This is a genomic window from Streptococcus marmotae, assembly GCF_001623565.1.
GTDB lineage: Bacteria > Bacillota > Bacilli > Lactobacillales > Streptococcaceae > Streptococcus > Streptococcus marmotae.
Map to the genome: position 1 here is coordinate 1541200 of NZ_CP015196.1, position 115343 is coordinate 1656542.

The 115343-nt window shown below is 40.5% G+C and carries 105 protein-coding genes, 3 pseudogenes, 1 riboswitch and 1 other annotated feature (2 of these 110 only partly in view); of the genes and pseudogenes, 86 read left to right on the forward strand and 22 right to left on the reverse strand.

The window, feature by feature from the left end; genetic code table 11:
* Window positions 1-559, forward strand: the 3' portion of a protein-coding gene (locus A4H00_RS07755) for a TlpA family protein disulfide reductase (protein WP_067088988.1). 2 nt of this gene lie to the left of the window's left edge; only the last 559 of its 561 coding nucleotides appear in the window; the start codon is cut by the window's left edge — 1 of its three bases falls inside, at window position 1; it ends in the stop codon at window positions 557-559.
* A 136-nt stretch (window positions 560-695) separates the two neighbouring features.
* On the opposite strand, the gene A4H00_RS07760 is transcribed toward A4H00_RS07755, so the two are convergent.
* Window positions 696-1106: an OsmC family protein gene (locus A4H00_RS07760; protein ID WP_067088991.1), complete on the reverse strand. Its 411-nt coding sequence runs from the start codon at window positions 1104-1106 to the stop codon at window positions 696-698.
* 135 nt (window positions 1107-1241) lie between these two features.
* Between A4H00_RS07760 and A4H00_RS07765 the strand changes: the two genes are divergently transcribed.
* Genes A4H00_RS07765 through whiA form a run of 4 tightly spaced genes read left to right on the forward strand, consistent with a single transcriptional unit; the run spans window position 1242 to window position 4400 of the window.
* Complete coding sequence (locus tag A4H00_RS07765; RefSeq protein WP_067088994.1) at window positions 1242-1622, forward strand: RidA family protein; 381 nt, start codon at window positions 1242-1244, stop codon at window positions 1620-1622.
* 11 nt (window positions 1623-1633) lie between these two features.
* The gene (gene rapZ / locus A4H00_RS07770; protein ID WP_067088999.1) at window positions 1634-2521 is read left to right on the forward strand and encodes an RNase adapter RapZ; all 888 of its coding nucleotides are present in this window, start codon (window positions 1634-1636) and stop codon (window positions 2519-2521) included.
* Entirely contained in the window at window positions 2518-3492 is a 975-nt protein-coding gene (locus tag A4H00_RS07775; protein WP_067089002.1) for a YvcK family protein, read from the forward strand. The genes rapZ and A4H00_RS07775 overlap by 4 nt, the downstream gene beginning before the upstream one ends.
* The gene (gene whiA / locus A4H00_RS07780; protein WP_067089006.1) at window positions 3489-4400 is read left to right on the forward strand and encodes a DNA-binding protein WhiA; all 912 of its coding nucleotides are present in this window, start codon (window positions 3489-3491) and stop codon (window positions 4398-4400) included. The genes A4H00_RS07775 and whiA overlap by 4 nt, the downstream gene beginning before the upstream one ends.
* 300 nt (window positions 4401-4700) lie before the next feature.
* Here whiA and A4H00_RS07785 read toward each other — a convergent pair whose 3' ends face one another.
* A complete protein-coding gene (locus A4H00_RS07785) occupies window positions 4701-6185 on the reverse strand; it encodes a DUF1846 domain-containing protein (RefSeq protein ID WP_067089009.1) in 1485 nt (494 codons plus the stop codon).
* Between the two features lie 523 nt (window positions 6186-6708).
* On the opposite strand from A4H00_RS07785, the pseudogene A4H00_RS07790 reads away from it, so the two are divergent.
* The 5 genes and pseudogenes from A4H00_RS07790 to ftsY all read left to right on the forward strand — a co-directional run bounded on the left by A4H00_RS07790 (window position 6709) and on the right by ftsY (window position 11635).
* Window positions 6709-7814 (forward strand): annotated as a pseudogene (locus tag A4H00_RS07790) (ISAs1 family transposase).
* Window positions 7815-8013: 199 nt separating this feature from the next.
* Entirely contained in the window at window positions 8014-8493 is a 480-nt protein-coding gene (locus A4H00_RS07795; protein WP_237334194.1) for a hypothetical protein, read from the forward strand.
* A gap of 200 nt (window positions 8494-8693) precedes the next feature.
* Window positions 8694-9500, forward strand: a complete 807-nt coding sequence (locus A4H00_RS07800; RefSeq protein ID WP_067089013.1) for a Cof-type HAD-IIB family hydrolase — start codon at window positions 8694-8696, stop codon at window positions 9498-9500.
* Window positions 9490-10317 (forward strand): Cof-type HAD-IIB family hydrolase, encoded by an 828-nt coding sequence (locus A4H00_RS07805; RefSeq protein WP_067089017.1) that lies wholly within the window; start codon window positions 9490-9492, stop codon window positions 10315-10317. Before A4H00_RS07800 ends, A4H00_RS07805 begins: the two co-directional genes overlap by 11 nt.
* Entirely contained in the window at window positions 10304-11635 is a 1332-nt protein-coding gene (ftsY, locus tag A4H00_RS07810; RefSeq protein WP_067089022.1) for a signal recognition particle-docking protein FtsY, read from the forward strand. The genes A4H00_RS07805 and ftsY overlap by 14 nt, the downstream gene beginning before the upstream one ends.
* 452 nt (window positions 11636-12087) lie before the next feature.
* Here the strand turns inward: ftsY and zwf are convergent, their stop codons facing one another.
* The 4 genes from zwf to A4H00_RS12025 all read right to left on the reverse strand — a co-directional run bounded on the left by zwf (window position 12088) and on the right by A4H00_RS12025 (window position 15627).
* Window positions 12088-13572 carry a glucose-6-phosphate dehydrogenase gene (gene zwf / locus A4H00_RS07815; protein WP_067089025.1) on the reverse strand — a complete coding sequence of 495 codons (1485 nt, stop codon included), beginning with the start codon at window positions 13570-13572 and terminating at the stop codon, window positions 12088-12090.
* A 185-nt stretch (window positions 13573-13757) separates the two neighbouring features.
* On the reverse strand, window positions 13758-14573 hold the full coding sequence (locus tag A4H00_RS07820; RefSeq protein WP_067089029.1) for a TIGR03943 family putative permease subunit: 816 nt from the start codon (window positions 14571-14573) through the stop codon (window positions 13758-13760).
* Window position 14574: 1 nt separating this feature from the next.
* Window positions 14575-15477: a permease gene (locus tag A4H00_RS07825; RefSeq protein ID WP_067089032.1), complete on the reverse strand. Its 903-nt coding sequence runs from the start codon at window positions 15475-15477 to the stop codon at window positions 14575-14577.
* 9 nt (window positions 15478-15486) lie between these two features.
* The gene (locus tag A4H00_RS12025; RefSeq protein ID WP_167541358.1) at window positions 15487-15627 is read right to left on the reverse strand and encodes an SPJ_0845 family protein; all 141 of its coding nucleotides are present in this window, start codon (window positions 15625-15627) and stop codon (window positions 15487-15489) included.
* Window positions 15628-15773: 146 nt separating this feature from the next.
* Here A4H00_RS12025 and ligA point away from each other — a divergent pair, with 146 nt between their 5' ends.
* The 19 genes from ligA (at window position 15774) to A4H00_RS07925 (ending at window position 34725) form a co-directional block, all read left to right on the forward strand.
* Window positions 15774-17732 (forward strand): NAD-dependent DNA ligase LigA, encoded by a 1959-nt coding sequence (ligA, locus tag A4H00_RS07830; RefSeq protein ID WP_067089036.1) that lies wholly within the window; start codon window positions 15774-15776, stop codon window positions 17730-17732.
* A gap of 8 nt (window positions 17733-17740) precedes the next feature.
* Window positions 17741-18772 carry a diacylglycerol kinase family lipid kinase gene (locus A4H00_RS07835; protein WP_067089038.1) on the forward strand — a complete coding sequence of 344 codons (1032 nt, stop codon included), beginning with the start codon at window positions 17741-17743 and terminating at the stop codon, window positions 18770-18772.
* Between the two features lie 139 nt (window positions 18773-18911).
* Window positions 18912-19115 (forward strand): F0F1 ATP synthase subunit C, encoded by a 204-nt coding sequence (locus tag A4H00_RS07840; protein WP_067089042.1) that lies wholly within the window; start codon window positions 18912-18914, stop codon window positions 19113-19115.
* Between the two features lie 36 nt (window positions 19116-19151).
* Window positions 19152-19868 carry a F0F1 ATP synthase subunit A gene (atpB, locus tag A4H00_RS07845; RefSeq protein ID WP_067089046.1) on the forward strand — a complete coding sequence of 239 codons (717 nt, stop codon included), beginning with the start codon at window positions 19152-19154 and terminating at the stop codon, window positions 19866-19868.
* Between the two features lie 18 nt (window positions 19869-19886).
* Window positions 19887-20390, forward strand: a complete 504-nt coding sequence (gene atpF / locus A4H00_RS07850) for a F0F1 ATP synthase subunit B (protein WP_067089050.1) — start codon at window positions 19887-19889, stop codon at window positions 20388-20390.
* Window positions 20390-20923 carry a F0F1 ATP synthase subunit delta gene (locus tag A4H00_RS07855; RefSeq protein WP_067089053.1) on the forward strand — a complete coding sequence of 178 codons (534 nt, stop codon included), beginning with the start codon at window positions 20390-20392 and terminating at the stop codon, window positions 20921-20923. The genes atpF and A4H00_RS07855 overlap by 1 nt, the downstream gene beginning before the upstream one ends.
* Before the next feature lie 21 nt (window positions 20924-20944).
* Window positions 20945-22450: a F0F1 ATP synthase subunit alpha gene (atpA, locus tag A4H00_RS07860; RefSeq protein ID WP_067089057.1), complete on the forward strand. Its 1506-nt coding sequence runs from the start codon at window positions 20945-20947 to the stop codon at window positions 22448-22450.
* 12 nt (window positions 22451-22462) lie between these two features.
* On the forward strand, window positions 22463-23338 hold the full coding sequence (locus A4H00_RS07865; RefSeq protein WP_067089061.1) for a F0F1 ATP synthase subunit gamma: 876 nt from the start codon (window positions 22463-22465) through the stop codon (window positions 23336-23338).
* Window positions 23339-23881: 543 nt separating this feature from the next.
* Entirely contained in the window at window positions 23882-25288 is a 1407-nt protein-coding gene (gene atpD / locus A4H00_RS07875; RefSeq protein ID WP_067089069.1) for a F0F1 ATP synthase subunit beta, read from the forward strand.
* A gap of 9 nt (window positions 25289-25297) precedes the next feature.
* Complete coding sequence (locus A4H00_RS07880) at window positions 25298-25714, forward strand: F0F1 ATP synthase subunit epsilon (protein WP_067089073.1); 417 nt, start codon at window positions 25298-25300, stop codon at window positions 25712-25714.
* A 372-nt stretch (window positions 25715-26086) separates the two neighbouring features.
* Window positions 26087-26317, forward strand: a complete 231-nt coding sequence (locus tag A4H00_RS07885) for a DUF1146 family protein (protein ID WP_067089076.1) — start codon at window positions 26087-26089, stop codon at window positions 26315-26317.
* Between the two features lie 71 nt (window positions 26318-26388).
* The gene (gene murA / locus A4H00_RS07890; RefSeq protein WP_067089081.1) at window positions 26389-27663 is read left to right on the forward strand and encodes a UDP-N-acetylglucosamine 1-carboxyvinyltransferase; all 1275 of its coding nucleotides are present in this window, start codon (window positions 26389-26391) and stop codon (window positions 27661-27663) included.
* Entirely contained in the window at window positions 27664-27858 is a 195-nt protein-coding gene (locus A4H00_RS07895) for a DNA-directed RNA polymerase subunit beta (protein ID WP_067089086.1), read from the forward strand.
* 136 nt (window positions 27859-27994) lie between these two features.
* On the forward strand, window positions 27995-28825 hold the full coding sequence (locus A4H00_RS07900; protein ID WP_067089091.1) for a DNA/RNA non-specific endonuclease: 831 nt from the start codon (window positions 27995-27997) through the stop codon (window positions 28823-28825).
* Between the two features lie 8 nt (window positions 28826-28833).
* Complete coding sequence (locus A4H00_RS07905) at window positions 28834-29295, forward strand: GNAT family N-acetyltransferase (RefSeq protein ID WP_067089094.1); 462 nt, start codon at window positions 28834-28836, stop codon at window positions 29293-29295.
* Between the two features lie 214 nt (window positions 29296-29509).
* Window positions 29510-31054, forward strand: coding sequence for an MFS transporter (locus A4H00_RS07910; RefSeq protein ID WP_067089098.1), 1545 nt, complete (start codon window positions 29510-29512; stop codon window positions 31052-31054).
* 66 nt (window positions 31055-31120) lie between these two features.
* Complete coding sequence (locus A4H00_RS07915; protein ID WP_067089103.1) at window positions 31121-32149, forward strand: sugar kinase; 1029 nt, start codon at window positions 31121-31123, stop codon at window positions 32147-32149.
* A 17-nt stretch (window positions 32150-32166) separates the two neighbouring features.
* Window positions 32167-33966, forward strand: coding sequence for a beta-glucuronidase (gene uidA / locus A4H00_RS07920; protein ID WP_067089105.1), 1800 nt, complete (start codon window positions 32167-32169; stop codon window positions 33964-33966).
* 45 nt (window positions 33967-34011) lie between these two features.
* The gene (locus tag A4H00_RS07925; protein WP_067089108.1) at window positions 34012-34725 is read left to right on the forward strand and encodes a FadR/GntR family transcriptional regulator; all 714 of its coding nucleotides are present in this window, start codon (window positions 34012-34014) and stop codon (window positions 34723-34725) included.
* Between the two features lie 223 nt (window positions 34726-34948).
* Here A4H00_RS07925 and A4H00_RS07930 read toward each other — a convergent pair whose 3' ends face one another.
* Window positions 34949-36151: an IS110 family RNA-guided transposase gene (locus A4H00_RS07930; RefSeq protein ID WP_067089113.1), complete on the reverse strand. Its 1203-nt coding sequence runs from the start codon at window positions 36149-36151 to the stop codon at window positions 34949-34951.
* A gap of 334 nt (window positions 36152-36485) precedes the next feature.
* On the opposite strand from A4H00_RS07930, the gene A4H00_RS07935 reads away from it, so the two are divergent.
* The 10 genes and pseudogenes from A4H00_RS07935 (at window position 36486) to A4H00_RS07980 (ending at window position 47745) form a co-directional block, all read left to right on the forward strand.
* Window positions 36486-37106, forward strand: coding sequence for a bifunctional 4-hydroxy-2-oxoglutarate aldolase/2-dehydro-3-deoxy-phosphogluconate aldolase (locus tag A4H00_RS07935; protein ID WP_067089118.1), 621 nt, complete (start codon window positions 36486-36488; stop codon window positions 37104-37106).
* Between the two features lies 1 nt (window position 37107).
* On the forward strand, window positions 37108-38508 hold the full coding sequence (gene uxaC, locus A4H00_RS07940; RefSeq protein ID WP_067089121.1) for a glucuronate isomerase: 1401 nt from the start codon (window positions 37108-37110) through the stop codon (window positions 38506-38508).
* Window positions 38509-38521: 13 nt separating this feature from the next.
* Entirely contained in the window at window positions 38522-39616 is a 1095-nt protein-coding gene (gene uxuA / locus A4H00_RS07945) for a mannonate dehydratase (RefSeq protein ID WP_067089126.1), read from the forward strand.
* An 11-nt stretch (window positions 39617-39627) separates the two neighbouring features.
* Window positions 39628-40467: an SDR family oxidoreductase gene (locus tag A4H00_RS07950; protein ID WP_067089132.1), complete on the forward strand. Its 840-nt coding sequence runs from the start codon at window positions 39628-39630 to the stop codon at window positions 40465-40467.
* Window positions 40468-40469: 2 nt separating this feature from the next.
* Window positions 40470-41267 carry an HAD family hydrolase gene (locus tag A4H00_RS07955; protein WP_067089135.1) on the forward strand — a complete coding sequence of 266 codons (798 nt, stop codon included), beginning with the start codon at window positions 40470-40472 and terminating at the stop codon, window positions 41265-41267.
* Window positions 41268-41306: 39 nt separating this feature from the next.
* A complete protein-coding gene (locus A4H00_RS07960; RefSeq protein WP_067089139.1) occupies window positions 41307-43031 on the forward strand; it encodes a glycoside hydrolase family 3 protein in 1725 nt (574 codons plus the stop codon).
* A gap of 439 nt (window positions 43032-43470) precedes the next feature.
* A complete protein-coding gene (gene pheS / locus A4H00_RS07965) occupies window positions 43471-44517 on the forward strand; it encodes a phenylalanine--tRNA ligase subunit alpha (RefSeq protein ID WP_067089143.1) in 1047 nt (348 codons plus the stop codon).
* A 9-nt stretch (window positions 44518-44526) separates the two neighbouring features.
* Window positions 44527-45044, forward strand: a pseudogene (locus tag A4H00_RS07970) (GNAT family N-acetyltransferase).
* Window positions 45045-45053: 9 nt separating this feature from the next.
* Window positions 45054-47456, forward strand: coding sequence for a phenylalanine--tRNA ligase subunit beta (gene pheT, locus A4H00_RS07975; protein ID WP_067089148.1), 2403 nt, complete (start codon window positions 45054-45056; stop codon window positions 47454-47456).
* 4 nt (window positions 47457-47460) lie between these two features.
* Window positions 47461-47745 carry a DUF2087 domain-containing protein gene (locus A4H00_RS07980; RefSeq protein WP_067089152.1) on the forward strand — a complete coding sequence of 95 codons (285 nt, stop codon included), beginning with the start codon at window positions 47461-47463 and terminating at the stop codon, window positions 47743-47745.
* 483 nt (window positions 47746-48228) lie between these two features.
* On the opposite strand, the gene lysS is transcribed toward A4H00_RS07980, so the two are convergent.
* The 5 genes from lysS to A4H00_RS08005 all read right to left on the reverse strand — a co-directional run bounded on the left by lysS (window position 48229) and on the right by A4H00_RS08005 (window position 52839).
* Window positions 48229-49719, reverse strand: coding sequence for a lysine--tRNA ligase (gene lysS / locus A4H00_RS07985; protein WP_067089156.1), 1491 nt, complete (start codon window positions 49717-49719; stop codon window positions 48229-48231).
* A 111-nt stretch (window positions 49720-49830) separates the two neighbouring features.
* Window positions 49831-50313: an aminoacyl-tRNA deacylase gene (locus A4H00_RS07990; protein WP_067089161.1), complete on the reverse strand. Its 483-nt coding sequence runs from the start codon at window positions 50311-50313 to the stop codon at window positions 49831-49833.
* Window positions 50313-51155 carry a DUF368 domain-containing protein gene (locus A4H00_RS07995; protein ID WP_067089165.1) on the reverse strand — a complete coding sequence of 281 codons (843 nt, stop codon included), beginning with the start codon at window positions 51153-51155 and terminating at the stop codon, window positions 50313-50315. The genes A4H00_RS07990 and A4H00_RS07995 overlap by 1 nt, the downstream gene beginning before the upstream one ends.
* 100 nt (window positions 51156-51255) lie before the next feature.
* Window positions 51256-51813, reverse strand: a complete 558-nt coding sequence (gene thiT / locus A4H00_RS08000) for an energy-coupled thiamine transporter ThiT (RefSeq protein WP_067089168.1) — start codon at window positions 51811-51813, stop codon at window positions 51256-51258.
* 63 nt (window positions 51814-51876) lie between these two features.
* Window positions 51877-51972, reverse strand: a riboswitch (TPP riboswitch).
* A gap of 27 nt (window positions 51973-51999) precedes the next feature.
* Window positions 52000-52839: a glycoside hydrolase family 25 protein gene (locus tag A4H00_RS08005; protein ID WP_067089173.1), complete on the reverse strand. Its 840-nt coding sequence runs from the start codon at window positions 52837-52839 to the stop codon at window positions 52000-52002.
* A gap of 125 nt (window positions 52840-52964) precedes the next feature.
* Between A4H00_RS08005 and A4H00_RS08010 the strand changes: the two genes are divergently transcribed.
* The 11 genes from A4H00_RS08010 to A4H00_RS08060 all read left to right on the forward strand — a co-directional run bounded on the left by A4H00_RS08010 (window position 52965) and on the right by A4H00_RS08060 (window position 67261).
* Complete coding sequence (locus A4H00_RS08010; protein ID WP_099092163.1) at window positions 52965-53471, forward strand: hypothetical protein; 507 nt, start codon at window positions 52965-52967, stop codon at window positions 53469-53471.
* On the forward strand, window positions 53452-53826 hold the full coding sequence (locus A4H00_RS08015; protein ID WP_067089181.1) for a DUF4430 domain-containing protein: 375 nt from the start codon (window positions 53452-53454) through the stop codon (window positions 53824-53826). The genes A4H00_RS08010 and A4H00_RS08015 overlap by 20 nt, the downstream gene beginning before the upstream one ends.
* A gap of 159 nt (window positions 53827-53985) precedes the next feature.
* Entirely contained in the window at window positions 53986-55206 is a 1221-nt protein-coding gene (locus A4H00_RS08020; protein ID WP_067089185.1) for an FtsW/RodA/SpoVE family cell cycle protein, read from the forward strand.
* Between the two features lie 26 nt (window positions 55207-55232).
* Window positions 55233-57929, forward strand: a complete 2697-nt coding sequence (gene ppc, locus A4H00_RS08025) for a phosphoenolpyruvate carboxylase (protein WP_067089189.1) — start codon at window positions 55233-55235, stop codon at window positions 57927-57929.
* A 101-nt stretch (window positions 57930-58030) separates the two neighbouring features.
* Entirely contained in the window at window positions 58031-58528 is a 498-nt protein-coding gene (locus A4H00_RS08030; RefSeq protein WP_082815614.1) for an RNA polymerase sigma factor, read from the forward strand.
* The gene (locus A4H00_RS08035; protein WP_067089196.1) at window positions 58515-59588 is read left to right on the forward strand and encodes an anti sigma factor C-terminal domain-containing protein; all 1074 of its coding nucleotides are present in this window, start codon (window positions 58515-58517) and stop codon (window positions 59586-59588) included. The genes A4H00_RS08030 and A4H00_RS08035 overlap by 14 nt, the downstream gene beginning before the upstream one ends.
* Window positions 59589-59717: 129 nt before the next feature.
* On the forward strand, window positions 59718-60215 hold the full coding sequence (locus tag A4H00_RS08040; RefSeq protein ID WP_257721997.1) for an RNA polymerase sigma factor: 498 nt from the start codon (window positions 59718-59720) through the stop codon (window positions 60213-60215).
* Window positions 60202-61179 (forward strand): anti sigma factor C-terminal domain-containing protein, encoded by a 978-nt coding sequence (locus tag A4H00_RS08045; RefSeq protein WP_067089203.1) that lies wholly within the window; start codon window positions 60202-60204, stop codon window positions 61177-61179. Before A4H00_RS08040 ends, A4H00_RS08045 begins: the two co-directional genes overlap by 14 nt.
* Before the next feature lie 123 nt (window positions 61180-61302).
* Complete coding sequence (gene tuf / locus A4H00_RS08050; RefSeq protein WP_067089207.1) at window positions 61303-62499, forward strand: elongation factor Tu; 1197 nt, start codon at window positions 61303-61305, stop codon at window positions 62497-62499.
* 149 nt (window positions 62500-62648) lie between these two features.
* Window positions 62649-63401 (forward strand): triose-phosphate isomerase, encoded by a 753-nt coding sequence (gene tpiA, locus A4H00_RS08055; protein WP_067089212.1) that lies wholly within the window; start codon window positions 62649-62651, stop codon window positions 63399-63401.
* 140 nt (window positions 63402-63541) lie between these two features.
* The gene (locus A4H00_RS08060; protein ID WP_067089215.1) at window positions 63542-67261 is read left to right on the forward strand and encodes a GBS Bsp-like repeat-containing protein; all 3720 of its coding nucleotides are present in this window, start codon (window positions 63542-63544) and stop codon (window positions 67259-67261) included.
* Window positions 67262-67305: 44 nt separating this feature from the next.
* Here A4H00_RS08060 and A4H00_RS08065 read toward each other — a convergent pair.
* The 6 genes and pseudogenes from A4H00_RS08065 to A4H00_RS08090 all read right to left on the reverse strand — a co-directional run bounded on the left by A4H00_RS08065 (window position 67306) and on the right by A4H00_RS08090 (window position 74851).
* Window positions 67306-68548: pseudogene (locus A4H00_RS08065) on the reverse strand (ISL3 family transposase).
* 406 nt (window positions 68549-68954) lie between these two features.
* Window positions 68955-70199, reverse strand: coding sequence for a peptidoglycan bridge formation glycyltransferase FemA/FemB family protein (locus tag A4H00_RS08070; protein ID WP_067089219.1), 1245 nt, complete (start codon window positions 70197-70199; stop codon window positions 68955-68957).
* A 60-nt stretch (window positions 70200-70259) separates the two neighbouring features.
* Window positions 70260-71510, reverse strand: coding sequence for an aminoacyltransferase (locus A4H00_RS08075; protein ID WP_067089223.1), 1251 nt, complete (start codon window positions 71508-71510; stop codon window positions 70260-70262).
* An 11-nt stretch (window positions 71511-71521) separates the two neighbouring features.
* Window positions 71522-72739, reverse strand: a complete 1218-nt coding sequence (locus A4H00_RS08080) for an aminoacyltransferase (RefSeq protein WP_067089226.1) — start codon at window positions 72737-72739, stop codon at window positions 71522-71524.
* Window positions 72739-73548, reverse strand: coding sequence for a sugar-phosphatase (gene yidA, locus A4H00_RS08085; RefSeq protein ID WP_067089231.1), 810 nt, complete (start codon window positions 73546-73548; stop codon window positions 72739-72741). Before yidA ends, A4H00_RS08080 begins: the two co-directional genes overlap by 1 nt.
* Window positions 73538-74851, reverse strand: coding sequence for an HD domain-containing protein (locus A4H00_RS08090; protein WP_067089235.1), 1314 nt, complete (start codon window positions 74849-74851; stop codon window positions 73538-73540). The genes yidA and A4H00_RS08090 overlap by 11 nt, the downstream gene beginning before the upstream one ends.
* A gap of 105 nt (window positions 74852-74956) precedes the next feature.
* Here A4H00_RS08090 and A4H00_RS08095 point away from each other — a divergent pair, with 105 nt between their 5' ends.
* The 19 genes from A4H00_RS08095 to A4H00_RS08185 all read left to right on the forward strand — a co-directional run bounded on the left by A4H00_RS08095 (window position 74957) and on the right by A4H00_RS08185 (window position 97580).
* Window positions 74957-75850, forward strand: a complete 894-nt coding sequence (locus A4H00_RS08095) for a sulfite exporter TauE/SafE family protein (protein WP_067091565.1) — start codon at window positions 74957-74959, stop codon at window positions 75848-75850.
* A complete protein-coding gene (locus A4H00_RS08100) occupies window positions 75847-76233 on the forward strand; it encodes a YwiB family protein (protein WP_067089238.1) in 387 nt (128 codons plus the stop codon). The genes A4H00_RS08095 and A4H00_RS08100 overlap by 4 nt, the downstream gene beginning before the upstream one ends.
* Window positions 76234-76521: 288 nt before the next feature.
* Window positions 76522-79218, forward strand: a complete 2697-nt coding sequence (locus A4H00_RS08105; protein WP_067089242.1) for a cation-translocating P-type ATPase — start codon at window positions 76522-76524, stop codon at window positions 79216-79218.
* 193 nt (window positions 79219-79411) lie between these two features.
* On the forward strand, window positions 79412-80536 hold the full coding sequence (locus tag A4H00_RS08110) for a Fic family protein (RefSeq protein ID WP_067089244.1): 1125 nt from the start codon (window positions 79412-79414) through the stop codon (window positions 80534-80536).
* A 325-nt stretch (window positions 80537-80861) separates the two neighbouring features.
* Window positions 80862-81509 carry an LPKTxAVK-anchored surface protein gene (locus A4H00_RS08115; RefSeq protein WP_067089249.1) on the forward strand — a complete coding sequence of 216 codons (648 nt, stop codon included), beginning with the start codon at window positions 80862-80864 and terminating at the stop codon, window positions 81507-81509.
* An 86-nt stretch (window positions 81510-81595) separates the two neighbouring features.
* A complete protein-coding gene (gene srtB / locus A4H00_RS08120) occupies window positions 81596-82462 on the forward strand; it encodes a class B sortase, LPKTxAVK-specific (protein ID WP_082815616.1) in 867 nt (288 codons plus the stop codon).
* 244 nt (window positions 82463-82706) lie between these two features.
* Window positions 82707-83558: a dTDP-4-dehydrorhamnose reductase gene (rfbD, locus tag A4H00_RS08125; RefSeq protein ID WP_067089255.1), complete on the forward strand. Its 852-nt coding sequence runs from the start codon at window positions 82707-82709 to the stop codon at window positions 83556-83558.
* Between the two features lie 632 nt (window positions 83559-84190).
* Window positions 84191-85339, forward strand: a complete 1149-nt coding sequence (cps2T, locus tag A4H00_RS08130) for a beta 1-4 rhamnosyltransferase Cps2T (protein ID WP_067089260.1) — start codon at window positions 84191-84193, stop codon at window positions 85337-85339.
* On the forward strand, window positions 85336-86271 hold the full coding sequence (locus A4H00_RS08135) for a glycosyltransferase family 2 protein (protein ID WP_067089264.1): 936 nt from the start codon (window positions 85336-85338) through the stop codon (window positions 86269-86271). The genes cps2T and A4H00_RS08135 overlap by 4 nt, the downstream gene beginning before the upstream one ends.
* A 3-nt stretch (window positions 86272-86274) precedes the next feature.
* On the forward strand, window positions 86275-87081 hold the full coding sequence (locus A4H00_RS08140; RefSeq protein ID WP_206281829.1) for an ABC transporter permease: 807 nt from the start codon (window positions 86275-86277) through the stop codon (window positions 87079-87081).
* The gene (locus A4H00_RS08145; RefSeq protein WP_067089270.1) at window positions 87081-88295 is read left to right on the forward strand and encodes an ABC transporter ATP-binding protein; all 1215 of its coding nucleotides are present in this window, start codon (window positions 87081-87083) and stop codon (window positions 88293-88295) included. The genes A4H00_RS08140 and A4H00_RS08145 overlap by 1 nt, the downstream gene beginning before the upstream one ends.
* Window positions 88292-89593, forward strand: a complete 1302-nt coding sequence (locus tag A4H00_RS08150; protein ID WP_067089273.1) for a glycosyltransferase family 2 protein — start codon at window positions 88292-88294, stop codon at window positions 89591-89593. The genes A4H00_RS08145 and A4H00_RS08150 overlap by 4 nt, the downstream gene beginning before the upstream one ends.
* Complete coding sequence (locus A4H00_RS08155) at window positions 89590-91350, forward strand: rhamnan synthesis F family protein (RefSeq protein ID WP_067089277.1); 1761 nt, start codon at window positions 89590-89592, stop codon at window positions 91348-91350. Before A4H00_RS08150 ends, A4H00_RS08155 begins: the two co-directional genes overlap by 4 nt.
* 6 nt (window positions 91351-91356) lie before the next feature.
* Window positions 91357-93027: an LTA synthase family protein gene (locus A4H00_RS08160; protein ID WP_067089281.1), complete on the forward strand. Its 1671-nt coding sequence runs from the start codon at window positions 91357-91359 to the stop codon at window positions 93025-93027.
* A gap of 46 nt (window positions 93028-93073) precedes the next feature.
* Window positions 93074-93790 carry a glycosyltransferase family 2 protein gene (locus tag A4H00_RS08165; protein ID WP_067089285.1) on the forward strand — a complete coding sequence of 239 codons (717 nt, stop codon included), beginning with the start codon at window positions 93074-93076 and terminating at the stop codon, window positions 93788-93790.
* Window positions 93783-94109, forward strand: a complete 327-nt coding sequence (locus A4H00_RS08170) for a DUF2304 domain-containing protein (RefSeq protein WP_067089288.1) — start codon at window positions 93783-93785, stop codon at window positions 94107-94109. The genes A4H00_RS08165 and A4H00_RS08170 overlap by 8 nt, the downstream gene beginning before the upstream one ends.
* Entirely contained in the window at window positions 94099-95388 is a 1290-nt protein-coding gene (locus A4H00_RS08175) for a lipopolysaccharide biosynthesis protein (protein WP_067089293.1), read from the forward strand. Before A4H00_RS08170 ends, A4H00_RS08175 begins: the two co-directional genes overlap by 11 nt.
* Window positions 95372-96796, forward strand: coding sequence for a DUF2142 domain-containing protein (locus tag A4H00_RS08180; protein ID WP_067089297.1), 1425 nt, complete (start codon window positions 95372-95374; stop codon window positions 96794-96796). The genes A4H00_RS08175 and A4H00_RS08180 overlap by 17 nt, the downstream gene beginning before the upstream one ends.
* A gap of 295 nt (window positions 96797-97091) precedes the next feature.
* Complete coding sequence (locus tag A4H00_RS08185; RefSeq protein WP_067089302.1) at window positions 97092-97580, forward strand: EbsA family protein; 489 nt, start codon at window positions 97092-97094, stop codon at window positions 97578-97580.
* On the opposite strand, the gene A4H00_RS08190 is transcribed toward A4H00_RS08185, so the two are convergent.
* Window positions 97572-97766, reverse strand: coding sequence for a ferredoxin (locus A4H00_RS08190; RefSeq protein WP_067089307.1), 195 nt, complete (start codon window positions 97764-97766; stop codon window positions 97572-97574). The genes A4H00_RS08185 and A4H00_RS08190 overlap by 9 nt on opposite strands.
* Window positions 97767-97815: 49 nt before the next feature.
* Between A4H00_RS08190 and A4H00_RS08195 the strand changes: the two genes are divergently transcribed.
* The 6 genes from A4H00_RS08195 to A4H00_RS08220 all read left to right on the forward strand — a co-directional run bounded on the left by A4H00_RS08195 (window position 97816) and on the right by A4H00_RS08220 (window position 101026).
* The gene (locus A4H00_RS08195; RefSeq protein WP_067089310.1) at window positions 97816-98322 is read left to right on the forward strand and encodes an SAG1386/EF1546 family surface-associated protein; all 507 of its coding nucleotides are present in this window, start codon (window positions 97816-97818) and stop codon (window positions 98320-98322) included.
* A gap of 8 nt (window positions 98323-98330) precedes the next feature.
* Window positions 98331-99008: a (d)CMP kinase gene (gene cmk, locus A4H00_RS08200; protein WP_067089315.1), complete on the forward strand. Its 678-nt coding sequence runs from the start codon at window positions 98331-98333 to the stop codon at window positions 99006-99008.
* 26 nt (window positions 99009-99034) lie between these two features.
* Window positions 99035-99166, forward strand: a sequence feature (ribosomal protein L20 leader region).
* Window positions 99167-99181: 15 nt separating this feature from the next.
* Window positions 99182-99712: a translation initiation factor IF-3 gene (gene infC / locus A4H00_RS08205; RefSeq protein ID WP_067089320.1), complete on the forward strand. Its 531-nt coding sequence runs from the start codon at window positions 99182-99184 to the stop codon at window positions 99710-99712.
* Between the two features lie 26 nt (window positions 99713-99738).
* Window positions 99739-99939, forward strand: coding sequence for a 50S ribosomal protein L35 (gene rpmI / locus A4H00_RS08210; protein WP_003025048.1), 201 nt, complete (start codon window positions 99739-99741; stop codon window positions 99937-99939).
* Window positions 99940-99982: 43 nt separating this feature from the next.
* A complete protein-coding gene (gene rplT, locus A4H00_RS08215) occupies window positions 99983-100342 on the forward strand; it encodes a 50S ribosomal protein L20 (protein ID WP_000124834.1) in 360 nt (119 codons plus the stop codon).
* 54 nt (window positions 100343-100396) lie between these two features.
* Window positions 100397-101026, forward strand: a complete 630-nt coding sequence (locus A4H00_RS08220) for an HAD family hydrolase (RefSeq protein ID WP_082815619.1) — start codon at window positions 100397-100399, stop codon at window positions 101024-101026.
* Between the two features lie 97 nt (window positions 101027-101123).
* On the opposite strand, the gene A4H00_RS08225 is transcribed toward A4H00_RS08220, so the two are convergent.
* A complete protein-coding gene (locus A4H00_RS08225; protein WP_067089328.1) occupies window positions 101124-102128 on the reverse strand; it encodes a lactonase family protein in 1005 nt (334 codons plus the stop codon).
* A gap of 142 nt (window positions 102129-102270) precedes the next feature.
* Between A4H00_RS08225 and A4H00_RS08230 the strand changes: the two genes are divergently transcribed.
* The 4 genes from A4H00_RS08230 to A4H00_RS08245 all read left to right on the forward strand — a co-directional run bounded on the left by A4H00_RS08230 (window position 102271) and on the right by A4H00_RS08245 (window position 106147).
* Window positions 102271-103443, forward strand: a complete 1173-nt coding sequence (locus A4H00_RS08230; RefSeq protein ID WP_067089332.1) for an AI-2E family transporter — start codon at window positions 102271-102273, stop codon at window positions 103441-103443.
* Window positions 103433-104662 carry a tetratricopeptide repeat protein gene (locus A4H00_RS08235; protein WP_067089336.1) on the forward strand — a complete coding sequence of 410 codons (1230 nt, stop codon included), beginning with the start codon at window positions 103433-103435 and terminating at the stop codon, window positions 104660-104662. Before A4H00_RS08230 ends, A4H00_RS08235 begins: the two co-directional genes overlap by 11 nt.
* 3 nt (window positions 104663-104665) lie before the next feature.
* Window positions 104666-105382: an acetolactate decarboxylase gene (gene budA, locus A4H00_RS08240; protein ID WP_067089339.1), complete on the forward strand. Its 717-nt coding sequence runs from the start codon at window positions 104666-104668 to the stop codon at window positions 105380-105382.
* A gap of 123 nt (window positions 105383-105505) precedes the next feature.
* Window positions 105506-106147 (forward strand): DJ-1/PfpI family protein, encoded by a 642-nt coding sequence (locus tag A4H00_RS08245; protein ID WP_067089344.1) that lies wholly within the window; start codon window positions 105506-105508, stop codon window positions 106145-106147.
* Between the two features lie 481 nt (window positions 106148-106628).
* On the opposite strand, the gene A4H00_RS08250 is transcribed toward A4H00_RS08245, so the two are convergent.
* Window positions 106629-107099 carry an 8-oxo-dGTP diphosphatase gene (locus A4H00_RS08250; protein WP_067089348.1) on the reverse strand — a complete coding sequence of 157 codons (471 nt, stop codon included), beginning with the start codon at window positions 107097-107099 and terminating at the stop codon, window positions 106629-106631.
* Between the two features lie 29 nt (window positions 107100-107128).
* Window positions 107129-108778 carry an Rqc2 family fibronectin-binding protein gene (locus A4H00_RS08255; protein ID WP_067089351.1) on the reverse strand — a complete coding sequence of 550 codons (1650 nt, stop codon included), beginning with the start codon at window positions 108776-108778 and terminating at the stop codon, window positions 107129-107131.
* A gap of 511 nt (window positions 108779-109289) precedes the next feature.
* Here A4H00_RS08255 and trpX point away from each other — a divergent pair.
* The 7 genes from trpX to A4H00_RS08290 all read left to right on the forward strand — a co-directional run.
* Entirely contained in the window at window positions 109290-110288 is a 999-nt protein-coding gene (trpX, locus tag A4H00_RS08260) for a tryptophan ABC transporter substrate-binding protein (protein WP_067089355.1), read from the forward strand.
* Window positions 110289-110364: 76 nt separating this feature from the next.
* Entirely contained in the window at window positions 110365-111231 is an 867-nt protein-coding gene (locus A4H00_RS08265) for an ABC transporter permease (RefSeq protein ID WP_067089358.1), read from the forward strand.
* Window positions 111228-111986, forward strand: coding sequence for an ABC transporter ATP-binding protein (locus A4H00_RS08270; RefSeq protein ID WP_067089362.1), 759 nt, complete (start codon window positions 111228-111230; stop codon window positions 111984-111986). Before A4H00_RS08265 ends, A4H00_RS08270 begins: the two co-directional genes overlap by 4 nt.
* A gap of 134 nt (window positions 111987-112120) precedes the next feature.
* On the forward strand, window positions 112121-112828 hold the full coding sequence (gene ccdA2 / locus A4H00_RS08275; RefSeq protein WP_067089366.1) for a thiol-disulfide oxidoreductase-associated membrane protein CcdA2: 708 nt from the start codon (window positions 112121-112123) through the stop codon (window positions 112826-112828).
* A gap of 29 nt (window positions 112829-112857) precedes the next feature.
* Entirely contained in the window at window positions 112858-113511 is a 654-nt protein-coding gene (locus A4H00_RS08280; protein WP_067089369.1) for a redoxin family protein, read from the forward strand.
* Between the two features lie 9 nt (window positions 113512-113520).
* The gene (gene msrB / locus A4H00_RS08285) at window positions 113521-114642 is read left to right on the forward strand and encodes a peptide-methionine (R)-S-oxide reductase MsrB (protein WP_067089373.1); all 1122 of its coding nucleotides are present in this window, start codon (window positions 113521-113523) and stop codon (window positions 114640-114642) included.
* Between the two features lie 191 nt (window positions 114643-114833).
* Window positions 114834-115343 carry the 5' portion of a response regulator transcription factor gene (locus tag A4H00_RS08290; RefSeq protein WP_067089376.1) on the forward strand. Its footprint extends 225 nt past the window's final position, so 510 of the gene's 735 nt are visible here — the first part of the coding sequence; its start codon is at window positions 114834-114836; the stop codon falls past the right edge of the window.

The following is a 115343-nucleotide window of genomic DNA, read 5'->3' on the forward strand; positions in this document are numbered from 1 at the left end:
GAAAAAAGGAATGATCTACATTGTATTGAGCTTATCTTTATTAACTCTTGTAGCATGCGGGGAAATGAGGGGAACCAATCATTCTGAAAGTCCTGCGGTTCAGCAGATGGTTGGCAAGGAAGCCCCATCCTTTACAATCAAAGATAGAGATGTCAATGATGTGTCCTTAGCGGATTTTAAAGGGAAAAAAGTTTATCTCAATCTTTGGGCTAGCTGGTGTGGGCCTTGTAAGCAGGAGATTCCAGAGCTAGAAGAAGTCTATCAAGGGCTGAAGGAGAAGGACGATCTTGTGTTCTTATCTGTTGTGTCCTCAGCTGAAAAAGAGTTTGAAAATGCACGACCAGCGGAGCAGTCTAAGGAACAGATTATGGAAGTGGCAGATGATTTAGGTATTACTTATCCAGTCTTGTTTGATACCAAGGATCAAGTTTTTAAATCCTATCAAGTCAGAGCTTTCCCGACTCATATTTTTATCAATCATGACGGAACCATTGCACAAAAATTTGAAGGAGCTATGACGAAAAAGGAATTAGAGAGTCGCTTAAATAGTCTGAAGTAAAGATAGAAAAATAGCCAACAGTCCGTTGTAGTGGAATTGAATCTATTATTGGTAGTAGCATACAATAAAAAGAGAGTGGACAATCAATTTCTATGAAATCACGATTAAGTCCTACTCTCTTTTAAATTGTGGTCAGTTACGTGTCCCATTCAACCGTTTGGAGTGAAATAGTTTGGCTCTGAGAAATCAGTTTGGAAATGGGGCAACGCTGATGGGCTTGTTGGACGAGGCTTTCAGCTTCTTCAAGTGAGAATCCTTCAATGCTAGCCTTGGCATTGACTTGAAAGTAGTACCCCTTGCCAAGAGTAGATTCTCGGTGGAGTTCACAAGTCACCTCAACCCGTGATTGGCGCCCTTGCTTTTGGCTTTCCAAGAGAGCTTGAATGGTCGCATTTAGGCAGGTTGCCCAAGCTGTTGCCATGAGTTCTTCCGGATTAAAACCTTCTTCTTTAGTGAGAGGATGAGCTGTCTGGACTGACTTTTCGCTAGATAACGATACAGAGCCATGAATACCATCGTGATTGGTCGCCGTAACAGAATAAAGCATAGCATTCTCCTTGAATTTCAAATTGGTATAGGCTCATTATACACCAAATCAGAAAAGAAAGAGAGCAAGACGATTTGCCTCTCATTTGCTAAAAATGTGCTATAATAAAGAAAAAACGAATGAGGTATTCATGCGATGAAAACAATTCACACAGATAAAGCTCCAGCAGCTATTGGACCGTATGTGCAAGGAAAGGTTGTTGGAAATCTTTTATTTGCTTCTGGCCAAGTACCCTTATCTCCAGAAACGGGAGAGATTGTCGGCACAACGATTGAGGAACAAACACAGCAAGTCTTAAAAAATATTGAGGCTATTTTAACAGAAGCAGGAACAGATTTTGACCATGTGGTAAAAACGACCTGTTTCTTGAGTGATATGAATGATTTTGCAGCTTTTAATGCTGTTTACCAAACTGCCTTTTCAGCTGCATTTCCAGCTCGTTCAGCTGTTGAAGTTGCTCGCTTACCACGTGATGTTAAAGTGGAAATTGAAGTGATTGCGCTCGTCGAAAACTAGAAAGGAATTCTATGTCAGAAAAATTTCATCTGGTGATTGTCACAGGAATGTCAGGTGCTGGAAAGACTGTCGCTATCCAATCGTTTGAGGATTTGGGCTATTTTACAGTTGATAATATGCCTCCTGCCCTCTTACCAAAATTTTTAGAGTTAATGCGCCATAGTCAAGACAATGACAAGGTAGCGGTTGTGGTTGATATGCGTAGCCGTTCCTTTTTTGCGGAGATTCGTCAAGTTCTTGACGAGATTGAATCGGCTGATGATGTAGACTTCAAAATTCTTTTTCTAGATGCTACAGACAGTGAATTGGTTGCCCGTTATAAGGAAACTCGTCGTTCTCATCCACTTGCGGCAGACGGCCGTGTTCTTGATGGTATTCAATTGGAGCGTGAATTACTAGCTCCCCTCAAAAATATGAGTCAGAATGTAATTGACACGACAGAATTGACACCGCGCAATTTACGCAAAGAAATTTCAGATCAATTTGCTAGTCTGACCAATCAACCTTCTTTTCGTGTAGAAGTGATCTCATTTGGTTTCAAATATGGTTTGCCACTTGATGCAGATTTGGTTTTTGATGTCCGTTTCTTACCAAATCCCTATTATCAGGTAGAATTACGGAATTTGACAGGACTGGATGAGCCGGTATTTAACTATGTCATGGAGCATGAAGAGTCGGAGTCTTTCTACAAGCATTTACTTGGTTTAATTGAACCTATTTTGCCTGGCTATCAAAAGGAAGGCAAGTCTGTTTTGACCATTGCAGTTGGCTGTACTGGCGGTCAGCACCGTAGTGTGGCTTTTGCGAAACGTCTAGCAGATGATTTAGAAACAGGCTGGGTGGTCAACCTTAGTCATCGTGATAAAGACAGACGAAAGGAAACGGTTAATCGTTCATGAGAAAGCCTAGAATTACAGTCATTGGAGGTGGGACAGGCATTCCAGTGATTCTAAAAAGTCTGCGGGATAAGGATGTGGATATTACTGCCATTGTAACCGTAGCAGATGATGGTGGATCTTCTGGTGAAATCCGTCAGGCCTTACAGATGACACCGCCCGGTGATTTAAGAAATGTCTTGCTCGCCATGTCTGATATGCCAAAGCTCTATGAGCGTATTTTCCAATATCGGTTTGCAGAAACGGATGGAGCCCTAGCAGGGCATCCGTTAGGAAATCTAATCATCGCTGGTATCTCTGAAATGCAGGGCTCGACCTATCATGCGATGCAGTTGCTATCAAAATTTTTCCACACGACTGGTAAAATTTATCCTTCCAGTGAGAATGCCTTGACACTTCATGCGGTTTTTACAGATGGTCACGAGGTGGTAGGAGAAAGTAAGATTGCTGGGTATAAGGGGATGATTGATCGTGTTTTTGTGACCAACTCATACAACCAAGATGAACCAACCGCTAGTCGGAAGGTGGTTGAGAGTATTTTAGAAAGCGATATGATTGTCTTGGGGCCAGGTTCTTTATTCACTTCCATTTTGCCTAATTTAATGATTTCAGAGATTGGGCAGGCCTTAAAAGAAACCAAGGCAGATGTGACCTATGTTTGTAACATTATGACCCAGAGAGGGGAAACGGAATTTTTTAGTGATGCAGACCATGTGCGCGTGTTGAACAAGCATTTAGGGGACAATGTGATTGATACGGTTCTTGTCAATATAGAGCCGGTTCCAAAAGAATACATGAATACCTACCAATTTGATGAATACTTGGTGCAGGTAAAACATGATTTTACAGGTCTGCAAGCACAAGCCCAGCGTGTCATTTCTTCAAATTTCTTGCGCTTGGAAAATGGCGGAGCCTTTCATGACGGGGACTTAGTGGTCGAAGAACTCTTGAAAATTTTACAGGTGAAATCATGAGTTTTAGTGTGCAGGTGAAAGAAGAAATCATCAGTCATGGTCAGACTGAAAAGAGTGAATTAGCAGCTATGATTAAACTATCTGGCAGTCTCGGTTTGGCTTCAACTGGTTTGACCTTGTCGATTAGCAGCGAAAACGCCAAGATTGCCCGCCACCTCTATGAGATGCTCTATCATTTTTATGAGGTTAAGGCTGAAATTCGTCATCATCAAAAGACAAATCTTCGAAAGAACCGTGTTTATACGGTATTTTTAGAGGAGGAGGTCAATGCGATTTTAGATGATCTCTACCTAGCAGATAGTTTCTTTGGTTTGGAAACGGGGATTGCACCTGCTATTTTGGAAAATGATAGCTGGAGCCAGTCCTATCTACGAGGCGCCTTTTTAGCGAGTGGTTCGGTGAAAGATCCTGAAACAGGTAAATACCAGCTGGAAATTGCTTCCATCTATGAAGATCATGCTCATGACTTGGCTAATTTGCTGCAAAAATTTCTCTTGGATGGTAAAGTCATTGAGCGCTCTAAAGGGAGTATTACCTATTTGCAGCGTGCAGAAGATATTATGGACTTTCTCTTAATCGTTGGGGCAGAAGAAGCAAAGACAGAATTTGAAAATGTCAAATTGCTTCGGGAAACACGCAATGATCTCAACCGAGCTATTAATGCAGAGGCTGCTAACATTGCTCGAACTGTTACGGCCAGTATGAAAACAATCAACAATATTTCTAAGATTATGGAAAGCATTGGCTTAGATCAGTTACCGTCTGATTTGCAAGAAGTCGCTCAATTGCGGATTCAACATCCAGACTATTCGATTCAGCAGTTGGCAGATAGTCTTTCAAAACCAATCACAAAGAGCGGCCTCAATCACCGACTGCGTAAAATCAATAAAATTGCGGATGAATTATAAAAATCAGGTTGGACTTGAAACGAGTCTGCTGAAAAGATATGGACTCTATAATTTTTGTGGTGGGTAAATCCACTGTGGAGATTATAGAGCTTTTTGACTACGCGAAAAGTCCCATAAAACTTATCATGAAAAGCGATTAAAAACTCATTAGAAAGGATCTTATGGAACGCTTCAATAATATCACGCAACTCATCGGAATGAAAGATGAAAAAGGCCGGACAAAAATGAACCGCATCCCAAAAGTTAGACTGAGAATCTAACGTCTGGGGTGCGGTTCATTTACCATCAGAGGTTGTTGTTTCATTTATGATAAAACTTATTGTGTTGGTAGTTGGGGTCAAAGGTGACATTAATACCGAGTTTGCGGAGGACATTGCGGTCTTCTTCTGGAAGCGTTACGGTAGAGTGGCATTCGCTGCCGCTTAAATTGCCTAATTGTTTCATGGCAAGATCTGCTTCTGGCTTGTTCATAGCAGTAATGGCAAGGGCAATCAGTAGTTCGCTAGAGTGCAGACGTGGATTACGGTTGCCTAGATGATTGATTTTGAGGTTTTGAATTGGTTTGACATACTCTGGTTCAATCAAGTGTGTTGCCTTGTCAATATTAGCTAAATTTTTAATGGCATTGATGATGACAGCCGCAGATGGACCAAAGAGGTCAGAGGTTTTACCTGTGACAATCTCACCATTAGGCAGTTCAATGGCAAGAGCTGGCTGACCGGTTGCTTCTGCTTTGGCACGCGCTGCAATAGTTACCTTGCGGTCGCTTGGTGAAACACCCACTTCGTTCATCAAGAGTTCAATTTTTTTCACAGCAGATGCTGGAACTCGTTCAGCCTTGAAGTCTACCAAGGTTTGATAGTAGCGGCGGATAATTTCTTCTTTTGATGCGGCAATGGCTGCCTCTTCATCGACAATCGAGTAGCCCACCATATTGACACCCATGTCCGTCGGTGATGCGTATGGAGATTTAGCTAAAATACGCTCAAAGGTTCGATTAAGAACAGGGAAGACTTCGATGTCACGGTTGTAGTTGATTGCTGTTTTGCCGTAGGTTTGCAAATGGAAGGGGTCAATCATATTGAGGTCATCTAGGTCAGCAGTTGCTGCTTCGTAGGCCAGATTGACAGGATGATGAAGCGGTAAATTCCAGACAGGGAAGGTTTCAAATTTGGCATAGCCTGCCTTGATACCGTGCAATTGGTCATGGTAGAGTTGCGAGATACAAGTTGCGAGCTTTCCAGAACCAGGACCAGGTGCGGTCACGACAATCAGATTGCGACTCGTTTCGATATAGTCATTTTTACCCATACCTTCTGGTGAAATAATGTAGTCAATATCAGATGGATATCCCTTGATTGGATAGTGGAGATAGGACTGGATACCATTTTTTTCTAATTGATGACGGAAAGCGTCAGCAGCTGGTTGATTGGTGTACTGGGTAATGACGACAGAGCCGACATAGATTCCCAAGTCGTTAAAGGTATCAATCAAGCGCAGCACTTCTTGGTCGTAGGAAATGCCTAAATCACCACGGGCCTTAGAATGTTCAATGTTACTTGCATTAATGGCAATGACAATCTCAACCTGCTCTTTTAATTCTTGAAGGAGCTTAATTTTATTGTCAGGCTCATAACCAGGAAGCACACGGGCGGCATGGAAATCTTCTAGCATTTTTCCGCCAAATTCCATATACAATTTTCCGTCAAACTGCTGGATACGCTCTAAAATATGGTCACGTTGTAGTTGTAAGTATTTTGTTGAATCAAAAGCAATTTTTTTCACATTTTTCACCTCTTTTAAGATTATAATAAAAAGTTTTCAAAAAGAAAACGATTTACCGTTATTTCATGGAAAATATATTTATATGCAATAGATGATAGTGTCATTTTATGCTTAAAAAGTTCAGCAATGCTAAGTTCTTTAATGCAGAAAACAAGACAGTCAAGTTTGATACCGATAAAGGGTTTGTTTTGGAGAAATGATTGCAAAGATAGTTAGAATCCAAGGCGTCTAGTAGAGCTTTGAAAGGTAGCAACTACGGTGGAGGGTCGATAGGACAGAAGAGTTAGTTCTATGATGCCCAGCTTATCATCACTTTCTGCTTGGGCAGTTAGTTAGCAAAGAAAGAAGACAGATCTGTATTTTCAACATAATTGTGAAAATGGATTTCACTATTTACTTTGTATATAGGTTGTCGTGAAGATTACCCACGACAAACGCATGAATAAAATATCGCTTTCAGATAAGAGTTTCATAATTTAAGATTGAATCCTCTGCTATACTAGAGATAGTGGAGGATTTTGTTATGAATGGGCTACTCGATTTTTTGATACATGTCCGTGATGACAGAGAACCATGGAAAATCAAGCACCTCTTATCAGATATTGTGCTACTTATTTTCTTTGCACGTCTATCAGGTGCAGAATATTGGGATGAAATTGAGGAGTTTGGGAAATGCCTACGAGTCTTCCTTGCGAACTGTGTTGGAGTTAGAAAATGGGATTCCGTCTCATGATACGCTCCAATGTGTCTTTGCGACCCTAAATCCCCAAGTTCTAGTAGAAGTAACACAGATGTAGTCTGCTCTCCTTGAAGAAGCAGAACTATCAGCTAAGAGTTTTACTCGATTTTCGAAACGCCTGATAGCGATTGACGGAAAGATGATTCGAGGGAATGCCAGCCCAAGGCAGAAAGCCTTGCATATTGTCTCAGCTTATGCGACAGACTTAGGGATTTCCTATGGTCAAGTAGCGACAGATGAAAAGTCTAATGAAATCACAGCGATACCAGAGTTATTAGACATGATTTCAGTGAAGGGCTGTATGATAAGCCTTGATGCCATGGGAACCCAGAAGGCTATTGCGGATAAGATTATCAAGAAGAAGGCTAGCCGTAAAAGATAATCAGAGGAGCCTTCTAGCAGATATTCGGCCCTTTTTCGAGGTAGATACTGAGCGAGATGATAGCTATGAGACGCTTGAGAAAGCACATGGTCAAATCGAGTTGAGACAGTATGAGGTCATCAACAATACTCGTTGGCTCCGGAAAGCCCATCCAGAATGGGGTCATATTCAGAGTATAGGACGAGCTCATATTCACATCACCAAGAATGGTCAAGAGAGTGAAGAAACCCGCTACTTTATCTTGAGTAGTCAGGTTAGCGCCAAGGAATTATGCGACTATGTACGCGGTCATTGGCAGATAGAGAGCCTGCATTGGCTGTTAGATGTTGTTTTTCGAGAAGATGCGAATAAGACATTGAACAAGCAATTAGCGTTTAATTTGAATGTAATGGACAAATTCTGCCTCGCTGTCCTAAAACGGCTGGATTTTGGAAAGAAAATGAGCATGCGACGCAAGAAATATGCCCTTAGTCTATCCTTTGACCAGTATTTGAAACGACTATTTTAAATCAAAAAAGTGTTTGAGGGAGAAAAAGGGAGAAGAACGTTTCATGCGTTTGGCGTGGTTTTTACTTGATACCAGTAGCATTTTGGGTATAATTTAATTAGAAGTAGTCGGAGAGTAGTACCGACTCTAAAAAGAAAATACTCTAAAGTTGATGTAGTCGTAAGGGTCGCGACTCTAAAAAGAAAGGCCCTTTTTTCGTATGATATTAGATGAGTTTCAAGAAAATCATGCGCGTGGACATGGTGTTATGGTTCTTGATATCAATAATCAGCTGATTGCAATTCTGCTTCGATCTGGTATTTCTGAGAATCTTAGGAACTCAAGCCATTTATTCCCTTACAAAACCTATAGACGTCACGATGGGAAAATGTGCTTAAAGGCCTTAGACTTTAGTAAGTTGACTATTATTGATGAAAAATATATTGACAACTCAAGGATATATCACTTTAAAAATCCCAATGAGAAATCTTTTTACTTGAAAAATTCAAATCGTATCTTTTCACGAGTTAAGAACTACATAAACAAGTATATTAAGATTTGCTCAAAAATTGAAAATGGAGGTACTGTCACCTTTAGAACTTTGAGCCCATATCGATTTAGCACTCTACGTAACTTTCATGATGAATTAGGACCAGCTTGGATTTCTCTTTTTAATGTTGTTTGCGTTCACATTATCTAGATAACGTATCGAAAAAGGCTAGTGTTGATATGAATAGGGGATGAGCAGTTGGATTTATAAAACATCATCAATAGTTGTTTACTACTCATTCATAAAGGACGTGTCAGAAAAGGCACGCCTTTTTTATCGATATGTGATATAATGGGAGAAGAAATTCGGGGATTTTTTGCACACCCCTACAAGGATAAAGGTTAAATTGTATGATTAAGTTGATAGCAACGGATATGGATGGAACATTTCTTCGTGAGGATCATCAGTTCAATCGAGATCGTTTTCGTAAGATATTGGATCAATTCCATCAAAAAGGCTATCTTTTTGCAGCAGCAAGCGGGCGTTCCTTGTTGAGTTTGCAAGCTGTTTTCCAAGGCTTTGAAGATGAAATGGCATTTATTGCGGAAAATGGCTCAATCGTATCCTACAAAGGAGACATAATTTTTGAAGATCAACCCATTGAACCGACAGTGTATATGGAGATTGTCCGTCGATTATCAGCCAGTCCATACGGTCAAAAAAGTTGTGTCGTCCTATCAGGGAAAAATAAAGCCTATCTCTTAAAGAGTGGAGATAGAGAGTTCATAGAGAGGATTTCCCCCTTTTATGTGAAGACGAGTCTCGTGTCGGATTTTTCGGAAGTGACAGAAGATATTGTCAAGATTGTAGTCACTTTTCCAAGTGAGGAAGTAGAAGTGGCACAAGAATGGCTGAATCAAGAGTTTGATGGCGTAACAGCTGTTACGACTGGTTTTAATTCAGTTGATATTATTCTATCAGATAGTCATAAGGCGGTTGGAATGTCCAAATTATGTGAGTATTGTGGTCTAGAAGCGGCTGATGTGGTAGCCTTTGGGGACAATCAAAATGATTTGGAAATGCTTGAATTTGCAGGGATAGCCCTTGCAACTAGTAATGCGAGGCCAGAAGTAAAAAAGATAGCGGATAGGGTCATTGGCCATTGCAATGATGAAGCGGTCTTGACGTATATAGAGGAGATGTTAAATGAGTATTAAATTGATTGCCTTAGATTTGGACGGAACCTTGTTGACGTCTGATAAGCGGATTTCAGATAAGAACAAAAAAGCCTTGCAAGTAGCTAGAGAAAAGGGTGTTTATGTGGTTTTGACAACCGGGCGGCCCTTAAAAGCGATTGAACAATTTCTGGCAGAATTGGATTTGCTTGGAGAAGGACAGTATTCAATTACGTTTAATGGTGGGTTGGTTCAAGAAAATACAGGTCGTATTTTAGAAGAGACAGGATTTTCTGTTGAAGATGTGCGTGTGATTCGTGAGGTGACCAACCAGCTTGAATTGCCACTTGATGCGATTCACGGTGGAGATGTCTATTCCTTAGATGCGGCGCGTGCCTCACTCTATTCGACTTGCAATCCACTTTTACAGATTATTCCAACGACAGATGCCACTCTTCCTGAAGACGTAACGTATAATAAAGCCGTAACAGCAGTTGATGCAGTATTTTTAGACCAACAGATTGCGAAATTACCAGCATTTTTGTATGAACGCTTTGAAATTTTTAAGTCACGGAATATTCTCTTGGAATGGAGTCCAAAGGGAGTTCACAAGGCAAACGGTCTTGCCAAGTTGATTGAACATTTAGGAATTGATCGATCAGAAGTAATGGCCTGTGGTGATGAAGAAAATGATCTCAGTATGGTCGAATGGGCTGGACTCGGTGTTGCAATGGCAAACGCCAGCTCAAAACTAAAAGAAGTTGCTAAGGTGGTGTTACCAGTTACTAATGATGAAGACGGCATTGCTTGGGCAATTGAACAATATGTAGTAAGTGAGGAAGAAGATGGGACTATTTGAACGCTTGTTTGGTCACAAGGAAAAAGAAGAACTCGCTCTGTCAGAAGAAAACCAGATACAAGAGGAGACAGCAGATCGTGGTGATAGAGCAGAGGCGCTAGATGATATAGAGCAGCCCCATGCAGTGGCTGAGGGAATTGAGGAGCCGGCTGAGACTGCCGAGGAATTGCCTAAGGAAATGCCGGAAGAAGAGGTTTCCGTTGAAGCCATTCATTCGGAACCTGCTGATGAACCTCTAGATGCGCAAAAGCAGCGTACACTGGACTTTATGGCAGAATATTACGCCGCCAAGGAAGCGGCTGCTCTTCGGATTCGGGAAGCACAAGAACAAGGAGTGAATCCTGCTGTTCAAACGAAAAATGAGCCAGCAGTAGAAGAAGGATTAGCGCCTGAGAGTGAAGAGGAAAAATACCAACGGACTCTCAAGAAAACTCGGACAGGCTTTGGAGCTAAGCTCAATCAATTCTTTGCGAACTTCCGTTCAGTAGATGAGGAATTCTTTGAGGAATTAGAGGAATTGCTCATTACAAGTGATGTCGGTGTACAGGTTGCTTCTAACTTAACAGAAGAGCTACGCTACGAAGCTCGCTTGGAAAATGCCAAAAGGCCCGAAGCCTTGCGCCGGTTGATTATCGAAAAATTGGTTGATATTTACGAAAAAGATGGTCAGTTTAGCGAGCAAATTGCCTTTCAAGATGGTCTGACAGTCATGCTCTTTGTCGGTGTTAATGGGGTTGGAAAAACAACCTCTATCGGGAAATTGGCGTATCGCTACAAGCAGGCTGGCAAGAAGGTCATGTTGGTTGCAGCAGATACTTTCCGTGCTGGTGCAGTAGCGCAATTGGTTGAGTGGGGTCGCCGTGTAGATGTGCCTGTTGTGACAGGACCAGAGAAATCAGATCCAGCTAGTGTGGTTTTTGACGGTATGGAAAAGGCCATGACAGAGCAGGTGGATATTCTCATGATTGACACAGCTGGTCGCCTGCAAAACAAGGAAAATCTCATGGCTGAGTTAGAAAAAATTGGTCGCATTATCAAGCGTAGTCTACCAGATGCTCCTCATGAAACCTTATTGGCTCTGGATGCCTCTACTGGTCAAAATGCTCTGGTTCAGGCTAAGGAGTTTTCAAAAATTACTCCCTTAACTGGCCTTGTTTTGACGAAATTGGATGGTACTGCGCGTGGTGGTGTCGTACTAGCTATTCGTCAAGAACTAGATATTCCAGTCAAACTGATTGGATTTGGTGAAAAGATTGATGATATCGGTGAATTTCATTCTGAATCTTTCATGAGAGGTCTGTTAGAAGGTTTAGTATAGTGAATTGACTAAAGGTTAGGACATCGTTATACTCTATAAAAATCAAAATCTGACTAGCTTCCACAATTGAGAATTGTGGAAGGCTGGAAATAAAACGAGCACAGCTCGCCCCTTGCAATTGAGAATTGTGGAAGGCTGGAAATAAAACGAGCACAGCTCGCCCCTTGCAATTGAGAATTGTGGAAGGCTGGAAATAGAACGAGCACAGCTCGTCTCCACTGAACCATCGTACTAATGCTAGCTGAGGCTTATTACATAATCCTTATTTCCAACCTTCAACAGTCCACTTGTTGAAGCAAGGTGAGTTAACGATGTCAGACTTTGATTTTTGACGAGTATTAAGTCGCTTTGATGAACGCCAGTTCCATCTGCAGCTCCTTATCCTATTCCTTTCTCAATCCACTATATAAGAAAAAATTCCAATCGGGTGATTGGAATTTTTGTATGTCATCTTACAGCAATCCGCGTTCACGATACCAGACATCTGGCGTCCAGACCCATTTGCTACCGTAGCTTTCTAATAAATCAAATGCGGCTTGTGGTCCCATGCTTCCTGCTGGATAGTAGTGGAGAGGGACTTGGTTGTCTTGCCAGATTCGGATGACCTGATCGATAAATTGCCAGCTGGCCTTGACCTCTTCCCAATGACTGAAGTTGGTGGAATCACCATGTAAGACATCAAAGAAGAGCTTTTCGTAGGCTTCTGGTGAATTGCCAAGAGCTGTTGCATTGTGGCGGAAGTCTAATTTTGCAGGTGTAAGGGCAAAGTGAGATCCGACTTCTTTTCCATTGATAGATAGTGAGAAACCTTCCGTTGGCTGAATGTAAATGGTTAAGATATTTTTTTCTGCTTGCTGTCCAAAAATATCATGTGCCTGTTTGAAGACAATGGTAATCCGTGTCCCTTTTTCGGTCAAGCGTTTGCCTGTACGGAAGAAGAATGGCACATCTCGAAATGTATCTGTATCGACAAAGAAAACACCACTTGCAAAGGTTTCTGTCTGAGAATTTGCTGCGATATTTGGCTCTTCTAAATAGCTTATATAGTCTTTGCCGTCAATATGCCCAGCCGTGTATTGCCCCCTGATGAAATTGCGTTTAATTTCCTCATCTGTCTGTTGTTTCAGATATTGGAAAACCTTGATTTTCTCTGCTCGTACATCGGCTTCCTGAAAGCTAGCGGGCTTATCCATAGCAAGTAGTGATAGAACTTGCAGAGCATGGTTTTGAATCATGTCTTTCAAGGCGCCTGAATGGTCATAATACCCTCCACGGTCCTCAACACCAATCGATTCTGCGAAGTTGATTTGTACGGATTCGATATAATTGCGATTCCAAATGTGTTCAAAAATGATATTAGCAAAGCGAACAGCAAAGATATTTTGGACCATTTCCTTGCCAAGGTAGTGGTCAATGCGGTAGATTTGTTCTTCTTCAAAGGTTTCTGCCAATTCCTGATTGAGTTTTTCTGCCGTCTCTAGGCTTGTCCCGAATGGTTTTTCAATGATTAAGCGCTCAAAGCCTTTTCCGTCAACAATTTGTTCGGATTTCAAATGTTTGGCAATAGTTCCGAAAAATTCAGGGGCCATAGAGAGGAAGAAGACTTTGTTATGCTCAGTTTGGTATTTTGCGCCCAATTCTTCCTGTAATTGTTTCAGGGCGATGTAGTGTTCAGTATCATTGACATCGTGGCTCTGGTAGTAGAAATGACTGGCGAATTCATGTGCCTGACGCGTATTGTCTGGTAAATCTCCGAGCGATTCAATGACAATTTGTTCAAAATAGTCCTTGGTCCAAGGACGGCGTGCTGTACCAATGACCGCAAAATGTTGCCCAATATGTCCAGCCTTATATAATCGAAACAGTGAGGGATAGAGTTTGCGTTTGGCAAGATCTCCACTCGCTCCAAAAATAGTAAATAATACGTGTGATGACATAAGTAAGTTCCAATCTGTAGAATTTATTAATTAGTATATCATAAATTGTCTGAAAATTCACCTAATACTCGTTAAAAATCAAAGAGAAAAAAGCCGAGCTTGAGCCCGGACTTGTATTTCCCACTTTTCATCGTTTTTATTATGAAAGCTCATTAGAAATGGCTATTTTAGAGAGATTTTTTCTGCTAAAAGATACGGTAAACATAAGGATTTTTCGGTTGCTTAATCTTGACACATTCTGTTAGTTCAAGCGTTGGAAGAGCTTGCTGAAGGGAACTATGATAGGAAAGTTGAATGATTCCCTTAGCTGCAACCCAGGTATTGTCTTGAAATTGGGTGTCTTGGCCAGTTGACAGGAGCCCGTAGACACCGGAGTCAGCAATACAATGGATAATCCCAAATCGGAAGAGAAATTGTTGGTTGGCATTATCAGGGTCATTGTAGACAAAGCCTACCATTTCAATTGTTTTGCCAACAAATTCATTCGGATAATCATAGATAGCTTCCATGACTTCCATGTAATTTTCGCTGGTTACACGAATGGTTTCTTGACTCAGATACCGCTCAGCCACCTTACGCATTTCAGCTTGGTAACTGGACTTGGTGAAATAAGCAGAGGTATCGGGCTTCAAGTATTGAACAGTTGTTCCTTCTTGTTCTTGTATGGCAGCATTATTTCCTGCTGCGAGAGGAAAATGGTAGCCCTTAGCAGCTACTGTTGTCGAATCTAAGTGAACTGTTGGAAAGCCCCAAGCAACAAGAAGTGGAATCAGCAGCAGGCCGATACTGGTTAACTTAGCGATTTTTGTAGAAAGATGGCTATGCGTTTCCATTTGCTTCATCCAAATATAGAGCTGGACAAGGGCTAGGACAAAGGTTAATACCATGGAGAGATAGGCCAAATAAGAATAGTGGAGATTGATATACTGATCCAATTTTCCAGAAATGTAGAGATAGAGAGTCATTTCAAAATAACCCGCTAGAATTAAGAAACGAACCATACTAAATACCTCCTAGCACAAGACAATACAAGACGATAACAACCGAGATAATGCTGATAAATTGCAGAATAAAGGATGTCTTAAAGGAATGCTTCATCATGATGAGATTTTTAATGTCAATCATGGGGCCGATAACGAGAAAGGCCATGACAGGAGCAAAACCAAAGGTCGCAAGCAATGAAGAACCGATAAAGGCATCGGCTTCTGAGCAGAGCGATAGTAAAAAGGCAAGCAACATCATCAAGAGAATAGCCGTTATTGGATTGTGGCCGATTTTGGTCAAGATACTGGTTGGAATGTAAACTTGCACAAGACTGGCGAATAGGCAACCAAAAATCAGATAGCGACCGGTATCGAAAAATTCATCAATACTCTGTACCAAGGCTTGACCAACTTTTTTCCAACCTGTTAGATGGGAAAAGTGATGTTCATGCAGGGGTATCGCAGTCTCTTTTACAATCGAATCTGTCCGTATAAAACCGAGAAATAGCCCCAAAACCAGTGCTACAAGGATGGAACCAAGGGCACGATAGAGGGCAAATTTGATCGAATTTCCAAAGGCAGTAAAAGTGGCAAATAAGACAATGGGGTTGATAACGGGCGCTGTTGCCAAAAAGGGAATAGCTGTATAAGTAGGAACTTTTTTTTCCAGTAATCGATTGACAATGGGGACAATGCCACATTCACAAGAAGGAAAAATAAAGCCGATAAAGGTTCCGAATAAAATTCTCAAAAAACGATTTTGAGGTAAGGCCTGATGAACACGGTCTGGTGTTACATAGACCTCGATAAAACCTGAAATCAAGGAACCAATGAGAACAAAAGGCAGAGCCTCGATGACAATAGAAAGAAAAATCGCTCCTGCTTGTAAGACAGAAGCTGGTAAGTTTTGTAATCCCAACATCAGGCGAACCTACTTTTCTGCAGATTTCTGGTCTTTTGTTTCTTTTGGGGGTTTGGGGTCTGGAAATTCCACTTTTTCGAGTGCGTCAAAAGAAGCAAATTCTTCTAACATTTTTTCTAAATCATCTTGTCGCTTGTATGTAACAGCCATGAAATACCTCCAAATAATGCTTGTTTGATAATGATAAGTCTATTATACTCTTTCTTCTGGAAAAATGCAGAATTTAGCCATTTTTAAAAGTTGAAAAGCAGGTGTTTCGTTTCGGGTTCTGGCTCAAATCATGGTATAATAACAGTATGAAAGATAGAATGAATGACTTAGTAAATCAGCTGAATCAATATGCAGATGCTTACTACCGATTAGACCGTCCAGTTGTCTCAGATGCTGAATATGATCAGCTCTATCGCGAATTGGTGGAGCTAGAGGAAGCACATCCTGATCTGGTCTTGCCAAACAGTCCTAGTCATCGTGTGGGTGGGAAACTCTTAGACGGTTTTAGCAAATACCAGCACGAATACCCTTTGTACAGCTTACAAGACGCCTTTTCCTTTGAAGAATTGGAAACCTTTGACCGCCGTATTCGTAAGGAATTTCCAAATGCAACCTATATTTGTGAATTAAAAATTGATGGCTTATCGATTTCGCTGACCTATGAGGCTGGTCAGTTGGTTGTAGGAGCTACTCGTGGAGATGGCAATATCGGTGAAAATATCACAGAAAATCTCAAACGAGTACAGGATATTCCCCTAACATTACCAGAAGACCTTGATATAACTGTCCGTGGCGAATGCTATATGCCCAAGGCTTCGTTTGATCGCATCAATCAGATTCGTCAAGAAGCTGGAGAAGTAGAATTTGCCAATCCACGAAATGCAGCAGCAGGGACCTTGCGCCAATTGGATACCAGAATCGTAGCTAAACGTGGTCTTGCGACCTTTTTATACCAAGAAGCCAGTCCGACAGAAGCAGATAGTCAGTCCCATGTTCTTGATAAATTGACCAAGCTAGGTTTTGTAACCAATCAGGATTACCATTTGGCAGAGACGATTCAAGATGTCTGGGACTTTATCCAAGACTTGGCTAGTCGGAGAGAGACCTTGCCCTATGACATTGACGGTGTTGTGATTAAGGTCAATAATCTGACTATTCAAGATGAATTAGGCTTTACGATTAAGGCACCGCGCTGGGCAATTGCCTATAAATTTCCTGCTGAAGAAAAAGAAGCAGAGATTCTATCGGTGGACTGGACAGTCGGTCGGACGGGCGTTGTAACCCCGACGGCTAATTTGACACCTGTTCAATTGGCAGGGACTACTGTGAGTCGTGCGACCTTGCACAATGTGGATTACATTGCTGAAAAAGATATTCGCCTGCATGATACGGTCATTGTCTATAAAGCGGGGGATATTATTCCAGCGGTTTTATCGGTTGTGGAAGCAAAGCGAGATCAGCAAGAACCCCTGATCATTCCAAGAGACTGTCCGAGTTGCCAGGGTGAGTTGAGGCACTATGAGGACGAGGTTGCTCTCCGTTGCATCAATCCACTTTGTCCTGCCCAGTTAAAAAGTAAATTAGAGCATTTTGCCAGTCGTGATGCCATGAATATTGCAGGGCTTGGCAGTTCGATTGTAGAAAAACTCTTTTCTGCCAATCTAGTCCATGATGTGGCAGATATTTACCGCCTATCTGTTGAGGATTTATTGACCTTAGAAGGCTTTAAAGAGAAGTCGGCCACAAAACTGCATCAAGCGATTCAGGCTTCAAAGACCCATTCGGCAGAGCGACTTTTGTTTGGCTTAGGCATTCGTCATGTCGGCAGCAAGGCTAGTAAGATCTTATTAGAAACCTTTACCTCGATTCCCAATCTTGCCAAAGCTGATTTGGAGGAGATTGCAACACTTGAAGGAATAGGAGCTGTTATTGCCCAGTCTGTAACGAGTTATTTTGCAAGCGAAGGGGCTAAGGTCTTAGTAGCAGAATTGGAACTGCTAGGAGTCAATCTTACCTACCTTGGTCACAGTCTTGCAACAGATGCTCTCTTATCTGGTATGACCATTGTCTTGACTGGAAAATTAGAGCGCCTCAAGCGGAGCGAGGCCAAGGCTAAACTGGAGAGTTTGGGAGCGACTGTTACAGGATCTGTCTCGAAAAAAACAGATCTTGTAGTAGCAGGTAGTGATGCAGGCAGTAAATTAACAAAGGCACAAGAATTGGGCATTGAGGTAAAAGACGAGGCCTGGTTAGAAAGTCTATAGGTGCATATATGGAACAAAGAAAACGAGCGCGATTGATTTATAATCCTGTTTCCGGTCAGGAAATTATGAAGAAAAATGTAGCAGAAGTACTGCACATTTTAGAAGGTTTTGGCTATGAAACCTCTGCTTTTCAAACAAGTCCTGAACAAGATTCAGCGAAAAATGAAGCGACCAGAGCAGCTGAAGCAGGTTTTGACTTGGTGATTGCTGCTGGCGGAGATGGAACGATTAACGAAGTGGTGAATGGGCTTGCCTTTCTCCCCAAACGTCCGCAGATGGCCATTATTCCAACTGGCACAACCAATGATTACGCAAGGGCCCTAAAAATTCCTAGGGGAAATCCAGTTGAGGCAGCAAAGGTTATTGGGAAGCAACAGACGATTTTAATGGACATTGGTCTTGCGAAAAATCAACAGTCTGGAGACAATTATTTTATCAATATTGCCGCTGCAGGGACCTTGACAGAATTAACCTATAGCGTTCCGAGCCAACTCAAGACAATTTTTGGTTACCTCGCCTATGTGGTAAAGGGAGCAGAATTACTCCCACAAGTTCAGTTTACTCCTGTTCGTGTAGCCTATGACGAAGGCGTTTTTGAAGGAAAAATCTCTATGATTTTTGTCGCCTTAACCAATTCGATTGGCGGTTTTGAGCAGATTGTGCCGGATGCTAAGTTGGATGATGGTATGTTTACCTTGATTATGGTAAAGACAGGCAATCTCTTTGAGATTCTGCACTTGATTCGTCTCGTTATTGACGGAGGAAAGCATGTTGACAGCGATAAGATTGAATACATCAAGACCCGTCAGCTAACGATTGAATCCTTGGATAGCGACAATCGCATGATGTTAAATCTCGATGGTGAATATGGAGGGGATGCTCCAGTTGAGCTGATTAATCTGGCAAATCATATTGAATTTTTCGCTGATACAGACAAGGTGGCAGATGAGGCTATTACCCTTGATACAGATGAACTAAATCGAGAAGATATGACCAAACGCTTTATTGCGGAAACAGATCAATTAGATGAAAGCATATAAATAGGAAGAAAAGATAAATTGTCTTTTCTTTTTTTACAAGCGAACAATAGAAAACGCTTTCAAATACTGTCTTTTCTTGACAAAAGCATTTTTTAGGAGTATCCTATCATGGTATAAAAATTTAAAAGGAGAATTAAAAATGGATGTATCTGCATTAGCTTTAGGTGTTGCCTGTTTAGGTGTTAGTGTTGGTGAGGGATTACTGGTTGCAAGCTATCTTAGTTCAACAGCACGTCAACCTGAATTACAAAGCAAACTAATGACAGGAGTATTCATGGGCGTAGCCTTCATTGAGGGTACTTTCTTCGTAACCCTTGCGATGACATTGTTCTTGCGTGGATAAGGAATACCTCAGAATCATTAGAAAGGGGGAGTAATCGTGGAAGGAACTGCAGCTCCAACAATTACTCTAGGTCCTGTAACCTTTGATGTAACCATGGTCATTGTTACAATGGTTACGATTACCATTATATTTTTACTTGTATTTTGGGCCAGTCGCAGCATGACGTTGAAGCCAAAGGGCAAGCAAAATGTATTGGAATACGTCTATGAGTTGACAATCAATTTTACAAAAGGAAATTTGGGTGATATCGAGTCAAAGAGATATGCTCTTTACTTCTTTACACTCTTTCTATTTCTCTTGCTAGCAAATAATTTAGGACTGATGACAAAATTAGAATCATCAGAGGGTGTGAATTTCTGGACTTCTCCAACCTCTAATATGGCTTATGACTTTGGTTTGGCCATTATGGCAGTTGTTTTCTGTCACGTAGAAGGGATTCGTCGCCAAGGGTTTAAAAATTATTTAAAAGCTTTTGTAACCCCTTGGGCAATGGCTCCGATGAATATTTTGGAAGAAGTGACGAACGTAGCTTCTCTTGCACTTCGTTTGTACGGAAATATCTTTGCCGGTGAAATTTTGGTAACCCTATTGGTACAGATGTCACAAAAAAGTGCGTTTGCTTATCCCATTGCCTTCCTATTGAATGTCATCTGGACTGGTTTTTCGGTCTTTATTTCCTGCTTACAAGCCTATGTGTTTGTGATGCTGGTTTCGATGTATTTAAATAAGAAAATTCAAGGTGAAGGTGAATAGGAAAGGATGTAGGTATTCATGATTACAGGACTAAGTATAAATAGTACCATGCTTGGTAATTTTATTCTGGTTACGGCTTCTTTTGCCGTATTGATTGTGGCAATTCGCCTCTTCGCATGGGATAAAATTACAGGTATTTTTGAAGAACGTGCTGCGAAAATTTCAGGAGATATTGATGCAGCAGAAGAAAAATTAGCAGAAGCCTCAGATCTTGTTCAACAACGAGAACAGGAGTTGGCACAAGGCCGTGTAGAAGGACAAAAGATTGTTCAAGATGCTGTTGACCGTGCAAAGCTAGAGAAAAAACGCATTTTGGAACAAGCTGAAGTGGAGATCGAAGCCTTGAAAAAGAAAGCCGATTTGGAAATTGAAGCTGAGAAGCGAGAAGCTCAGGAGAAATTGCACATTCAAGTTGCCGATTTGGCAGTTGATTTGGCGAGCAAAATTATCTTAGAGGATTTGGATCAGCAAGCGCATAGCGAATTGATTAGTCGCTATATTGATAGGCTAGGAGAAGAATAATGAATGCTAGAGAAACTGCCTTGGTGCAAAAATATGCTCAATCATTCGTTGATAAGGTATATGATCGCGAGGATGTCTGGACGATTTATGACCAAATCTCGGCTATTCTCACGGTTATTCAAGATAGTAAATTAAATCGAATTCTCTTATCTGCAACGGTTTCTCATGCTGAAAAGGCTGAATTTGTTCATGCGATTCGCCAATCAACCTACCGAGAAGTCAATGACATGATTGAAGCTGTAGCGCGTGACGGTCATGCTGATTTGCTCGTTGAAACGCTAGAAGCAGCCCTGCGGTTGATCAGCAAGAGCAAGCAAGAGTTTGATGCCCATATTGTATCTGTCTATCCATTGACAGAGGAACAAAAAGAAAAGGTGCGTCATCTGGTAGAAAATCGTTTTTCGTTGAAAGTTCGTCATATTATAGAAGAAATTGACAGAGAAGTTTTGGGTGGCTTTATCGTAACAGTCAACCACAAGGTTATCGATGCCAGTGTGCGGACGCAATTGAAAGAAATTCGAAATAGACTTTAGAAAATAGAAAGTGGTGTTCTTTTGGTGATTAATGCACAAGAAATTAGCGCTTTACTAAAACAACAAATTGAAGGGTTTCAGCCCGATTTTGACTATACAGAGACGGGAGTTGTAACTTATATTGGTGACGGGATTGCCCGTGCTCACGGATTGGATAATGCCATGAGTGGAGAGCTTCTGATTTTTGAAAATGGTACAATCGGAATGGCTCAAAATCTGGAAACGGTCGATGTAGGGATTATCATCTTGGGACCTTTCACCGATATTCGGGAAGGTTCGGTTGTTCGCCGTACTGGAAAAATCATGGAAGTACCAGTTGGTCAAGCCTTGATTGGACGTGTGGTGAATCCACTTGGACAGCCTGTTGATGGACTCGGTGAAATTCGGACTACTAAGACAAGACCGATTGAGTATCCAGCACCAGGTGTGATGCAGCGGAAATCCGTTAACCAGCCCCTTCAAACAGGCTTAAAGGCAATTGATGCCCTCGTGCCAATTGGTCGTGGTCAGCGTGAGTTGATTATCGGAGACCGACAAACAGGGAAAACCTCGATTGCCATTGATGCAATTTTGAATCAAAAAGATCAAGATATGATTTGTATCTATGTGGCAATTGGGCAAAAAGAATCGACAGTCCGTACTCAGGTTGAAACACTTCGTCAATATGGAGCGCTTGATTACACGATTGTGGTAACGGCTTCAGCTTCTCAACCGTCTCCATTGCTTTTCTTGGCGCCGTATGCTGGCGTTGCAATGGCAGAAGAATTCATGTATGAAGGCAAACATGTCTTGGTTGTTTACGATGATTTATCAAAACAAGCGGTTGCCTACCGTGAATTATCCCTACTTCTTCGCCGTCCACCAGGTCGGGAAGCCTATCCAGGGGATGTCTTTTATCTACACAGTCGCTTGTTAGAGCGCTCTGCTAAGGTGTCAGATGAACTAGGCGGTGGATCGATTACTGCCTTACCATTTATTGAAACGCAGGCGGGAGATATCTCAGCCTATATCGCAACCAACGTTATTTCAATCACGGACGGCCAAATTTTCTTGAAAGATGATTTGTTCAATTCAGGAATTCGTCCTGCGATTGATGCGGGTTCATCGGTATCCCGTGTTGGTGGTTCTGCCCAAATTAAGGCGATGAAAAAAGTAGCAGGTACACTTCGGATTGACCTTGCTTCTTACCGTGAATTAGAAGCCTTTACTCAATTTGGTTCAGATTTGGATGCTGCGACCCAAGCGAAATTAAATCGTGGACGTCGAACAGTGGAAGTGCTGAAGCAACCACTTCATAAACCATTACCAGTTGAGAAACAAGTTCTTATTCTTTATGCCTTGACAAATGGCTTCTTAGACTCAGTACCGATCGATGATATTTTGGCTTTCGAAGAAGAACTCTATGCCTACTTTGACTTGCACCATGACGGTCTTTTGGATACCATTCGGGTTACAAAAGATTTGCCAGATACAGATGTATTAAATGCTGCTATTCAGGAATTTAAAGACCAGTCTGTCTTTCAGTAAAGGAGAAGTGTTATGGCAGGTTCTCTCAATGAAATAAAAACAAAAATTGCCTCTACAAAGAAAACCAGTCAAATCACAGGTGCAATGCAGATGGTATCGGCTGCCAAGCTAGCTAAATCAGAGCAATTGGCAAAGTCCTTTCAGATTTATGCTAGCAAGGTTCGGAAAATTACGACAGACTTGCTCCGTGGTGAATTGATGGAAGGTTCGACCAACCCTATGTTGATTCGTCGGCCAATCCAAAAATCAGGCTATATTGTAATTACCTCTGATAGTGGTTTGAAAGGGAGCTACAATGCGATGATTCTCAAGGCTGTTATGGAAATGATTGAACAGGACCATACTAGCAAGGATGAGTATGAAATCATTGCCATCGGTGGTATGGGAGCGGATTTCTTTCGAGCAAGAGGCATTCAACCAATCTTCGAATTGCGTGGCTTAGCGGACAATCCAAGTTTTGATGATGTTCAGAAAATCATTTCAAAATCTGTTGAGATGTATAAAAACGAGATTTTTGATGAATTGTATGTCTGCTACAACCACCATATAAATAGTTTGAGTCGTCAAGTGCGCGTGCAACAGATGTTACCAGTCGAAGATTTAGACCACAATGAAGCAGACGGCTATACGGCTACCTTTGAACTGGAACCAAGTAGGGATGCGCTTTTGGGACAACTCTTGACACAATATGCAGAATCAACGATATATGGTGCGATTTTAGACGCTAAAACGGCTGAGAATGCTGCAGGTATGGTAGCTATGCAGACAGCAACAGATAATGCTAAGAGTGTGATTGATGAATTGACCATTCGTTACAATCGGGCGCGTCAGGCAGCAATTACACAGGAAATTACAGAAATCGTAGCAGGAGCAAGCGCTCTTGACTAGATGATTCGAGAGCAGTTAGTATTTTTCAGCTTTCTCAAAGAGTAGAATAAAGGATTAAACGCTCTCATATCTTGTTGAATTGAATTCGAGCTAAGCACTGTGTGAAAAAGATAAATCTTCCTAGAGTTTTCTAACTCTTCGTCAGATTTCCTATTTTCGCTGTGTGCTTTAAACGCTCTCATATCTTGTTGAATTGAATTCGAGCTAAGCACTGTGTGAAAAAGATAAATCTTCCTAGAGTTTTCTAACTCTTCGTCAGATTTCCTATTTTCGCTGTGTGCTTTAAACGCTCTCATATCTTGTTGAATTGAATTCGAGCTAAGCACTGTGTGAAAAAGATAAATCTTCCTAGAGTTTTCTAACTCTTCGTCAGATTTCCTATTTTCACTGTGTGCTTTAAACGCTCTCATATCTTAATAAATTGAACACGGACTAAGAGCTGTGTAAAAAAGATAGATTTCCTTGTGTTCATCGGACACATCGTCAATCTCCTATTTTTACTGTGCTCTTTACGTCCTTTGTATCTTGTATAAAGGAGAAAAAATGAGTTCAGGCAAAATTACTCAGGTTGTTGGGCCGGTTGTCGATGTGGCATTTTCGGCTGATGATAAGCTTCCTGAGATTAACAACGCACTTGTCGTTTATAAGAACGATGAATCAAAACAAAAAGTCGTGCTTGAGGTTGCATTGGAGCTAGGCGATGGTGTTGTTCGAACCATTGCTATGGAATCAACAGATGGCTTGACTCGTGGAATGGAAGTTCTCGACACTGGACATCCCATTTCTGTCCCTGTTGGGAAGGAAACGCTTGGTCGTGTCTTTAACGTTCTAGGTGATACGATTGACTTGGAGACGCCATTTGACGAGACAGTAGAACGTCATCCGATTCATAAAAAAGCTCCGACATTTGATGAATTATCAACTGCAACAGAGATTTTGGAAACAGGTATTAAAGTTATTGACCTCCTAGCTCCTTATTTGAAGGGGGGGAAAGTCGGTCTCTTTGGTGGTGCCGGTGTTGGTAAAACGGTTCTTATCCAAGAATTGATTCACAATATCGCTCAAGAACACGGTGGTATTTCAGTATTTACTGGTGTTGGTGAGCGGACTCGTGAAGGGAATGACCTCTACTGGGAAATGAAAGAATCAGGTGTTATTGAAAAAACAGCCATGGTGTTTGGACAGATGAATGAACCACCAGGTGCTCGTATGCGGGTTGCCTTGACTGGCTTGACGATTGCAGAATACTTCCGTGATGTTGAAGGTCAGGATGTGCTATTATTCATCGATAATATCTTCCGTTTCACGCAAGCAGGTTCAGAAGTCTCTGCCCTCTTGGGTCGGATGCCGTCAGCTGTAGGATATCAACCAACCCTAGCAACTGAAATGGGACAATTGCAGGAGCGGATTACCTCAACTAAAAAAGGTTCTGTAACATCTATCCAAGCGATTTATGTTCCAGCAGATGACTACACTGACCCAGCACCAGCAACAGCCTTTGCACACTTGGATTCAACCACCAACTTGGAGCGGAAATTGACACAGTTGGGAATTTATCCAGCCGTGGATCCTCTCGCCTCTAGTTCACGTGCCTTGGCACCTGAAGTCGTTGGAGAAGAGCATTATGCGGTCGCTATGGAAGTAAAACGCGTCTTGCAACGCTATCAAGAGTTACAAGATATTATTGCTATCTTGGGAATGGATGAATTGTCTGATGATGAAAAGACCTTGGTTGGTCGTGCTCGTCGCATTCAATTCTTCTTATCACAAAACTTTAATGTTGCAGAGCAATTCACCGGTATGCCAGGTTCATACGTACCAGTTGCTGAAACAGTACGTGGATTTAAAGAAATCTTGGACGGTAAGCATGATACATTACCAGAAGACGCCTTCCGTAATGTTGGTTCAATTGATGATGTGATTGCAAAAGCAGCCAAGATGAGATTTTAGAGGTGTTTTATGGCACAAATGACCGTACAAATTGTAACGCCAGACGGTATTCGGTATGATCACCATGCGGCTTTCGTACTCGTTCGAACAACGGAAGGCGAGCTAGGGATTTATCCTGGGCACGTTGAATTGATTGCTGTGCTAGCGATTGATGAGATCAAGGTGCGCCGGATCGATGATGAAAATCATGTGGATTGGATTGCGGTCAACGGCGGTATTATTGAAGTTTCAAAAGATTTGATTACCATTGTATCTGATTCGGCTGAACGGGCACGTGATATTGACGTCAGCCGTGCCGAGCGTGCGAAACTACGTGCGGAAAAAGAACTTGAAGAAGCACAAAGCGCTCACAATATTGACATGGAAAAACGGGCAGCAATTGCCCTTCAACGTGCGATTAACCGGATTCGTGTTGGTCAAAAGTAATCGTAGAAGAAATGAATACTGTAGAGGGAGTGAGATAAAAATCGGTATTTCGCAGAAATCGATTATCCTCACTCCTTTATTTCTAAGTTCGGGCTAAACGAATCTACTGGATTCGTTTACTCTCACCCCGCAAGGTTGACGCGGTTTGTAGAATGTTGATTTATCAACGTTTTACAAACCCGACAGTCCTCGCTTTTGAATTTCTAGGCTCAGGTATCAATAGTCACTCCCCTGACTATTGATATGCGTCAAACTGTTAAATCTATAAAGGAATCGGGGCTGGACACTTTTGTTTCAGCCTCTTTTCCATGCTCGAGTGCACAGGATGTTTTCAAAATACGAATTTTTAGAAATTTTTGGTATAATGAAAGCATGGTTAAATCATTGGTAACGGTTTGTAGTCATCTTTTATTTATCTATCTTGCCCATTACTTATTGTTGTCAGTAGTCGATTGGTCGAAGGTGGTAAAAGGGACGGCAGAAAATCAAAAGAAAATTCAGCTATTTATTGTATTTGTGGCGATTGCATTAGGCTACTTGGTCTCTGCTTTCTTTTTGGATATCTTATCCATCAGCCGCAATCTAACAGAAGCTCTCCGCTAGAAGGATATAAAAATAGAAACGGAATTAGCTGTGTTTGTGGATGAGCAGATAATAGAAAAAGGAAAGAGTAAATGGATAAAATTATTGTCAGAGGTGGGAATACTCGCCTAAAAGGTGAAGTGACCATTGAAGGAGCTAAGAATGCAGTCTTGCCCCTATTAGCTGCAACAATCTTAGCAAGTGAAGGCCAGTCACGTTTGCTACATGTGCCGATTTTATCGGATGTGTTCACTATGAATCGTGTGGTTGATGGGCTAGGAGTAAGCGTTGCATTTGATCAAGATAAGAAAGAGATTTTGATTGACGCACAAGGCGAATTGGGAAGCGAAGCGCCCTATAAATATGTCAATCAAATGCGGGCTTCTATCGTTGTATTGGGTCCTATCTTAGCTCGCAATGGCTATGCCAAGGTGTCCATGCCTGGGGGTTGCACGATTGGTAGTCGTCCGATTGATTTGCATTTAAAAGGTTTGGAAGCAATGGGAGCAGAGATTCATCAGCGCGCGGGTTATCTTGAAGCAAGAGCTGAGCGCTTGAAAGGAGCCCATCTCTACATGGATTTTCCAAGTGTGGGCGCAACCCAAAACCTCATGATGGCAGCTACCCTAGCTGAGGGGACTACGGTCATTGAAAATGCAGCGCGGGAGCCTGAAATTGTTGATTTGGCAATTTTCCTTAATAAAATGGGAGCCAAAGTCAAGGGAGCAGGAACGGAAACGATTAGTATCAAGGGAGTTTCTAGTCTACATGGAGCAGAACACCAGGTTGTTCAAGACCGAATTGAGGCAGGAACCTTTATGGTTGCGGCGGCCATGACTGGTGGAGATGTCTTAGTTAAAGATGCGATTTGGGAGCACAATCGTCCCTTGATTTCTAAAATGCAGGAAATGGGTATTGATGTCAGGGAGGAAGATGAGGGGATTCGAGTTCGGTCATCTGTGGAACAATTGAAACCTGTGACGGTCAAGACCTTACCACATCCAGGTTTTCCGACTGATATGCAGGCTCAGTTTACAGCATTAATGGCTGTGGCTAAGGGTGAATCAACCATGATTGAGACAGTTTTCGAAAATCGTTTTCAGCATTTGGAAGAGTTGCGTCGGATGGATTTGCACTCAGATATTTTACGTGATACGGCTATTATTACCGGTGGTAATACGCTTCAGGGAGCAGAAGTCATGTCAACAGATTTGAGAGCCAGTGCTGCTCTTATTCTGACGGGGCTCGTAGCAGAAGGTGTGACAACTGTTGGAAAATTAACACATTTGGATCGTGGGTATTACCGTTTCCATGAGAAATTGGCTGCCTTAGGGGCAGATATTGAACGCATTAATGGAGAAGAATAGATGGATCAAAAAGAAAATCTACATTTTGTTGGCAATCAAATACTATTGATTCTCTTTGTGATTCTCTTGGCACTGATTATTTTTGCAATTGGACTCATGGTTGGTTATGGTGTCATTGGAGATGGTAGCAATATTTGGGCTATTTTATCCCCTGAAAAATGGCAGGAATTGATTGGTAAATTTACGGGAAAATAGTTATCGGTGACTGTCATGTTCTAGGATAGGCTGGTTTGGTCCAGTCATCAGAATAGAAAACAGTTCAAGTTAAGAAGATGAGTAGGCTGAGTATGATGGTTCAGCCTCTTTCACTGTAGATTTCGTTAGGAGTAATATGGCAAGGAAAAAAACAAAAAAACAGAGTATGAGTCTAGCTAGCCTAGTGATCACTTTCTTACTGGTGGCTGGTGGTTATTTTTGGGCAGAAGGAACTTCGACCGTATCTCATCGACCAGTTACTAGAGTAGAAAATGCTGCATCTAGGCCTTCAGAAGAGCTAGCACATTCCGTTTTGACGGACACGGTGCGGGCTCAGTTGGGATCTGACCTTGTCTACAATGGTGCAGGAGCCTTTGTGATGAATGGCAATCGAACAGATCTCGATGCTGCTGTTGCAAGTGTACCATATGCAGATAATAAGACCAAGATAGCTCAAGGGAAAGTTGTTCCAACGGTCGCAAATGCTCTTTTAAGTAAGGCAACCCGTCAGTATCAAAAGCGGGAGGAGACAGGAAATGGCTCGACCAGCTGGAAACCGGCTGGCTGGCATCAAGTAAGGCATTTAGAAGGGGAATACAACCATGCCATTGATAGAGGGCACTTATTAGCTTATTCCTTAGTTGGTGGGTTAAAAGGGTACGATGCTTCAACCAGTAACCCTAAAAATATAGCCGTCCAGACTGCGTGGTCCAACCAATCCAATCGCCCAGATGCGACAGGTCAAAATTATTTTGAAACACAGGTACGTAGAGCCTTAGATCGAAATAAGCGGGTACGGTATCGAGTGACATTGATCTATCAATCGCAGGAAGATTTAGTGCCAGTAGGAAGTCATTTGGAAGCGAAAGCAGCAGACGGCAGTCTGGAGTTTAATGTTTTTGTCCCAAATGTCCAGCAGGGCTTAGTTATTGATTATTACAGTGGGAAGATTCATCTTAACCAGTAGGAGATGTGATGATTGAGATTGAAGAAAAACTGCGCCTAAGGCGTGGTAAACCAAATGATAGCGAAGCTCTTGCTTGGTATCAGGATCAAGAAGTGGTTTATCTTGTAGATGGAGTGAGGGAAAGCTACAGTCTTGAAAAATTACAGCGAATGTATGCTTATTTGGATCAAGCAGGTGAGCTTTACACGATTGAAGCCCAAGAGGAAACGGGCTGGAAGGCAATTGGAGATGTCACCTTTTCACAGAATGATGTGCCAATTGTGATTGGAAATCCAGCCTACCGGGGACAAGGGCTTGGGAAAAAGATTATTCAAGCTCTAGTCGCAGAGGCTAAAAAACGAGGCTATTCCGAGCTACACGTCAGGGAAATCTATCAGGATAATGTTGCTTCCCAGAAATGTTTTACTGCTTGCGGATTTGAGATTCAAAGGGAGACAGAAAAAGGTTATTCGTATAGACGAGATTTATAATATGAGAAGGAAGTGGTCAGAAGACTTGAAAGTCCTCTGACCTATTTTTGTTAATTATCAGATGTATTTTGGCTTGTTTTTCCCTAAAATGCCTTTTTTAGAAAAAATACGCAAAAATAGTTGACAATACATCAGATGAATTGTACAATAAAGGTACAACAAAAGCGCTTTCAAATAATGTTGTGGAAAAATATAGAAAATAGGAGATTTTCAAATGGACAAAACAGTTGAACAAAGAACAGCTGATGTGACCTATAATCGTGCAAAATTGTGGCAAATTATTTTATTTGCGACCAACAATACATCTACAAATATTTATCTAGTAGCTTTTAGTTTTGTAACGTATTTTTCAACGGGTGTCCTAGGACTAGCTGTTTTATTTGTTAGTCAATTGATGGGGTATATTCGTATTTTTGATGGATTTATTGATCCTGCGATTGGGGTTTTGATTGATAAGACAGATACTAAATTTGGGAAATACCGTCCTATCTTAGTATTGGGGAATATTATTACTGCCCTATCGTTTGTATTCTTGTTCAATATTCATCATTTTGGAAGTGCGATGACAATGCCTTTGTTTATTGTCGCTTTGCTCATTCACAAAATTGGCTATTCTTTGCAACAGACGATTACTAAAGCAGGTCAAACAGCTCTTACCAATGATCCAAAGCAACGTCCAATCTTTAATATTGTGGATGGAATCATGACTGCCATTCTTTTTTCAGGTAGTCAAATTGTGATTTCAAGCTATCTTGTTCCAAAACATGGAGGATTTACAGAAGGCTTCTTTGCAGAGTTAATGGTGAGTGTTATTTGCATTTCTGCAGTGCTAGCAGTCTTATCAGTTATTGGTATTTGGCAAAAAGATAATAAAAAATACTTTGGTTTAGGTGAAGAAAAAACACAGGAAACAACCCTCAAAGATTATTGGAAAATCATCAAAGGCAATCGTCCGTTGCAAGTTCTATCGCTTTCAGCAGCCCTTGTAAAATTTGTTGCCCAATTATTGAGTGATTCTGTCGTTGTTGTTATGTTGTTCGGTATTTTATTTGGAAATTATGCACTTTCAGGAGTGATTTCAGGATTGATGGTGATTCCAAATATTCTGGTTATTGTTGCAGCTGCAACTCTTGCACGGAAAAAAGGTTTGCGTAAAGCCTACGTTACTTCCTTGCAGATTGGGATTATCGTGATGATTCTACTTGGAACCTTGCTTCATTTTGGAGGCCCTGGTTCACTCGATTTCGTGAAATGGAATCTATACAGTGTAGCCTTTATTGTCCTATATGCGTTACGGTACTTTGCAACAGCTCCTTCTGGACTAGTCTTGACAATGGGGGCAGATATTTCTGACTATGAGACATCTGTTTCAGGCCGTTATGTATCAGGAATGATTGGGACAATCTTCTCATTGACAGATTCGATTGCTTCTTCATTTGCTCCAATGGTAGTTGGTTTTGTTCTGGCAGGAATTGGTTTTGCTAAGGCCTATCCGACAGCAGAAACGCCATTGTCACCTGCATTGAAAGGTGCGATTATTACCTTGCTTGTATTTATACCAGCAGCGATGCTGTTGATTTCCTTATTCCTTATGAAGTTCTATACATTGGATCAAGTGACGATGGCACAAGTCCAAGAGAAAATTCATGTCATGAAAGCAGCGAAAGACGAAGAACGAGTCCAAGCGATTGCGAAAAATGTACCGCTATCAGATATGGATTATGTTGATGTCACTAAATATAAAGTTGAGGAAGAATAAGAGACTATTAGAATAATGATAGCCTGGCAATGATAAGCTGGGCTAATTTTTTCAGGAGGCTAAGAAATGAAGAAAGTAGTCGGTTTGGGCGAAATATTATTGCGCTTATCTCCACCAAATTATCAGACAATGCTTCAGGCTAGTTGTTTGGAATGTCAATTCGGAGGATCGGAATTAAATGTACTTGCAACCCTGGCTCAGTTAGGACATAAAACGTCATTGATTTCAGCGATTCCTGATAATGAGCTTGGAAAAATGGCAGAGCATTTCTTATTTGCTCGTCAAATTGAACAACACTATCTGATCAAGCACCAAGGGCGCTTGGGACTCTATTATTATCAAAAAGGTTTTTCTGTTCGTGCTAGTCAGGTGATTTATGATCGGGAGTTTTCTTCTTTTTCACAGGCAAGCTATCCTGATTATCCATTAGAAGGAGTCTTTGAGCAAGTAGATTGGTTTCACGTGAGTGGTATCACAGCAGCCTTGAATGATGACACCTATGAATTGACCTACCGATTGATGAAAATGGCCCAAGAAAAAGGGGTAAAAATTTCATTTGATTTGAACTATAGGGCAAGTCTATGGAATTCCTTTGCCGAAGCAAGAGAGAAATTAGCTCCTCTCATTGAACTGGCTAATGTTTGTATCGGTTTGGAGCCTATTTTACTCTTGGATGAAACTGGTCGCGATTTGAAAGATGAACTACAGCTAAAACCACCATATGAAAATAAAGAGGATTTGCTGACAGTTCTAGCATCAATTGAGGAACGCTATCAATTGGATGCGATTGCTTTTACCCAGCGCGAAATGGGCTATTCGAATGAGTATAGCTTAAAAGGATTCTTATATGAGGGTCAAACCCTGTATGAAACGGAAAAAGAAACGATTCAAGTCTTGGATCGTGTTGGAACCGGAGATGCTTTTACAGCAGGAATTATTTATGGTTGTTTAATGGGTCAAGAAGGACAGCAAGTATTGGATACAGCCATGGCAAGTTTTGTCTTTAAGCATACGATAGAAGGAGATGTCAACATGATTACTCCTTTAGATATTCAGCACTTGTTGGCTCATGACTCCTATGAAATAAAAAGATAAAAAGAAAGAAGGTAACTATGTTATATCCTATTAGTACAAAATCAAGAGCGGTTCATAGTTTAAATGGTGTTTGGCGCTTCATGCAGGGTGCTCATTCTCCGCAAGAAGTGCTTTCAACGAATGAGGTCATGGTGGTTCCGACATCTTTTAATGATGTTGTGGTTGATAAAGACAAACGATCTTATATTGGTGACAACTGGTATGAGACAGAGTTTTCTGTTCCTCGTCTGGATAGCAAAGAGGAATTGGTGATTCGTTTTGGATCGGTAACTCATCATGGGGCAATCTACTTGAATGGGCAATTCTTGGGTGAGCACAAAGGTGGGTTTACACCATTTGAGTTTGTTGTCCCAGAAGAACTCTATCAGGAAGAAACAATCCGCCTAACTGTTTGTGTCAATAATGAATTGAACTATACAACCTTGCCTGTTGGAAATTATGTTGAAGAAGTGCAAGAAGATGGTTCTGTTCGGAAAAAAGTGCTTGAGAATTTTGATTTTTACAATTATGCGGGCATTCATCGCAATGTCCATCTCTATACTCGTCCTAAAAATCATATAAAAGATATCATCGTTACAACTCAATTGTCAGAAGACTTATCAGAAGCTGTAGTCAAAGTAGACGTTCAAAGTGTCACACCTGTAGAAGAGGTGCGAATGACTATTTTTGCTGAGGATAAACAAGTAGTTGGAAGGCTTGAAGATGGTCAACTTCATATTCAATCCCCTCGCCTTTGGGAGGTGCTAGATGCTTATCTCTATAGCGTACGTGTAGAGTTATGGGAGAAAGGTGAACTGGTAGATACCTATACAGAATCGTTTGGAATACGTAGTGTCAAAGTTGAAAACGGCCAGTTCTTTATCAATCAGAAACCATTTTATTTTAAAGGATTCGGAAAGCATGAAGATACCTATATCAACGGTCGTGGCTTAAATGAAGCTGCGAATCTGATTGATTTGAATTTGTTAAAAGAAATTGGGGCCAATTCATTCCGCACATCGCACTATCCTTATTCTGAGGAGATGATGCGTTTAGCGGATAGAATGGGAATTGTCGTGATTGATGAAGTTCCAGCTGTTGGATTATTCCAGCAATTCAGTGCGGCATTAGACTTACTAGGAGATGGTGAAAAACAACGCAATACATGGGAGCTGATGCAGACAAAAGAAGCGCACGAACAGGTCATTGATGAGTTGATTGCACGAGATAAAAATCATCCGTCAGTTGTGATGTGGGTTGTTGCAAATGAGCCTGCCAGCCATGAGGACGGAGCAAGGGCTTACTTTAAACCCCTCATTGAGCGAATGAGAGAAACAGATCCGCAACATAGACCAGTTACACTGGTGAACATTATGATGGCAACTCCTGATAAGGATCAGGTTATGGATTTAGTAGATGTGATTTCCTTGAATCGCTATTATGGTTGGTATGTTCATCATGGCGATTTATCCAAAGCAGAAAAAGGTCTTCGAGAAGAATTGTTAACATGGCAATCCTTGTATCCAGATAAGCCAATCCTCATTACTGAGTACGGAGCAGATACCTTGCCTGGCTTGCATTCAATGTGGGACATTCCTTATACAGAAGGATATCAAATTGACTACTATGCGATGAATCATGGTGTATTTGATGAAATTTCAAATTTAGTTGGAGAACAGGTTTGGAATTTTGCTGATTTTGAAACAAACGTGATGTTGATTCGTGTGAAAGGAAATCACAAGGGGCTCTTTTCACGAAATCGCGAACCAAAACAGGTTGTTCGTGAATTTAAAAAGCGTTGGCTAGCGATTCCTGACTACCATTATAAGTCAAAATAAGCTATAATGGTGTGGAAAGTAACTTTTTCCAAGGGGGGATAAGACATGTCAAGACCGTTAGTCGAAAAAACAGCAGATCGATTGTTAGAATTAATTTTAGAACGTGGCTATCGTGTGGGAGATAAATTGCCAAACGAGTATGAACTGGCTCAAGATTTAGAAGTGGGACGTTCAACGATTCGTGAAGCAGTCAGAAGTTTAGCAACTCGCAATATTTTAGAAGTACGTCAAGGGTCTGGGACGTATATTAGTTCGAAAAAAGGAGTATCTGAAGATCCGCTTGGTTTTTCTTTAGTACGTGATAGGGTTAAATTAACAACTGATTTATTTGAACTACGCTATTTACTAGAACCACGGATTGCGGAGAGGGTGGCTCAGTTTGCTTCAGCTGAAGATGTTGTGCGCTTGGAAGAAATCGTCTATGCTATTGAGGATGCGGTTCATCGCGGAGATGATGCCCATTTGGAATTAGATGTGCAATTTCATAGCATGCTAGCGGAAATGAGCGGTAATATTGCTATGACCAGCTTGCTACCTGTCATCAATCAATCAATTCATTTAATTAATGAAAATTACACAAATCGTCAGATGAAAGAAGATAGCCTAAAAGCTCACCGTAATATTTTAGCGGCAATCAAGCAACGACATCCGTTAGCAGCTTATGATAGCATGTTAGCCCATATAGTTGCGGTTAGACAAGCTGTTTTGACAGAATGGTTTGATAAAGATTTGACTATTCATGGTCTACATTCTGAATGAAAAATAAATCGATTTATCAGTCTTCAAGGATTTCTTGGAGACTTTTTTCTACCATTTGTCAAGTATAACAAGGTTTTAAAGCGAAAATATTTTGAGGACAATCGCTAAATGTCGGTTAATGCCCTCTTTTTCTGTGCTAAGGAGCGATAAAAGTGCACACAAAAGGAACACCTTATCTAGCCTTTTTAAAAATAAGATGTTAGAATAGTATGGCATAATCACTTTACTGATTTTGGGTTGAAGTATAATCGTAAAGTTTGTTATGCGTTATGAGGTCATCCATCGTCCTGATGAGACGATGGATAGAGGCAATCGTGTGTGGCTTAGTTGAAGTCATCTGCGATTGTCTTTTTCGTTTCTCATAGAAATCTGCGATATGGCAGGGATTCGTGTGACTAGCTGCAGCGATGTTGTGGATGCATTTGAAGAGAATCTTTCTTGCGTAAGGGTTCCCGCGTTTGGTGATATGTTCCTTGGCAAGGAAGTTCCCAGATTCATAGTGTCTCAGGTCAATCCCAATAAAGGCGTTGATTTGATTGGCAGACTGAAAACGGCGGATGTCCCCAAGCTCGCCAATAATAGATGTCGCTGTAGTTTCCGCTATTCCAGGAATAGAGAGAAGGATTTCATATTCTGGTAATGGTTGAGCGAATGTGACCATTTCATCCAAAACAGTTTGTCTCCGATTAGATAGCCTTAACAGTTCTTGTGCATAGTAACGGACCTCTTCCATCATTGGAGAGGTTTTCTTGACAGCACAATAGGACTGTTTGGCGAGTTCTGTCAATTTATCAGCCAGATACTCGACACGCTTTTCGGAAATGCGTTTGGTCGTAGATTGACGAATGCTATCGATTAACTGACTTTGAGTTAAACTTAACACAAATTCTTTAGATGGAAAAGCGATCACCAAGTTCCAGTACTGTTCACCAGTTGGTGTCGATAAGAGGTTTTCTAACTCAGGGAAAGTGACCTGCAGCACCTTGTGGAGACGGTTCTTAGTACGGACAATATCTTCTGTCAGATTCTGGTAAAAGCGACTTAAATCACGTAGCTGTTGATAGATTTCCTTTTGGACATAGGTTGACTTTCGATTTAGTACAAACTGAGACTGTGCTAACTTTTCAGCGTCAATTTTGTCGGTTTTACGGACACGTAGGCTGTCCAATTGCTTCTTAGCTTCCAGCGGATTGAGACGAGTATAGGCGTAGCCATTGTCCTCAAGAAAAGCCTGAAGACGACGAGAATAGACACCTGTCGCTTCAAAGACAATCTCAGGGGTGTGGACAGTTTTCAAATCGTCCAACAACCGAGTGAAGCCGATAGCATCATTAGGCATGGTATAGCCATGAACCTTCTCACCGTTGACTAGAATTGCCACTTCTGAACTTGTTTTACTCACATCAATCCCAAATACTGTACGCATGATATTACCTCTTTGTCTTGTTTGATTCCTTATTTTAGTGATGCCATTTTCAATACGCGACGTCTAGCGTCCCACATACTTTGATAACATTCTCTCTAAAACAGGTGTCTTGCCAGTTTTTGTTACGACGTCTAGCGTCAAAACACCCCGCGACTTAACAAGACACCTCTACTTTAACATAAAGAAAAAGTAGTGAGTACTCTCTCCCGTCGGAGATTTCCTCACTACTAATCTTAGTATGTTTTTGTTTTTTAAAGGATTTTTCTTGACAATTCATCTGATGAATTATATACTATACTTATAGTGATAGCGTTTTCTAACGAGAGGAGAAATCATGTTAAAACAATTAAAAGAAAATTATTTTTTCGCTGTTATCCGTGGAAAAGATGAGAATGATGCGCTTGAGATTGCTCGGCATGCTATTTTAGGTGGAATCAAAAATATTGAAATTACCTTTTCTACGCCAAATGCAGCTCAGGTCATTGCTGAGTTGGTTCAAGAGTTCTCAGATGATTTATCCGTTATAGTCGGGGCGGGAACAGTCATGACAACTGATTTAGCTCAGACGGCGATTGATGCTGGAGCGAAGTTCTTAGTAAGTCCGCATTTTTCAGAAGCGATTCAGGACTTAGCTGCTCAACATGATGTCTTTTATTTTCCAGGATGTGCGACAGCAACTGAGATTGTTTCTGCACAGACGGCTGGCTGCCAGATTATTAAGCTATTTCCAGGTGGTGTATTAGGTCCTAATTTTATTAAAGATATTCATGGGCCAATTCCTGAAGTGAATCTCATGCCTTCAGGTGGGGTGTCTGTTGCAAATGTTGCAGATTGGAAGAAGGCAGGAGCTTGTGCTGTTGGGATTGGTTCAGCTCTTGCAAGTAAGGTAGCTGAATTAGGCTATGAGAGTGTTACAGAGATTGCACGCTCTTTTGTAGAAGCAGTGGAGGAATAAGATGGCTTTTAATGATTCGTCCTTTATGTTAAAAAATCAACCTGCTCATCAATTGTATGATCAGATTAAACATCTCCCTATTTATGATTTTCATTGTCACCTAGATCCAAAGGAAATCTATGAGGATAAAGTTTATGAGGATATTGTCGATTTGTGGCTAGGTGGTGACCACTATAAGTGGCGCCTAATGCGAGCAAATGGTATTCCAGAAGAAGAAATTACGGGATCAGCTTCTAAATTAACAAAATTTAAGGCTTGGGCTAAGACAGTCAGCAGAGCGTACGGCAATCCACTTTATCATTGGAGTCACTTGGAATTAAAGCAAGTCTTTGGAGTAACGGAACTGCTAACAGAGGAAAATGCAGAAGAGCTCTATGAGCGGTTGAATAGATTTTTAAAGGATGAAAAAGTCAGTCCGAGAAAGTTGATTAGGGACTCTAAGGTGACCTTTATTGGGACTACCGATCATCCTTTAGATGATTTAGAATGGCATAAACGGTTGTCAGAGGAAGAAGGATTTGACACCATTGTGGCACCGACTTTTCGACCAGATGAAGCCTTTGTCGAACATCGAAACTTTGGAGATTTTGTCCGTCGATTAGAAGAAAAAACAGGCTTTTCGATTTCGGACTTTGATAGCTTTGTTGCAGGGCTTGCTGATCGCGTTGCCTATTTTGCACAAGTAGGCTGTCTAGCAAGTGATATTAGTTTTACAGAGATTTGTTTTGAACCAGCCAGCAAAGAAGAGCTCGATGAGATTTTACAAGCTACAAGAGGAGGAAAGACTCCAAGTTTAGTAGCAGTGAGAAAATGGCAGACAGGTCTATTTAGAGAACTATGTCGCTTGTATAAACAGCATGGTTTTGTCACTCAAGTCCATTTTGGAGCGTTGCGGAATAATCATACAGCCTTATTCCAACGCCTTGGTGCGGATATAGGAGTTGACTCAATTGGGGATCAAACAGCCTTGACCAGTCATTTGAACAAGTTGCTAGATGATTTGGTGGAAAGGGATTGGTTACCAAAGATGATTTGGTACAATCTGAACCCGACTTATAATATTGCCTTGGCAAATACCTTGGCGAATTTCCAAGCAAATGAAAAAGGAATTAGAAGCCAATTACAATTTGGAGCGGGTTGGTGGTTTAATGACACCAAGCTTGGTATGATTGACCAAATGAACGCCTATGCAGAGCAAGGACTGTTCGCAAATTTTGTGGGTATGTTAACGGATTCTAGAAGTTTCTTGTCTTATCAACGGCATGATTACTTTAGAAGAATCTTAGCGTCTTATGTTGGGCAATGGATAGTTGATGAGGAAGTGCCAGAAGATTATCAGGCGCTAGGAAAAGTTGTCCAAGAGATTTCGTATTTTAATGCACAGAAATTTTTTGAAAAATAAATGAGGTAGCACGATGAAAATGTCCTTTCGTTGGTACGGGAAAAATGATCCCGTCAGTTTAGCAGAAATCAAAGCAATCCCAGGTATGCAGGGGATTGTCACAGCAGTTTATGATGTTCCTGTTGGTCAGGCTTGGCCGTTGGAAAAGCTCTTGGGATTGAAAAAAATGGTAGAAGATGCAGGTCTCGAAATTACCGTTATTGAGTCTATTCCTGTTCATGAAGACATTAAGCAAGGCAAACCGAATCGGGATGAGTTGATTGAGAATTATAAAACATCCATTAAGAATGTAGGTTTAGCTGGAATTCCTGTTGTGTGCTATAACTTTATGCCAGTATTTGACTGGACTCGCTCTGATTTGCATCATCCACTTCCTGATGGTTCTACTTCGCTTGCTTTCTTAAAAGAAGATTTAGCAGGGGTAGATCCTGTGGCAGATGATTTGAATTTGCCAGGTTGGGATTCTTCTTACTCAAAAGATGAGATGAAGGCGATTATTGAAAACTATCGTCACAATGTGTCAGAAGAAGATCTATGGAAAAATCTAGCTTATTTTATTCAAGCGATTATGCCAACTGCTGAAGCTGCTGGTGTAAAAATGGCGATTCACCCTGACGATCCACCGTATGGTATCTTTGGACTTCCACGTATCATTACGGGTCAAGAGGCTGTTGAGCGTTTCCTTGGCTTGTACGATTCGCCAGCGAATGGGATTACCATGTGTGTCGGCTCTTATGCTTCTGATCCGAAAAACGATGTCATTGCCATGACTGAGTATGCTTTGAAGCGTAATCGGATTAATTTTATGCATACTCGCAATGTAACAGCAGGTGATTGGGGTTTCCAAGAAACAGCTCATCTGTCACAGGCTGGTGATATTGATATGAATGCGGTTGTGAAATTGTTGGTTGATTATGATTGGCAAGGTGCTTTGCGTCCTGACCATGGTCGCCGTATTTGGGGAGATCAGACCAAGACACCAGGCTATGGACTTTATGATCGAGCTTTAGGAGCAACCTATTTCAATGGTCTTTATGAAGCCAATATGAGAGCAGCTGGAAAAGTACCAGATTTTGGGATTAAAACAAAGACAGTAGGCCAAAAATAGGAGGAAATGCCATGTCAAAAGTCATTGAATTTAAAGATAAAGTGGTAGTAGTCACAGGCGCAGGAGGTGTTCTATGCGGCTATTTAGCAAAAGAATTTGCAAAAGCAGGTGCCAAAGTTGCTTTGCTCGATTTGAATGAAGCAGCGGCTCAACAATTTGTCGATGATATTGTAGTTGCAGGAGGAACAGCAAAGGCCTACCAATCAAATGTTCTGTCAAAAGAGAACTTGGAAGAAGTTCGTCAACAAATACTGGCTGATTTTGGTCCAACAGACATCTTAATCAATGGAGCTGGAGGGAATAATCCGAAAGCGACGACAGACAATGAGTTCCATGAGCTAGATTTACCAAGTGATACAAAGACCTTCTTTGATTTGGATGAAAGTGGAATCAATTTTGTCTTTAACTTGAATTATTTGGGAACCTTACTTCCAACACAAGTTTTTGCGCAAGATATGGTTGGACGAGCAGGAGCAAATATCATTAACATTTCAAGTATGAATGCCTTTACGCCTCTAACAAAAATTCCAGCTTATTCTGGAGCTAAGGCAGCGATTAGTAATTTTACTCAATGGTTAGCAGTCCATTTTTCTAAAGTGGGTATTCGTTGCAACGCGATTGCACCAGGGTTCTTGGTAACAAATCAAAATCGCGGATTGCTTTTTGATGAAAATGGTCAACCAACGGTTCGTGCTCACAAAATTTTAACCAATACGCCAATGGGACGCTTCGGTGAAGCAGAAGAATTGGTGGGCGGAGTCTTCTTCCTAGCAGATGAAAATCTAGCTAGCTTTGTCAATGGTGTGGTCTTACCGATTGATGGTGGTTTTTCCGCCTATTCAGGAGTGTAGCAATGAAAGAAGAGTACATATTTTGTATCGACTCAGACGGCTGTGCTATGGATACGATGACCTACAAGCATCAGCTATTTTTCGGTCCATTGGCTGCAGATGTGTTTGAAATTGAAGATAGAAAATCCTTTTTGGCAGAATGGAATCGTGTGAATCTCTACTCTAGAACACGAGGCATTAATCGCTTTGTAGGTTTAGTGGAAGGGTTGAAATATGCTGGGGTAACTGGTATTGAAAGCTTAATCAATTGGGTCGAAACGACTTCTTCTTTGTCGAATAGCTCATTAGAAGAAGCTATAAAGATAGACCAATCAAAAGACTTAGTGAAAGCGTTAGAGTGGTCACTGCAAGTGAACCAAGCGATTAAAAATTATAGTGGTCCAGTAGCTGCTTTTCCAGGAGTACGTGAAGTATTAGGGTTGTTGAGTAAGTATGGAAAAGTCTTCGTTGTTTCATCAGCTAATAAGGAGGCAGTTGAGGAAGAATGGCAAGCTCAAGGTTTATTAGAGTTTGTTGATGACTTATACTGTCAGGATCGTGGGAAAAAAGAGGATGTGATTGCTGCTTTGGTAGAGCAAGGATATGTTCAGGATCATATCTTAATGATTGGAGATTCTCCAGGTGATTTAGCAGCTGCAACACAAAATGGTGTTCATTTCTATCCGATTCTAGTTGGGAAAGAAGCGGCTTCATGGGAAGGTCTAAAACAGACTCATAGCCAGAAGTTGCTGAAGAATGAGTGGACGAAGGAATTAGAAGCGGAATTGGTTGGCCAATTTTGGAAGAATTTAGGGAGCTAGAAGGCTTTTTAAATTTTTGAAATGAAAAGGAGAAGTAAAATGGCAAAAATAGTTGATTTACGTAAAAAACCATATCAGTTAAGTGACGATCAGATTGAGTGGGTAGAATCGACCTTAGGAGGTCTGACAGATGAAGAAAAAATTGGACAATTATTTGTCAATTTGTTCTTTTTTGGTGGAGATGCCTTTAGTGGAAATACCTTGACAAACCAAGAGATTATCGAGAAATACCATATTGGAGGCGCCCGCTATATGAATGGTAGTCCTGAACAAGTTCAAGGGTTGATTAATGAGTTGCAAAGCTATTCTAAAGTTCCGTTGCTTGTAGCTGCTAACTGTGATTCTGGGGGAGATGGTGCAGTAAAAGGTGGGACCTATATTTCCTCAGGTGCACAATCAGAAGCGAGTCGTGATACCCGTGTTCCCTATTTAGCAGGACTGGTCTCTGCTCGAGAAGAAACAGCACTGGGTGTCAATGTTAATTTTGATCCTTGTGTGGATATTTTAAAGAACTGGCGCAACACGATTGTGAATACTCGTGCCTATGGAACAACTGCAGAAGATGTAATCACCTATACGAGTGCTTATTTAGATGGTTTAACAGCAGAGCGTGATGTCATTCAGTGTATTAAGCATTTTCCAGGCGATGGCACAGAAGAACGAGATCAGCATTTAGTATTAGGTGTCAATGAGTTATCGCCAGAGGAGTGGGAAGCCTCATTTGGTCAAGTCTATCGGCATCATATTGAACGTGGCGTTGAAATGATTATGGCTGGTCATATTGCTCTTCCCCATTATCAACAACAATTGAATCCAAATCTCAAGGACGAGGATATTTTACCAGCAACCTTAGCACCAGAATTGATTGATGGACTGTTGAAGACCAATCTTGATTTTAATGGTTTAGTGATTACGGATGCCAGTCATATGTTAGGAATGACCGCTGCTATGCGCAGGGAAGATTATGTACCAGGAGCCATTGCCGCAGGTTGTGATATGTTCCTTTTCTTCAATGATATGGACGAGGACTTCCAATTTATGCTGAATGGCTACCGCAAGGGGATTATTTCTGAAGAACGCTTGAACGATGCTGTCCGCCGTATTTTGGGGCTCAAAGCAAAATTAAATCTGCATGTCAAGCAGGCAGAAGGCACTCTATTAAAAACAGCAGAAGACTTAGCTGTTATTGGTTGTGAGGAACATTTGGCTTGGCAAAGAGAAGCTGCAGATAAGGCTATTACGCTGTTAAAAGATACGCAGAAAAATCTGCCAATCAGTCCTGTAACCCACCGCCGTATTCGCCTCTACTACCTTGAAGGAGAAAAAGGTGGCATTATGGCAGCAAGTGATGAAGTCGTTGAAACGATTAAGGCTGCCCTTGAACGCCGAGGTTATGAGGTCACCGTCAATGATGGGAATAGTCGCATTAAAGGCTCTACGCTAGGCTATCGTGAAGAAGTAGATTTGGCCTTGACCATTGCAAATGTTGTAGGCTACGGTGCGCAAAATAACTATCGTATTCAGTGGAAGACAGCTATGGCAAATGAAGTCCCGTGGTATGTCCATGAAGTTCCAACTGTATTTGTGTCATTAAATTACACGACCCATTTGCATGATGTTACAATGGTGAAGACAGCTATCAATGCTTATCACCATAATGCAAATACGATTGAAGCTCTTATCGATAAATTGGAAGGAAAAGCTGATTTTCAAGGTCTTCCAAATGAGCATGTTTGGGCTAAAAAATGGCAAGCAAAATTATAGTAGGCAAAAACTCCTCTATTTTGATGAGAGGAGTTTTCTAGTATTGCCAAATCTTCCTAATTCTGCTAGAATGAAAGTAGTGCTCAGAGGAAATTAACAGCCTGTCTGCTGATTTTCACGGGGTATAGCTGTTTCGTTTTGATTTAGTACTAGGCAACGAATCGCAGGTATAACTTAGGTTAGGCAAGACGAGTTAACGACGTAATAAATGAAAACGAAACGACTATAAAATTGAATAGAAGTCTGCAAGACTAGTACATCTAGGGAAACTGTCTAGGGAGATGAGCCGTGACTGGAAGCTCATTCAGTGAAAATAGGTCGAATTCACTTGCACATGGACTTACAAATAAAGGTTTGCAGTATTGCAAATGAAAACGGATGGTACCGCGTGACAACGCTCCGATTGGGTGTGGTCATGCGTTTTTATTTTGGAGGAAATATGTCAACAATTGAACAACAATTAGCTGAATTAAGACAATCAACACTGGATGAATTGAAAAAGATTCGCTATGAAAATGCCAAGGAATTACAAGACTTACGGGTTGCTGTATTAGGAAAAAAAGGGTCTTTGACAGACTTATTGAAAGGACTCAAGGATCTCTCGAATGATATGAAGCCGATTATCGGAAAACAGGTCAATGAAGTTCGTGACGTCTTGACCAAGGCTTTTGAAGAAACGGCAGTCCTTGTCGAAGCAGAAAAGATTAAGGCACAATTAGCTCAAGAATCAATTGATGTAACCTTACCAGGCCGAAGTGTCAAACAAGGTTATCGTCATGTCTTGACCCAAACGAGTGAAGAAATTGAAGATATTTTCTTAGGAATGGGCTTCCAGATTGTCGATGGTTTTGAAGTAGAAAAGGACTATTACAACTTTGAGCGGATGAACTTGCCAAAAGATCACCCAGCTCGTGACATGCAAGATACTTTCTATATTACTGAGGAAATTCTCATGCGGACCCATACCAGTCCTGTACAAGCACGGACCATGGACCAGCATGATTTTTCAAAGGGTGCTCTCAAAATGATTTCTCCAGGGCGTGTTTTCCGCCGCGATACAGATGATGCAACGCATAGTCATCAATTCCACCAAATTGAGGGCTTGGTTGTCGGAAAAAATGTCTCAATGGGTGACTTAAAAGGCACGCTTGAGATGATTATCAAAAAAATGTTTGGTGAGGATCGTCAGATTCGCTTACGTCCTTCGTATTTCCCATTTACAGAACCGTCCGTTGAAGTGGATGTATCCTGCTTTAAGTGTGGCGGAGATGGCTGTAATGTCTGTAAGAAGACTGGTTGGATTGAGATTTTAGGGGCAGGAATGGTTCACCCACACGTGTTAGAAATGAGTGGCATTGATCCAACAGAATATTCTGGTTTTGCCTTTGGTTTAGGTCAAGAACGGATTGCCATGCTTCGTTATGGAATCAATGATATTCGTGGCTTCTACCAAGGGGATAGCCGTTTTTCTGAACAATTCAAGTAAGGTGTTGCGATGATTAGTGTAGTTGAGAAAAAAGACCTACCTTTGCTCCGTGAAATGGCCATGCAAACCTTTCGCGAAACTTTTGGGGCCTTTATCAAAGAAGCTGATTTGGAGTATTTCTATACCCATGATTTGGCACTTGAAACCTTGGAAAAAGAATGGGAAAATCCAGAATCAGCCCATTACTTTGTCCTTCATGAAGGGCAGCCAGTTGGATTATTGAAGGTGAATTGGGGAGATGCCCAGACCGAGCATGAACTAGAAGATGCGTTTGAAATTCAACGTTTGTATATTTTGCAGTCCCACCAAGGTTATGGTTTGGGAAAGGCCTTATTCGAATTTGCTCTTGAAAAGGCAGTAGCAGGTCAGTTTACCTGGGCTTGGCTAGGAGTTTGGGAGAAGAATTTTAAGGCACAAATTTTTATTTCAAGTATGGATTTGAGCGCTTTAGTGAGCATGAATATGTGACAGGAGATACAGTAGATATTGACTGGCTCCTGAAAAAGCGGATCAGAGAAGAAAAATGAGGAAGTACGATGTTAGTAAGTTATAAATGGTTAAAAGAATTAGTAGATATTGATGTGCCGAGCAAGGAATTGGCGGAAAAGATGTCAACGACAGGAATCGAGGTAGAGGGGGTGACTTCTCCAGCAGATGGTCTGTCAAAAATTGTGGTGGGAGAAATCCTCTCTTGTGAGGATGTGCCAGATACACATCTTCATGTCTGCCAAGTAGATGTCGGTGAAGAAGCGCCACGCCAGATTGTCTGTGGAGCGCCTAATGTCCGTGCGGGAATTAAGGTTATGGTTGCTCTTCCTGGTGCACGTATTGCCGATAATTATAAGATTAAAAAAGGAAAAATCCGTGGCTTGGAATCGCTCGGTATGATTTGTTCTCTAGGCGAGTTGGGGATTTCTGACTCGGTTATTCCAAAAGAATTTGCGGACGGTATCCAGATTTTACCGGCTGATGCGGTCAATGGTGATGAAGTCTTTTCCTACCTTGACCTAGACGATGAGGTAATTGAACTGTCCATTACGCCAAACCGTGCGGATGCTCTGTCCATGCGTGGGGTAGCCCATGAAGTGGCAGCAATTTATGACAAAACTCCTCAGTTCAAAGAGTTTCCACTGGTCGAAGCAGACAAGCCAGCCAGCGATGTGATTGAGGTAGCGATTGAATCTGAAAAGGTTGCAACCTATCGTGCGCGCGTGATTGAAAACGTGACAATCGCACCGAGTCCTCAATGGTTACAAAATCTCCTGATGAATGCGGGAATTCGCCCAATTAACAATGTAGTGGATGTGACCAATTATATTCTCTTGTATTTTGGACAACCTATGCACGCCTTTGATTTGGATAAATTTGAAGGCCAAAAGATTGTGGCGCGTGATGCAAGAGACGGGGAAACCTTGGTCACTTTAGATGAAGTCGAGCGTGAATTGGTAGCAGATGATATTGTCATTTCCGTTGCTGATAAGGCGGTTGCCCTTGGTGGTGTCATGGGTGGCGCTGCAACTGAGATTGATCATCAATCGACAAATGTGGTGTTAGAAGCGGCACTTTTTGATGGAAAATCCATTCGGAAAACATCTGGTCGATTAAATCTCCGCTCGGAATCTTCTTCTCGTTTTGAAAAAGGAATCAACGTGGCTGATCTTGCAGCGGCTATGGATGCGGCAGCCAGCATGATTGCAACATTAGCAGGTGGTCAGGTTCTTTCAGGTGTTGTGTCTGCAGGAGAAGTAGAGACCAGTCCAGTAGCTGTTTCAGCCGACTTGGACTATGTCAATCGCTCTTTGGGAACTAGTCTTGTTTATAGCGATATTGCTGACATCTTCCGCCGTTTGGGTATGGAGATTACTGGTGATGATGCCAGCTTTACTGTCCAAGTTCCACGTCGCCGTTGGGATATTCGCATTCCAGCAGATTTGGTCGAAGAAATTGCACGGATCTATGGCTATGACAATCTTCCAACAACCTTGCCAAAAGAAGATGGAACAGCTGGTGAATTGACAAGGAGCCAAAAACTCCGCCGTCAGATACGTCAGATTGCTGAGGGGGTTGGGTTGAGTGAAATAATTACCTATGCACTGACAACTCCTGAAAAAGCAGCTGAATTTAGCTTGGCACCCACAAGCGTAACAGAATTGATGTGGCCAATGACAGTCGATCGTTCTGCTCTTCGTCAAAACATGATTTCAGGGATGTTAGAAACAGTAGCCTATAATGTAGCCCGTAAAAATAAAGACTTGGCCTTGTATGAAATCGGAAAAGTCTTTGAACAGACAGGTAATCCACATCAAGATTTGCCACAAGAAATCATGAAATTCGCTTTTGCTTTGACAGGATTAGTAGCAGAAAAAGATTTCCAAACTGCAGCAGTTCCAGTTGATTTCTTCCATGCTAAGGGAATTCTAGAAGCCCTATTTGCCAAGTATTCACTTGAGGTCAGCTATGTGGCAACTAGTAGCCTAGCAGCGCTTCATCCTGGACGAACTGCTCAGATTGAGCTAAATGGTCAGGTGATTGGTGTACTTGGACAGGTACATCCACAGCTTGCAAAAGAATATGGAATTCCTGAAACCTATGTGGCTGAAATCAGTATTGATGCCATTGAAGCAGCTCTTCAGCCAGCTAAGCCTTTCACAGAAATTTCAAAATTCCCAGCAGTTAGCCGTGATATTGCCCTCTTGGTAGATAGTGAGACGCAGCACCAAGCGATTCTTGATGCGATTTCGGCTGTAAATGTGAAGCGTTTGACGAAGGTAAGTCTTTTTGATATTTATACTGGTAGTAACATTGAAGCAGGTAAAAAATCCATGGCTTATAACTTGACCTTCCAAAATCCACAGGATAGCTTGACTGATGAGGAAGTGGCTAAGTATATGGAAAAAATCTTTGCAGCCCTTAGCCAATTAGGAGCAGAAATTAGGTAGGGCTATGGATCAAGCAACTATTCAGCAAAAATATTTCAGACAAGGCCGATTGGTGACCATTCCCAAAAAAGAACAAGCCAAATGGCAATTATTTCATTATTTTCAGCAGCAACTAGCCGAGCAAGGCCAACAGTTTACGGAAAAAGAAATCAATGATTTTTTCAAGACCTATTACGATGATACGGCTATTTTGCGGCGATACTTGGTTGATTATGGTTTTTTAGAGCGTGATTTGTATGGAAAAATCTATACGATAGGAGAGAGAAATGGTTATTTGGATGAGAGATAAGGAGACGATACTCCAGTAGAAGAGATTTCGTGTGTCTCTGTCCACTGAGTGGTGCTTGTCGAAGGTTTCTCATGCAACTATCTCGTGAAAATCGCGATAGGGAAATTATGCTTGATGATGAAAAATGTGAGATTGTGAACTTAAAAGACCACATGTCTATTGGTAGGGAGAAGAGCGCTATCCAATAGGTGAGCCAACAAAACTGGATTAAGAAAAAAACTTGGAGATTTCCAAGTTTTTTTCTTAATAGCCATTTTATCTATAATTAGTTATTTATTGCTATAAAATGGAGTAGGCTAAGTGAATCAAATAGAATACTTTTTCAGTAAATGAAATAGGTAATACTAAAAAAGGTCGTCCAAACTATCTAAGTAAGTTGCAAAATATTAACGTTGATTTTAATGGAGTATAAGTATTCATCTGCTCCCTTTTGTATTTTAAAAGCCATCAGTAAAGGATACTGGTGGCTTATTGTATATAGTCTTATTTCATCGTAGGGAATAGTAAGACGTCACGAATAGTAGTGGTGTCAGTTAGGAGCATGCAGAGGCGGTCGATTCCGATACCGAGTCCGCCTGTTGGGGGCATACCGTATTCAAGAGCTTCTACATAGTCGTAGTCAATGCCAGTGGCTTCATCATCTCCCAATTCTTTGGCTTTAGCTTGCGCCTTAAAGCGTTCCAATTGATCAATGGGATCATTCAACTCAGTAAAGGCATTTCCATACTCTTTGGTCATAATAAAGAGTTCAAAACGATCCGTGAAGCGGTCGTCTTCAGGATTTTTCTTAGCAAGTGGTGACACAGCCACAGGATGTCCATAGATAAAGGTTGGCTGGATAAGGGCATCTTCTACAAATTCTTCGAAGAAGGCGTTAATGATTTGACCAACTTCAGTATAATGTTTTTCAACTGGAACCTTATGTTCGTTTGCCACAGCTTTTGCTTCTTCAAAGGTCATCTCTTGCCAGAAATCAACACCCGTTTGTTCCTTAATCGCATCAACCATGTGAAGGCGTTTGAATGGCAGGTGGATATTGATTTCTGTTCCTTGATAAGTGATTGGTCCGTCTCCGACAACAGCTTTTGCAGTGTGTTGGATAATGCCTTCGGTCAAGTTCATGATATCAAGGAAGTCTGCATAGGCTTGGTAGACCTCGATGGATGTAAATTCAGGGTTGTGAGTAGCATCCATTCCTTCATTACGGAAGATCCGACCAATTTCATAGACACGTTCCATACCGCCGACAATCAAGCGTTTCAAATGTAATTCTGTTGCAATCCGTAGAACCATGTCAATATTTTGGGCATTGTGGTGGGTAATAAAAGGTCGGGCAGCAGCACCACCAGCTTCATTGTGAAGGACAGGGGTTTCGACTTCCAAGAAACCAAGTCCGTCAAGGTAACGGCGGATTTCTGAGATAATCTTGCTACGAGTGACAAAGCGGTCAAAACTTTCACGGTTTGAAATCAAGTCTAAGTAGCGTTTGCGGTAAATAGTTTCGGTATCCGTTAAGCCGTGGAATTTTTCTGGTAATGGGCGAAGGGCTTTTGACAAGTGGGTTAATCTGCGGGCATGAATGGACAATTCACCCATATTGGTCCGCATGATGTCTCCCTCGACCCCGATAAAGTCTCCGAGGTCAGCCTTATTGAAGAGTTCATAGTTTTCTTCACCGACATCATCTTTACGGACATAGATTTGGATTTGACCTTCGCGGTCTTGGATGTGGGCAAAGCCTGCTTTTCCTTTTCCACGTTTTGTCATCATACGTCCTGCAATAACAGCAGTAGCACCCAATTCAGCCAAATCTTCCTTGCTTTTATCTTCGTATTGTGCTTTTAATTCTGCTGAATTAGCTGTGCGTTCAAATCGTTTTCCGAATGGATCAATCCCTTTTTCGCTAAGAGCTGCCATTTTTTCACGGCGAACGAGTTGCTGGTCATTTAATTCTTCAAAATGTTCATTTGACATAGTTGTTTCATTCCTCCAAAGTCTATCTCATTCATTCTAGCATAAAACCAAAAAAAAATCAGCTAGGATAGCTAATTTTTTCTATTATATACATGATTTTAACGGGTTTATCTAGTCAGCTTTGGTAATCAAATCTGCAAATTCTGCTCCGACAAAATCAGCTAATGCTTGGCTATCCATTCGAATAGAGCGGCCAAGTTCTCCAGCTGAGACGATGATTTGTCCCAATTCTAAGGCGGATTGATCGATATAGATTGGAAAACGATGCTTCTGGCGAATACCAACAGGATTGTTGGCACCGTGGACATAGCCGGTTGTTTTTTCCAAATCTTTTTGGGGAATCATGCTGACTTTTTTATTACCAGAAATCTTAGCTAATGCCTTTTCTGATAGGTGTTCTGTAATAGGAACGATGCCGATAACGGGGCCTGTCTTATCACCGATTAAGGCAAGTGTTTTGTAAATCTGATGTTTTTCCACACCTTCTGGTAGTTTGCCTTCAAGTGCGTTGATTTCAAGACTATCATGGTCAAGCCCTGCCTTATCTAAAATTTGGTCCACCAAGGTTTTTTTGCGTTTCTTTTGCTTGGCCATTACTTGTATTTTTCCTCCAGTTTACTCATCCAAAGACCTAGCCAAATCCCCAATCCAAAGAGAAGTAGGGCCAGAAACCAGGTTCCAATGCCTGCGCCAGCGTAGGAAATGGACTCTTCATTTCCAGCTTGGGGAATGAGAATTAGGACAGTGCTAGACAAAACAATTCCAATGATGAAGTGATACACTCGGGAATGGTAATATTTGAGAGCCAAGTCCATAGCTTTTGAAAAGGCAAGCATGGCAAGGACACCGCCGATTGCAATGGGTAAGAAGGTGCCAATCAAATCAAGTGATTTAAAGCCATTGAGCATAGGAGCATAAATTCCTAAAATGAGGAGAAGATTGGAAGGGCTGAGCCCAGGCACCAAAATCCCTAAGGCAATCAAGGCTCCTGCCAAAACAAAGCTAGCAAAAGTAGCTGGTAAGGTTCCTACTAAATCATTGAGGAAATAAAGCAGCAAACCAGATAGGAGAAAGGTTCCGCACAGCCAAGCGAGATCAGCCATATCCCGTTTACTATGCTGGGTAGATTCTTTGACGAGACTCGGGATTGTTCCGACAATAGCTCCCGCAAATCCCCATAAGACGATGACTTGATAGTGTTCCAAGAGGTATTCGACGGGATAGGAGAAGAGGGCGATTCCTAAAATTCCTCCAATTCCTACTGGAATGAAGAAGAGGACATTTTCAATAAAATTCTCGCGAATATGAGCAAGAAAACGAATCATCCGTTCATAGATTCCCAAAATGGCTGCCAATACACCTCCTGATACACCAGGTAAGATAAAACCAAGGGCAATAATCATTCCCTTTACAACTCTTGCAATAAAAGATGTCATTATTTCCTCCATAAAAAAATAAGGTATAATAGATCCAACTAAAACGTAAAACGTTCAAAACGATACTATTATACCATATTTTGTGAGAGAGGGCAGGCCCTTATTTATTTGGCAAGAAAAAACGTGGATTGGCAGGTATGAGAATACCCAAGACAAGTAGGACAACAAAGAGGGTCAGTCCACCTGCTGTTCCGTTAACGGTGAAGGAATACCAGTAAGCAGACATGCCTTCAGGAGCATAACTACCCCAAAAGATAACACCAGCAATGTAGTGAATCACGTAGCGAACAAGGATAGCAAGACTAGCAGCTAGAAAGGCTTGTACGAGCGCTTTTGTGTACTCTTTTGTTCTTAATGCTGTTTGGAAACTAGGTGCTAGGTAGCCTGCTAGTCCCATTGCGACAAAGGCAAGAATGTATTCCAAAAAGACTTGAGAGAAGGAAAGATAGTAGACCTTGCCAAGGACAAAGTGGAGCAACCCCCAAATCAGACCTGCCAAGAGACCGTATTTTGCGCCTCTTCGTAAAGAGAATAGTATTAAAGGAATAGCGCCAAAGGATGGATTAAACCAGCCGATAAAGTCAGGAATAAAGGATAAGACCATAGCAAGAGCTGCAAAGAGGGCGACTTCAACAAGGGCATTGAGATTTTTGGACATAAAGAAAGACTCCTTTAAATCACAAAAGGAGTCTTGGTCTTCGATAATACGAGTGAAAACTAAGTATATTTCAAACACAATTCCTACGCTAGTGTTAACTAGATCAGGTTCGAGGATTTCGCAAATGCGATCTCAGCCGAAGCACTCCTTTGTGATAGTTATTTAATGTACTTGTAGTATAACACATTACTGTGGATTTGTAAATAATTTTTGATAGACTTCGTTTGGTTCTTTTTGAGTAGTAATCAAATTCAAATCCAAATGATGGGCAAAGCCGCTAAGTGCTCCTACAGATGTATATTGGTGTAAGTCATAGTCTAAATCAGTCGCAGGAGCAGCATTGTAGTAGCCAGAGTTTGTTCCATAAGTCGGAATCCAAAGGGCAGTAAATTTATCGACGGAAATGCTATGCTCTGCCATAAAATAGGTTCCAACATAGATACCAATGTTTTTAGCGCCCAAGTCCTCTAATTCCTGACGAAAGGCTTCGACCCCGGCATTCATATCCTCCATGGTCTTTTCTTCGACATCAAGCCAATAGTAGGTAGGGTTGTATTTGTAAGAGGCCTCATAGAAAGATTTCGCTTCTTTCTTCATCGACTCGATACTATTTCCGGTGACATAGGCATAGACAGCTACGGGAATCCCACGCTCTTGAAATTCCTTTATGTGAGTCTGGTAATGTTTATCCAAGCCATTTTTATCGGAGGCATTGTTATCCTTTCGGGTGTGAGAACCGCTCTGTACTCGGATAATAGCACCAGAAATATTAGCAGAAAGGACATCATAATCAATATCAGATGGCCTCTGCCAGCCGGATACGTCAACGATTGGCTTCATCTCCAAAGCATTTGTAATATGGATTGGCTTTGCATGATAAGTTGGCGCACTAGAGGAACTTGTAGTACTAGTGATGGTTGTTACGTCTTTGTTTTGTTCCTGACTAACTACTCGCGTCACAAGGATGAGTCCTGTAAACAAGAGGAAGAAGACAGCAACAAATATAGGGTGTATTTTCTTTCTCATCCTCTTTATTCTAGCGTAAACTAGCTAAAAAATCAAAAAAATACACCTTAGGGAAATTATTCTTGACAGTCCGCAAAGAATTCGTTACCCTATAGTAGGAAATAAATGAGAAAGTGTCGTGTGTGATGTCAACGAGACGAATGAGTCAGATAGTGATTTTGGCAGCTTTATCCATTGCGTTGCGCTTTGCATTTGCTGGTTTTCCAAATATCAAACCGATTTCAGCTATTTTTTTAGTCAGTCTTTGTTTTTGGCCGTTGAGTGATAGCCTGTGGGTGATGGCCTTAACCATGCTGGGAAGTAGCCTCTTATTTGGCTTTGGTTTGGTTGTTTTCTGGCAAATACTGAGTTTTGCATTCGTGATGCTGATATGGTATGTATTACTGGTTCCGTTTATTCGTCGGAATCGGATACCGCTAGCTTTGCAAAGTCTATTTTCAGGATTAGTTCTATTTTTCTATGGCTTTTCGATTAGCTTACCGATTGCCTGGCAATACGGAACAAATCCGATTGTTTATTGGCTAAATGGTTTGTCGTTTGATGTCTTACATAGTGTTTCAACTATTTTATTTTACCCGATAATTTATTCTATATTTAGGAGATATTACACTTATGAAAAAAATCGTTCTTAGCATTCTGTCTGTAATAGCAGGTCTATTTTTGGTGGCTTGCCAGCCCCAAATGAAACCTTCTGATTCAGAACAAACCTACACCGCAACTTTAAAAGTGACATTCCCTGATGATAAAGTAGTCGAAGAAAAGGTATCATTTGAAAAAGATGATACAGTTATGGATATATTAGAAGATTACCATAAAATTGAAGAACAAGAAGGTCTTGTGACTTCCATTGATGGGGTCACGCAAGACACAGCAAAAAATACCTACTGGATGTATGATGTGAATGGTGAATTGGCTCCGAAAGGTGCAAAAGAAATGCAGGTCACAGATGGCGATACAATTGCTTTTTACTTGAAGACCTTTAAATAAAGATAGGAATAGAGAGTTTCATGTATCGTGAAGCTCTCTAACTTTTGTTCTAACATTTCCATTCTGCCTCCTTTTCTGTAAAATTGTCAGATTTTTCCGTATTTTAACTAGAAATATGGTATAATGAGAACAATATTCAAAAGATGCTTAGGAGAATAGATGAAAATTGATAAACGGCCTTTGCTGAACTATTCTATTTTGATTCCGTATTTAATCTTGTCCATTGTCGGGCTGATCATGATTTATTCGACAACGAGCGCCTTGCAGGTCCAAAATGGTGGAAATCCTTTTAAACCCCTGATCAGCCAGGCTAGCTATTGGGTGATTAGTTTGGGGTTGATTTACCTAGTTTATCGCATGAAATTGAGCTTTCTGCGTAGATCAGGCTTGATTTCTATAACGCTCTTAATCAATGGATTTTTACTGATTATTTCCCATTTTTTTGATGCTGTCAATGGAGCGCATGGTTGGATTCGTCTGGGACCAGGCGGGATTATCGGCTTGCAACCAGCAGAATATCTGAAATTATTGATTGTTTGGTATCTGGCGCATAAGTTTGCCAAGATTCAAGGAGAGATTCGTAAGTATGACTATCAAGCTTTGACCAAGGGACGCTGGGTTCCGAATAAGCTAAATGATTGGCGTATGGTTAGCCTTGCTTTTTTAGGGTTAGTTGCATCATTGCCGGACCTTGGAAATGCAGTCATTGTTGCTCTGATCATCGTGGTCATGGTAACGGTCAGTGGAATTGGCTACCGCTGGTTTTCAACAGCCTTGATAGCAATTGTGTCTGTTTCAGCTTTACTATTAGGATCTATTCGTTTGCTTGGTGTTGAATTTGTGGCAAAAATTCCTCTATTTGGCTATATTGCGCGGCGTTTTGCTGCTTATTTCAATCCTTTTGAAAATGCAACCGAATCAGGTTTGCAGTTGACCAATTCCTACTATGCCATGAGCAATGGTGGCTGGTTTGGCAGAGGATTAGGAAATTCGATTGAAAAGAATGGATATCTACCAGAAGCGCATACCGATTTTGCCTTTTCGATTGTCATAGAAGAGCTTGGTTTTTTTGGAGCGAGCCTTATTTTGGCCCTCTTGTTTTTCTTGATTTTGCGCATTATCGTAGTCGGTATTCGATCTAAAAATCCCTTTAATGCGATGGTGGCATTTGGGGTAGCTGGTATGTTACTCGTTCAGACCTTTGTCAATATTGGCGGGATTTCTGGTCTGATTCCAGCGACGGGAGTCACCTTCCCATTTATTTCTCAAGGAGGAAATAGTTTATTGATTATTTCTATAGGAATTGCTTTTGTGCTCAATATTGATGCTAGTGAAAAGCACGAACTAATTCGAGAAGAGATTGAACGAACAATGATTTAGTAAGAAAATGAGGAGAAAAGGAAGATATGGCGATACAAAAATTAGAAAACTACAACAATAAAGAGACGATTCAAGAAGAAGTAGGAATTTTGACAGATATCTTACAGGATGTTGCACGTCAGCTAATGTCTGAAGAGACCTTTGATAAGATTATCGAACTTGGAACTCTTTCAAAACAAGATGATTACGGTTTGTTAATGGAAATCATTGGTCAATTGACCAACGATGAGCTAGCAGTTATCTCCCGTTATTTTGCAGTGTTACCTCTCTTGATTAACATTTCAGAAGATGTGGATTTAGCTTATGAAATCAATCATCAGAATAATTTGGGCCAAGATTATCTTGGAAAAATTTCGACCACGATTGATTTGGTTTCTCAGCGTGAAGATGCGGCTACAATCTTAGAAAATCTGAATGTGGTTCCTGTTCTGACCGCTCATCCGACCCAGGTTCAACGTCAGTCTATGCTTGATTTAACCAAGCATATCCATGAATTGCTCCGCCGCTATCGTGATGTGAAGCTGGGTCTCATGAACCGCACTAAGTGGCTTGATGAATTGCGGTGCTATGTGGAAATCATCATGCAGACCGAGATGATTCGTGAGAAGAAACTCAAGGTAACCAATGAAATTACCAATGTCATGGAGTATTATAACAGCTCCTTTATCAAGGCAGTGACCAAACTCCAGCGAGAATACAAGAATCTTGCGGCAGAGCGTGGAATTGAGCTAGTGAATCCGCGTCCGATTACCATGGGGATGTGGATTGGCGGAGACCGTGATGGCAATCCTTTTGTTACAGCAGAAACCCTGAAATTGTCTGCCCTTACCCAGTGTGAAGTCATTATGAATTACTACCATGACCAACTGGAAAAACTCTACAGTAATTTCTCCTTATCAACAACCATTGTTGAGGTCAGTCCAGCAGTTCAAGCTTTGGCTGATTTATCTGCAGATCATTCTGTTTATCGTGAGCATGAGCCCTATCGTAAAGCCTTTCATTATATCCAGATGAAATTGGCCAATACCTGCGATTATCTAGTTCATGACCAGAAAAATGACGATCGGTATGCCAATGTTCGAGAGTTTAAGGCAGACATCATTGCCATAAAAGAATCCTTGGAAGAAAACAAGGGTGTGGCGCTATTAAAAGGTGATTTGACCGAATTATTAGAAGCGATTGAAGCCTTTGGATTTTACTTGGCTAGTATCGATATGCGCCAAGATTCGAGCATTCATGAGGCTAGTGTCGCTGAACTATTAGCTTCTGCGAAAATTGTAGAAGATTACAGCAGCTTATCAGAAGAAGAAAAGTGTCAGGTACTCTTAAAAGAATTGGTTGATGATCCACGGATTTTATCTGCGACCCATATTCCAAAATCAGAGCAGTTAGAAAAGGAATTGGCTATTTTTGCAGCAGCCCGTGAATTGAAAGATAAGCTAGGTGAGGAAGTCATCAAACAGCATATTATTTCTCATTCTGAGCATGTATCTGACTTACTAGAATTAGCCTTGCTCCTAAAAGAAGTTGGTCTGGTTGATGCAGAACGTGCGCGCGTGCAGATTGTGCCCCTCTTTGAAACGATTGAAGATTTGGACAATGCCCCTGCCACCATGCGCAATTACTTGCAGTTAGACGTTGCTAAATCTTGGATTGCAGGCAACAATCATTACCAAGAAATCATGTTAGGCTATTCTGATTCCAATAAAGATGGTGGCTATCTGTCATCTGGTTGGACCCTTTACAAAGCGCAGAATGAATTGACCCAAATCGGTCAAGAGTATGGCGTGAAAATTACCTTCTTCCATGGACGTGGTGGGACAGTTGGACGTGGTGGTGGTCCTTCTTACGATGCCATTACTTCTCAACCATTTGGTTCTATCAAGGATCGGATTCGTTTGACAGAACAAGGAGAGGTCATCGGAAATAAATACGGTAATAAGGATGCAGCCTACTACAACTTAGAAATGCTGGTATCGGCAACCTTAGACCGGATGGTGACGCAGATGATTGTTGATTTAGATGAAATTGATGGCTATCGTGCAATCATGAACGATATTGTTGAGGACAGTTACCAAATTTATCGTGATCTAGTCTTTGGCAATCCGAATTTTTACGATTATTTCTTTGCAGCGAGCCCAATTCGTGAAGTGTCTAGTTTGAATATTGGTTCCCGTCCAGCAGCGCGAAAAACCATTACTGAAATCGGAGGACTCCGTGCCATTCCGTGGGTCTTCTCATGGTCGCAAAATCGTGTCATGCTCCCAGGTTGGTATGGAGTGGGCTCTAGTTTCAAACGATTCATTGACAAGGATCCAGACAATCTTGCTAAGCTCCAACAAATGTATGAAAATTGGCCATTTTTCCGTTCTCTGCTGTCAAATGTGGACATGGTCCTCTCCAAATCTAACATGAACATTGCCTTTGAATATGCCAAGATGTGTGAGGATGAAGACGTGCATTCTATTTTCTATACCATTTTGGATGAATGGCAATTAACCAAAGATATGATTTTGGCGATTGAGCAAAATGATGAATTATTAGCAGAACTACCGTTCTTAAAAGCCAGTCTTGCTTACCGCATGCCTTATTTCAATGTCTTGAATTACATTCAAATTGAATTGATCAACCGCCTCCGTCGTGGAGAATTAAGTGCGGATCAGGAAAGTCTGATTCATATTACCATCAATGGTGTTGCAACTGGTTTGCGGAATTCAGGTTAAGAACAAAAAATCGGTTTTGGCCGATTTTTTTGTCTATTTGCTCAATATGCTGTAACCAATTGTCAATTCATTCGTTCTATTAGTGAAAGGAGGGGAGAAAGATTCGGTTCGACGAATATGAAAAAGAAGTCATGGGCATTGCGAAAGAAATTTCCTATTATCTGCAAAAATCAGGCGCCAATCAAGCAGACAGCGATGATATTGCTCAGGACATTTTGGTTAAAATTCTCGAGGCAGACATTGTTCTTCCCTTCGAGAAATTGCGGGCCTGGCTTTATCGCTCAGCTATTCGAGCCTATATTGATCGGTATCGTAGGGATAGACGCTACCATGAGATTATCCAGCAGGAATTTTTCCACAAGGAGAAGGCGCTAAAGTACGATACAGCAGATTATGGACCGTTGTATGAGGCAGTAGCAGAATTGCCCACTCAGTATCAGTCGGTACTGGACTGTTATTATTTTCAAGAAATGACGACTAAGGAGGTAGCACAGGTCTTGGGAATTAGTCAAAGCCTGGTTAAGATGAACCTCTATCGTGGTCGTAAGCAGTTAGCAAGATTGCTAAAGGAGAAAGGATACGAATATGAAGACTTTTGAAGTTGCAGCAAAGAAAAGTAAACGAAAGAACAGGGTGAAAACTGTCTTACTTTCGATCGTGACGGGATTTGTACTGTTGGTTGTCGGTTGGAAGGGGCTGGCTTGGATTACCTCTCGTAATGCCAATGAAGTGCGTGATTACCACCAAACAATGACAGAGATCAGTTATCCTAATGTTAGCTATATAAACTGGTCCTTCATTGCAGACTCGGAATTTACCGGAACCTATTATGCCGATCAGGTTAAGGATATTGCAGGAATTACTGTTCCGTTTGAAGATTTTGAGAGTCATTATGGCCTGTATAGGGGCTATGACTCAAATCAGCATCTCAATCTCTATAAATCATCAGATAATAAGGGTGGCTACACCCACGGGAATAGCTATAAGGTGCCACTTTTTTATAATACCAATCGCAATTATCAGCAAATGGGGGATATCGTCACTCAGGACATCTCTCTCTTATCTCAGATGCCCAATCGCGTAGTTGAAATGGCAGTGACCTTTGATAAGCCCTATACCTTTGATGAAATTCAAACCATGATTCCTAGTAATTTGAACATCAACTGGTACTGGATTGGTAGCACTAGTATCTATGATACGAGTGAGTTAAAGCTCAATGCTCAGATTGGTTTTCAGCCGAATCTCGCTCAACTAGAAACCTATGACGAGATGAAAAAACAGGAAAAACCAGCAAATCTGTCTAAGGAAGAAGCTCAAAAAGCCTATGAGGACTACCAAAAGAAACTGGCTGATTTAACACCTAGTCAAGCCTTCCATAATAGCTATACCTTCTTCCAAGCACATCTGGAGAAGGCTTTGGCAAATCAGTGGCTCGGATATAGTGTGGGAGAAGATGGGAAAGACTATGATTTGACCAATGATGTCAAAGACTACCTTAAAAAGAATCAAGACGGAAAAACAGCTACATTTGCTGGTGTGATTTTAACGGGTAAGGCAGAAGACTTTGCTCAACTTGAAAAAGCTAGCTGGATTTTTGCCTCTAATATCGGTCAGGATGTGGAAGTTAAGCCCTATCATCACCTAGAGACCCACAGATAATCCCTTTTTGAATCTCACTTTCTTTCAGATTTTCAGTTTGCGCTTTTACAAATATGATAAAATAAGACTAGACCTGTAACTTTTACGGGTCTCGTTTCGTTTTATTAGTGAGGAAGGGAGGGAAGTGCGATTAAACTAGATGCCTATGAACAAGTCTTGATTGATTTTGCCAAAGATGTCATCGCTTATTTGATGGCATCAGGTGTTCCAAAAGAGCAGGCAGAAGATGTCGTCCAAGATATATTTGTCAAGCTCCTTGAAATGCCAGTTGCTATCCCTGGTGAGAAGATTCGAGCCTTCCTGTACCGCTCTGCCATTCGTCGCTACATTGATAAGTACCGCAGGGACAAACGTTATATGGAAATTTTACGGCAAGAATTTTTCAAGCCACATGAACTGTCCCCCTTTGAAACAGACCAATATGACTTTCTCTTGGAAGAAGTAGAAAAATTGCCACAGCAGGATGCGCTTCTCTTGGAACTCTTTTATTTTCAGGGTTTTACTATTCGTGAAATAGCAGAGCTTCTCTCTTATTCCGTCAGCAAGGTCAAAGTCAGTCTGCACCGCAGTCGTCAAAAATTAAAACAAGCCCTTAAACAGAAAGGATATGATGATGGAAACATTTGAAGTATTAGCGAAGAAAACAAAAAAGAAAAATAGACAGCAAATTATTTTAATATCCGTAACAGTTGTAGTCAGTTTTTTAGTAATGTATGCAGGCTTAGTATTTGCATCTGGAAAATTATTGAATCGTAACTTTCGCAGAGTGATGGATTACTATGATCAGCGGAATATTATTGCCTACCCTAATATGCATGTCATGGGTGGAAATAGCCCAAAAGGGCAATTTTCATCAATCTACCATCTAGAACGAGTAAAGGACGTTGATGGGGTGTTTATACCCTATCAAGGGATCAATGCCAGTGCGACACTTTTTGCTGCTCATGTTGATAGCGAGAGGGATTATGTGAAGTACCAGACGTTTGAGCATCAAGGAGAACGTAGATTTTCTAATAATCAAAGTGTCTATCGTCATCCTGTCTTCTTCAATGTAAAGGGGGATTGGAACGGAGAATACATTCCAAAACCGAGTCAAGAATTACCTCTTACAAAGGAAATGAAAGGGCAATTAGTAGAAGTAGCACTCACTTTTGATAAGCCCTACTCATATCAAGAATTACAGACCATGTTACCTAAAAATCTCAAAAAAAATTGGTTTTGGTTTGGTACAACAAATACAGAAATCGACTATTCTTACTCTTTGGCAGATATATACGGCCTTAGCTTTGAAGAAAAAGAGGACGAGATGAGTTATGAACGATTTAGGGAGAATCTATTGGCTGCTCTGAAAGATACTAAATTCAAAAATAGTATGCTATATGGACGTAGTGGGAAAACATTTTCGAACTATGATGATTTAGAGTTCATTAAAGAAAACTATCCCACGTTAGCAGATGCAAGGTTTGCCGGTGTTATTCTAACAGGTAAGGCAGAGAACTTTGCCCAGCTGGAAAATCAGGATTGGATATTCGCCTCAAGCATTGGTGCAGCTATCCCGAATCAACCTTATTATCAGCTCGATGTGGAATAAATTGTAAAAAAGATAGAAAATACTTGCATTTCTGCTACAATTTGATAGAATAGTAAGGTAAAGTTAGACTGTATTGCCTACTGTCTATCTATAAAATATATTTTATTGGAGGCTTTTACCAAAATGGCAAAAGAAAAATACGATCGTAGTAAACCACACGTTAACATTGGTACAATTGGACACGTTGACCACGGTAAAACTACTTTGACTGCAGCTATCACAACTGTATTGGCACGTCGCTTGCCTTCATCAGTTAACCAACCAAAAGACTATGCGTCTATCGATGCTGCTCCAGAAGAACGTGAACGCGGAATCACTATCAACACTGCACACGTTGAGTACGAAACTGAAAAACGTCACTATGCGCATATCGACGCTCCAGGACACGCGGACTACGTTAAAAACATGATCACTGGTGCGGCTCAAATGGACGGAGCTATCCTTGTGGTAGCTTCAACTGACGGACCAATGCCACAAACTCGTGAGCACATTCTTCTTTCTCGTCAGGTTGGTGTTAAACACTTGATCGTCTTCATGAACAAAGTTGACTTGGTTGACGACGAAGAATTGCTTGAGTTGGTTGAAATGGAAATCCGTGACCTTCTTTCAGAATACGATTTCCCAGGTGATGACCTTCCAGTTATCCAAGGTTCAGCTCTTAAAGCTCTTGAAGGTGACTCAGCATTTGAAGATATCATCATGGACTTGATGAACACTGTTGATGAGTACATTCCAGAACCAGAACGCGATACTGACAAACCATTGCTTCTTCCAGTCGAGGACGTATTCTCAATCACTGGACGTGGTACTGTTGCTTCAGGACGTATCGACCGTGGTACTGTTCGTGTCAACGACGAAATCGAAATCGTTGGTATCAAAGAAGAAACTTCTAAAGCAGTTGTTACTGGTGTTGAAATGTTCCGTAAACAATTGGACGAAGGTCTTGCAGGAGACAACGTTGGTGTTCTTCTTCGTGGTGTACAACGTGATGAAATCGAACGTGGACAAGTTATCGCTAAACCAGGTTCAATCAACCCACACACTAAATTCAAAGGTGAAGTTTACATCCTTACTAAAGAAGAAGGTGGACGTCACACTCCATTCTTCGACAACTACCGTCCACAGTTCTACTTCCGTACAACTGACGTAACTGGTTCAATCAAATTGCCAGCAGGTACTGAAATGGTAATGCCTGGTGATAACGTAACAATCGACGTTGAATTGATCCACCCAATCGCCGTTGAACAAGGTACTACTTTCTCTATCCGTGAAGGTGGACGTACTGTTGGTTCAGGTATGGTTACAGAAATCGAAGCATAATTCGATTACGTTCCCAGAAATAACAATTATAAACAGACACCAAAAACCTTGCGAAAGCAAGGTTTTCTTTTTTATCGATCAGCGCTTTATTTCTTTGGCAATTTGTGATAAAATAGACATTGAAAATAAAAATAGAAGAGGTATGTGAAATGTCACGTAAACCAATTATCGCAGGAAACTGGAAAATGAATAAAACAGCAGCAGATGCTCGTGCATTTGTCGAAGCAGTGAAGACAAAAATTCCTTCAAACGAACGTGTGGAAACTGTTATTGGTGCACCAGCTCTTTTCATCGAAGGGATGAAAAAAGGTGTTCGCAATACTGAATTGAAAGTTGCAGCTCAAAACTGCTACTTTGAAGATTTTGGAGCTTTTACTGGGGAAAACAGCCCTGCAACACTTGCCGCACTTGAAGTGGATTATGTGATTATCGGTCACTCAGAACGCCGTGATTACTTCCACGAAACAGATGAAGACATCAACAAAAAAGCACATGCGATTTTCAAAAACGGCATGACACCAATCATCTGTTGCGGCGAATCTCTTGAGACTTACGAAGCTGGTAAAGCAGAAGAGTTTGTAGGTGCGCAAGTATCAGCAGCTCTTAAAGGTTTGTCTGCTGAGCAAGTAGCTTCATTGGTGCTTGCATATGAACCAATCTGGGCAATCGGTACTGGTAAATCAGCAACTCAAGACGATGCACAAAAAATGTGTAAAGCCGTTCGTGATGTCGTTGCAGCAGACTTCGGACAAGAAGTAGCAGATAAAGTCCGTGTCCAATACGGTGGTTCTGTTAAACCAGAAAACATTGCTGAGTACATGGCTTGTCCTGATGTGGACGGTGCACTTGTAGGTGGAGCTTCACTTGAGGCAGATAGCTTCCTTGCTTTGTTGGAATTTTAAGAGGAGTAAAAAAGAAAACAGCGGGCAAGGTAGATTAGTTTTTGATACTCAGCTTAGTCACGTATCTTGATGCTCGACAAATCTTTTTTCTAGGTTGAGGCTCTGTTGTCTCAGCCGCTCTTTTACAAATAGGAGATAAAATGAAAGTAAAATCCTTTTTATACCTATCAGGATTGGTCTTGTCATGTTGGAATGCTCAAACTGTTTTGGCAGATAGCATTACAGCAGAGCCAAAAGAATTAGGAAGTCAGTCTACTGTATCTGGCACTCTTCGTGTCGTTGAAGAGGATGGACAGGTAAAGGTAGTTTTTTCTGGATTAACAAATGGGTATGGCCGGCCTAAAGCAACGATTTGGTCACAAGCGGATAAGAGTGATCAACGTGTTATCAGTCAATTTGTGCAGGATTCTACCGGACAATATATTGCTGTTTTAGACAAATCACAATTTGCAGAAGGAGCTACTCATTTCTATGTTGAAATGAGTGTTACGAGTGATACGAATACCTCCTACGTCCTAGATACATATGAATTTGATTGGCAAACAGAGACTACACCAAGTGCAGCTCAGTCTCAAGCTAGTTTCCGTAGTATTGCAGACGATGCTCAGTCTTCTGGTACTCCAGTGGAAGAGACCGTTGGACAGCCCGTTACAGGTGATATCAATATTGAGAATATTGATGCTCAAAACGGTACCTTTGATGTCGTTGTTTCCAATGTTGCAGCACCATCTGCTATTCGTATGATTCAAGTTCCTGTTTGGACGGATGAAGGTGGCCAAGATGATATACGTTGGTACACAGCTACTCGTCAGCAAGATGGTACCTATAAAGTCACGGTTAATAAACAAAACCACAAGAATGGTACGGGGGCGTATCATGTGCATCTATACTATAAATATGTTGATGGGAAATCAGCTGGGGTTGCGGCTTCAGGAGCAACCTTACCTCAATCTCAAGAAGCTCCGACTCAGTCACAGGTGACTGGCGATATTGCGATTGAAAATATTGATGCCCAGGCAGGTACCTTCGATGTCGTAGTGTCCAATGTCTCAGGCTCTTCAGCGATTCAGACAGTCCAAGTTCCAATTTGGACGGAAGAAGGCGGCCAAGATGATATTCGCTGGTACAATGCGATTAGGCAGGCCGACGGCACCTATAAAGTCACCGTAGACAAGAAAAATCATAAAAACGGCACTGGCAAGTACCATATCCACTTGTATTACCGCTATACGAATGGACAGTTGAAGGGCGTTGGCGGTACCTTTACTGCCTTGCCAGCCCCAACTCCGACCCAAAATCAGGTCACGGGCGATATTGCGATTGAAAATATCGATGCTCAGGCAGGTACCTTCGATGTCGTAGTGTCCAATGTCTCAGGCTCTTCAGCGATTCAGACAGTCCAAGTTCCGATTTGGACAGAAGAAGGCGGTCAAGATGATATTCGCTGGTACAATGCGATTAGGCAATCTGACGGCACCTATAAAGTTACCGTAGACAAGAAAAATCACAAAAACGGCACTGGCAAGTACCATATCCATTTGTATTACCGCTATACGAATGGACAGTTGAAGGGCGTTGGCGGTACCTTTACTGCCTTGCCAGCCCCAACGCCAACTCAATCCCAAGTCACGGGCGATATTGCGATTGAAAATATCAATGCTCAGGCCGGTACCTTCGATGTTGTAGTATCCAATGTCTCAGGCTCTTCAGCGATTCAAACAGTTCAAGTTCCGATTTGGACAGAAGAAGGCGGTCAAGATGATATTCGCTGGTACAATGCGATTAGGCAATCTGACGGCACCTATAAAGTTACCGTAGACAAGAAAAATCACAAAAACGGCACTGGCAAGTACCATATCCATTTGTATTACCGCTATACGAATGGACAGTTGAAGGGCGTTGGCGGTACCTTTACTGCCTTACCAGCCCCAACTCCGATCCAAAATCAGGTCACGGGCGATATTGCGATTGAAAATATCAATGCTCAGGCCGGTACCTTCGATGTTGTAGTATCCAATGTCTCAGGCTCTTCAGCGATTCAGACAGTCCAAGTTCCGATTTGGACAGAAGAAGGCGGCCAAGATGACATCCGTTGGTACAATGCGATTAGGCAATCTGACGGCACCTATAAAGTCACTGTAGATAAGAGAAATCATAAAAACGGCACTGGCAAGTACCATGTTCACTTGTATTACCGCTATACGAATGGACAGTTGAAGGGTGTTGGCGGTACCTTTACTGCCTTGCCAGCCCCAACGCCAACTCAATCCCAAGTCACGGGCGATATTGCGATTGAAAATATCAATGCTCAGGCCGGTACCTTCGATGTTGTAGTATCCAATGTCTCAGGCTCTTCAGCGATTCAAACAGTTCAAGTTCCGATTTGGACAGAAGAAGGCGGTCAAGATGACATTCGCTGGTACAATGCGATTAGGCAGGCCGACGGCACCTATAAAGTCACCGTAGATAAGAGAAATCATAAAAACGGCACTGGCAAGTATCATATCCACTTGTATTACCGCTATACGAATGGACAGTTGAAGGGCGTTGGCGGTACCTTTACTGCCTTACCAGTTGACAAAGACACAACCAAGCCAACTGGTACGCTTAGCATCGTGAATGTGAATAACCAGACAGGCGCTTTTGATGTCGTTGTGACGGATGTTTCAAGTCCAATAGAGTTGGATTCTGTTTTGGTTCCAGTCTGGTCAGAAGCAGGTGGTCAGGATGATATTCGCTGGTATCGTGCAGCCAAACAAGCAGATAATAGCTATAAAGTTCACGTGGAAGCAAGCAACCATAAGTATAGCACGGGTATTTACCATGCTCATCTTTACTATAAGCAGATTAATGGTCGAACAGTGGGAGTTGGCGCTACTAAAACCAGCCTGAGTATTACTCAAAACGGCAAGCCAACAGCTACTATTAGCATTCAAAACGTGGATAATACAAATGGAGCCTTTGATGTAACAGTGTCTGATATTTTTGCTCCAGCAGGTATTGATAAAGTGGAAGTTCCAGTCTGGTCAGATGTTAATGGACAAAATGATATTCAATGGTACACTGCGATGAAGCAAGCTGATGGAACCTACCGTGTGAACGTTCGGGTATCGGCGCATCGGTATGAGACAGGTTTGTACCATGCTCATTTATATATAACTAGTGGTGGTCAACGCTATGGAATTGGCGGAACAACAACTAAGGTAACGTATACCCATCGAGCAGATAAGTCATTTGTAGATGTAAGTAGTCACAATGGTAGCCTTTCTGTCTCGGATTATCATGACTTGTTGAATCAAGGTGTCGCAGGAGTGGTTGTTAAGTTGACAGAAGGTACCTCCTATCTCAATCCATTTGCGGCAGAGCAGATTCGCAATGCGCAGGCTGTTGGTATGAAAGTTTCTGTTTACCACTATTCACATTTTACAGATGCTAAATCAGCTCAAGAAGAAGCACGTTATTTTGCAGCAGCAGCTCAGCGCTTAGGTCTGTCTAAAGATATTGCGATGGTTAATGATATTGAAGAACAAAAAACACGAAACAATATCAATGCAAATATGAAGGCATGGGAAGCAGAAATGCGCCGTTTAGGTTATGGCAATCTGCTTCATTACGCAGGAGCAAGCTGGATTGACGTGAATACATTAGGATATGCAGGACCTATTCAAACGGATTTATTTGGTCTGAAAAATTTCTGGGTTGCCCAGTATCCATATAATAGTTTGGATGTTCAACAAGCACGTACAATGAGTATGCACTCATCAGCGGCTGCATGGCAGTTTACATCGTCTGCTCAACTATTGGCAGGAAAACATCGGTTTGATTTGAACTTAGATTACACAGGCCGATTTACAAATTAGTGAGGGAAAACAGCACTTTGTCAAGTGTAGTGGGTAGATGTCAGCTAACATCTAGAGAGGACCAAGTTGGTCTTCTCTTTTTTGATATTGATGGCAATCAAAATCCGCTTTTTGAAGTTTTCATCTTCCGAAATCCAAAGGCATTACGCTTGATGACTTTGATAAGATTATTGGTAGCTTCCAATTTAGCGTTGGAATAAGGCAATTCCAAGGCGTTTAAAACCTTGTCCTTATCCTTTAGAAACGTCTTAAATACCGTCTGGAAAATAGGGTTAACAGTGGCTATTTCTTGCTCAATTAGGTCAAAGAAATGATCTGAATTCTTCTCTTGGAAATGGAATAAAAGAAGTTGATAGAGTTCATAATGTTGTCGTAACTCATCTGAGTAGGATAGAAGCTTGTCTAAGATTTCCTTATTGGTCAAATGCATGCGAAAGGTTGGGCGATAAAACCGCTTGTCACTGAGTTTACGGCTATCTTGTTGTACCAGTTTCCAGTAGCGTTTGAGCGTCTTGTATTCATGCGATTTGCGGTCAAAAGCATTCATGATTTGGGTACGGACACGGTTCATAGCACGGCTGAGATGTTGCACAACGTGGAAGCGATCCAGCACGATTTTAGCATGAGGAAAAAGTTGTTTGGCTAGTTGATAGTAAGGGCTAAACATGTCCATAGTGATGATTTTAACGCGGTTTCTGACCTTTCTAGGGTATCTCAGAAAGTGATTTCGGATGGTTGCTTGCGTTCTTCCATCAAGGATAGCGATGATGCTATTTGTGTCAAAATCTTGAGCGATAAAGCTCATTTTCCCTTTCTTGAAGGCATACTCATCCCAGGACATGACTTCTGGAAGCTTAGCCCAATCCGTTTCAAACTTAAATTCATTGAGTTTTCGAATAACTGTAGATGTAGAAATGGAAAGTCTGTGTGCGATATGTGTCATTGCTTGCTTTTCGATAAGTAATTGTGCGATTTTCTGGTTAACAGCGACAGAGATTTAACAATAGGAGTTTCAGCGACAGCGATTTTCCCACATTCCTTGCACTTGAAACGACGCTTTCGAAGGCGGATAAGTAGTGGGTAGCCAGCTGTTTCTAAGTAGGGGATTTTAGAGGCTTTTTGGAAGTCGTACTTAGCCATTTGTCCCTTGCAGGAAGGGCATTTAGGGGCTGTGTAATCCAAGTGACCGTGGAGTTCTAAGTGTGTTCCCATGTCGCATTCATTAGTGATCGTGATATTTTTGTCTTTCATTTTGAGAAAATTTGTGATAAGATTTAGTTGTTCCATATGAGTCTTTCTAAATGATAGTTTTGTCGCTTTTCATTATAGGTCATATGGGACTTTTTTTCTACACTCTAAAAGGCTCCATAATCTCCACAGTGGATTTACCCACTACAGAAATTATAGAGCCCGAAATTATAGAGCCAAAATTCGATTTGGTACATCTATCATAAACCAAAAACGAGGCTGGGACAAAAGTGCCCAGCCTCGCTTCTGTTTAACTTTAACAGTTTGACGCAGTAGTTGCCTGGTTTGTAAAATATTGATAAATCAACATTCTATTAGAAGAGGCTAGCGAACACGCTTTCGCTAGCTCTAGTCAACATGCGGGATTAGGAGCAAAAATAATCCGGTGGATTCGGTTAGCTCGAACCTAGAAATAAAGGAGTGAGGGTAATCGATTTCTTTGAAATCACGAGTGAGTACCACTCCTGTTTTTTAGTTGTGTTAGCATCTCTAACGATTTGCCAATGATATTGAGGGACTTGGTGAAGGTGCCAAGGAGTAGATGTAATTGTCCATTGAACTGTCGCTTGAAGTTAAAGTTTCCTTTGCCTGTGCCCAATAGGTTGGTTTCGCTAGTGCCGTAAAAGTTAAAGGTTTGATATCCATGTTCTAGAGCGTATTGTAGCATAGTCCAATGAATCAAGGACGCTCCACCGAAATTCATATACTGCTCGTAATTTCCTCCTGCAAAGCTGACAACTTCTGAACCATAACAGATGAAGAGATAGGAGGAGAGGGGCAACTTATCCTGAGTGATATTCATCTCTTTAAATTGCTGTAATCGTTTTTGATAAGACTGCAATTGGTCTCTGGCATCGGCAAGTTTCCCCTTGGTTCGTTTGCTTTGTGGGCCTTTTTCTAATTCTTCGATGACTTGTGAAAAATCTTGGATATGAGTGGTTAGATAATCTAGATAGGCAGCACAATCCAGATAGGCATACATAAACTTAGCTTGCTCTTGAAAATGTTCCTTGATTTTTTTAAAATAGTCCACTTCTTGGATAAAGAAATCTTTTCGCTGACTAGTAGTCGTTAGAATATCATAGAATTGATCGATATTTTCATCACTGAGCTCTTCCACACGAACCTGCATAGCTTGGAATTTTTTGATGTCCCGCTTAATCGAAGGGGTTAGTGACTGAAGGAGCTCGTCTGGTGAATGAAGTTCATCAAGCGATTTGACAAACAGGGTATTTACGACCGTTTCCTGTTTAGGATCAAATTCGTTGCGGTATCCCATTGTTTCAAATGTTTTTAAAATGTGGCCCGAGAGATTATCTTGGAGAACAGAGAGCTGATCATCCTTGATAGCCTGAATGAGATAAGGAGAAAGACTAACTCGCACACATAGCTGTTTATTGAGATATTTTTCCAAAGCCTTTAAGCACAGGTGCATAAGGGAAGATTCCCAATTTGTAAAGAGAGGACCATGTAAGATAAGTGCTTCTTTGAAAAAGGCTTTGATGTTACGATATTGGACAATGGTTTGCCCCACCAAAACGTCATCATCATAAAAGGCTAGGTATTCGATGTCACGTCCCCTAGATAATTGAAGCCGAGCCATTTCAGCAGATTGGAGAAAGTTGGCTTCTATATACTGCGTCTGAGTTTCCTGATAAGTGGTATCGCTAACCGTTCGAATGTGAATCATGTGGACATACTTCTTTCATTTGTGTCTTTAGCCAAGAAAGAGCAACGACATCATTCTTGGCTAGTCTATTTTTTTGAATCGTGCAAGAATTTGCTTGATTCCATGTAAAATCTTGTGTTTTAGAGGAGAGGGATAGTAGCGGAAAATCCCCATGCGACGAACAACGTAGCCGTTGAAATTTTGCTTGAAGCGCAGGACACCGTCTGAGTTGTCAAAGACACCCATGATACCTAGAAAATTATAAGTTGGGATTCCTCGACGAATGGATTCTTGCATAGCGTATTCTTGTAAGGGAGTTGGAGCATAAAATTTATTAAACTCTGGGTAAGAGCCGCTAAAGAGATACGTTGTTTCCTGAGATGTATAGAGAAAAAGGCTACCTGCTAAGATTTGATCTTCTTCTCCATATTGTTCAATCAACTTCTGTGCTTCTTCTTTACGGGTAACAAGGGTTTGTTCCTGCTTAAGGATTTGTTGCAACTCTTTTTTCTTTTTAGCAGAATTTGGATTTTCTGCTAATTCATGTTCAATTCCTTGTCGTTGTTCCAGCACGTGTTGGTATCCAGAAGTGACATGGTCGAGATAGTCTTGAAAATTTAAGGTGGCAATCATGAATTCAGCCTGCTCGCCAAAAGAATCGTATAATTTTTGATAGTAGTCCAATGACTTATCGCCATAATCACGACGCTTTGAAGTTGCAGCAGTAATATCCTTAAAAATATGGAGTTCATCGCGTTGCAGTTTTCGGAGTTTGATACCAAAGGTATTAGCCTTTTTGACCAATTGTTTTCCCTTATTGCTAAAAGAAGAGCGTAATTGCGTTTCGGATAATCCTCTAAGATCCTTCATGTAATGCCAGTAGACTTCACCTTTTGTATAGCCAGTCTGTAATCCATCAAATTGGTAGCCGATGTCTGTTAGAGTTGCAATCATATCCGTTTGTTCAGGACTAGTTGCCTCGCCGTTGCTATCAAATGTCTGGTAAATATCGTATGGCTTGACAATGAGTTCCATCGCTCCTTTTTGTTTTGCATAGGTCTTCAGAGCTTGATAAAAAGGCTGGAGATAGGAAGAGTCCGTTACAATCGGTCCAGAACTGATTTCCATATGTGGACCACCTTTCATGGGCAGTGAGTAGAGAATAGCAGAGACAACTAGGTGATCAGCATCATCTGTATACCCAATGTAATCAACTGTATTTCCTCGTTGGATTAGCAATTGTGCCATCTCAGGAGTTTGCATAAAAGAGCGCTGTTCAGCACTTTCTCCATGTCGGATAAATTCTTCTTTTGTCAGTTGTTTGAAAGCCATAATCGCCCCTTCTAATTCTTTTTACTACGTAGTATCTTTCGGAGTTTGTAAGCGAGATTGAAGAGAGGATAGAGTGGAGAGGTGGGATAATTCCATTCTCCGATAAATTCTTCAATCATTGGATTGAATTTTGATTTGAAATGGTACAAACCGCCATCTAATTGATTTTCAACTCCACCAAGATTGATCCAGTTAACTCCTTGCTCAAAGGCATAGGTAGCTGTTTGGTACCAAGTGAGGATAGCAGGTTGATAGCGACGGTATTCTTCGTCCATTCCGGCATAGATATTTTCAGCAGCTTGTCCAAATACAAGTGTCAATGTTCCTGCTAGAGGAGCTGTGGTTATTCCTTGAGCTATCTTATTTTGTAGAAAACTCATTTCATCTTGTATACTTGCCTGATCACTGGCATTTTGCTTTCTCTTTCCCTCTTTTGTTTTGTCTGAAAAGAGCTCAGCTTCTTTTTGGAGGGTTTGGAGCTTTGCTTGCAATTTTTGGGAACGAGTCGCTAAATCGAGAGTTGCAAGAGTGATGAACGATTGTTCAGGATACTGTTCTAAGAGTTTGGCATAGTAGTCTTTGTTTCGTAGGTGAATATTTTTACGGGATTCAGTCTTTTTCATCAAGGTTGCAAAGTCATTCAACAGCTCAAGTTGTCCATATTGGATGGTAACATCCTTGTTTTGGGCAGTACGAATGGTTTGCCGAGTATTTTTGGAAAGCAATTCGTCAGCGAAATACTCCTTGTAGATATTCGCTTGAAAACGAGGTTGAATGGTTTCTGCCAGTGAATCAGTCCTACCGACCCAATCACAGCCAGCCTGTTTCAGCAGTTGAATACTAGCAGTTGCGTCAGGTTTGTCATCAGTAGTTTGGTTGATCAAATATTGCTGAAAATAGATGGAAGGATCAAATTTAATAAAGACAGTTCGATGCTTTTTGGCAATTTTCTTTAGAGACTGTAAGACAAAGAAAACCAATTCTTGGTCTGTATAATCCATAATTGGACCACGTGGAATGTACATCATCGTCCAGCCAAGCGGTAGCGGTTGGATAAGGATAGAGGCAACTGCAACGAGTGTCTGATCTTGATAAAAACCAACTCGCTCATTGCCCCAGTTGTCTTTTACCTTCGCCCAAGAACTGCTTTGTAAAAGGTTGTTTTGCGGATGTTGTTTGACAAAGCGATCGTGTTCCTCAGCAGGGATGCCAATTTTATATGTGTACATTAACTCAATACCCACTCTCTAATGGCGTGTGCAACACCAGATTCATCATTTGATTTGGTAATATGGGTTGCGATCTTTTTCAGTTCAGGACTGCCGTTTTCCATCACGACAGCAACTCCAGCAGCTTCTAGCATAGAGCGGTCATTTTCTTGGTCCCCAATCGCCATCGTTTGCTCTATGCTTATGCCCAATAAGGTACTGAGCTGTTGAATGGCCTCTCCTTTATTGACGGTTTTGGGGGTTACTTCCAAGTAGAAGGGAGCAGATTTTGCGACCGTAAATCGTTGGGTTATGGCTGTTGGAATTTGAGGGATAGCAGCATCTAGCTTTTCAGCCTCATCAACCAGCATGACTTTAATAATATCTTTATCTGCCATTTCCTCTGGTGTTCGATAAAAGACAGGGGCATCGACGAGTTGAGATTCATAGAGGGTGTATTTACCAATGTTACGGTTGGCTGTGAAAATGGCTTCCTTGGTACTAGCATGCATAGGAAGTTTTAAGGTACGCGCTAGGTATTCCAATTCAAGATAATCAGCATAGCTCAAACCTTCTTTAAAAACATCCTTTCCTGTTGCTGTTTCTTGAACGAGTCCACCATTAAAGGTGATAACATAGTCTCCCTCGTCTAATAGGTTTAATTCAGTTAAAATCCGCTTGACACCAGAAATTGGTCGTCCAGTTGCAATAACAATTTTTACACCTGCTTTTTTAGCATCTTGAATGGCTTGATAGACTTCTGGTGTGATTTCGTGTTGGCTATTTAGTAAAGTACCATCAATATCAATGGCTACAAGTTTAATGCTCATCGTGTTCTCCATAATTAAATTGATCATTGTGTATATAGCTCAGAAAAGTAGCATTTTGTTGGGCAAAGATGCCAGCTTCTTCGAGCATTTCCTTCGGGAAATAGAAGCGACTATCACCATGTACGGTCCCTGCTAGTGAATGAACAATGGGTGAGAGTTGCGATAATTCAATCAGGCTTCCGTCTTTACAGAGGATCTCAATCTGCGTCCGCTTTTTCTTGGCATTTGGCCGGTAAATATCATAGGGCAAATCAAAATTATGATGAATGGCTGTATAGTAGCTTGGTTCAAAGCCGACTTCGTTGACAATTGCTTCTAAGATAGGAAGGTGAGACTCTGCTGCTGTATCAAAGGTAATAGACTTGAAAACCTTGCGATTGATATAGCGCTGGGCCAAGTCAGATAAAATCTTATCTGGACCATCAATCCAAGATTGGAAATAGGTATTCATAACCCCATCATCTAGAGCAAGATAGTCTTCTAGCGCATAGGATTGCTCAAAGAAAGGGATCAAACGTGGTGAAGAGCTTTCAAAGAAAGTCTGTAAATCTTGATAGAGGACTTTGGCACGTTTTAGAAGGTTTTGTAGCAAGACCTCCATGGAACGGCTGGCAGGGTGGAAATAGACCTGCATATACATCTGATAGCGACTGAGAACATAATCTTCGACCGCGTGCATCCCTGATTTTTTAAAGGCAATGCCATTTTCTGTCGGCCTGATAACCCGCAAAATCCGTGTCAAGTCAAATTGACCATAATTGGTTCCAGTAAAATAGGAATCACGCAGCAGATAGTCCATTCGATCTACATCGATTTGACTCGAAATCAGCTGAACGACTTGCTTATTTGGATACGTATGGCGGATAACACTTGCTACCTTCTCAGGGAAATCAGGTGCAATCTGACGCAGTAAGGCATTGATTTCCGTGCCACTATTCGTGATAATCTGGCAAGTCAGTTCTTCGTGATCTGTATCAAAGAGCCGCTCGAAAGTATGGGAGTAAGCGCCATGGCCTACATCATGTAAAAGGGCGGCAACCATGGTCAGAAGTGAATCATTCCTGTCCCAAACCTGCGCATATTTTTGTTCAAAGGTTGAGACAATTTGACGGGCAATTTCATAGGCTCCTAGACAATGCGAAAAGCGGCTATGCTCACCACCATGAAAAGTATAGGAAGTTGTTCCTAGTTGCTTGATGCGCCGTAGCCGTTGAAATTCTCTGGTATTGATTAGCTGATAGATTAGCTCGTTATCTACATGAATGTAGTTATGAACAGGGTCACGAAATACTTTTTCACTCATTTTTTCATTATATCAAAAAAACGGTAATTGTGCTTTTGTGAACCATTTATTGATTCAAAGTTAAAAGCTATTTACGAAAGTGGCTTTTCATATTATAATAAGACTATGACAGAAGAGATGATTTTACATTTGATACAAGCCCTTTTGGTAGGGTTGATTGTATGGATAGCTTGGACGATTTTGTCCTACACTAAAAAACACAGGGTTAACCTTGGTGAGCGGTTTTGGACAGGTTTTGGAATTGGGTTTATCACTGATTTGCTCGATACGCTAGGAATTGGCACGTTTGCAACGACTACGACACTGTTTAAAGCGACTAAGCTAGTACAGGATGATCGAAAGATTCCTGCCACCATGACCACGGCTCATATCATACCAGTCTTGGTTGAAGCACTCCTATTTATTACCATCGTTGAGGTCGATTTGCTGACCTTGGTTGCCATGGCGACGGCAGCTTTTACAGGTGCTTTTGTGGGTGCACGTGTGACGCAGCATTGGAATACGCAGAAGGTGCAGCGGATTTTAGGGATTTTGCTGGTCATTGCAGCCTTCTTTATGGTCTATCGCATGCTGACCAATCCTGGAGCTGATTTGACCACAGATGTCCGTGGATTGTCAGGCTGGAAATTAGTCCTTGGGATTGCTTTTGACTTTATCGTTGGGATGCTGATGAGCATGGGCTTGGGAAATTATGCACCAGAATTGATTTTCTTTTCTCTGATGGGTATCAGCCCAGCGATTGCGCTGCCCGTTATGATGTTAAATGCAGCTATGATTATGACAGCTGGAGCCAAGCAATTTATTGAGTCTGGTCGGGTCAATTGGCCAGGTGTACCGGGCATTATCCTTGGTGGCGTTTGTGGGGTACTGACAGCTGCGAAATTCTTGAGTAGTTTGGATGTCAATAATTTGAAAATTCTGGTGGTCTTTATTGCTTCCTATACAGGATTATCCTTGTTGCGTTCGTCATTTGTATCTCGAATGAAGGAGAAGAAATGAAGATAGGCATTCACAATGAAATTGATCTGGATGGTCAACTAGAAGTCATTGAGCAGGTGTATGAGGCAGAAGCGGTTGAAAAGGGAGACTTTCTCTACCTGACTTACCAAAATGAGGAAAAAGAACGCGTGGTCCTAAAAATAAATCAGCAAGAATGCACCATGACCCGCTTTTCAACTCCTAAATCTGTCATGCAGTTTCTCAGTAATGAGACAAGTGTGACGCAGATTGCCACTCCAGTCGGTGTGCAAATCCTCCATGTGGTGACAGACTTCTACCAGAAAGAAGGCAATCAAGTAACCATTCGTTATACCTTACGCATTCCGCAGACAGGGCAAGACTTGGCTCGCTATAAACTTCGTATACAGTGGGATGCATCATAAAAAAGGCACGACAGACACAGGAAAAATATTTAGCAATAAAATAAGCTTTTCTGCATTTTTCGGAAAAAAGGCTTTCTGCGATTGTCATGTAAAAAAGGAAAACATTCTTGCAAAAAAATTTCATTTTTGCTATAATAGTCAGCATATCAAGGGAGTAGCTGACGGAAGTATCCGTTACAAGGTCGTCAATCCGAAAGAAATTTCCGGCCTTGTATGAAATAGCGAGACTTGTTTGAATAAAACAAGTCTCTTTTTGTGTTTTCAAAAAGGGACGAAAAGGAGAAAAACATGTCAACAGAACAAAAGCGCCAAGCTTTTTACACCCAAGATTCAGATGCTGTTTTGCGTGAGCTAGAGACAAGTGAGCAAGGCTTAACAACGAGTGAAGCAAGCAAGCGTTTGGAGCAATATGGACGAAATGAACTAGCAGAAGGTGAGAAACGCTCCCTTTTAGCGAAATTCCTAGATCAATTCAAAGATCTCATGATTATTATCTTGCTACTTGCAGCGATTTTATCAGTCGTAACATCAGGCGGTGAAGATATTGCAGATGCGATTATCATTCTTGCTGTTGTCATTATCAATGCGCTCTTTGGTGTCTATCAAGAAGGGAAAGCTGAAGAAGCAATCGACGCTCTGAAATCCATGTCTAGTCCTTCTGCGCATGTCTTACGTGATGGTCATGTGACAGAAATTGATTCAAAAGAATTGGTTCCAGGAGATATTGTGAGCCTTGAAGCGGGAGATGTCGTACCAGCTGATATGCGCTTATTGGAAGCAAATTCCTTAAAAATCGAAGAAGCTGCTTTGACTGGAGAATCCGTACCGGTTGAAAAAGATGTCCGTATGACAGTCGCAGAAGATGCCGGAATTGGTGACCGTGTCAATATGGCCTTTCAAAATTCCAATGTCACCTATGGTCGTGGACTTGGTGTGGTTGTAAATACAGGGATGTTTACCGAAGTTGGCCATATCGCAGGTATGCTTCAAGAAGCTGATGAGACAGATACACCACTCAAACAAAACTTGAACAATCTGTCTAAGGTTTTGACCTATGTGATTTTGGTCATTGCAGCCATTACCTTTGCTGTAGCCGTCTTTATTCGTGGTGAACATCCATTAACTGGTCTTTTGACCTCAGTTGCTCTTGCAGTTGCAGCCATTCCAGAAGGTTTGCCAGCTATTGTAACCATTGTCCTATCACTTGGCACACAAGTCCTTGCAAAGCGCAATTCGATTGTTCGGAAATTACCAGCGGTCGAAACACTTGGCTCAACAGAAATTATTGCGTCTGATAAGACGGGTACTCTTACCATGAACAAGATGACTGTTGAAAAAGTCTATTACAATGGTCAATTAGTGGATGCCAAAGAAACCATTGAAGCAGGACTAGATTTACCATTACTGGGTGCGGTTGTTCTGGCAAATGATACGAAGATTGATGCAGACGGTAAACTGATTGGGGATCCGACAGAAACTGCCTTTATCCAATATGCACTGGACAAAGCCTACGATGTAAAAGCATTCTTAACGCAATATCCACGTGTTGCTGAGTTACCATTTGACTCAGATCGGAAACTCATGTCGACGATTCATCCATTACCAGATGGAAAATTCTTCGTTGCCGTTAAAGGGGCGCCAGATCAGCTCTTACACCGTTCAACTAAAGTGGATATAGCAGGAGAAGTTAGTCCACTAACAGATGAAGTGGCTGCATCTATTAAGGCGAATAACTCTGAAATGGCGCATCAAGCACTTCGTGTTCTTGCAGGTGCCTATAAGATTATCGACAATATTCCAGAAGAATTGACAAGTGAGACACTTGAAACGGACTTAATCTTTACAGGTTTGATTGGGATGATTGACCCAGAACGTGCAGAAGCTGCAGAAGCTGTGCGTGTGGCAAAAGAAGCGGGTATCCGCCCAATCATGATTACAGGTGACCACCAAGATACAGCAGAAGCGATTGCTAAACGTCTTGGCATTATTGATGCCAATGATACGGAAGATCATGTCTTGACAGGGGCTGAATTGAACAACTTATCAGATGAAGAATTTCAAAAAGTGGTTGGTCAATACTCTGTTTATGCACGAGTTTCTCCTGAACATAAAGTACGTATCGTGAAAGCATGGCAGAACCAAGGAAAAGTCGTTGCCATGACAGGAGACGGTGTGAACGATGCGCCAGCTCTAAAAACAGCTGATATCGGTATCGGTATGGGAATTACAGGTACGGAAGTATCAAAAGGTGCCTCTGATATGGTCCTTGCAGATGATAACTTTGCAACCATTATCGTAGCTGTTGAAGAAGGACGGAAAGTCTTCTCCAATATCCAAAAAACCATTCAATACCTTCTTTCAGCCAATACGGCAGAAGTTTTGACCATTTTCCTTGCAACCCTCTTTGGTTGGGATGTGCTTCAGCCGGTTCATCTTTTGTGGATTAACTTGGTAACGGATACCTTCCCAGCGATTGCGCTTGGGGTCGAGCCAGCTGAACCGGGTGTCATGAGCCACAAACCTCGTGGACGCAAGTCAAGCTTCTTCTCAGGTGGTGTCATGAGCTCCATTATTTATCAAGGGATTTTACAAGGTGCTTTGGTTCTTGCGGTCTATGGTTATGCGATTGCAAATCCAGTCCATGTTGGTGATGTAAAAGCCATCCATGCTGATGCGCTGACAATGGCCTTTGCAACTCTTGGATTGATTCAGCTCTTCCATGCCTACAATGTGAAGTCTGTTTACCAATCCATCTTGACAGTTGGACCATTCAAGTCGAAGACCTTTAACTGGTCCATCCTTGTTTCCTTTATTCTCTTGGCAGCAACCATTGTTATTGAGCCATTAGAAGCCATTTTCCACGTGACTCATCTTGACTTGACCCAATGGGGTGTCGTCCTTATCGGAAGTTTCTCTATGATTATCATTGTAGAAATTGTTAAGTTCGTTCAACGGAAATTAGGGTTGGATAAGAACGCTATTTAGAAATGAGAGAATAGAAGCTGGGCAGAAAGTCTAGCTTCTATTTTTAAAGGTTCCTATTTGTCAAATTAAGTTAGACACGTTAAAACAACTCAGGAAACTGGGTGGGGATTTTATTCTATTTTTTATTGTTTTTTGAATTAAAAAAAGTCTATAATATAATATATTCAAAAAAATATATTAAGGAGACGTTGAGATGGCTTTACAAGGGGTTAAAAAGTTGCCGGTAATGCTTGATAATAAACAAGCATTACATTTGTATAAACGCTTAGCAAATGTTAATAAGATTTTAGGGAAATTAGATGCGGTACTTGAGTCGTCAATCGTCAATGCTTCGATACTGAGTTTGCTATCTTATAATGAGTCTGTGCAATCAACTAGAATAGAAGGTACACAAGTAACCTTTCATGAAATTATGGAAACAGCAAAAAGCGGTGCCAAGAATTGGCAACAGAGAGAGGTTTTTAACTACAAAAAAGCGATTGATTTTGGTCTTCAATCTATTAAAGAAGGGAACGTTATATCTACAAGACTTATTAAAGAGTTGCACAAACTGTTGATGTCTGATGAAGCTAGAGGTACCACGTCAAACGGTGGTGAGTTTAGAAAAATTCAAAATTTTATTGGGCCTGATAAAAATATAGAGAACGCTTCCTATATTCCGATAGGAGCAAATGAAATCGGCGAATATATGACCAATTTAGAATTTTTTATAAATGGAGAATTTCATTCTAGTTTAGAAACACAGGAAGAGCAAGAAGCCATTACTTTTGACAGCGATATTTTGCTGCGTATCGCAGTTGCTCACGCACAATTTGAATCAATCCATCCATTTTTTGATGGGAACGGTCGATTAGGACGTATTCTGATTGCTTTAATCTCTGTTCAGGAGGGATTGCTACATTATCCTATATTCTTTGTTAGCGAGGAATTAGAAAAGGAAAGAATTCGTTACTACAACGCCTTAAATGCAACAAGGGGCGATAGTCCTGATTGGAATATGTGGTTGAATTTGTTTTTAAATGCTAGTGAGCAGATGGCTAATACTATTTTAAAAAAGATTAATAATGTAGATGAACATGCTAGAAAGGGCTTGGCAGTGTGTAAAACACAAACTCAAAAAAATGTTTGGTTGAGCACCTTTACTTCTCCAGTGGCAACGGCAGCCCAACTTTCAGAGTTAACGGGTTACCATTCTGCGACAGTAAAAAAAGCGTTAGATTTCCTTGTTGGCAAAGGATTGTTGGACAAAGATAATGCAGCAAGAAGAAATATTCCTTACTACAATTACGACTTGCTTCGTGCCATCCAGAATCAGTAACCTTGGGGAGTGGGGCTCAATCGTGATTTCGTAGAAATCAATTGACCTCACTCCTTTCTAGGTTCAATCTAGACGCATCTAATGGATTCGTTTACTCCCACTCCAGGCGACGTTCGGCTAGAAGAAGTATTTTGCTAAAAACGCTATATTCTCAGAATAAGTTCTACCTTATTTTCTGTCCCAGTCTAACTTCTAGCTTCTTGCCACACCTAGAACCTACTTTGAGATTTTACAAAAACTTAAAAAATTCTTAGATATCAGTTGACATTTTATGCGAGTCATTTTATAATAGGTTATGGTACAAGATAATATAAGGAGTGAAATAATGAAGAAAAAATTATTCGTAACATTCGCAGCAGCAGCATTAGTTGCAGCTGTAGCACCAGCAGTCTTGGCAGAAGGTAACTACAGTTCAGACCTTCAACGTCACACTCAAAAAACTTATGTGACTTGGTCAGATATCGCTGCTCAAGCAGTAGCATATGTTGATGCTCATGAAGAAGATGTACAAGCACGTGTAGCACAAGACAACAACGTTGTTGCTGCACAAGCTGCTCTTAACGCTTTGAATGGTTACTCAGGTCATGACTACGAAGCTAAACGTGCACCTCTTGTAGCAGCTTTAGAAGCAGCTAAAGAACAAGCTCGTAACGATGTTCGTAACGCATTTATCGAAATGCAACAAAAGACTTTGTTGGCAGCTGCTAAAGCTGAAAGCCGTTACTGGGAAGAAGATGGCAAACACGCTAACTTGACAAACGAAGCACGTATTGCAGAAGACAAAGCAAACCAAAAAGGTGAAGCATACGATGCAGATAAAGCATCTTCTGAATTGGTAGGTGACAAAGCTCAACCAGAAATGAAACCTGAAGAAAAAGCTAAAGCTGAAGAAGCTGTTAAAAAAGCAGCTACTGAAGCTAAAAAAGCTGAAGCTGGTAAAAAAGCACTTCCAAAAACAAGTGCAGTAAAATAATAGTTATTTAGTATAGAAAATATTTTATAACTTGTACCATCTAGCTGCTGGAGTTATTTCAGTAGCTTTTTAAGTAGGAGAAAAAAATGGCAACGAAACGTGGAACTCGTAAAAAAACGAACAACTCTAATAAAGAAACGAAATTATTGAAATATCTCTTGATGGCGCTTGCTTTTGTTGTTGTGGCAGTCGGGGGAGTGTATGCGGCAATTGCGCTTAAGTCAGGCGTGTTGCAGCCGACAACTTCATCGTCTACACCACCTTCGTCAAGTGTAGCCGCCCCTGCTTACACGGTATCTGAGGAAGAAAAGAAGTACCTGACGGAACGTTTCAATGGTTTGAAAGCAACCAATCCTGAAACAGTAGGGTATATCTATATCCCAGGTACACAATTGGACGAGCCGATTGTTCAGACAGGAGACAATGCGACCTACCTAGATAAAACCTTTGAAGGAAATAACGAACCCTTGATGGGAACGGTCTTTATGGATACAGATAACAATAAAAACTTCACAGATTCCTTGACTTGGTTGTTTGGTCATGCACGTGGTAGTGCGGTACCAGACCATCGTATGTTTAATGATGTGAACTTTTATGATAGTCAAACCTATTTTGACGCCCATCCTTATGTAGTAGTAGAGACTCCTGAGAGAAAACGCTACTACGAGGCGATGTTCATGATTATCGTACCAGAAACGACAGCCTTTTATCGGACATCGTTTGAAAGCAAAGCAGATTTTAAAAAGCAATTAACAGATGTTGAAAAAGATGCTGTTACAAAAAGTAAAAACTTGAAGATTAACGAGAACGACAATTACCTCGTCCTATCAACTTGTCGCGAAGAGGATGATACCATTCGTGCCAACCTCTATGTACGCGAAATTCCAGATAGTGAATTATCAGACTTCCTTGCCCAACATGGTAGCCAGTTAGTCTATACACCGACAAGATAAGGATTGGACAAGCTGGACTTTCTGCCCAGTCTCGTTATGATGACAGCCGTATAAAATGGGGAGTGGGAGTAAACTAATCAACTGGATTAGTTTAGCCCGAACCTAGAAATAAGGGAGTAAGGGAAATCGATTTCTACGAAATCACGATTTTAGCCCACTCCCTTTTGATTTTGGCTGGACTATCATCGCTAATTCGTCCTTTTTTTGGTATAATGAGGTGAGAAATGCAATAAAGGAGTCAATCATGATTTTAATTACCGGTAGTAATGGGCAATTGGGCACAGAGCTTCGCCATTTATTAGATGAGCGTGGTGTTGAATATGTCGCAGCTGATGTAGCAGAAATGGACATCACCAATGCTGAAAAAGTCGCGGCCTTTTTTGAAGAAGTAAAACCAAGCATTGTCTATCACTGCGCAGCCTATACAGCAGTTGATATGGCAGAAGATGAAGGGAAGGAATTGAACTATGCCATCAACGTGACGGGTTCTGAAAATATCGCAAAGGCTGCTGAGCAATATGGAGCAACCTTGGTGTATATCTCAACAGACTATGTCTTCAATGGTGAGTTACCAGTAGGACAAGAGTGGCAAGTCGATGACAGACCAGATCCTCAGTCAGAATACGGTCGGACCAAGCGTTTGGGAGAAGAAGCGGTTGAGAAATACGCTCGTAAATTCTATACGGTGCGCACAGCTTGGGTATTTGGAAATTACGGAAAAAACTTCGTCTTTACCATGCAAAATTTGGCACAAACTCGCGATACCTTGACCGTTGTCAATGACCAGCACGGCCGCCCAACTTGGACGCGTACCTTGGCAGAATTTATGGTTCATATCGTAGAGACCAAGCAGGAATTTGGCTATTATCATTTGTCAAACGATGCTACAGAGGATACAACTTGGTTTGACTTTGCGACTGAGATTTTAAAAGATACTGATACCAAGGTAGTACCCGTTGATTCTAGCCAATTTCCAGCAAAAGCAAAACGACCATTTAACTCGACAATGAGCTTAGAAAAGGCAAAGGCAACAGGTTTTGTGATTCCAACCTGGCAAGAAGCCTTGGCAGCCTTTTATCAACAAGAAAAGAAATAAGGCGTTCTTGCTTTTTAGGCTTTACCCGAAGAATGGAATGGTTTGTACGATAAACAATGAAGGGGTGGGGTAGATTTACCTAGTCTCTTATAAATTTGTAGTCGGTGTATAAAAACTCCGTCCCAAGATGGATGTATTCATGCTCAAACTAGGTTATACTATAGTCAATCCAAATCATTTTTCATTATCTCCTTGAAGAGGCTGAGACAACCAGGATGAGCGCGTCGCGCTTATCCTGGTTGTCTCACTCCCTTTTTTGTGAAAAATAGTTGAGTCATTCGGGCAATATCGGTATCAACGTTTCTAGCCAATTCGACTGATTTGTCAAAGTAATGAAGACAATCGGACACCGTCCGCATGAAGAAAATGTAGTTTTCAGAAATCGTATTTTCAATTGCTGGTGTTGGTATTTAGAAAAATAAGACATAATGAAGTTGTTAATGAGAGAAAATGAACCATTTCTATTTCTTTCCAAAAAATCGATGAAATGATTTAAAAAAATTGCACTTATCAAACATTAGGATAGGTGCAATTTTTCATGCGTCTGTCGTGGACAATTGCCCTTTGAATGGATAGTGTGTAGGATTTATGGTATAATTATCTGATTATACTTTTTTAGAGTTAAGGATAAGATGAGACACATTTTTATTATTGGTAGCCGTGGGCTGCCGGCTAAATACGGTGGTTTCGAGACCTTTGTCGAACAATTGGTTACCCACCAAGAAAATAGGAAGATTCAATATCATGTGGCTTGTTTGTCAGACGAAACACACCATGTTCATACCCTTTATAAGGGAGCGGATTGTTTTACCATCAATCCACCCAAACTAGGACCAGCGCGCGTCATTGCCTATGATATGCTAGCGATTCGCTATGCGCTATCTCTCATTAAAAAGGAGCGAATCGAGCGGCCAGTTTTCTATATTTTGGGAAATACAATTGGTGCTTTCATTTCTCCATTTGCCCGCCAGATTCATGCTGTTGGAGGGACGCTGTTGGTGAACCCAGATGGATTGGAATGGAAACGGAGCAAATGGCCACGTCCTGTACAGCACTATCTCAAGTATTCAGAAAAGCTGATGACACGGCATGCAGATAGGATTGTTTCAGATAATGAAGGGATTGAGGACTATATTCAAACAACCTATCCATGGGCAAAGACGACCTGCATTGCCTATGGAACAGACCTAACTCCTACCACTCTGACGAGCGAAAGTTCAGAAGTACGAGCATTTTTTGAACGGTTTCAATTAGTAGAAAAGGGCTATTACTTGGTTGTAGGGCGCTTTGTACCTGAAAATAATTATGCGACGATTATTCGAGAATTTATGGCGACACAGACTGCTAGAAAATTAGTCATTATCTGTAATCATGAAGGGTCGTCTTACTTTGAGAAGTTGAAAGCAGAAACGCGATTTGATACCGATGAGCGCATCCTATTTGTCGGAACAGTCTACCAGCAGGAGTTGTTGAAATATATCCGCCAAGAAGCGCGTGCCTATCTGCATGGTCATGAGGTTGGTGGAACCAATCCAGGCTTACTAGAAGCACTTGCCCAAACCAATGAGAATCTGATTTTGGGAGTTGATTTTAACCAAAAAGTAGCGCTTGAAACTGCCCATTATTGGACAAAAAAAGAGGGGAATTTGGCTGATTTACTCCATCAGATAGATAGACAAGAGGAAAATCAAGAATTGGGACAGGCAGCAAAAGAACGAATGGCTTCTCACTACACTTGGGCAAAAATAGTTGACCAGTATGAGGACTTATTTTTATCATGAGAGTACATATTTTATTATCCACCTATAATGGTGAGAGATTTTTAAGAGAACAGATTGAGAGCATTCGTAGGCAAACGGTTTCTGATTGGACCTTGTTGATTCGAGATGATGGATCAAGCGATGGCACAAGGGACATTATCGAGGAATATTGCCAAAAAGATGAGCGAATTTCCTTCATCAATCCAGATGATACGACAAATCTTGGGGTAATAAACAGCTTTCATACCCTTTTGCAATATAAAGTAGCGGATTACTATTTCTTTAGTGATCAGGATGATGTGTGGTTGGAGCATAAATTAGAATGGCAATTAGAAGAAGCTCAGGCCTACCCAGCAGACAAGCCCTTGCTAGTGTACACCGATTTAAGCGTTGTCGGACAGGATTTGACGGTCATGCATGAAAGTATGATAAAAACGCAGTCGGACCATGCCAATACCCTTCTTGTTCAAGAATTAACAGAAAATACAGTCACAGGTGGTGTAGCCATGGTCAATCATACCTTGGCGGAACTTTGGACAGGACAAGAAGCGCATGCCTTATTGATGCACGATTGGTATTTAGCACTTGTCGCGGCAGCTCTAGGAAATCTCGTCTATATTGATCAACCAACCGAACTTTATCGCCAGCATGAAGCAAATGTACTGGGAGCTAGAACTCTTAAAAAACGAATGCACAATTGGATTCGACCTCATGTGCTATTTGCAAAATACTGGAAACTAATCAAGGACAGTCAAAGACAGGCTAGAAATCTCTTGGATTTGCCCTTGTCAGCCAAGGATAGAGAACTAGTCGAGAATTTTATAACGATTATGGATGTTCCCTTTATGGAACGACTCAAGCGTATACGAGTGTATGGTTATCGGAAAAATAAGGTCTTTCACACCCTTGTTTTTACCAGTCTCATCCTCACAAAATTTGCCTATAAGGAGTAAATGATGAATTTATTTCATAAAAAAAATGTGATTTTATTAAAAGAAATGGTCAAAACCGACTTTAAACTGCGTTATCAAGGGAGCTTGATTGGTCATTTATGGTCAATTTTGAAACCCCTTTTGCTATTTACCATTATGTATCTAGTATTTGTGCGGTTTTTGCGCTTCGATGATGGCACCCCTCATTATGCTGTGAGTTTGTTACTCGGTATGGTGACGTGGAATTTCTTTACAGAAGCCACTAATATGGGGATGATGTCCATCGTCTCTAGAGGAGACTTGCTTCGGAAGTTAAACTTTTCTAAATCTATCGTTGTTTTTTCTGCTATTGCAGGGGCAGCCATTAACTATGCGATTAACTTATTAGTCGTTTTCATCTTTGCGTTGATTAACGGAGTGGGTCTCTCCTATGGATTTTTAGTGATTCTTCCACTTTTTCTTGAGCTAGTTCTGTTAGCAGCAGGTATTGCCTTTATTTTAGCGACAGCTTTTGTAAAATATCGTGATATTGGCCCGATTTGGGAAGTTGTTTTGCAAGCAGGAATGTATGCAACACCAATCATTTATTCGCTGACCTTTATCTTGCAACGTGGACAAGAGAAGGTCGCTAAAATAATGATGTTAAATCCAATGGCACAAATCATTCAAGACCTACGTCACTTTATTGTTTATTCTGGCAGTTTACGTGGCTGGGATTTGTTTGGCAATCCTTGGATTGGTATTGTTCCCTATCTGTTACCGATAATCATTTTTATAGTAGGTTATACGATTTTTGATAAAAATTCTAAGAGATTTGCGGAGATTCTATAATGACAAAAACTATCGCTGTGAAAGTAGACCATGTCAGCAAGTATTTTAAATTACCGACAGAAGCCAGTCAAAGTTTACGAACGACCTTGGTGAATCGTTTTAAAGGTATTAAAGGCTATCAAGAGCAACATGTTTTAAAAGACATTTCGTTTGAAGTCGAAAAGGGCGATTTCTTTGGGATTCTTGGGCGGAATGGCTCTGGAAAATCGACACTGTTAAAAATCATTTCAGAAATCTATGTTCCTGAAAAGGGAAGTGTCACTATTGATGGCAAGCTGGTTTCCTTTATTGAATTAGGAGTTGGTTTCAATCCAGAATTGACCGGACGAGAAAATATCTATATGAATGGCGCCATGCTTGGATTTTCAACAGAAGAGGTTGATGCCATGTATGATGACATTGTGGACTTTGCGGAATTGCATGACTTTATGAACCAAAAATTGAAGAATTACTCAAGCGGTATGCAGGTTCGTCTAGCCTTTTCTGTGGCTATCAAAGCTCAAGGGGATATTTTAATTCTTGATGAAGTATTGGCTGTTGGGGACGAGGCCTTTCAGCGGAAATGTAATGACTACTTCATGGAACGCAAGAAAAGTGGCAAGACAACGATTCTCGTTACCCATGACATGGGTGCAGTTAAAAAATATTGCAACAAAGCAGTCCTCATCGAAGACGGATTGGTCAAAGCGATTGGGAATCCATTTGATGTGGCGAATCAGTATAGTTATGATAACATTCAAATGATTCACCATGAGTCAGAAGAAAGAGAGCAAATCGAAGTTGAAAAACAGGTACAGGTTGAAAACTTCCAGTTGCAACTCTTATCTAATCAGCAGATTACTCCTGGGGATCGAATTGAGTTTCAAATTGATTTTGATGTCTTAAAAGATATCGAGACCTATATTGCCCTATCTTTAACTGATATTGACCGTAATATTTGGATTTATAATGACAATTCACTTGATCACTTGATGTCAGGGAAAGGCCACAAGACAGTTCGTTATCAGTGTTCATTACCAAATGTTAATCATTTGAAATTAAAACTAGAAGTAACTGTTCGCAATACGACTGGGGGAATGTTAGCCTATTCAGATGTCACTCAGACGCCTATTATCATGGTGCAAAGAACAGATATTGCCTTAGATGACCGTTCTGCCCAAGATTCAGCCAGTGGCTTAATTCAGAGAAATGGAAGTTGGAGATTTGAAAAATGAAGCCTGTCATTTCAGTAGTTGTAACATGCTATAACCATGAACAATTCATCGAGGAATGTTTGAGAAGTCTATTTGCTCAAACCTATCCTCATATTGCACTATATGTCTATAATGACGGTTCTACTGATCAATCAGAACACGTCATTTTAAAAGTTTTGGAAGATTCTCCCTTTGAGGAGACATACTACGAATGCCATGAAAATTGTGGCTTGGTCAAAACTCGGAACAAAGCTTTAGATCATATAGCAGGCGACTTCGTACTTTTTGTTGATAGTGATGATTTTTTACCTACGAATTTCGTCGAGGAATTGGTCAATACCGCTGTGGAATCCGATGCTGATATTGTCTATACTTGTTTAAAAAACCCAGCCACTCAGGCAACGGTTATTGATATTCATGAGTACAATCTTGAGACACTATTCGTAGGGAACTATATTTCAGCCACCTCCTTAATCCGTAGAGAAACGATTGGCGAAATTCGCTATGACGAATACTTGAATTATAAGAAGTTAGAGGATTACGATTTCTATCTCAACCTGATCTTAAATAAGAGTGCAAAGCCTGTTCCCAATTACACGACTTTTTTAAATTATCGAATTCTGGAAAACTCGATGTCAGCAAGGAATAATCTTTTGAAGCACTATGTGGCCTATGTTTATATCCTTAACAAGTATCAGAGTCTTGCTACAACAGAAGTCGAACATGCGGTTAATATCCATTTTAATCAGAATCTTCAACGGACTTTTCTAGCTCAAAAAGTCACTATTTACATAGGAGATGAGGAAGGGAAATTCACCGAGGGGAATATGTTACAATTCCCACTGGAAGAGTTGGGGAATATCACTTTTGAGATTCCTGCAACAAGTAGCTATATTCGTATTGATTTATCTGAAATTCCTAGTTTCTATGAAGCCGTTACCTTGACAGAGCAAGAATCAGGGCAGAAACTCGTACCTATATTTACTAATGCGATTATTTTTAATCAGTCTTACTTATTTCCGAATCCAGACCCTCAAATATTGTATGAGATTTCAGAAGACTCTGAGAGAGTTTATAATCTACAGTATCAAGCGTATAAAGTGGAGAGTCTCCACTCAGAGGACTATGTTATTAAGATTTTAGCTCAGGCTTTATTAGATTCATCTAGCAAAGCCGAGGAAATAGAGCAGTGTAAATTAGATTTTGAACAGCAGAAACAGCAACTAGAAGAAATTACAGTTCAATACAATTCTGTTATTTCTTCCCGCCGGTGGACCATTCCTACTAAAATAATAAATTTCTTCAGGAGAAAACAATGAAACGATTACTAGTATATGTTCATTTTAATAAATATGATCATATCAGTCGCTATGTTCACTACCAATTAGAACAGATGAGACCATTATTTGAGAGGGTCATCTTTTTATCAAATAGCAAATTAAGTCCACAGGAAGTTGAAAAATTAGAAGCTAGAGATCTGATTGACACTTTTATTCAGCGTGAAAATAGCGGCTATGATTTTGCTGCCTGGAGAGATGGATTACAGTTTGTAGGGTTAGATAAGCTATCTATCTATGATTCTGTAACTGTTATGAATGATACCTGCTTCGGACCACTTTGGGATATGGCTCCAATATATGAAAAATATGAAAATGATAAGCAAGTAGATTTTTGGGGCATGACCAATCACCAAGGTATCAAAGCGGGAAATATTTATATTGATGAACATCTACAATCTTATTTTATATCTTTCAAAAAGAAGTTAATTCAATCCGAAGTATTTAAGAAGTTTTGGGAAAATGTCCAAGATTTTACAGATGTGCAAGATGTGATTGATAACTATGAAACAAAATATACAAAGAAATTTGTTGAAGCAGGATTTAACTATCAGTCAATCCTTGATACTCGACCGTTAAATAAAGATTTTTTTCATAGCAACTTTACCATCCATTATCCACATGTATTGTTGGATTATCAGGTTCCTTTTATTAAGATCAAAACGTTTGACTTGACTCAACATCTCTCTCCCTATGTGTTGCAGGCCATTGAACAGAGAACGAATTATCCTATTGAATTTATTTTATCGCACATGTCAGATATGAGTTTGCCGACTCCTTCTTATTTATTGGATAGAAAAGTTTTAAAAAAATGTGCTACAACGTATTCTAATACAAAGAAGGTTGCGGTTCATTTACATACTTTTTATGTGGATTTATTACAACTGTTTTTAGACCAATTTAGAGCATTTGATTTTTCTTATGATTTGTATCTTACGACAGATTCAGAGGAGAAGAAACATCAGATTGAAACAATATTGAGCGAAAATCAGATGGCAGGAAAAGTCTATCTAACAGGTAATCGCGGTCGAGATATTATTCCGATGTTAAAGTTGAAAGAGGAGCTGTCCTCGTATGATTATATCGGTCATTTTCATACCAAAAAATCTCCAGAATATCCATACTGGGTAGGCGATTCTTGGAGAGAAGAATTATTTCAAATGTTATTAAAACCGGCGGGGAGTATTTTAGCAAATTTAGAACAAGATAATCGTCTAGGACTGGTTATTGCGGATATTCCATCCTTTTTCCGCTATACAAAAATTGTCGATCCGTGGAATGAAAATAAATTTGCGGCAGGTATGAATGAACTGTGGGAAAAGATGGGATTGAATCGCACGATTGATTTTGATAAAATGAATACGTTTATCATGAGTTATGGAACCTTTATTTGGTTTAAATATGATGCTATAAAACCATTGTTTGATTTAGAATTATCCGGCGATGAGATACCAGCAGAACCAATTCCCCAACATACGATTTTGCATTCCATTGAACGCATTTTAGTCTATTTAGCTTGGGCACAGCGGTTTGACTATGCTATTTCAAGAAATGAGCTTTACCTAACTCCCTTTGTAGATAACACAGTGTTGAATATTCGTCCCGACACATTACCAAATACATATGTCAATTTTGATAATATTGGTGGAATTAAAGGAGCATTAAAGTATCTTTATCGTGGCCCAGGTAGTGCGATTAAGTATATTTTGAGGAGAATTTTAAGAAAGAATAGGAGATAAGATAATATGATAGACGATAAAGCTGTATTTGAGGTTTTCAGTAAACTAGTTAGAAAATACAAAAAAATTTTTTTGACAGTTTTGAAGTATCTATTTTCTACAATTGTAACGATTCTGTCTTTTGTGACAACAGGGGATATCTATTTTGTACTAGTTTCTTTGTGTGAGCTAACATTAATCTTTTGGCTATCAAACATTTTAGTTTCAAAGAACAAGTGGATAGGTTATTTAGTAAATAATATTCTAATCTTACTTTTTAATATAGAAATTCTGGTGCTTTGTTTCGGCAATAGTTTTGTAACTTTGACTATGGTTATGAATATTACTTCGTGGGAAGCATTAAAAGGAAGAAGCGATGTTTTTTTATTAGGAATCTTTTTATTATTATTTTTTAGCTTTCTTCCAATTAGATATGTGTCTCTCAGAAAGATCTTTTCCCAGAGAATCCCTAAATTTACCTTTTTCATAAATATTTTGCTAGTTTTTGCAGCATTAACTCCTATCTATTTCATAAGTCAACAGGAATTTTATGAACCGTTAGGTGGGGTATATTCTTTGGCTAAAAATGGTATAGATTATATAAAAATTTTAGATAAAACTCATCTACAATTAGATGAATCCCAGCAACAATTAAGTGAGAAGTTTTTCAATAAAGAAATTTCTGATTTTGTCAAAAAACCAGATAATTTACCTGAACATCCTAATGTGATTTTATTATTTACCGAGGGATTGTCGCAACATATTATTAATGATGAACGTAATGTTATGCCAAATCTTTATAGAATTCAGCAAGAGGCTTTACAATTTGATAATTATTATAATCATACTTTTGCTACCTATAAGGGTTTGATTGGACAATTGTATTCAGGATATCAATTGGATAATTCAGATTCTAATTACCTAGAATCTGTGCAGAGTATTTTAAAAATGGAAGATTATAAGACGTCATTTTTAAATACAGAGCCTAAGAACAAAGAGTTTACAGAATATCTAAAGAATTTTCAATTTGACAATTTTAAACAAGGTCAATTGACAGAAAATAAAGATATATTATCAGATGAAGATGCTTACAATCAATTATTTCAGTTATTATCAGAACAGTCGGATTCTTCTCCGTTTTTAATTACGATGTATACATTTGGTACTCATGTAGGCATGGATTCTTTTGACAGGAACTATGGTGATGGATCTAATCACGTACTAAATAGATTTTTTGATTTAGATAATCAATTTGGAAGATTTATAGAAAAGTTTAAAGAGAGTGAGTGGTCAAATAATACTATTATTATTTTTACAACAGATCACGCAACGTATGTAGACGATGAATACAAGCAGGCATTTCCAGATTTTAGTAGATCGCTTGGTCATGTAGACAAGATCCCTTTATTTTTTTACTATAAAGGAATTGAGCCCCAAAAAATCGATGTAGCAGGTAGAAACTCAATCAATCTTGCGCCAACAATTTTGGACTATATTGATGTATCGCAACCAAATCATTTCTTAGGTCGTTCTTTATTTTCTCAAGCGGATGACTCTAATGTTTTTGAAACAACATTTATTTCAGGTGTCGATTATTATTCTACGTTAAATGGAAATATTACAACTTTTAGCGAACAGCAATTATCGGATTTAGAAACTAGAGTTGTAGATTATTATTCTGCTTCTCGATATCCATAACATTAACTATAATAAATGGAGTTAATATAAATATATAGGAGGAAAAATGAAGCGTTCAGATTTATTAATTATCATTCCAGCATATAATGAGAGCGGAAATTTGCACAAAACAGTTGGAATGATAAAAGAAGAAGCAGAGGAATTTGATTACGTGATTATCAATGATTGTTCCACTGATGATACTCTAGAGATATGTCGAGAAAGTCTCTATAATGTTATCGATTTACCAATCAATTTAGGCATTGGAGGAGCTGTTCAAACTGGTTATAAATATGCCTTGGAAAGAGGTTATAAATATGCTGTACAAATTGATGGTGATGGCCAACATAATCCAAGGTATATTAAAGCTATGCTTGAGCTACTACGAGAAAATGCTTTGGACATGGTGATAGGTTCTAGATTTATTGAAAAAGAGGGCTTTCAATCTTCTCTTTCTCGTAGAATAGGGATTTCATTTTTAGAAAAATTAATTAAACTATTGACGAAGAAAAAGATTACAGATCCTACTTCTGGATTGCGTTTGGTGAATGAAAAGATTATTAAATTGTTTGCTGATCATTATCCTACTGATTATCCTGAGCCAGAAACAATTGTCGCATTATTAGAATCAGGTTTTACTATAAAAGAAATTCCAGTGGTAATGAATAGCCGAGAGCATGGAACGTCGTCAATAACATTAAATAGGTCAATCTACTATATGATAAAAGTTTCTATGGCTATGCTCATTGCAAAGTTAAATGGAGGATATAGAAGTTATGATTAAAATATGGGTAACATTATTAGATGTTCTATTTCTTTTTTATTTAGTACGTATGGTAGTAAAAAAAGATATAGAAATGAAGAATGCCTTTTCTTGGATATTATTATCACTCTTATCTCTTCCTCTCGTATGGTTCCCTCCTATTTTAGAGGTTTCATCAAATTTACTAGGAGTAGAAGTTCCTAGTAATTTGATATTTTTTATTAGTATCTTTTTCTTGATTTGTTTAGTTTTTTCTTTAACCTGTATTATCTCAAAACAATCTATTCAAATTAGAAAACTAGCTCAAAAGATGGCATTAGAGAATAAAAATGAAAAATAGAGTGAATGCTAAGTCCGTTTATATTTGGAATTTATTAGGTAATATATCTGCTGCATCAGTGTCTGTCATTTACTTACTAATTGTGACACGTTTATCAAGTTCTGAAGTGGCGGATGATTTTAGCTTATCTTACTCAATAGGTAATTTATGGGTCATTATAGGTCTTTTCCAGATTAGAAATTTTCAAGGGACAGATGTCAACCATAGATACAATTTTAATCAGTATTTTCTTGCTCGTATGATTACTTCTGTACTCATGTTTTTGACACTTATTCCTTATTTATTGATTAATGGATATGAATGGCTATCAGATTCTTTTCATATAGCAATTTTTATCATACTATACCGTTTATCTGATGTTTTTTCGGATTTATGTCAAGGGCAGTTTCAAAAATATGAGCGATTGGATATTGCTGGTAAATATATGACTTATCGCTATATTATAAGCGTTGGATCATTATATATGTGTCTCCTTCTGTCTAAGTCTTTATTGCTTTCCTTTATTGTAGTATCTTTTTTTAATTTTATCTTTTTTATCTTATTTGATTTAAGAACAAGTTTATTTTTTGAACCTTTAAATATTTTTAGTCTCTTTAAAATTTCTACAGCTAACTATGCATTAAAAATTTTAAAAGAATGTTTCCCGTTGTTTATTAATGGATTTTTGATTAATATTATTTTTAATGAGCCTAAGTTAGCAATTGAGAGAGGAATGAGATTAGGTGTTTTACCGGAAGGTATGCAGAGAAATTACAATATTCTTTTTATGCCAGTATTTTTTATGAGTTTAATTATCTTAGTAATTCGTCCATTGATTACGCAGATGGCAATTTTATGGAGTGAAAAAAAATATCATTCATTCAATAAAATATTTCGAAAGATTATTCTCTTGCTGTTTGTAGTGGGGTTGTTTATTTCGATTGCTGCCTATATTATTGGAGTAGATGTTTTAAGTCTAGTTTTTGCAGTGAATTTGAGTTCCGAGCGACTTTCATTAGGAATACTTGTTTTGTCTGGAGTACTGTATTCTTTTGGAGTAATTATAGAAAATATCCTAACGATTTTTAGAAGACAGCATATTCTACCTATTGTTTTTATTATTTTGTTAGTTTTGTCTAAATTATTAACCGATAGATTTATTTATACAGGTGGTATTTTAGGTGCGAGTATTTGCTTTTGCATTCTGATGTTTACGTATGCTTTGTGTAGCTGGATTCTTTATATGCTGGTTAGAAAGAAATATAAAAACAAGGGAGATGAGTATGTTAAAAACGTGTAGTATTTTTTTAAAAATAGAAGAGAGTTGGCAAGGGAAATTAGTTGTGCTGTTTTTAGCGATTAGTTTTTCACTTTCTCTTTTTTCAGTTTTTATGAGAATGCCTGCTTCTTGGCCAGATGAACAAATTCATTATTATAGAGCCATACAATTATCTCAGGGTAATATTTTAGAAAAATCAGTAGATTCAGTGGATAGATATGGAGGAAATGTTTCGATATCACAAGCTGAATTTATGGATGAAGATTTTGACTTGATTGCTAATCCTAATGGAGAATCCTATTTTGGTTTACAGTGGATAAAACGCCAACAATCTTTGGAATTTAGCGACCAGTCGGTATTTAAAGAAACAACAAGTGCTGTTCCTTATAATCCTCTCATATATTCTCCTTACTATTTACCTTTATGGATTGGTAGACTGTTCCAATTATCTCCAGTTGCAGAGTTTATTTTTGTTAGGATTGGAGGCTTATTATTTGCTTATATTGTTTTATTATATGCTATTCGTTCTTTGCCATTTAGTAAGTTGACACTTGCTGGTTTTACACTGCATCCTACCCTTTTTGTTGGTTTTAGTGCGATTACAGCGGATACTTTTACAAATGTTATTGTTATTCTATTTATTTCGTATATGGTGAAAATAATATATAGTTCTCTGAAACAGATTCAAGTAAGAAAGTCTGATGTAGTTAAGTTTTCAATAATCATATTGTTATTATCAGTTGCTAAAATACCTGCTTTCTTTATTCTTTTGTCTGTATTTCCACTGATATACTTTTTAAGAATTCAAAAACTGATTACTAAAAAACAATTAATTTATTTGTTAATTGCGACATTCCTATCAATTTTATTCGTATTTGCGTGGATTATGGCTGTTCGACATATAAATACAGGAGCATATTTTGGACGTAATACAGATATGAAACAGCAACTCCATTATATTATTTCAAACATTCCTCAGTTTATAAAAATATATCTTTTTGCTCTCATATCTTATGATTATACAAGTATGCAGCTTGGGTATGCCAATAATCCTATTTTTCAAAGTATACCTAATGTATATATAACTCTTTATATTGCAGGTTTAATTTTTACAACTTTTATTCAGGACAAACATTATACGTTTATGAAGGAAAATAGATTATTATCACTAGTACAATTTAGTAAGATTATTTCTTTTGTGGGAATAGTTACAGCTACCTTTCTCATTTTATATTTGCAGTTTTCCATAGTAGGTTCAAGTGTTATAGAAGGAGTTCAACCTAGGTACTTTTTACCATATTTTTTATTACTTCTTACTTATATTCCTAGAAAGTATATTTTCGATTCAAAAGTTTATCAATACGCTATGGTATTACTAATCTTACCAGCCAGTTTTTACCTATTGTGTATGATAGCTCAAATTTTGTAACTTATAAAATAAATATTTATGAATCGTATTGGATCAAATTTTAGAGTAGCAGCTAATGTAGTTGTATGAAGAATCTACTTGGATTTTAGAATAGGTATATGCAAAGGGAGTGAAGCTGAAATTGATTTTGTAATCCTAGGGTTGACTAGGTTTGTAGAGTGTTGATTTATTGACGTTTTATACACCTAGTCAACTAATACATCAAACTGATTAAACTATAAAATTTATTGGTTTTGGTGCTTTTTGCCCAGTCTCTTTTTTAATTTTATGGTATACTATATAGTAGGAGGGCGATATGATTAAGATATTTGGTCGTGTAAGATATCATTGGCAACCAGAGTTATCCTGGTCGATTATTTATTGGTCATTGACGATTACTCCGGCATTTATTGCCTTGTCCCTTGTACTTGAGCGGGCTCGTATTTCAAACACCATTATTCAATTATTTTTACTGGTGATTATCATGTTTGGCATTGGTTGGCACCGCTATTTTGTTATTGATGACGAGTACTTAAAAATTGCGTCAGCTAATCCGATTACATCAAAAAAAATACAGATCGCAACCATTTCTAAAATAGAGGTGACGTATCTGTTCATTAAGATATTTTCGGATGATATGCCAAGTGGGCAGGTATACTATATTCGTAAGTGGCCTAAAAAATACTTTATCAATGCTTTGGCCTTAAATACTCACTTTCAAGGTGAAATTGTTTTAACGGATCATCTTGTTACTCAGGATTATTTTGAGGAGTATTATGCAGAGCATACGCGAAAGTCAGTCTGATGTGATGGCTTTGGTGGGGCAGGATTTGACTGCTTGGAGAATAGCTGGTTCATCAGGATAAATGGCGCTGTCTTCATCGGTATGAGCAAGGAGGACAATTCCTTCATCGTCATAGTCAAATATGTCAGAATAGGTTTGGCATAGACCACAGGCGATACATTTTTCTGGATATAGTTTTATTTTCATAGTATTATTGTAATGAGATTTTATAAAAAAAACAAGGAGAAAGATTGATATGTCACAAGAACCATGGAACGAAGAAATTTATGAAGGTGCAGATGAGAGCAGAAGAAGTCGCTCGAGTCGAGGAAAGTCAAATTCGATGTTCTTCACGATTTTAGGAATTGTATTTGTGATTATTGTTTTGCTGATTACGGTGATTGGCATCTACCTCTCTAGTGGAGGAAGCAAGACAGATTCTACAAAAGAGTTTTACAATACTAGCAGTCAGAGTAAGGCAGATGGATCTGCAACTAGCACAAGCAGTTCAAGCTCAACAAGTTCATCATCGACCTCAAGCTCTACGTCGACAGAAGAGTCAACGGAGCAGTCGTCAACTACTTCAAGTTCTAGCGCAACTGAGGGAACTACTTTATCCGTTCAAGCTGGTGAAGGAGAGGCTTCAATTGCGGAGCGCGCAGGAATTTCAATTGCTGAACTAGAGCGCTTGAACCCAGATAAGTTGACTGGTCCTGGTGGCACTTGGTGGGCAAACCCAGGTGATATTGTAAAAATTAAATAAGAGGAATTATGAAATCAATTCAAATCGCCATAGATGGCCCTGCTTCAAGTGGAAAAAGCACCGTTGCAAAGATTATCGCAAAAGCCTTTGATTATACTTATTTGGATACAGGAGCGATGTATCGTGCAGTTACTTACTTAGCTCTCCGTCACCAATTAACCCAAGAAGATACAGCAGAAATTCTTTCTTTGTTGGAGGAGTATCCGATTGCTTTTGGACGAAATAAAGCTGGGGAGCAGCTGGTATTTGTCGGAGATGTTGATGTTACACATGCTATTCGAGAAAATGATGTCACCAATAACGTTTCTTGGGTATCTGCTCTTGCCCCAATTCGTAAGAAATTGGTTGATTTGCAACGCAAGATTGCCGCTCAAGGTGGCATTGTGATGGATGGTCGTGATATTGGGACTGTTGTCCTTCCAGAAGCAGAATTAAAAATCTTCTTAATTGCTTCAGTAGAGGAAAGAGCCTTACGCCGCTTTAGGGAAAATCAGGAAAAAGGTATTCCGACTGATCTAGAACGCTTGAAAGAAGAAATCGCTCTTCGAGATCATAAAGATAGTACGAGAGCTGTCTCCCCTCTGAAAGCGGCAGATGATGCCATTACATTTGATACGACAGGGGTGTCGATTGAGGGTGTGGTTGAATTTATTTCAGAAAAAGCAAAAGAAATTCTTGACAAGTAGAACAGATGATGCTATACTATATGCATTGGGAAAAGCAGAAGTGAGAACTTCTCGCCTTGCGACTAACGTTGTCTGGCTCTACGTATTAAGTTTTCTTCGGAAAGATAATGATGTAGTGACGGACTTGTATGTTAGCAAGTCCGTTTCACTTTTCTCGAAAAAATTAAAATGAGGTGAAAGCCATAGCAAAGCAAGATTTGTTCATCAATGATGAAATTCGTGTGCGTGAAGTTCGTCTTATCGGTCTCGAGGGTGAACAGTTAGGAATTAAACAACTCAACGAAGCCCAAGCGATAGCTGATAGTGCTAACGTTGATTTAGTGTTGATTCAACCGCAAGCTAAACCACCTGTTGCGAAAATTATGGACTATGGTAAGTTCAAATTTGAGTATCAGAAAAAACAAAAAGAGCAACGCAAAAAACAAAGCGTTGTGACGGTCAAGGAAGTACGTCTTAGTCCGACTATTGATAAGGGAGACTTTGATACAAAACTTCGTAATGCCCGTAAATTCCTTGAAAAAGGAAATAAAGTGAAAGTATCAATCCGTTTTAAAGGACGGATGATTACTCACAAGGAAGTTGGGGCAAAAGTCTTGGCAGAATTTGCTGAAGCAACGCAAGATATTGCGATTATTGAGCAAAGAGCTAAGATGGATGGACGTCAGATGTTCATGCAGCTTGCACCAGCTTCAGAGAAAAAATAGGCTTACTAAGCAAAAGGAGAATTAAAATGCCAAAACAAAAAACTCACCGCGCATCAGCTAAACGTTTCAAACGTACAGGTTCTGGTGGATTGAAACGCTTCCGCGCTTATACTTCACACCGTTTCCACGGAAAAACTAAAAAACAACGTCGTCACCTTCGCAAAGCAGCAATGGTACATTCAGGTGACTTCAAACGTATCAAAGCAATGCTTACAGGACTTAAATAAGTCGAACTACTAGAAATTAGAGAATTATTCGGAGGAAAATTAAATGGCACGTGTTAAAGGTGGCGTTGTATCACGCAAACGCCGTAAACGTATTTTAAAATTAGCTAAAGGTTACTATGGTGCAAAACACATCTTGTTCCGTACTGCAAAAGAACAAGTAATGAACTCTTACTACTATGCATACCGTGACCGTCGTCAGAAAAAACGTGATTTCCGTAAATTGTGGATCACTCGTATCAACGCGGCAGCTCGCATGAATGGTTTGTCATACTCACAATTGATGCATGGTTTGAAATTGGCTGAAATTGAAGTAAACCGTAAAATGTTGGCTGACCTTGCTGTAAATGACGCAGCTGCTTTCACAGCACTTGCAGATGCAGCAAAAGCTAAACTCGGTAAATAATGAAAAAGGATGGGAGGAATCTCATCTTTTTTTGCGGAAATAGGAGGAAGACAGATGATCCGCTGGATATTTTTTGATGTAGGGTCGACTTTGGTAGATGAAACAGTCTCTTATCAGCGATTTGCAAATGAGTGTGCACTGGTTTTACGAGATCATGGAAAGCAGGTGTCTGCGGCAGAATTTTTAGAAAAAATGAAAGAGATGGCAGCACTTGGAGAAGCCCCTATCAGAAGTGCCTGGTCTTGGTATGGTTTGCCAGCCAGTCTACGTCCTAGATGGAAGCATGTGGATGAGATACTCTATCCAGATGTCATTCCGACTTTGAACTATCTTAGCCAGTTCTATCACTTGGGGATTATTGCTAATCAAGGACGAGGCTTAGAGGAGCGATTGGAAGCATTTGGGATTCGTCATTTCTTTGATATCATTGTCTGTTCGGAAGAAGTTGGTTACAAAAAACCTGACCGAGCGATTTTTGATGTTGCTTTAAAACAAGTTGCGACTCCAGCAGAAGAATGTATCTACATCGGAGATCGTATGGACAATGATATTCTGCCCGCAAAGGCAGCTGGAATGCGAACGATACATCTTTTACAAGGAATGGGTCCACATGACTGTCCAAATACAACACTAGAAAGTGATGTCACCATTCAGCAGTTGAGTGAGTTGGATAAACTACTATAAAAATAAAGCTGGAGCAAAAAGCAGCCAGCCTTATTTTATGGTTTAGACAGTTGGATTGGGGAAAGTGATTTATACTTACAGACTGTCCCTGTTTTCCTTATGCAAATGTGACAGCAACGGCTTCTGGTACGATAAAATCAGAAGATAGGTTGGTTAGTTTTCCAGTTTCACTATCGCGATGAAAGATACTAACATTATCGGAATCTTGGTGGGCGACAATGATGAAACGATTGTCAGGACTCAAGATAAAATCACGTGGTGTTTTGCCAAGACTTGGTACGATTTCAACCAACTCAAGGCTAGCATCGCCAAGCACCTTGTAAACAGCAATCGAATCATGTCCACGGTTGGATCCGTAAAGGAATTTTCCATCAGATGAGAGGCGGATGGCTGCTGTCCCATTAAAGTCTGTGTAGTCACTCGGCAAGGTGGAAATGGTCTGCATAAGCTCAAATTCTCCCAGTCCGTCATAGATGAGGACTTCAATGGTGGAGTTCAATTCACAGATCAGATAGGCAATCTTCGCTGTTGGATGGAAGGTAATGTGACGTGGACCAGCTCCTGGTGTTGCCTGATATCGGGCGAGAGGGGCAAGCTTACCTTGGTCAGAGACGGTGTAGGTGACGACTTCGTCTAGTCCTAAATCGCAGGTAACGAGATAATTGTCAGGAGTCAAATCAGCGAAATGAACGTGAGCACTAGCTTGGTTTGGGTGTGGCTCAGAACCCTCGTGTTGTTGGCAATCGGCTAATGCGAGTCCGCCGTTTTCTAAGCGTTTATAGACAAGCACTTGTCCTTTATGGTAGTTGGCGCCGTAGACAAGCTGACGCTTATCATCTACAGATACATAGCAGTGGGGGGCGCCTTCTTCAACTGCATGATTGATGAGTCCCAAGTTTGGTGTAAATGCAGCCAATCCTCCTTGGGAATCTTCGGCACCAACTGTGTAGAGAAAGTGATCGTTTGAAAAGGCTAGATAGGTCGGATTTGGCTCAGACGCAATTAAGCGGCGATTACTTAATTCTCCTGTTTCTGCATTAAAATCTACAGCGTAGATCCCCTCAGAAGCTCGTTTTGTGTAAGTTCCAAAATAAAGTGTCATCATTCATTCCTCACATTTCATATTCTAGTATGTCAAATTATACCATATTTTTAAAAGAAAGTCCCTCCAATCCATGATTTCTAACACACGAAAATAGGGGATACGTGGTATAATAGAGAAAAATACATGAAAGAGGTGCACTATGGACGAACAGAAGCAAAAGTTTTCAACTTCTTGGTTTTTTAAATGGTTTGTCAACAATCAGGCTGTGACATTTTTCCTCGTTACCCTGTTGGTTTTACTAACCATTTTGGTTTTGACAAAGATTAGTTTTATTTTTAGCCCAATTGGTAGTTTCCTAGAAATTATTCTCCTTCCGATGTTGTTGACAGGATTGCTCTATTATTTGCTCAATCCCATTGTTGATATCTTGGAGAAATACAAGGTATCACGAACAGTTGCGATTGGGATTCTCTTTGTCATAATCGCCTTTCTCTTGGTCTGGGGCTTGGCTGTTGCCATTCCAAGTATCCAGAAACAGGTAGTGAGTTTTGCTAGGAATCTTCCAGTCTATATTCAAGACATTGAGTCACAGGTGACAGCCCTATTACAGGATGATCGGTTTGAGCAGTTTCGACCAACGGCATTGGACATGTTAGAAAATGTCAACAGCCATATTATTTCCTTTGCGCAAAAGTTATCATCTAGTGCGGTTGATTGGGCCAAGGAATTGATTAGTGCAACCTCACAAGTAGTTGTAGCGGTCTTGATTATGCCCTTTATTCTCTTTTACCTCTTGCGGGACGGGCAACACCTCAAGGCCCATATTACCAAATATTTGCCGACCAAATGGCGGACATCAATCGGCAATGTCTTGACGGATGTCAACAGTCAATTGTCTAATTATGTACGTGGTCAAGTGACAGTTGCAGCTATTGTTGCCTTGATGTTTTCGATTATGTTTACCGTTATTGGACTGAGCTATCCGATTACTTTGGGAATCGTAGCCGGTTTCTTAAACTTAATTCCTTATCTGGGATCTTTTCTTGCCATGATTCCTGCACTTATCCTTGGAGCTATTGCAGGGCCTTTCATGCTGATTAAGGTGGTCATCGTCTTTGCGGTGGAGCAGACAATTGAGGGACGGTTTGTAACGCCACTGATTATTGGTAGTTCATTGAACATTCATCCGATTACCATTTTATTTGTCCTCTTAACGGCTGGTCAGATGTTTGGTGTCGGAGGTGTCTTGCTAGGAATCCCAATTTATGCCTCTATCAAGGTTATCTTGAAAGCAATCTTTGAATGGTATAAGGAGTATAGTGATTTGTATGAACCAGAAACAGAAGTAATTGAGGAAATGAATGACAAATAGTGAAAAAATGCTCGTCTGCCTTGAGCAGCAAGACTTACCAAAGGCCATGAAATATTTTCAACGTGCCTTAGAGACAGATGAGGATGAGTTGCTGTTGGAGTTAGCAGCCTATCTGGAAAGTATTGGTTTTTTACCACAGGCAAAAGAGATTTATCTACATTTGCAAGCGGCTTATCCTGAATTAGCCATTCAGCTAGCTCAAATTGCTAATGAAGATGGCTTGGTAGAAGAAGCCTTTGGCTATTTGGAGACGATTGACAGGACTAGTCCTTCTTATGTAGAGGCCTTGCTTGTAAAGGCAGATTTATACCAATCAGAAGGTCTTGCTGATGTGGCAAGAGAAAAACTCTTGGAAGCTAGTCAGTTATCAGCTGATCCGGTCATTTTATTTGGACTGGCAGAGTTAGATATGGAATTACAAGAGTATAAAGAAGCGATTCAGTACTATGCCCAACTGGACAATCGTGAAATCTATGACTGGACAGGTGTATCGACTTACCAGCGGATTGGTCTTGCCTATGCTAGTCTTGGAAAGTTTGAAGTAGCGATTGACTACTTGGAAAAGGCAGTCGAGTTAGCCTATGATGACCAGACAGTTTTTGAGTTGGCTACGTTATTGTTAGACCGTGAGGATTATCAGAAATCTGCACTTTATTTCAAACAGCTTGATACCATGAATCCAGAATTTGAAGGCTACGAATATGCGTATGCCCAAGCCCTTCATGGAGAGCATAAGTTGGCAGAAGCAAGAGAAATGGTTGCAAAAGCTCTAGCCAAAAACGAATATGACCCAACTCTTCTTTTATTAGCTTCTCAGTATGCTTATGAGGACCACGATGTGCAGGCGGCGGAAGCCTATCTCTTACAGGCTAAGACAGATAGTGAGGATGAAAATGAAGTAGTTCTTCGCTTGACCAACCTTTATTTGGAGCAAGAACGCTATGAGGAAGCTGTCAGTCTGTACTCGGAAGAATTGGACCATGTCCTAGCCATTTGGAATATTGCAAAAGCCTATCAAGCCTTAGAAAGAGATGACGAAGCGCTTGCCCTCTTTGAGCAATTAGAGCAGGACTTGGCTGAAAATCCTGAATTTTTAGCAGATTACGTTGAGCTTTTGCGGCAGATTGGTCAGTTAGACAAGGCGAAACACATGGCAGGCCGTTATCTTCAGTTGGTACCAGATGACTTGGTCATGCAGGAATTTTATAATCAGGGATAAGGAATGGAAGCAAATAAATTATTTCAGTATAATACACTAGGTGCCTTAATGGCAGGTCTGTACGGCGGTTCTTTGACTGTTGGAGAATTGCTAGAACACGGTGATTTGGGGCTTGGAACGCTAGATTCCATTGACGGAGAATTGATTGTACTGGACGGAAAAGCCTATCAAGCCAAAGGTTCTGGGAATCAGCCAGAAGTGGTCGAAGTGTCGCATGATGTCAAGGTGCCTTATGCAGCGGTGATTTTTCATCAAGCAGAAGTAATCTTTAAGCAACGTTTTGAAATGACTGACCAGGAATTACAGGCACGAATCGAATCCTACTATGACGGTGAAAATCTTTTTCGCTCGATAAAAATCCGTGGGCATTTTTCAAAAATGCATGTCCGAATGATTCCCAAATCTTCTTCAGATATGAAATTTGCAGATGTCGCAACGCATCAACCAGAATACACCGCAGAAGATATTTCAGGAACGATTGTTGGGATTTGGACACCTGAAATTTTTCATGGGGTGAGCGTAGCAGGTTATCATCTGCACTTTATCTCAGATGACCACAGCTTTGGTGGACATGTCATGGACTATGTCATCAGCCAAGGTTTTGTAGAAGTAGGGGCGGTCGATCAGCTAGACCAACGCTTTCCTGTCCAAGATCGCCAATTCCTCTTTGCTAAATTTAATGCCAAAGAAGTACGTGAAGATATTGACAAGGCGGAGTAATTATTTTACACTTATTTTAGTTTAGGCTACTGAAATAGGTATTTTTGTCAGAATTAACAGCGTTTGCATAAAGTGATATGCTAAATTTGTTATAACATAATGCTTTTCCTAGGAGGTGTTCGTATGAAAATTGGATTGTGCCTCTATGACCAATGTTCTATTCAAGAAATCAGTTTGTTGATTTCCATACTGTCCTTAGATTTTGGTCAGAAAATTGATTATCTAGCAAGTGAACAAGCGGTCGTTCAGAGTGAGGAAGGGCTCTTGGTCATGCCGACACATTCTTTTGATGAAGTCAATCCTTTGGACTACGATTGTCTGATGTTAACAGGAACCATGAATCCTCTGAAAAGTCTTTATGATGAGCGCTTGATTGGATTTTTGAGAGAAATTGATACGGGAAAAAACTTACTCGCAGCGATCTCATCATCTGTCATGTTTATTGCAAAAGCAGGGATTCTGAAGGGGAAAGACTATACGGGCGGCTTATTTATGGACTTTGTCCATCATTTTGATTTTCTTGATGAAGAGCATTTCAAGCCATGTCCAGTATTGGTGTCAGATGGGGTCATTACAGGTATGGCGTTTGGTACACGGAAATTTGCGATTGCTGTTCTTCGTGGTCTCGGTTTCGAAGTACCAGATACATGTGGAATCTTACCAGAAGATGACTATACTGAGGAAGAACTGCGATTTTACTTTTCTCCAGAAATATGGCAGGAAGTTTTAGCAGATATTCAGCGATATGAAGCAAAAAGAGGTTAAAAACCTCTTTTTTGTATAAGTATTTGCAACTCTCATACAGAAAGCGTATAATCAAATTGTAAGCACCACCTACGGAGATGTATGGCTAAGGAAGGGTAAATAATGATGAGAGAAAATAAATTATTTTGGAGGGTATGTTTTGTATTTCTAGTGGGAATCCTTTCTGTTTTGATAATACCTCTATTATTCAAGATTATCTTCAGCTAGTTTTCTTAGTGTTACATGATTGCCTACTATATCGTAATGGTGGATTCAATATAAATTGATCCACCATTTTGTATGTTTAAATTCTAATGAAGACTTAATTTATTATTTTAGTTCATTGAAAAACCTCTTTGAGAAGAAATACTCTATTTGGAGGAAATCTATTGGTGTCTGAGAGCCTTCTAAAGTTGAGAGGGCTATATAGAAAAAAACTAGAGGTGAAACTAGAGGGCTTAGAGAGCGAGTATACCCGACTTAAAAAGAAAAATATATCTTTTTAATCATACAATTTTTCTTCCGTATGAGAAATACAGCTCTTTTCCTCGTCCCAGTAGTGGATACGCTCAAAGGAGCCTTTGCGCCAGTAGAGGGGCAGTCGTTCACGAATATCATCTTGCATGTCCAGATGGTCAAGTTGGTCAATCGACCACCACTTGGGTGTCCCTTCAGGCGATTCGCTCAAGACCTCGCCCTCAAAATCCTCACAGAGAAAGTCGTAGTAGACATAGCGCTCATTTCCGATAGGATTGGTAAAGCCAGAGATACCTTTTAGCTGTAAGTTGAGAACGGTAAGACCCGTTTCCTCCTTGACTTCACGCACGGCCGCTTCAAAGAAACTTTCTGGGAATTCAACCTTGCCCCCTGGCTGAATCCAGCCCTTAAAATCATCATGTTGGCGGTCCAATAGCAGAATTTGATTGCCTTTTTTGATACATACATTGACATAATTTTTAATGGTTTCGCGCATTTTGCCCTCCTTTCTGTCGTGAGGAGAAGTTATTGTTTCATGGCTTTAATCTTGGCTTCATCAGGTGTGACACGGAGCGTCTTTTGACCACGATAGGTCACAAATCCCGGCTTTCCACCAGTTGGCTTGTGCAATTTTTTGGCCTCAATCATATCGACTTGGACTAGATTGGAGTAGCGAGATTTGGAGAAATAGGCTGCCAATTCTGCCGCATCTGTCTTAACTTCGTCACTTGGGTTAAGGTTATCCGTGATAATGACATGACTTCCTGGGATGTCTTTGGCATGGAACCACAATTCGCCTTTTTTTGCCAGTTTAAAGGTCAATTCATCATTTTGGAGATTATTTTTTCCAACGAGAATAATCGTTTTTCCGTCTGTTGCTAGATAGCGCTCTGGTTTTTGGCGCTTGGCGATTTTCTCCCTATGTCGGCGTTTGAGATAGCCGGTTTCAATCAATTCTTCTCTAATTTCGTCAATTTCAGAGAGGCTGGCCTGTCCCAGCATGGTGTCAACACTTTCTAAGTAGGTAATGCTAGCCTTGGTTTCTGCAATCAGATTGGTTAAGTGTTTGACAGCTTCCTTTAATTTCTGGTATTTCTTGAAATAACGTTGGGCATTTTGACTCGGAGTGAGCGCAAGGTCTAGTTCAATCTCCAATGGTTCATTGGTATAATAATTGTCGAGGGTCACACTAGCTTGGTCATTGGGAACTTGGTGCAGGTAGGTTGTCAGCAATTCTCCTTTTTGGCGAACCAGTTCAGCCGTTTCAGTATCGAGGAGTTCTTGTTCTTGCTTGCCTAATTTTTTGCGGTTCTTGTCCAATTCGCTAGCGACTCGTTTGATCAATTCCTGAGCTTGTTGGGCAACACGGTCTCGCTCCGCCTTATCCTGATAATAAAAGTCAAGGAGTTCTGATAGGCTGGCAAATTCTTCCTGACTATCTGCAAAAGGAACAGCAGCGTATGATTTAGCCGTTACGTTAGGCTGGCAGGTTTGGGCAAAAAAACTGCGGAAATTTTTGAGTTTATCCGTGAGCAGTCGTTCAGACAAGGCTGTTGCAGTATCTCGTCCTAAACCTTGGAAAAGACGTTGAAGGTGCTTGGGAGCGAGGTCTTCTGTACTTAAGATTTCAAATAATTTTTCATCCTTGATCGTAAAGGGATTGTGAGCATTGGTCTCAGGTGGACGAACATAGCTTGAACCTGGTAGAATTGTCCGATAAGAATTTTGTGAGAAGCCGATGTGCTTAATCGCTTCAATGATTCGCTCTTCGGTCTTGTCAATCAGAATGATGTTGCTGTGCTTGCCCATGATTTCAACAATCAAACTGACCTTGATATGGTCTCCGATTTCGTCCTTGTTTGATACGACAAATTCCAAGATGCGGTCATTTTCCCATTGGTGAATGGACTCGATGATTGCTCCTTGTAGGTATTTCCGTAGAATCATGGTAAAGGTGTTGGGGACTTTGGGATTGGTGAATTCTGTCTTGGTCAGTTGGGCGCGGCCAAATACTGAATGAGCAGATAAAAGGAGTTTATGGCTAGCTCGATTGCTCCGGATGTGGAGGACAATTTCTTGCTCAAAAGGCTGGTTAATTTTTTGAATTCGTCCGCCCTCCAGTGCCGTTCGCAATTCCTCTGTCATGTGGTGTAAAAAAAATCCGTCAAAAGACATGGTTATTCCTCATATTTCTAGTTAGTAGTGGTGTTCGTGTTCCCTTTCTTTGCTTCCCAATTATACCATTTTTTAAAAATTTTACAAAAACCTATTGACAAATAAAATGAGAAATTTTATAATGTTTACTAATCAGAAGAAGTAGTAAATGAGAAGTTTTCAGGGAGCTTGTGGTGATTGTGAACAAGTAGCGGACATTTATGAAATGGGCTGAGGATATAGATGAATTCAAAACAATGAGAATTCGGTTGGCACCCCTTACCGTGCACCTCCTTGTTAGAGGAGATGGAGATATGGAAGGATTCTAGACACTTCCATAAGTGAGGTGGCACCGTGTCATTGACGCCCTCGCATGCAGTTTTTGTATGCGGGGGCTTTTTCATATAGTCTTACTAAAATAAGGCTAATAGGAGGGATTTTGTATCATGAAGAAACGATGGCGTCTGTAAAGATTTGAGAGTAAATAGATGAAAACATAGAGATATTTTATACATGAAATAGGAGAACAATCATGAAAAACAAAAATTTATTAGCAACCATTGCAGTGCTTGCAGTAGTCGTAGTTGGTGGTATATTCTTTTCAAGCAAGAAAGAGACGAAAAAAGAAGTAAATCAGACAGATGTTGCTAAGGTAGGCGTCCTTCAGTTTGTGACCCACGAAGCACTTGATGAAATCTACCGCGGTATCCAAGATGGCCTTGCAGAAGAAGGATTTGCAGGCGATAAAATCAACATTGACTTCATGAACTCAGAAGGGGACCAAGGTAAAATCGCTACCATGAGTAAACAATTGGTCGCAAATGGCAACCAAGTGGTGGTAGGAATTGCAACTCCAGCAGCTCAAGGCTTGGCGAGTGCAACGAGTGACCTTCCTGTTGTCATGGGAGCTATCACAGATCCAGTTGGTGCGAAATTGGTGAAAAGTCTTGAAAAACCAGGTGCAAATGTGACAGGTGTTGCTTGTCCGCAACCGATTGGGCAACAGCTGGAGTTGATTAAAAAACTAACTCCAAAGGCTAAAACTATTGGTGTCTTGTACTCCAGTAACGAAGATAATTCTAAATTGAATGTTGAAAAATTCACAGAGCTAGCTGAAAAGGAAGGCTATACAGTTCTAGCTTATCCCGTTCCTTCTAGCAATGAAATTGCTTCAACCATGGCTGTCATGACCAGCAAAGTTGATGCGATTTGGGTTCCACAAGATAATGCCATTGCTTCAGCCTTCAAAACAGTTGTAGCGAGCAACAAAGAGTCAAAAGTACCAATCTTCCCAAGCGCAGACACAATGGTGAAAGAAGGTGGTTTGGCATCTGTTGTTGTGAGCCAATATGGTCTTGGGGTTTCAACAGGAAAAATGACTGCTAAGCTTTTGAAAGGTGCAAAACCAGCAGAAACACCAGTAGACGTAGTGGATCAAGGAGCACCGATTATTAACAAAAAAGTAGCAGCAGAATTGGGCATTACCATCCCAGAAGAGATTGAAAAAGCTGCTGGTGAAATTGTAGAATAAACTAGAAAATGAGAGTGGGTCTGAGTTCGTGATCAACATGACCCACTTCATTCTTATACATAGTAGGATAAAAAATATGATTGTATCAATAGTATCACAAGGTCTGGTCTGGTCTATCTTAGGCCTTGGCATTTATATGACCTTTCGGATTTTGAATTTTCCAGACATGACAGCTGAAGGAAGCTTTCCTTTGGGTGGTGCGGTAGCAGTCACGCTGATTAGCGGTGGCATGAACCCATTTCTTGCGACAGGAATTGCAGTCCTTGCTGGTTGTGTGGCTGGTCTTGCAACAGGCTTGCTCTATACCAAAGGGAAAATTCCCACTCTTTTATCAGGGATTTTAGTGATGACCTCCTGTCATTCCATTATGCTGATGATTATGGGGCGGGCCAATCTTGGTTTGTTAGGGACGACACAAATTCAGGATTATCTTCCTTTTACGGATGCTATCAATAATCTAGTAGCAGGCTTGATTTTTGTAGTTGTCGTGATTGTAGCTCTGCTTTTCTTCCTTGATACTAAATTAGGTCAGGCCTATATCGCAACAGGAGACAATCCAGATATGGCACGGAGTTTTGGCATTGATACCGACCGAATGGAACTCATGGGCTTGGTCTTGTCAAATGGAGTGATTGCACTTGCTGGTGCCTTGATTGCCCAACAGGAAGGCTATGCGGATGTCTCACGTGGAATCGGCGTCATTGTCGTGGGTCTTGCTAGTCTCATTATCGGCGAAGTGCTCTTTAAGAGTCTCAGTCTTGCAGAGCGGTTGATGACCATTGTCATTGGAGCGATTTCCTATCAATTTTTGATTTGGGCTGTGATTGCACTTGGCTTTAATACGAGCTATCTTCGTATTTATAGTGCGGTGATTTTAGCAATCTGCCTCATGATTCCGACCTTAAAAGCAAAAGTTTTCAAAGGAGTGACCATTAGCAAATGACAGCAATTGTAGAATTAAAAGATGCCACTAAGGTGGTCAATAGCGGATTTGGCGAAGAAAAAGTGATTTTAAATCAGGTCTCTCTAACCATCCATGAGCATGATTTTATTACGATTTTAGGGGGAAATGGTGCTGGTAAATCAACCTTATTCAACGTGATTGCAGGAACCTTGCCACTGACGAGCGGAACGATTCATATCTTAGGCGACAATGTAACGCATTTATTACCGGAGAAAAGAGCCAAGTATCTGGCTCGAGTCTTTCAAGATCCGAAAATGGGAACAGCTCCTCGGATGACGGTTGCAGAAAATCTCTTGATTGCGAAATTCCGCGGGGAAGGGCGTGGTCTTGTTCCACGAAAACTCAGTAGTTACAAGGAAGAATTTCAAGCAACGATTGACCAGATTGGCAATGGTCTTGAAAAGCATCTGGACACACCGATTGAATTTCTTTCTGGCGGTCAACGTCAAGCCTTAAGTCTTCTAATGGCGACCTTAAAGCGACCAGAGTTATTGCTCCTTGATGAACATACAGCGGCACTAGATCCTAAGACCAGTGTAGCGCTTATGGAGTTGACCGATCGTTTTGTAACAAAGGATCAATTGACAGCCCTGATGATTACTCACCAAATGGAAGATGCCCTCAAATACGGCAATCGCCTCTTGGTGATGAAAGATGGGCAAATCATTCAAGATTTGAACAAAGAAGAAAAACAAAAAATGACCTTGGCAGATTACTATCGCTTGTTTGAATAAAAACACTCCTCAGTTTGGAAAAACTGGGGAGTTTTTAGTATCATATCAAATTCAAGTTTTTCCATATGAAATTCTCTAGTTTTTGGAACCAAAGAAGATTATACTAGAGATACAAAAGGATAAGGAGTAAGGAAATGACTTCAATTGTATTTTTAGTATCAGTGTTTTTAGCAGGAATCTTGTCTTTCTTCTCGCCGTGCATTCTCCCATTATTACCAGTATATGTCGGTGTTTTGTTAGATTCAGATGAGCCACGAACCGTTCGCTTTTTAGGAATGGAAATTGCCTGGTACGGGATTGTAAAAACCCTCTTTTTCATCGCAGGACTATCCATGGTCTTTATCACGCTAGGATATGGGGCAGGCTTTCTAGGAAATCTTCTTTATACAGATTGGTTCCGCTATGTTCTGGGAGGAATCGTAGTTATTCTAGGAATTCACCAGACAGGAATCATCAATATTTCCCAATTACAAAAGCAAAAGAGTGTCCAATTTAAGCAGGATAAAAAACGCAATGATTTCTACAATGCCTTCTTGCTCGGTTTGACCTTTAGCTTTGGATGGACACCATGTGTTGGACCGGTACTTAGCTCAGTGCTTGCGATTGCGGCGTCAGGTGGAAATGGTGCTTGGCAGGGTGCAATCCTCATGTTACTCTACACACTAGGGCTTGCTTTACCGTTCTTATTAGTGGCGCTTGCTTCCTCATTTGTTCTACGCTATTTCAGTAAACTCAAACCTTATATGGGAACCTTGAAGAAAATTGGTGGAATGATCATTATTCTAATGGGAATTCTACTCATGTTAGGCAATTTAAATATCTTTGCTCAATTATTTGGATAAATCGAAAACAGACGAAAAGGAGAAATCAAATGAAAACCAAAACTTTATTACTTGCTAGTCTCTTATCAGTTGGACTATTAACAGCCTGCTCTACTCAAAAGGCAGATGATATGAAAAAATCAGATGAGAGTGCAATGATGAAAAAAGATGAGAAAATGTCTGACGAAAAGAAAGACATGAAAGACGAAAAGATGTCTGATAAAGATGATATGAAAAAAGACGAGATGAAAGAAGGAGAAAGTAAGATGATGAACGATGGCAAACCAGCGCCAGACTTTAGTCTAGAAGGTGTAGACGGAAAGAACTATAAACTTTCTGATTTCAAAGGGAAAAAAGTCTATCTGAAATTCTGGGCTTCATGGTGCTCTATCTGTCTTTCTACGTTACGTGATACAGATGACCTTGCAAGTAAGATGGACGATAAAGATTATGTGATCTTATCTGTCGTTTCTCCAGATCACATGGGTGAAAAATCTGCAGAAGACTTCAAAAAATGGTATGCAGGACTTGACTATAAACACATGCCAGTCCTTCTTGATCCAAGTGGTAAATTATTACAAGAATATGGTGTTCGTGCCTATCCAACCTCAGCCTTTATCGGTAGCGACGGTGTCTTGGTCGAAGTTCATCCAGGATTTATGGATAAAGCCGGTATCGAAGACAAGCTAAAAGAAATAAAATAGGAGGGCGATATGATCGATAAATCTAAAGTTTTCTTCATTATTGGAGGCGTATTAGTTCTTATAGTCGCATTCGTATTTGGAAGTCGTTTATTGAGCTCATCGACAGCATCAACGTCGGCCTCTCAGATAAAAGACACAGTCTTGAACCAAACGAATGATGTAAAAAGAAAGGAAAAGAAAGATTCTATGAAAGAAGATATCAGAGAAATTTATCTAGCAGGCGGTTGCTTCTGGGGCGTTGAGGAATACTTCTCACGTGTAGGAGGAGTGACAGATGCCGTATCAGGTTATGCCAATGGAAAAGGCAGCACCACCAAGTATGAATTGATTAGTCAGACAGGTCATGCGGAGACAGTAAAAGTAACCTATGACAAAAACCAAATTTCCTTACGTGAAGTTCTGCTTCATTATTTCCGCATTATCGACCCAACTAGTGTCAATAAACAAGGAAATGACCGTGGAACACAGTATCGGACAGGTGTCTATTATACAGACAAAGAGGATTCAAAGGTCATTGAAGAAGTCTTTGATGAGCAAGCAAAGAAATTAGATAAGCCCCTTGCTGTTGAAAAAGGTGCCTTGGAAAACTTTATAGAAGCTGAAGAATACCACCAAGACTATCTCAAGAAAAATCCGAATGGCTACTGCCATATCAACGTCAACCAAGCGAGCTATCCAGTCATTGACGAAAGTTTGTACCATAAACCAAGCGATGAGGAAATCAAGAAAATGTTGACGGCAGAAGAGTACGCTGTGACCCAAAAAAATGACACAGAACGTGCCTTTTCAAACCGTTACTGGGATCAATTTGAGGAAGGGATTTACGTTGATATCGTGACGGGTGAGCCGCTATTTTCTTCCAAAGACAAGTATGAGTCTGGTTGCGGTTGGCCAAGCTTCACGCGCCCAATCAGCCCAGATGTAGCGAATTACAAGGAAGATACTAGCTTTAACATGGTGAGAACGGAAGTTCGTAGCCGGGTTGGTGATTCCCACTTAGGCCATGTCTTTACAGACGGTCCTAAAGACAAGGGTGGTTTGCGTTACTGCATTAACAGTCTTTCAATCAAATTCATTCCAAAAGCAGAAATGGAAAGTAAAGGCTACGGCTACCTTTTAGATTATGTGTAATAGAATCATTTGAAACTGAACATCATCTTTCCTAACTCCAATTACACTTGCGATTTTAGCAATCCAATTGTCAGTTTCATTTGATGATATGAACGATAAGGCGGGGAAACTCGCCTTATTTATTGTGAATAAACAGTCATTTCTGCTAGAATTTGCTATACTAGAGGTAGGATTTCAGACAGGAGAATAGTATGTATAAACTCATGATTGTAGAAGATGAATACCTTGTCCGCAAAGGGATTTCATCCTTGCTTGATTTTGAAAAATTGGGGATGGAAGTTTTAGCAGAAGCAGAAAACGGTGTAGAAGCCTGGGAACTTTTCCAAAAAGAGCAGGCGGATATTCTACTAACCGATATCAATATGCCTCAGATGAACGGGATTCGCCTGGCACAGCTCGTTAGAGAGCAGTATCCAGAGACGCATATTGTGTTTTTGACAGGCTATGATGATTTTGACTATGCCCTCTCAGCTGTTAAATTGGGGGCAGATGACTATCTTCTCAAACCTTTTTCCAAGACAGATGTGGAGGAGATGCTCGTCAAAGTAAAGATGAAGCTAGATAAGGAAGAAAAGCGGCAACAAATCAGTGATTTGGTCGAGCAGAGTGAAACATCCAGTCTCGCCCAGCTCATCCAAGAACGACTAGCTGATCAGGATTTATCACTCAAGTCTTTAGCACAGGACTTGGGATTTAGCTCC

Excerpts from the sequence above, each read along its gene's own strand:
- A4H00_RS07760 (WP_067088991.1), bottom strand. The coding sequence starts at position 1,106 with ATGCTTTATTCTGTTACGGCGACCAATCACGATGGTATTCATGGCTCT.
- A4H00_RS07765 (WP_067088994.1), top strand. The coding sequence starts at position 1,242 with ATGAAAACAATTCACACAGATAAAGCTCCAGCAGCTATTGGACCGTAT.
- rapZ (WP_067088999.1), top strand. The coding sequence starts at position 1,634 with ATGTCAGAAAAATTTCATCTGGTGATTGTCACAGGAATGTCAGGTGCT.
- A4H00_RS07775 (WP_067089002.1), top strand. The coding sequence starts at position 2,518 with ATGAGAAAGCCTAGAATTACAGTCATTGGAGGTGGGACAGGCATTCCA.
- whiA (WP_067089006.1), top strand. The coding sequence starts at position 3,489 with ATGAGTTTTAGTGTGCAGGTGAAAGAAGAAATCATCAGTCATGGTCAG.
- A4H00_RS07795 (WP_237334194.1), top strand. The coding sequence starts at position 8,014 with ATGATATTAGATGAGTTTCAAGAAAATCATGCGCGTGGACATGGTGTT.
- A4H00_RS07800 (WP_067089013.1), top strand. The coding sequence starts at position 8,694 with ATGATTAAGTTGATAGCAACGGATATGGATGGAACATTTCTTCGTGAG.
- A4H00_RS07805 (WP_067089017.1), top strand. The coding sequence starts at position 9,490 with ATGAGTATTAAATTGATTGCCTTAGATTTGGACGGAACCTTGTTGACG.
- ftsY (WP_067089022.1), top strand. The coding sequence starts at position 10,304 with ATGGGACTATTTGAACGCTTGTTTGGTCACAAGGAAAAAGAAGAACTC.
- zwf (WP_067089025.1), bottom strand. The coding sequence starts at position 13,572 with ATGTCATCACACGTATTATTTACTATTTTTGGAGCGAGTGGAGATCTT.
- A4H00_RS07820 (WP_067089029.1), bottom strand. The coding sequence starts at position 14,573 with ATGGTTCGTTTCTTAATTCTAGCGGGTTATTTTGAAATGACTCTCTAT.
- A4H00_RS07825 (WP_067089032.1), bottom strand. The coding sequence starts at position 15,477 with ATGTTGGGATTACAAAACTTACCAGCTTCTGTCTTACAAGCAGGAGCG.
- A4H00_RS12025 (WP_167541358.1), bottom strand. The coding sequence starts at position 15,627 with ATGGCTGTTACATACAAGCGACAAGATGATTTAGAAAAAATGTTAGAA.
- ligA (WP_067089036.1), top strand. The coding sequence starts at position 15,774 with ATGAAAGATAGAATGAATGACTTAGTAAATCAGCTGAATCAATATGCA.
- A4H00_RS07835 (WP_067089038.1), top strand. The coding sequence starts at position 17,741 with ATGGAACAAAGAAAACGAGCGCGATTGATTTATAATCCTGTTTCCGGT.
- A4H00_RS07840 (WP_067089042.1), top strand. The coding sequence starts at position 18,912 with ATGGATGTATCTGCATTAGCTTTAGGTGTTGCCTGTTTAGGTGTTAGT.
- atpF (WP_067089050.1), top strand. The coding sequence starts at position 19,887 with ATGATTACAGGACTAAGTATAAATAGTACCATGCTTGGTAATTTTATT.
- A4H00_RS07855 (WP_067089053.1), top strand. The coding sequence starts at position 20,390 with ATGAATGCTAGAGAAACTGCCTTGGTGCAAAAATATGCTCAATCATTC.
- A4H00_RS07865 (WP_067089061.1), top strand. The coding sequence starts at position 22,463 with ATGGCAGGTTCTCTCAATGAAATAAAAACAAAAATTGCCTCTACAAAG.
- atpD (WP_067089069.1), top strand. The coding sequence starts at position 23,882 with ATGAGTTCAGGCAAAATTACTCAGGTTGTTGGGCCGGTTGTCGATGTG.
- A4H00_RS07880 (WP_067089073.1), top strand. The coding sequence starts at position 25,298 with ATGGCACAAATGACCGTACAAATTGTAACGCCAGACGGTATTCGGTAT.
- A4H00_RS07885 (WP_067089076.1), top strand. The coding sequence starts at position 26,087 with ATGGTTAAATCATTGGTAACGGTTTGTAGTCATCTTTTATTTATCTAT.
- murA (WP_067089081.1), top strand. The coding sequence starts at position 26,389 with ATGGATAAAATTATTGTCAGAGGTGGGAATACTCGCCTAAAAGGTGAA.
- A4H00_RS07895 (WP_067089086.1), top strand. The coding sequence starts at position 27,664 with ATGGATCAAAAAGAAAATCTACATTTTGTTGGCAATCAAATACTATTG.
- A4H00_RS07900 (WP_067089091.1), top strand. The coding sequence starts at position 27,995 with ATGGCAAGGAAAAAAACAAAAAAACAGAGTATGAGTCTAGCTAGCCTA.
- A4H00_RS07905 (WP_067089094.1), top strand. The coding sequence starts at position 28,834 with ATGATTGAGATTGAAGAAAAACTGCGCCTAAGGCGTGGTAAACCAAAT.
- A4H00_RS07910 (WP_067089098.1), top strand. The coding sequence starts at position 29,510 with ATGGACAAAACAGTTGAACAAAGAACAGCTGATGTGACCTATAATCGT.
- A4H00_RS07915 (WP_067089103.1), top strand. The coding sequence starts at position 31,121 with ATGAAGAAAGTAGTCGGTTTGGGCGAAATATTATTGCGCTTATCTCCA.
- uidA (WP_067089105.1), top strand. The coding sequence starts at position 32,167 with ATGTTATATCCTATTAGTACAAAATCAAGAGCGGTTCATAGTTTAAAT.
- A4H00_RS07925 (WP_067089108.1), top strand. The coding sequence starts at position 34,012 with ATGTCAAGACCGTTAGTCGAAAAAACAGCAGATCGATTGTTAGAATTA.
- A4H00_RS07930 (WP_067089113.1), bottom strand. The coding sequence starts at position 36,151 with ATGCGTACAGTATTTGGGATTGATGTGAGTAAAACAAGTTCAGAAGTG.
- A4H00_RS07935 (WP_067089118.1), top strand. The coding sequence starts at position 36,486 with ATGTTAAAACAATTAAAAGAAAATTATTTTTTCGCTGTTATCCGTGGA.
- uxaC (WP_067089121.1), top strand. The coding sequence starts at position 37,108 with ATGGCTTTTAATGATTCGTCCTTTATGTTAAAAAATCAACCTGCTCAT.
- uxuA (WP_067089126.1), top strand. The coding sequence starts at position 38,522 with ATGAAAATGTCCTTTCGTTGGTACGGGAAAAATGATCCCGTCAGTTTA.
- A4H00_RS07950 (WP_067089132.1), top strand. The coding sequence starts at position 39,628 with ATGTCAAAAGTCATTGAATTTAAAGATAAAGTGGTAGTAGTCACAGGC.
- A4H00_RS07955 (WP_067089135.1), top strand. The coding sequence starts at position 40,470 with ATGAAAGAAGAGTACATATTTTGTATCGACTCAGACGGCTGTGCTATG.
- A4H00_RS07960 (WP_067089139.1), top strand. The coding sequence starts at position 41,307 with ATGGCAAAAATAGTTGATTTACGTAAAAAACCATATCAGTTAAGTGAC.
- pheS (WP_067089143.1), top strand. The coding sequence starts at position 43,471 with ATGTCAACAATTGAACAACAATTAGCTGAATTAAGACAATCAACACTG.
- pheT (WP_067089148.1), top strand. The coding sequence starts at position 45,054 with ATGTTAGTAAGTTATAAATGGTTAAAAGAATTAGTAGATATTGATGTG.
- A4H00_RS07980 (WP_067089152.1), top strand. The coding sequence starts at position 47,461 with ATGGATCAAGCAACTATTCAGCAAAAATATTTCAGACAAGGCCGATTG.
- lysS (WP_067089156.1), bottom strand. The coding sequence starts at position 49,719 with ATGTCAAATGAACATTTTGAAGAATTAAATGACCAGCAACTCGTTCGC.
- A4H00_RS07990 (WP_067089161.1), bottom strand. The coding sequence starts at position 50,313 with ATGGCCAAGCAAAAGAAACGCAAAAAAACCTTGGTGGACCAAATTTTA.
- A4H00_RS07995 (WP_067089165.1), bottom strand. The coding sequence starts at position 51,155 with ATGACATCTTTTATTGCAAGAGTTGTAAAGGGAATGATTATTGCCCTT.
- thiT (WP_067089168.1), bottom strand. The coding sequence starts at position 51,813 with ATGTCCAAAAATCTCAATGCCCTTGTTGAAGTCGCCCTCTTTGCAGCT.
- A4H00_RS08005 (WP_067089173.1), bottom strand. The coding sequence starts at position 52,839 with ATGAGAAAGAAAATACACCCTATATTTGTTGCTGTCTTCTTCCTCTTG.
- A4H00_RS08010 (WP_099092163.1), top strand. The coding sequence starts at position 52,965 with ATGTCAACGAGACGAATGAGTCAGATAGTGATTTTGGCAGCTTTATCC.
- A4H00_RS08015 (WP_067089181.1), top strand. The coding sequence starts at position 53,452 with ATGAAAAAAATCGTTCTTAGCATTCTGTCTGTAATAGCAGGTCTATTT.
- A4H00_RS08020 (WP_067089185.1), top strand. The coding sequence starts at position 53,986 with ATGAAAATTGATAAACGGCCTTTGCTGAACTATTCTATTTTGATTCCG.
- ppc (WP_067089189.1), top strand. The coding sequence starts at position 55,233 with ATGGCGATACAAAAATTAGAAAACTACAACAATAAAGAGACGATTCAA.
- A4H00_RS08035 (WP_067089196.1), top strand. The coding sequence starts at position 58,515 with ATGAAGACTTTTGAAGTTGCAGCAAAGAAAAGTAAACGAAAGAACAGG.
- A4H00_RS08045 (WP_067089203.1), top strand. The coding sequence starts at position 60,202 with ATGGAAACATTTGAAGTATTAGCGAAGAAAACAAAAAAGAAAAATAGA.
- tuf (WP_067089207.1), top strand. The coding sequence starts at position 61,303 with ATGGCAAAAGAAAAATACGATCGTAGTAAACCACACGTTAACATTGGT.
- tpiA (WP_067089212.1), top strand. The coding sequence starts at position 62,649 with ATGTCACGTAAACCAATTATCGCAGGAAACTGGAAAATGAATAAAACA.
- A4H00_RS08060 (WP_067089215.1), top strand. The coding sequence starts at position 63,542 with ATGAAAGTAAAATCCTTTTTATACCTATCAGGATTGGTCTTGTCATGT.
- A4H00_RS08070 (WP_067089219.1), bottom strand. The coding sequence starts at position 70,199 with ATGATTCACATTCGAACGGTTAGCGATACCACTTATCAGGAAACTCAG.
- A4H00_RS08075 (WP_067089223.1), bottom strand. The coding sequence starts at position 71,510 with ATGGCTTTCAAACAACTGACAAAAGAAGAATTTATCCGACATGGAGAA.
- A4H00_RS08080 (WP_067089226.1), bottom strand. The coding sequence starts at position 72,739 with ATGTACACATATAAAATTGGCATCCCTGCTGAGGAACACGATCGCTTT.
- yidA (WP_067089231.1), bottom strand. The coding sequence starts at position 73,548 with ATGAGCATTAAACTTGTAGCCATTGATATTGATGGTACTTTACTAAAT.
- A4H00_RS08090 (WP_067089235.1), bottom strand. The coding sequence starts at position 74,851 with ATGAGTGAAAAAGTATTTCGTGACCCTGTTCATAACTACATTCATGTA.
- A4H00_RS08095 (WP_067091565.1), top strand. The coding sequence starts at position 74,957 with ATGACAGAAGAGATGATTTTACATTTGATACAAGCCCTTTTGGTAGGG.
- A4H00_RS08100 (WP_067089238.1), top strand. The coding sequence starts at position 75,847 with ATGAAGATAGGCATTCACAATGAAATTGATCTGGATGGTCAACTAGAA.
- A4H00_RS08105 (WP_067089242.1), top strand. The coding sequence starts at position 76,522 with ATGTCAACAGAACAAAAGCGCCAAGCTTTTTACACCCAAGATTCAGAT.
- A4H00_RS08110 (WP_067089244.1), top strand. The coding sequence starts at position 79,412 with ATGGCTTTACAAGGGGTTAAAAAGTTGCCGGTAATGCTTGATAATAAA.
- A4H00_RS08115 (WP_067089249.1), top strand. The coding sequence starts at position 80,862 with ATGAAGAAAAAATTATTCGTAACATTCGCAGCAGCAGCATTAGTTGCA.
- srtB (WP_082815616.1), top strand. The coding sequence starts at position 81,596 with ATGGCAACGAAACGTGGAACTCGTAAAAAAACGAACAACTCTAATAAA.
- rfbD (WP_067089255.1), top strand. The coding sequence starts at position 82,707 with ATGATTTTAATTACCGGTAGTAATGGGCAATTGGGCACAGAGCTTCGC.
- cps2T (WP_067089260.1), top strand. The coding sequence starts at position 84,191 with ATGAGACACATTTTTATTATTGGTAGCCGTGGGCTGCCGGCTAAATAC.
- A4H00_RS08135 (WP_067089264.1), top strand. The coding sequence starts at position 85,336 with ATGAGAGTACATATTTTATTATCCACCTATAATGGTGAGAGATTTTTA.
- A4H00_RS08140 (WP_206281829.1), top strand. The coding sequence starts at position 86,275 with ATGAATTTATTTCATAAAAAAAATGTGATTTTATTAAAAGAAATGGTC.
- A4H00_RS08145 (WP_067089270.1), top strand. The coding sequence starts at position 87,081 with ATGACAAAAACTATCGCTGTGAAAGTAGACCATGTCAGCAAGTATTTT.
- A4H00_RS08150 (WP_067089273.1), top strand. The coding sequence starts at position 88,292 with ATGAAGCCTGTCATTTCAGTAGTTGTAACATGCTATAACCATGAACAA.
- A4H00_RS08155 (WP_067089277.1), top strand. The coding sequence starts at position 89,590 with ATGAAACGATTACTAGTATATGTTCATTTTAATAAATATGATCATATC.
- A4H00_RS08160 (WP_067089281.1), top strand. The coding sequence starts at position 91,357 with ATGATAGACGATAAAGCTGTATTTGAGGTTTTCAGTAAACTAGTTAGA.
- A4H00_RS08165 (WP_067089285.1), top strand. The coding sequence starts at position 93,074 with ATGAAGCGTTCAGATTTATTAATTATCATTCCAGCATATAATGAGAGC.
- A4H00_RS08170 (WP_067089288.1), top strand. The coding sequence starts at position 93,783 with ATGATTAAAATATGGGTAACATTATTAGATGTTCTATTTCTTTTTTAT.
- A4H00_RS08175 (WP_067089293.1), top strand. The coding sequence starts at position 94,099 with ATGAAAAATAGAGTGAATGCTAAGTCCGTTTATATTTGGAATTTATTA.
- A4H00_RS08180 (WP_067089297.1), top strand. The coding sequence starts at position 95,372 with ATGTTAAAAACGTGTAGTATTTTTTTAAAAATAGAAGAGAGTTGGCAA.
- A4H00_RS08185 (WP_067089302.1), top strand. The coding sequence starts at position 97,092 with ATGATTAAGATATTTGGTCGTGTAAGATATCATTGGCAACCAGAGTTA.
- A4H00_RS08190 (WP_067089307.1), bottom strand. The coding sequence starts at position 97,766 with ATGAAAATAAAACTATATCCAGAAAAATGTATCGCCTGTGGTCTATGC.
- A4H00_RS08195 (WP_067089310.1), top strand. The coding sequence starts at position 97,816 with ATGTCACAAGAACCATGGAACGAAGAAATTTATGAAGGTGCAGATGAG.
- cmk (WP_067089315.1), top strand. The coding sequence starts at position 98,331 with ATGAAATCAATTCAAATCGCCATAGATGGCCCTGCTTCAAGTGGAAAA.
- rpmI (WP_003025048.1), top strand. The coding sequence starts at position 99,739 with ATGCCAAAACAAAAAACTCACCGCGCATCAGCTAAACGTTTCAAACGT.
- rplT (WP_000124834.1), top strand. The coding sequence starts at position 99,983 with ATGGCACGTGTTAAAGGTGGCGTTGTATCACGCAAACGCCGTAAACGT.
- A4H00_RS08220 (WP_082815619.1), top strand. The coding sequence starts at position 100,397 with ATGATCCGCTGGATATTTTTTGATGTAGGGTCGACTTTGGTAGATGAA.
- A4H00_RS08225 (WP_067089328.1), bottom strand. The coding sequence starts at position 102,128 with ATGACACTTTATTTTGGAACTTACACAAAACGAGCTTCTGAGGGGATC.
- A4H00_RS08230 (WP_067089332.1), top strand. The coding sequence starts at position 102,271 with ATGGACGAACAGAAGCAAAAGTTTTCAACTTCTTGGTTTTTTAAATGG.
- A4H00_RS08235 (WP_067089336.1), top strand. The coding sequence starts at position 103,433 with ATGACAAATAGTGAAAAAATGCTCGTCTGCCTTGAGCAGCAAGACTTA.
- budA (WP_067089339.1), top strand. The coding sequence starts at position 104,666 with ATGGAAGCAAATAAATTATTTCAGTATAATACACTAGGTGCCTTAATG.
- A4H00_RS08245 (WP_067089344.1), top strand. The coding sequence starts at position 105,506 with ATGAAAATTGGATTGTGCCTCTATGACCAATGTTCTATTCAAGAAATC.
- A4H00_RS08250 (WP_067089348.1), bottom strand. The coding sequence starts at position 107,099 with ATGCGCGAAACCATTAAAAATTATGTCAATGTATGTATCAAAAAAGGC.
- A4H00_RS08255 (WP_067089351.1), bottom strand. The coding sequence starts at position 108,778 with ATGTCTTTTGACGGATTTTTTTTACACCACATGACAGAGGAATTGCGA.
- trpX (WP_067089355.1), top strand. The coding sequence starts at position 109,290 with ATGAAAAACAAAAATTTATTAGCAACCATTGCAGTGCTTGCAGTAGTC.
- A4H00_RS08265 (WP_067089358.1), top strand. The coding sequence starts at position 110,365 with ATGATTGTATCAATAGTATCACAAGGTCTGGTCTGGTCTATCTTAGGC.
- A4H00_RS08270 (WP_067089362.1), top strand. The coding sequence starts at position 111,228 with ATGACAGCAATTGTAGAATTAAAAGATGCCACTAAGGTGGTCAATAGC.
- ccdA2 (WP_067089366.1), top strand. The coding sequence starts at position 112,121 with ATGACTTCAATTGTATTTTTAGTATCAGTGTTTTTAGCAGGAATCTTG.
- A4H00_RS08280 (WP_067089369.1), top strand. The coding sequence starts at position 112,858 with ATGAAAACCAAAACTTTATTACTTGCTAGTCTCTTATCAGTTGGACTA.
- msrB (WP_067089373.1), top strand. The coding sequence starts at position 113,521 with ATGATCGATAAATCTAAAGTTTTCTTCATTATTGGAGGCGTATTAGTT.